The sequence below is a fragment of the Enterococcus sp. S86.2 genome (assembly GCF_059834485.2).
Genome location: NZ_CM206813.1, coordinates 1,397,501 through 1,512,843 on the forward strand (window position 1 = coordinate 1,397,501; position 115,343 = coordinate 1,512,843).

Here is a 115,343-nt window from a genome sequence, read left to right on the forward strand (position 1 = left end):
TAATGAAATAAAAGAAGTAGCATCAAAAAATATTGGTCAAATGTTACATGACCTAAAAGATTTTGAATTGGCCATCAAAGAGGAGCGAATTCCAGATATCTATCGGATATACAATGGACGATTGCATGATGAGTTGAAAAAAACTTCCAATGCAAATCATGAAATTGATAAGTTATTAACTAAAAAAATTCATGACAGTTTTATGACAACTTTTCCTTTTATGCGTCACCATGAAAAAGTTTCAGAAACGTTAAACTACTACCGAATTGGTGACTATTATCGTCAAAGAGCAGCGGTTGGAATTGATACAAGTATTCCAGAAATTTTCGTTATTCCAAAAATTGATAGTGAATGGGAGGCTTTCATTGCTGATCATGATGGCTTGATGAAACAAATTGAGCAGGAAATGGATCAGCTAACAGCTAACACAATTACAGCAAAAGCTCAAATTGAAAAGCTTGATGAAAAGATTAAAGAGCTTAACCAAAAGGAAAAAGCGATTGAAAATACCAAAGGATTTTTTAATCGTGGGAAAACTGACGAAGAATTGGATATGATTCTTAAACAAAAGGAAGAATTGGCGGCTCAGCGTGCTAAATGGCTACCTTATGTTGAAGAACGAGAGAAAACTGCCCAACAAAAAGCTATCTTAGAAAATAAATACCAACAAGTCAGACTAAACCGTGCTCTGGTTACCAAAGAGTTCCGTCAGATTAAACGTTACTTTGGTGGTTTGGAAGAGTTACAAGAACAATTATCAACTTTCATAACAGAATATTTAAACGAAGGAGGCAAAGAAAATGACTGACGGTAAAAATGATTTGCCCCAAGAGTCACTAGCAACTCCCGTAAGCGAAACATCAAATCAACCAAAAGCAGTAACCGACAACAGGGCTGTTGAGGAAAGATTGACTACAGAGTTACCAAAAACAACAGAGGCAGAACTTTATCAACAAAATAAAGAAAATGACCATGATGAAATTGTGTTGTTAATTGCAGCTTCAGAAAAAGAATTGGCCGACTTAAAATTGCGTAAGGCTTTAATGGAAGCCGATTTTGAAGAGTTACTGGCTGAGTTTAGCCGTCTGATTGTCCCGCAAGCCGAAATTTCTGTAATTGCCAAAAAAATCTTATTAGAATATTTTTCTTACGAATTATTAAAACCATTACATTCAGTGGGGTTAAAACCGGCAGAAAATAGTTATGATGTATGGGAAACAAAACACTTCTTGGTTCAATACTATTTAGATGATAAGCAAAACCTAATTTTCAGTTTTAAAATTAATCCTGTTGATTCACGTTTTACTTCAGAATTTATGCCGTTAATAATGATTGATATACAAGCGATGAAAGTTACAGTTAAAGACGAAGAAGTATTGCGCCTGGTTCATTTGTGGTATGCGGATCAAGTATTTTCAAAAAGTCAGTTGTCTTTAGTAAACTATGATATCAATTTATTGCTACAACACTTTCGGACTCTGGATTTTGATGTTGCGGCAACCCTTTTAGATAATACCCAAGAACTACATGTTAAATTGGAAACCGACTATCAAATGGCTACAAGTGTTTTAGATGAAATCTTTATCATTACCATGGAGAATGAGGATTTTGATTTTGAAAAGACGGCAGCCAATCACTATGAGGTTTTATTAGATCAAGATCAGAAGGTTGCGATTTATCCAGATGATAATGAGAAGACAGCGCTATTTATTGATTCGAATAAACGGCGACGTTCTTTATTAGATTTCTTTACCAGCTATGCTTTTTTAGTCCCACTATTGGTACGAGGATAGTAAAAACCCAAGAACAAAAGCATTTTTTCTTTGAATAAAAGAAAATTTCGCTTTGTTCTTGGGTTTTTTATTTAAAAAACTAATCGAGTGCAGCTGCATTAGCAGCAGTACGTTTTTGTAAAAAGTAAGAGAGGACGATTAAACCATATAAAACAATCGTCACTTCGGTAACTACTAAATTACTAGTCGTTAAAATTGCGATAAAAATCGCGGTTAAACTTACTAAGGTTACAATATTTACTGTCTTTTTAAATAAAGAGGTGCTATTTTTTTGCAAATAGCTAAAGTATGCTAAACACAACATTAGCCAAATTAAAAGCACAGTATAAGAAAGAGAACCCACTAAATAAGTAAAGAGTGATTCACCAAATAAATAAGATAATAAAACGCCAATATAAAGCATTCCAGTTGAAAACATGACAGCTCGATTGGGCACACCATGTTTATTTAAACGCATATATTTACTGAATTTTTTTGTTTTAGAAAGTTGTAAATGCAAAATTCGTGATGATGCATAAATACCAGAGTTGATTGAAGAAAACAAAGCAAAAACGATTACTAAATTAACAAGATCGGCAGCAAACGGAATTTGCATTTTTTCAAAAATCAAAACAAAGGGACTCGCATCTGAGTTGGCTAATGTTTGCCATGGATAAATAATAAGCAGTAAAAACATGGGAACGATATAAAAAGCGATAATGCGAAATAGCACACTGCGAATCGCTTTGGGAATAGATTTAGCGGGATCTGCGGTTTCTCCCATTGCAATGATGACCAGTTCAGTTCCACCGTAAGAATAAACTACTAATAGCAAAGAATTTAATAAACCTTGCACTTTATGGGGGAAAAAGCCACCATGACTCGTTAATGAACTCATCGTAGGTACTAAACCATCATGGAAAATCCGACCTAAAACAAGGTAACTAGCAAAGATAATCAGTAAAACAACGACACTGATCTTTCCCATCGTTAACCAAAATTCGGTTTCCGCAAATATCTTAACAGATAAAAAATTAATCATAGTCGTGAGTAAAGAAATAATTAATATAAAAATCCAAGCAGGAACATTGGGAAACCATAACTGCATGAAGCTCGCAGCGGCTACTGCTTCTGCAACGATATTAATCATCCACATCGTCCAATAAAGCCAATCGGTAAAGTAGGCCGAAAAAGAACCGATATAAGGTGCAACGACACCAGATAAACTTTGCGCGTGACTGTTGTTCACCGCTAAAGTACCCACCGCATTCATAATACTAAATAATAACAATCCGCCCAAAAAGAAAGCCAGAATAACAGAAGGTCCGGCTAAATTAATCGCTTCGCCACTTCCTTTGAACAAGCCGGCTCCAATTGCACCTCCCAATGCCAACATGGTCACATGGCGAGAATGCATCTTTTTTTGTAGTTTATTTTCCATTATTTCACCTATCTTAAAAGCTATGTAAAATAACAATAGCCGTATTTTTAAAGAACAAACAGTATCATACTGGAATATTCTGAAAATTTCAACACTAAATTGCATAAATTTTTAGAAATTTCATTTCATTTGTTCAAAAGATAAAAGTAAGGCATAATAAAAAAGCATTCAGCAAAAAGAACAAAGAAAAAATAAGGCACAACTGTTGGAAATTGAATTTTTTAACGAAGTGAGCCATGTAAAATTTTTTGTTAATATTAATTTTTAAAGGTGAAAAGATGAAAAAGAAAATCAGCTTAGGGAGTATTTTGATTGTCTTGCTACTTTTTTTCTTGCAAGTCACAGGTATTCTTCCTAATACAGAAAAAAAACAATCCCAAGCAGATGTTCCCCACAATACGACGACAACAACCAAACATGTCACAATTGAAGCTGTTGATTTAGACAATCCGCCCCGACTAGAGAAAATCACAGTCTTGCGTATCCGCAATGTCGATGGCGATACTTTTGCATTTTATGTTCATGACAAAGAATATAAATTACGGCTATTGATGGTCGATACACCAGAAAGTGTTAAACCTAATCTAGCAGTGCAACCCTTTGGTAAAGAAGCGAGTGCTTTTACCAAAGATAAGTTAGCAAATGGGGATATTAGTATCGTTTTTGACAAGGGTGAAATAAAAGATAGTTATGGACGCTATTTAGCCTATGTCTATGTTAAAGATGAAATGTTGCAAACAGCGTTGTTAAAGGCAGGTCTAGGTATTGTACGTTATGTCAATGTCGGTGGTGATAGCTATGTTAATGAGCTTTTGGCAGCACAAAAGTCTGCCCAAAGCATGCAGTTAGGGGTTTGGCAAGAAAAAAATTACGTAGTGAAGAAAAGTAACGGCTATTATCAGTATAATGAGAGATAAATTAGTATATGATTAGACTGGCCTTGTCTTTTTTGTTAAAATAGAGCTATAAGAAAGTCCATTTCTTTTACCTCCAGGTGTGTGAAGACAAATTTCACACACCCTTTTTTAGGGTAAACCCACTGGGGTTGAGAAAATTGCTTCTTTGATCTAATAATTTAGCCTATGGTTATTCTTTTATAAATAAAGACCCAGATTCGTATTGAACCTGGGTCTTTATTTTATTCTTCTGATAAAATGACTCTTACCATTTTATCTAAGAATTCTTCTTCGGTCATAGGATTTTCTGAATCTTCATGAGAAAAAGCTTTTTCATTTTTTTGACCATCGGTAAAGCGATAAGTATCATCTGCGCTGATAAAGAAGAAGTAATCTTTTTCACCTTCGATATAAAGAACTTCTTTTTGATCAGGATACTCCACTGTAACATCCATTACGGTGATACCAGATACGCGATTTGTCAAATAATCTTCTGCTTGTTTAATTGTTAATGCCATGATTATCAATCCCTTCTTTTATATAGTACCACTATTCACAAAAGGGAGTATAAATAAACACTTATTATCAGAATTAAAAAAAATAATGATTTTTTTTGCTGGAAAAGGTTCACATTGATTCGTTTTTAGATTATAGTAATTATAAATTGATAATTACTATTTCCTTGATAAATGGTTTTTACTAGGGATTAGTTTTCAATTAGATAAATATATTCTCAATAAATTAGCGGAGGTAAGATGATGTCAATGATTGGAAAAGAAGTGGCTGAATTCAGCGCGCAAGCATATCATAATAGTGAATTTGTTAGTGTTTCAACAGAAAACTTTAAAGGAAAGTGGAGTGTTTTATGTTTTTATCCTGCTGACTTTACGTTTGTCTGTCCAACAGAATTAGAAGATCTGCAAGACCAATATGAAACATTGCAGTCCTTAGATGTGGAAGTTTACTCTTGCTCCACAGATACCCACTTTACCCATAAAGCATGGCATGAAACATCAGAAGCCATTGGTAAAATCAAATACTATATGATTGGCGACCCTAGTCATAAAATTGCTGAAATGTTCGACGTTTTAGATGAAGCGGAAGGATTAGCGCAACGTGGTACGTTTATTATCGACCCAGATGGCATTGTTCAAGCTGTAGAAATTAACGCTGACGGGATTGGACGTGACGCAAGTACGTTAGTAGACAAGATTCGTGCAGCCCAATATGTGCGTACACATCCAGGTGAAGTTTGTCCGGCTAAATGGAAGGAAAGTGGCGAAACACTGACGCCAAGTTTTGATTTAGTGGGTAAAATTTAAACGAGTCTAATTGCAGCTGTGATTAGACTTTAGTTGCTAAAAATATTACCGTCAACTTCTTTAAGTGCAGCCTCATTGCTGTTTACTTATGTAAGTTTGGCGGTTTTTACTTAAAGGAGCGAAAAAATTGTTAGATAACAACACCATCCAACAGTTAAAACAGTATTTGACCATGCTAGAAGGGCCTGTTGTATTTAATGCTAGCCTTGGTAGCGATGAAAATTCTAATAAAATGAAAGAATTCTTAGTAGAAGTTACAGCATTATCAGATCTTTTAAGTTTTGAAGAAGTCGCAGGTTTGCGAAAGCCCCAATTTACCGTTGACCAACCAGATCAAACAAGTGGAATTACTTTTGCCGGTTTACCTTTAGGCCACGAATTTGCTTCATTTATTTTAGCGGTTTTACAAGTTAGCGGACGGGCACCAAAAATTGACGAAGCAGATTATCAGCAAATTGAAGGAATTACCGAAACGCTACATTTTGAAACCTTTATTAGTTTAACGTGTCAAAACTGTCCTGATGTTGTTCAAGCGTTAAATATCATGGCTGTTTTAAATCCTAATATCAGTCACACTATGATTGAAGGGGGGACATTTAAAGAAGAAGTAGAGACAAAAAATATTTTAGCTGTTCCTACGGTCTTTTTAAATGGCGAGGAATTTTCAAGTGGTAGAGCAACACTTGCACAATTGTTAAAGAAAATCCCAACGACCCAAAAGGTTGACTTCAAAGCAAGAGATCCTTTTGATGTTTTAGTTGTCGGAGGTGGTCCTGCTGGAGCCAGTGCCGCAATTTATGCGGCGCGAAAAGGGATTCGGACAGGTTTATTGGCCAATGAATTTGGCGGACAAGTATTAGAAACTTTAACGATTGAAAATATTATTGGAACGCCAAAAACAAAAGGTCCTAAATTTATGGCCGAAGTAAAGCAACATGTTGAAGAATACGATGTTGATTTGATTGATGGGCAAATTGCCACAAGTATTCAAAAAGATGACCTCGTAACCCTTAATTTAGAAAATGGCGCAACCCTTCAAAGTAAAGCGGTGGTTTTAGCTACAGGCGCACATTGGCGTAACCTGAATATTCCTGGCGAAGCTAAATTCAAAAATAAAGGAGTAGCGTATTGTCCCCATTGTGATGGTCCACTATTTGCTGGAAAAGATGTCGCCGTTGTTGGTGGCGGAAATTCCGGTATTGAAGCGGCTATTGATCTAGCTGGTATTTGTCATCATGTCTATGTTTTAGAATTTTTATCGGGATTAAAGGCAGATAAAATTTTACAAGAACGACTAGGCGAACTCCACAACGTTACGGTTATCTTGAACGCTGCGACAATGAGCATTGACGGAGATGATAAAGTCGCAGGCTTAACATATCGCAACCGTGAAACTGGTGAAAAAGAAAGCCTTGCCGTAGCCGGCGCCTTCATTTTGATTGGCTTACAACCAAATACAAAGTGGTTAGAAAGTACGTCAGTTAATTTAAATGAACGCGGTGAAATCATTACCGCTGCTGACGGCAGGACAAATGTTGCTGGAATTTTTGCCGCTGGTGATTGCACAGACAGCCGGTATAAGCAAATCATCATTGCTATGGGATCAGGTGCAACCGCTGCGTTAGGGGCTTTTGATTATTTAATTCGTCAAGATTAAAAAGTAAAAAAATTTTTTTTACGGAAATAATAAGCTGTAAAAACCGGTTATGTCAGTCTTTTGCACCAGGAAAAGTTATGATTTTTTTGTAAAGTCATAGCTTTTTTTATTGGGGTTTGTTATCATGAATGAGTAATATTTTTTCCATATTTTGTAATGGTTGAGTCAAAGACTTCAAGGATCGCGTTCTTCAAGGGGTGAGAAGAGCATTTTTGAAGTGCTTTTTTTAAACGTACTTCAATATAGTTGAAGTACGTTTTTTTTATTAGCAAATGACGAGTTATCATTACGATTAGGGCAGTCGTGTCTAGTTTTTTAAAATTACGCTTTTTCGTATTGTAGTGAAGTATTGATAGAAATACTAAGCAAAAATTTTAATGAAAGACTTAAAAGTTGAACTTTTGACAGCTGACTGAAAGCTTTTCTTATTCGCAGCAAAGGAGGAAATCAATTGAAGGAAGCTTTAGATAAGATTAAAGCAGCAGAAATGAAAAACGAAGATTTACAAAATGACTTACAAAAAGAGTTGCAAGAATATGCTGAAAAAAAAGAAGCACAATTGCAATTACTCAAAGATGGTCTTAAAGCAAACCGACAGCAACAACTTGAAGCAGCAGAAAAAATTGCAGAAACAGCACTAAAAAGTGAGAAAGAAGAACTTTTAGCCGCTGCTAAACAAGAAAAAGCGACATTTACTGCGCTTTACAAAGAGCGTCATGAAAAAGTCGCCACTTTCATTATAGAAAGGGTGCAGGAGACTTATGGCAGTTGAAGCAGTAAAAAAGATTTCCTTAATTTTAGAAAAATCCCATCAAGAGGAGCTACTCCAACTTCTTCAGGGGCTACAAACTGTTGAAATTACAGATTTAGTAGCAGATGAAGAGAATAAAACCTGGATTGACTATTACTTTCCCGCTGGGTTACAGATTTCCCACGAAGGTATGCAAAAATACGAAAAATTATTACAGCAAATTGAAACAGCTTTGCGCTTTGTCAGAAATCATGGGAATGCAAAAGAAAAAACAGTGGAGTTAAAACGCAAGACGCTGGATTTTTTTGCTTTGGAAAATGAGTTTGATGAAACTAAATTACGGAAACAATTAGACCAGTTAGCTGATTTACAAAATCGCTGGTCTGAAATGCAAGAAGCTAAAAAAGTTAATTTAGAAAAAGAACAATGGGGAACATTATGGCAAAGTCTTGATGCATATACGGCTGATGAAACTGCCAGTACCCAAATGTTGTTAGGAACTTTAGAAGATAAATTGTGGTTAGATTTTTTAAGTGAAGTAAAAGATAATGACAATCTTTATGTCGAAAATATCTTTACTGAAAAACAAATGACAGGTTTTGCTTTGATCTATTTAAAATATGAAGCAAAAAATGTGCAAGAATTATTACAAAAGTATGGGGTCAAAGAGGAAGTAAACCCATATAACAAATTACCAAAACAAGTCCTACAAGCTGCTAAAGCACAATTGGCAACTCTTGCTAAACAAGAAAAAGCTTTGGTGGCAGAAATTGGACAACGAAAAAAAGAAATTGCTTCTTTACAATTAGCTGAAGAAGTCATTTTAGCTAAAAAAGAACGAGAAATCGTTAAAGCAGGCTTAGTAAAATCTGATAATCTCGTCGTATTATCCGGTTGGATCGCAGATAGTGATTGCCAACAGTTTGAAATGCAGTTAGCCAAACACTTTTTGAATCATGAAATTTACTATACCTACGCAAAACCAACAGCAGCAGAAATAGAAACGTTAAAAACCCCCACCAAGTTGAAAAATGCAACCGTGGTTCAGCCTTTTGAAATGTTAACTGAGATGTATAGTCTGCCACAATATCAAGAAATTGATCCTACACCGTGGTTGGCACCATTTTACTTTGTCTTTTTCGGCATGATGGTGGCAGATTTAGGCTATGGTCTTTTAATGCTTTTAGTCACAACCGTGGCATTAAAAAGAGTTACCTTAAGTAAAGGCGTCGCGCGCTTTATGAAATTGTTCCAATATTTATCAGTTTCGACGATTATTTGGGGGCTCATCTATGGCAGCTGCTTTGGGGCAGAATTACCATTTTATCTCTTGTCTCCTTCAAAAGATTTCATGGCGATTTTTGGTATCTCAATGGTTTTTGGCGGAATTCAATTGTTTACCGGCCTGTTCTTAGCTGCTAAAGAAAATATTAAGAAAAAAGATTATGTACAAGCTGTGAATCAAGGGTTTTCTTGGCAAGCAATTTTGGCTGGGATTATCATTGCCGCAGCTGGGAAATTGGTACTCGCATCTGAAGCAATCTTTATTTTAGGAATTGTCGTCGCAGTAATCGGTGCAATCTGTGTTCTTTTAATTCCGGCTGTAACCGGAAAATCAAAAGTGGGCGGCTTTTTCATGGGATTGTATGAACTTTATGGCGTTACCAGTTATATTGGCGATTTCGTTAGTTATAGTCGCTTAATGGCCTTAGGGATTTCTGGGGGGAGTATTGCCGCTGCTTTTAACATGTTAGTGGGGTATATGCCCCCTGTGGCGCGCTTTACTGCTGGTGCTGTTTTAATCATTGCTTTGCAGGGGTTAAATATTTTCTTATCTTTGCTTAGTGCTTATGTTCATGCGGCACGGTTACAGTATGTCGAGTTTTTTGGAAAATTTTACAACGGCGGTGGACGTGCTTTTAAAACGTTTAAGCCGACAGAAAAATATGTCAACTTTAAAGAAGAAAATGGAGGAAAGAACAAATGATCGACTTTTTAATTAACAACCAAGGTGGTATGATTTTTGCGATTATCGGAATGGGGATTGCAACAATTTTTTCAGGGATTGGATCATCTAAAGGGGTAGGTCTGACCGGTGAAGCCGCTGCGGCGTTAACGACGAGCCAACCAGAAAAATTTGGACAAGCGTTAATCTTGCAATTATTACCAGGTACTCAAGGTTTGTATGGATTTGTTATTGCGTTTATGATTTATGGTAGTCTATCTGCTGATATGTCAATTGTAACGGGCATGGCCTATTTAATGGCTTCTTTACCAGTTGCGTTTACCGGCCTATTTTCAGGGATGGCCCAAGGTAAAGTTGCTGCTGCTGGTATTCAAATTTTAGCAAAAAAACCAGAACACTTCTTTAAAGGGGTTATGTTTGCGGTAATGGTTGAAATGTATGCCATTTTAGGTTTCGTTATCTCATTTCTACTTTTAGGTAGCATCTAGTTTCCAATAGTAAAAGGAGGTAGAAAAATGGACGCCATTACAAAAATTATTGAACAAATAGATGAAGCTGCAGCAACAAAACGTGCAGCCTATAAAGCAGAACAACAGGCGCAAATTGATGATGATTTTCTGAGGCGCAAAGCTTTGATTGAAGCTGAAGACGAAAAATTAACCACACAATTAGAAAAAAATCAAAACGTAAAATATAAACAACTTCATGCCCGGCAACAGATGGAAGTAAAGCAAGAAACGCTGTTGGCAAAACAGAATTATCTAAGTCAAGTCTTTGAGGAAGCCTATGCCAAAATGCAAGCTTGGCAAAATGACGCCCTCCAAGATTTTGCTGCCGCTTGTTTACAACAGCTTCCTTTTGAAAAAGGGAAAAAAGTTATTTTCAAACCAGCAAACAAAATGCCAAAATCAAGCTACCCGGAAAAATGGTTAGAGCAAATGAATGAAAAATTGGACTATGAGTTGGTTTATGGAGAAGAAATTACGGCAGATTCATACGGTTTTGTCGTCGATGACAAAGGCGTGCAGTATAACTTTTTGTACCGAGACTTACTAAATGAAATCAAAACATCAAATAGCAACAGTATTTCACAAATGTTGTTTGAAGGATAAAAAGTCGAACCTTTTAAAAGAGGTTGGCTTTATGACAAGGAGCGCGTTTATGAAACAAGATTTATATCATCAACTAAATCCTTATGTTCGCTTGAAAGAAACAGAAATTTTAGCTCCTAGCTTTTATGAGCAATTGATATCTTCAGATTTACCAAAAATAAAAGAACTATTAAATGCTACGGTCTATGGTAAATATTTAACAACGGATTTCCCCAATAATTTTGATGCTGTTTTAAATCAAGAATTACTAGCAAGCTACCGTGAACTAGTTGAAAGAGCACCCGTACCAGAGGTTATTTTTATCTTTACGATGCGCTTTACTTTGCATAATTTAAAAGTTTTAACAAAAGCGCATTATATTGGCGAAAATTACGACTATTTATATTTACCAGATGGCTTTTATGCGCTAGATGAGCTAAAACACGCCATTGAAACGGGCAAATCCGCTGTATTGCCACCCTCAATTTTAAAAAGTATCAATGAAGTGCGGGAGTACTTGGCAGAATCTGCAATTTTGCAAGGAATCGATGTTATTTACGATCGTCGCTTTTTAAAAGAACAAAGACGTTTAGGCGAGGAACTAGGTTATCCTGAATTGTTAAAAGAAATCATTACTTTTATTGATTTAACTAACATCATAACCGCTTTACGCTGTCTTTTACAAAAACGGAGTCAAGCCTTTTTAACGGCTGTGTTGTCAAGTTCTGGTAGTATTTCAAAAGAAACGTATTTGGACTTTGCCAAATTAGATATTTCAGCTTTAAAAGAGTATCTTTTGGCAAGCGAGTATGGGGATCTTTTGGCACCTGCGATTAGTGGTGAAAAAATTGATTTTGCCAAATTAGATACAATTAAGGATAATCGGCTGACAGAAATGTTCGCATCCGCCCAAACGGAAGCTTTTGGACCGTTACCGCTATTAGCGTATCTAAACGCCAAAGAAATCGAAACAAAAAATCTACGACTGATTATTACAGGCAAGAAAAGTGGCTTTACAAACGAACAAATTAAAGAGAGGATGCGAATAACCTATGACATATAAAATTGGTGTAATTGGAGATAAGGAATCCGTATTGCCGTTTAAACTGTTTGGGTTCACCGTCTTCTCAGACACGAAGAAAGAGGCTGTTTTGCAAGCTTTTTTACAAATGGCATCAGAAGGTTATGGTGTTATCTATTTAACCGAAGCTTGCGGTAAAGAAATTGCAGAAGAAATCAATCGGCATAAATCAAATCCTAAACTGTCCGTAGTTTTGATTCCAAATCATGACGGTACGTTAGGTATTGGCCGCCAAATGATTCAAGACAATGTTGAAAAAGCAGTCGGACAAAACATTTTGTAAAGGAGCTAAAGATAGTGCAAGTTGGCAAGATAATCAAAGTATCCGGTCCCTTAGTAATGGCCGAAAATATGAGTGAAGCCAGCATCCAAGATATTTGTTTTGTAGGTAGTCTTGGAGTTGTTGGCGAAATTATCGAAATGCGAGGCGATGTTGCTTCAATTCAGGTTTATGAAGAAACTGCTGGTATTGGACCTGGAGAACCCGTTCGTTCTACGGGTGAAGCTTTATCCGTTGAATTAGGACCCGGGATTATTTCCCAAATGTTTGACGGTATTCAACGACCGTTGGATGTTTTTATGGCCCAAACAAAAAGTAATTTTTTGACGCGGGGTGTTCAACTACCAGCATTGGATCACGAGAAAAAATGGGACTTTCAAGCCAATGTAGCCGTTGGAACTAATGTCTCTGCGGGAGATATTGTCGGGACAGTGGCGGAAACAAAAATTATTACCCATAAAATTATGGTACCAAATGGCGTTTCTGGTACGATAAAAGAGATTAAATCGGGTATGTTTACTTTAGATGAAGTTATTTATGTCTTAGATACTAAAACAGGTGATAAAGAATTCACCATGTTGCAAAAATGGCCGGTGCGTCGTGCACGGCCTGTGAAAGAAAAAATGAATCCTCAAGCCCCAATGATTACCGGACAACGTGTAATTGATACTTTTTTCCCTGTAACCAAAGGTGGCGCTGCGGCAGTTCCTGGTCCTTTTGGGGCGGGTAAAACCGTCGTTCAACACCAAATTGCCAAATGGGCAGATGTAGATTTAGTTGTTTACGTCGGTTGTGGTGAGCGGGGCAATGAAATGACGGACGTTATGAATGAATTTCCAGAGTTAATTGACCCCAATACTGGGGAATCTTTGATGGAACGCACAATTTTAATTGCAAATACATCAAATATGCCAGTGGCAGCCCGTGAAGCTTCAATTTATACCGGTATTACAATTGCCGAATACTTCCGTGATATGGGCTACTCTGTGGCCATTATGGCAGATTCTACCTCTCGTTGGGCCGAAGCGCTAAGAGAAATGTCTGGTCGGCTAGAAGAAATGCCTGGAGATGAAGGGTATCCTGCTTATTTAGGTTCACGTTTAGCTGAGTACTATGAACGAGCTGGCAAAGTAATTGCCTTAGGACAAGAAGGTCGCCAAGGCAGTATTACAGCTATTAGTGCCGTCTCTCCTTCTGGTGGGGATGTTTCAGAACCGGTGACCCAAAACACACTACGCGTCGTAAAAGTATTCTGGGGCTTAGATTCTACTTTGGCACAAAAACGACACTTTCCGTCAATAGACTGGCTTAAAAGCTATTCTTTATATGACACAGAAGTTGGCAATTACTTAGACCAAGAATTACAAGTTCCTTGGTCAGAACTTGTAACCAAAGCCATGCGTCAGCTACAAAAAGAATCAGAATTACAAGAAATCGTGCGCTTAGTCGGAATTGACTCTCTATCTGAAAAAGATCAGCTGTTACTAGAAGTAACCAAATCCATTCGTGAGGATTACCTACAGCAAAATGCTTTTGATGATGTTGATACTTTCACTTCAAGAGAAAAACAATATCAGATGCTTTCTAATATTATCGCTTTTGGGGATGAAGCAGAAAAAGCCTTAGAATTAGGATCTTACTTGTCAGAAATCATGTCAGGCACTATCTTATTGCGTGACAAAATTGCCCGTATGAAATACGTGCCAGAAAACGAAATCAATAAAATTACTGATTTAGCGCAAGAAATTAAAGAAACAATTAAAACGATTATCCAAGAAGGGGGCATGAATCGTGATTAAGGAATATAAAACGATTGGCGAAGTTGTTGGCCCCTTAATGGCTGTTGATAAAGTTGCCGGTGTGAAGTACGAAGAATTAATCGAAGTACGTTTACAAACAGGAGAGATGCGCAAAGGTCAAGTTTTAGAAATCTCAGAAGATAAGGCCTTGGTTCAAATTTTTGAAGGTACTGGCGGTATCAATCTTAAAGATTCAGCAGTACGTTTTTTAGGTCATCCTTTACAGTTGGGCGTATCACTAGATATGATTGGTCGGACATTTGACGGGTTAGGACGACCAAAAGACAATGGGCCTGAAATTTTGCCTGAAAAAATGTTGGATATTAATGGTGAAGTAATTAATCCAATGGCACGAGATTATCCAGATGAATTTATTCAGACCGGTATTTCATCCATCGATCACCTGAATACACTGGTGAGAGGTCAAAAGCTACCCGTATTTTCTGGTTCGGGTTTACCTCATAAAGAACTAGCTGCACAAATCGCCAGACAAGCAGCAGTGTTAAATACCGATGATGATTTTGCTGTTGTTTTTGCTGGTATCGGGATTACTTTTGAAGAAGCGGAATATTTCATGGAAGACTTTCGTAAAACCGGAGCAATCGACCGTTCGGTAGTCTTTATGAACTTGGCTAACGACCCTGCAATTGAGCGGATTGCGACACCACGTATGGCATTAACTGCTGCTGAGTATTTGGCTTATGAAAAAGGAATGCACGTTTTAGTTATCATGACAGACATGACAAATTATTGTGAGGCATTACGGGAAATTTCAGCAGCACGGCGAGAAGTTCCAGGCCGACGAGGTTATCCAGGATATTTATATACCAACTTAGCAACGTTATACGAGCGAGCAGGTCGGATTAAAGGGTTAAAAGGTTCTGTCACGCAGATTCCAATTTTAACTATGCCAGAAGATGATAAAACACATCCAATTCCCGATTTAACTGGCTATATTACAGAAGGACAAATCATTTTATCTCGAGATTTGTATAAGAGTGGGATCAAACCACCAATTGACGTCTTACCTTCTTTATCACGACTTAAAGATAAAGGAACCGGCCCAGGTAAAACTAGAGAAGACCATGCTGCGACCATGAACCAACTATTCTCAGCCTACGCTCAAGGAAAACAAGCGAAAGAATTGGCGGTTGTTTTAGGGGATTCTGCTTTATCTGAAGTTGATAAAATTTATGCCCAGTTTGCTGAACGTTTTGAAACTGAATACGTTAACCAAGGTTATGAAACGAATCGCTCGATTACCGAAACCCTTGATTTAGGTTGGCAATTATTAAGTATTTTGCCAAAAACTGAATTAAAACGAATTAAAGATGATATGATTGAAAAGTACTTGCCAGAAAAGGGGTAGTTTAAATGGCGCGTTTAAATGTTAATCCGACTCGAATGGAGTTGGCGCGCTTGCAAAAGCAGCTGACAACGGCCAAACGGGGACATAAATTACTAAAAGATAAACAAGATGAATTAATGCGCCGCTTTATTTTGATGGTCAAAGAAAACAATCATTTACGCCAGGAAGTAGAAGGGTTGATGGAAAGCGCCATGCGCGCTTTTCGACTTGCTAATGCAACTTTAAATGAAGCGTTTATTGAAGAATTGTTCATTTTGCCCGCTACCAGAGTAGAACTGGAAATGGATCAAAAGAATATTATGAGTGTGGAAGTTCCTGTTTTGAATTTCCATTACGATGAGGATCTTTTTGAGGCACCATTAGAGTATGGCTATCTGAATTCTAATGTTCCTTTAGATAATGCCATTGCTCGATTTACGACCGTTTTACCGAAGTTGTTAGCTTTAACCGAGGTGGAAAAAACGTGTCAATTGATGTCTGGTGAAATTGAAAAAACAAGACGCCGAGTGAACGCATTAGAGTATATGACGATTCCAGAGTTGGAAGAGACAATTTATTACATCAAAATGAAGTTGGAAGAAAATGAGCGTTCTGAAGTAACGCGGATGATTAAAATAAAAAATATGAACCGTAATATGTAACAGAATTTTGCTTTAAAAAATCCGGGAGAAATCATTGCGAATTTTCCCCCGGATTTTTTTATTATCTGGTACAATCTAGGGTAAGCATTTCATTGCTTTAACTTAAATTATCCTAGAACGTGTAATTGGAGGTAAGTTTCTTGAAACGATGTAAAAAAGCTCCCTTAGCAACACCGCAGCTAATATCATTAGGTTTTGCCGCGGTAATTTTTGGCGGAGCTTTATTATTGATGTTGCCTATTTCTAGTCGTCAGGGCGTAGTTACGCCCTTTATTGATGCCTTATTTACTGCAACATCCGCAACTTGTGTTACCGGCTTAACAACAGTTAATACTGCAGAACACTGGACACCTTTTGGTCAATTTATTATTTTAATCATGATTGAAACAGGCGGTTTAGGTTTTATGTCGTTACCGGTATTCTTTTTTATGATTGCTAAAAAGAAAATCAATTTACGCACCCGAATGCTATTAAAAGACTCACTTAATTTGGAGCAAATGAATGGCGGCGTCAATTTGATGCGCTACATTTTATTAACTTCTGTCATTATTCAAGGTCTTGGCGCTTTGGCTTTGAGTTTTTCCTTTATACCGCGTTATGGTTGGGCAAAAGGAAGTTGGTTTAGTATTTTTCATTCTGTTTCGAGTTTTTGTAATGCTGGTTTTGACTTATTGGGTGATAGTTTAGCAGGTGACCAACAAGATATTTGGCTTCTTTTTGTGGTGATGATTTTAATCATCGCAGGCGGACTAGGCTTTTTAGTCTGGTACGATATTATGCAATATCGCCAGCGCAAGCGTCTGTCCATTCACTCTAAAATTGCTCTGATCATGACAGGTAGTCTTCTTTTATTGGGCACTTTGGGATTTTATCTGACCGAACATAACGGTGAAAGCTTAGTAGTAGGAAATTGGTTGCAACGTCTATTTAATACCATGTTTATGGCAGTAACACCACGAACAGCAGGTTATTACTCGGTCAATTACTTTGAGATGAGCCATGCCGGTTTAATTCTAACCATTGTTTTAATGTACATCGGTGGCACATCAGGTTCCACTGCTGGTGGTTTAAAGACCACAACTTTTGGTGTGTTGCTCATTCAGATGAAGAGCATCCTAAAAGGACGCAATCAGGCGGAATTTAGCGGCCGAACGATTCCAGCTGGTGCTATTTTTAGAGCTTTAACGCTATTTTTTATTACATTATCACTTTGCATTTTTGCGACGATGATTTTATCAGTCACAGAAAAAATTCCCGATGTTGATGGTTTGGGACTAGAGTATATTGTTTTTGAAGTTGTCTCAGCTTTTGGGACAGTCGGTTTAACGATGGGATTAACCCCTGAACTTAGCATGGTAGGCAAAGTAATTATTATAGCCTTGATGTTTATTGGCAGGGTGGGAATTATGACAGTATTATTCTCATTAATTGCAAAAGCAAGACAGCAAGAACAACATTTCAAGTATCCGGAAGAATCAGTTTTAATTGGGTAACAATAAGTTTCGTATAATTAGAATATGTAAACTTACAACCTAAAAAAGTATGCCATTATTTTTCTGGCATACTTTTTTTTAGGGTCAATTTGGGCTCTAATTGTTGTTTACGGTAGCTATTGGCAAAATTATCGTCAGTTAACCAGGTGCGAATAGCTTTTTTTTCAATAATTAACGGCATCCGATCATGAATTTTAGCAACAGTTTCGTTGGGACTCGTCGTCATAATAACAGATTCCAACTCGTCATTGTGTTGGCGATAAAAGCCACCAACATAAATTTCTTTTTCATCGGTAGGGGTAAATAGAATTTTATTTTGGTCATGATCCCATTCAAAGAATCCTGTCATTGGAAAAACACAGCGACGCTGATAAAAGCTTTCAGCAAAAAGTGGTTTTTCTGTTACCGTTTCACTACGGGCGTTAATAATACGACTTTTATTTTTGGTTGTCGTAAATCCCCAACGTGTAAGTCCCAAGCGGATTTTTCCGTCTTTACCAGGAGCAAGTGTTACAACATTTTCGCTAGGAGCAACCTCACCGATTTTCCCTAATTGTTGTAGTTGTTGATAATATTTTAATAATTCCGTTGTCTTTAAATCAAAAAGATAACGACCACACATCACAAAACCTCCTAACCTCAGTTTCATACATTCATAAGTAATTGCGCTATAATGAAGAAGAGGTGATAGTTTGAAACAACAGGTATATGCATTATATCAGAAAATGTTCCAAAAGATGGGGCCTCAAGGCTGGTGGCCAGCTGATTCAAAAGAAGAAATTATATTAGGAGCTATTCTTGTTCAAAACACCAACTGGCAAAATGCAGCAATTTCACTAGAAAATTTGAAAATGGTAACGGATTTTTCTAGTTTCCAAATTGCGAATTTATCTGTGGCACAGTTACAAGCATTGATTCGTCCCAGTGGCTTTTTCAAAAATAAAAGTCAGGCTATTCACGAAATTTTTACCTGGTTGCTAGCTTTTGATGTCGATTTTTTTAAAGTGCGTAGCTATTATGGTGAAAATTTAAGAGATCAATTACTCACTTTACACGGGATTGGTGCAGAGACAGCCGATGTGTTATTACTGTATGTTTTTGATCTGCCTGTTTTTGTCGCAGATAGTTATGCCAGACGTCTTTTTACACAGTTGGGAACACCGCAACTACATAACTATCAAGCTTTAAAAAAACTGGTTAACTTGAATGATTTCACCTTAGCAGAGGCACAAGAATTTCATGGGTTAATCGATGAGTTTGGAAAAGAGTTCTTGAAAAAGAATACTTTTAATAGGAGTTTTTTAAGAGATTACAAAATCAATTTGCGTCAGGAGTAAAATTATGAATCCATTTTTTACAGTTTTTAAAAAGACCCAACAATTTCTTTTATTACAAGCTTATGCAGATGAAATTATGAGTGAAGAAGAGCTAATGACATTTTTGTTAAATGAAACAACGGATGCCCGCTTTAGCCTGATCAGTCAAAAGGGTTTATATCTTGTAACACCCAATGTATCATTGGATGAGTTTACCCATGATTTTTATGCCCCAAGTGAAGTTCAAGCCAGTTTGGCAAAAGAAAGTGTTGCGGTTTTACTAACCACGAAGGTAGAAACAATTGCTTTACCTTTTAGTGAACTAGAGGATGCAAAAAGTATTTTGGCAGATATTAACTATTTGTGGTCTAATTAACTTCACATTTACGAACAAACGTTCTATACTGTTGTTATCACCAACTCTTTTATGTTTATTTTAAATAAATAAATTTTGGCAGTTGGACAACTGATTAAATGAGGGATGTTATGAAGACAGCACTAACTTTAGCCATGGAGGAAGCTTTATATTTTCATTGTCGCCAAAAAGGTGATGTAGTAATTGAGGAAGTTGTTATGCCAGACAATAAAGGGATCGTGGATACTTTATCTTGCAAAATTTTACCGAATCAAACTTTTGAATGGCGTTGTTATGAGTTAAAAGTAAGTAAGGCTGATTTTAAAAGTACCGCAAAGTTGTCTTTTGTGGGTCACTTAAATTATTTTGTTTTACCTCCGTCTTTGTACGAAAAAGTCAAAGAAGAGATTCCACCGCATGTGGGCGTACTTCTCTTTCACCCATATCTAAGTGATTTGGAGTATGGCGTGCCGGGATATTTTGAAACGGTAAAAAAAGCGCAGCGCCAACTTTTACAAGTAAATGAAAATGAACTCTTGTATCACTTGATTACTTCTCAAGCAAGGGAAGTGAATAAAGCCAAACAAACCGAACGTGGGTTACGGGTGTTTAGCACCGACCAACTGTATAAAGAGTTAAAAAGACGGGAAAAAGATTACGATATTTTTAGCGGTGCGGTTAATTATTATGATCGTTTTATTGCAGAAACACAAAACCAAGCAGTAGAAGCACTAAAGGAAGAATTAGAAGCAACGCGGGCCGCTTATTTCACTCTTGAGCAACGTCTATTGGAGGAGTAGTGATGTATTATCCTTATTTTCGCGGTAAACAATTTGACCTGTTAGCTTTACGCCAACTCAGTGAAGCCGGTAAATTAAGCCCGGTTATTCAGCCTGTTATTGAGCCAGTCAAAGATAATCCTGCTTTAGGAAAATTGCTTCTACAATTTAACAACGTAAATCAACCTTATTTCCTCATTGACAACCCGCAAGCAGGTGATTTTTTAACATTAGCGGGGCAAGAAAAATTACAGCAGTTAAATGGTCTTAAGACGCACATTATCACAGAACCTGTAAAAAGTGTGACAGAGTATCCACTTTTGATTGCGCAAAGCGCAGCGGTACTACAAGATGCTGACTTTCCTACTTTTGAGATACCTACAATTGCACCTTTAGAATTTCGTCTGTTGCAACATGTAAAAGGACCCAAAATAGTTTTAGAAGATAATTTTTTACGCTTAAGAGCTAGTTCCTATCGGGAAATACCTGATGAAGTTTTTACTCTCAGTCATCTAACGTATCAAAAAAGAGGGTTTGTAGGCTTTAGCGACTTTTCAATTGATAGTCGACTTTACTATGAGCAAAACTACCCGACAAAAGAAATCGTGTTACATTTGGTTTATTTTGCTGAACAAGAACAATTAAGAATTCATCATTTTGTTTCCCCCGCCGAAGAATTACCTGATTTTGCGACGCGTTTTATGGCGGTAATGGCAGAGGTTAGCCAATTTCCGGCGTTTTTAAGTAACGATACCATAGGGTTGGAAATTTTGAAACAAAGTTACGCAAAAGGGAAATTTCCCGGAATGGGTGTCCTACGCAAAGCTTGCGTGATGCATCATTTAGAATTGATGAGTCGTTTTTTTGAGACAAAAACAAAGGAATGAACATTTTTTGCAAACTTCTTTTGTTATTGCGCAATAAGATTAGGATATTTCATTTTCATTTTTCAGATTTCAAAATTTATATTTTCCGAAAAAAAAGTTTGTGAAGTTACATATGGATATGCCAGCTTTAAAAAGACTTATTCATGTGAAAATTTTATATTATCCTTATAAATAAAAAGTGCACAGTTTAGAAACTGTGTATTTTTTTATCTTGCACAAAAGTTAGGCTTGCCGAAAAATAAAAGTTTGGGTATACTAATCTAAAGTATTATTATTTAGGTGTACCTAAAAATATAAAATGATGAGGTGAATGAAATGATTCGTTTTGAAAATATAACGGCAGCATATAGTCAACAAATTGCTGTCGATCATGTTAGTTTTGAAGTTACACAACCAACTATCGTGGGTCTTTTAGGACCCAACGGAGCGGGTAAATCCACTTTTTTAAAAGCGGCTTTAGGATTAATTCCTGCAACTGGCTTAGTCACTTATAAAGGGGAACCCTTACAAAAAAATCAGCAAGAAGTCGCCTACGTTGAACAAAAAAGTGCAATTGATTATACCTTTCCAATTACAGTAGCAGAAGTAGTCTCGTTAGGTGTCTACCCGCATTTAAAACCATGGGCTAGTATGAAAAAGTATTGGGGAAAAGTTATGGATGCCCTAAAAGCGGTGGATATGCAAGATTTTGCCAAACGTCAAATTGGTGAACTGTCTGGCGGTCAATTTCAACGTGTCTTGCTTGCACGCACATTAGTACAAGACGCAAGTTTGATTTTCTTGGATGAACCTTTTGTTGGCATTGATGCCACGAGTGAACAAATTATTATGGGCTTGTTGCGTAAGTTAAAAGAAAATGGAAAGACTATTTTTATCGTTCACCATGACTTAAGTAAAGTTTCAGTGTATTTTGACGAAATTTTACTATTAAGACAACAAAAGATTGCCTACGGAACAGTCCAAGAAGTTTTTACCCCCCATTATTTAAAAGAAGCCTATGGGGATGCAATACTTATTGGAGGTGATTTTACGTGATTACGCATTTTATTAACGGTTTAACAGAATACCATTTTTTACAAAACGCTTTAATTACGTCAATTGTGATTGGGATTGTAGCCGGTGCGATTGGATGTTTCATTATTTTACGTGGAATGTCACTAATGGGGGATGCAATTTCTCATGCGGTCTTACCAGGAGTTGCGTTATCGTATATTTTAGGGATAAACTTCTTTATTGGTGCGGCTGTTTTCGGTATTTTAGCAAGCTTGGTTATCACATATATCGCCAATAATAGTACGGTCAAAAGTGATACTGCCATTGGGATTACCTTCAGCTCGTTTTTAGCTTTAGGTGTGATTCTAATTGGTGTTGCTAACAGTTCCACAGATTTATTCCATATTTTATTCGGGAACGTTCTTGCAGTTCAAGATAGTGACAAATGGATTACCATTGGAATTTCTGCTTTGGTGTTACTATTACTTATTATTTTTTACCGTCCCTTATTGTTGACCTCTTTTGATCCCATGATGGCCAAAGCCTTTGGAATGAAAGTAAATGTGTACCACTACTTATTGATGTTAATGTTAACATTGGTCTCAGTTACTGCAATGCAAAGTGTAGGGACGATTTTAGTGGTGGCGCTGCTGATTACACCAGCAGCAACAGCCTATTTATTTACTAAGCGATTAAAATATATGATTTTACTTTCCGGAACACTAGGGGGCTTAGCTTCTGTTATCGGACTTTTCATAGGGTATAGTTTTAATATTGCTGCTGGTTCTTCAATCGTATTAACAGCAGCGACAATGTTTTTAATCGGCTTTTTCATATCACCTAAAAAAGCTGAACAAACAAAAATGAAACAAAAAGTTTACACGGCCATTGCTGCTCTTACAGTTTTTGGTATTGGTATTTTTAGCTATCAGCATTTTAGTACACCAAAAGTAAATGGCAGTGAAGAAAAAATTTCGGTAGTAGCGACAAATTCGATTATTGCCGATATGGTAAAAGAAGTAGCCGGCGACAAAGTGGCACTCCACAGCATCGTCCCTGTAGGAAAAGATCCCCATGAATATGAACCTTTAGCCAAGGATGTTCGTAAAACTCAGGATGCAGATGTCATTTTTTATAACGGCTTGAACCTTGAAACAGGGGGTAACGGCTGGTTTACCAAGCTAATGGCCAATGGACAGAAAAAGCCAAATGAAGATTACTTTGCAGTAAGTGACGGTGTTGCGGTGATTTATCTTGAAGGGGATGGTCATGGTAAAGAAGATCCTCATGCTTGGTTAAATATCGAAAATGGAATTTTATATGCTAGAAATATCGCGAAAACATTAAGTCAAAAAGATCCTGCTAACAAAGCGATCTATGCGGAAAACTTAACAAAGTATGAAGAAAAATTATCCGCTTTAGATAAAGTGGCAAAGAAACAATTTGCTAGTATTGCTACCGATCAAAAATTAATTGTAACCAGTGAAGGCTGTTTTAAATATTTTTCTAAAGCATACGGCATTCCTTCTGCTTATATTTGGGAAATCAATACAGAAGAAGAAGGGACACCAGATCAAATTACCTCGTTAGTTGATCAATTGAAAGCTTCGCAGGTAAAGGCGCTTTTTGTAGAAAGTTCTGTTAATAAAAAGCCGATGCAAAGCGTTTCAAAAGATAGCAAGATACCAATTTACGGGGAAATTTTTACTGATTCAATTGCAACTCCTGGTAATCCTGGGGATAGCTACTACAATATGATGAAGGAAAATTTAGAAACTATTTTTGCTGGTTTATCCGGTAAAAAAGATTAATATTATTTCCTACACAAAAAGCAGCCAGCTTATTCTGACTGCTTTTTGTTTGGTGTAAAGTAGGTGCAAAAAGCATAAAAATATTTTACTTTATGCTATTCTTAACCCAGGAGATGATAACAATGAAATATACTTGGGTAGCAAAGACAGCGATGTGGGATAAGGCCATTTTGTCGATTGAAAAAGTCCCTTGGCCAGCTGGGGCCCACTTAGCAGAGCAAATGAAAAATCACGCTTTAACTGATTGGGAAAATGTCTTGGTTTGTTGGCAAAAAGAAGAATTGGTCGGTTTTTGCGCGCTGTTAAAAAAAGACATATTAAAACAAACAGCGTTAACGCCCTTTATTGGCGTCGTCTTTGTGGCTGAAAAATATAGCGGACACCGAATTAGCCAAAAACTTGTTGCAAAAGCAGAGGAAAAAGCGCGTTCTTTAGGATTTAGACATACATTTATCGCAACGCAACATTTAGGTCTATATGAAAAATTCGGATACCATAAAATCGGCGAAGAAAAAGACATTTTTGATCGCTGGTTGAACCTTTACCAAAAGGATCTCACGCACTAGTTAGCTACTTTAAAATAAATAAATTAGCTAAATGTTTCCCAGCAGATGGAAAAAGGGGCGTTGAAAGATCTTAGAATCTAAAGTTCAAAAAAATTTCGATTTTTTGCAATCCGTAACTCTTTTTGCAAAAAATCGAAATTTTTAACATTATCTTCACTTGAAAAAACGATTTCAGAAATTGTTATGCTAAAATAGAGTTATTAAGTGGATTAGGAGTTTTGCTATGCAATCGTTTAAAAATTCGAAATTGTTTTATTGGACCGCAGAATTGGTCTTAGTTATTATAGGTGTTTATTTTTTATGGCAAATGCCAGAAGTTTTTAAACCTGTTTTTGAAATGGTAGGGGCCGTTTTATTACCCGTATTTATTGCAGGATTTTTATATTATATGTTTGACCCAATCGTCAACTTCTTACAAAAGCGTGGATTATCCCGAGTCTTAGGTTTTTTACTTTCATTTTTAGTCGTAGTCATCATTATTGTTTTAACAGCAATGAATGTCATTCCCCAGTTGATTGAGCAGACAGTCCAATTAACACAACAATTACCTACTTATGCTGATGAATTAGTTAAGTGGTTAGATGGTCTAGCTAAACAAGATGAATTCAAAAATTTTAATTTAGAACAACAGCTGGATTCGGCCAATATTACGATTAATCGCATTATTAATTTTATTATTGTGAATGTGACTTCCAGTTTATCTTCTATTTTTTCTATTTTAACGAAATTTTTTGTTCTCTTGTTTACGGTACCTTTTATTTTGCTGTTTATGTTTAAAGATGGTCATCGTTTCTTAGATGCGCTATCGAATTTTTTTCCGCGGACAATTCGCACTGAACTACGACAAACGGTTCGAGAGTTAAATGATACGTTGTCTGCTTATATTAGCAGTACAGTATTAGATGCATTTATTATTGGAATTATGAGTTTTATTGCCATGACAATTTTCGGGCAGCCCTATTCATTATTATTAGCCCTGATTTGCGGTATCACCAATATAATTCCTTATGTCGGTCCGTTTATCGGCGCTGTACCTGCTGTGATTGTGGGGCTGTTTATTTCACCGTGGCAAGCCTTGTACATGGCATTATCTATTCTAGTTATCCAGCAACTCGATGGGAATCTGATTAAACCGCTTTTATTTGGGAAATCATTAAATGTGCATCCTATTACTATTATCTTAGTTTTATTGGGTGCTGGTAGAGTTTCTGGTATCATGGGGATGTTGATTTGCATTCCTGTCTATGCGGTAATTAAGACATTGATTATTAATATTCGTAAAATTTATCTCTTGAAAAAAACAGAAGCATTAACGACTAATTTAGAAGAAACCGAAGAATAATACAAAAACCTCATTTTAGTGTTCTTAAAAGAACTAAGATGAGGTTTTTTTACGTGAATTACAAATGCAAAAGTACTTGTGATGCAACTATCAAAAAAAGGAAAACTTTTTTACTGCAGAAGTAATAACAAGCAAAAAATTTCTTCTTATAAAAGAAAAATTTTCTGCTAATAATTCTTCAGAAGGAGAAATTCAATAAGCAATGTAAATTATGCTACTCAATTTAATTGCTGTGGTATTTTTTTACAAATGGTTGGTTTGAAAACATGCCAATTGGTTGTGGGCAACCCACTGGAAGTTTGCTAGACTTTTAATCACAAAGGGGGATAAGAGGATGACAAAAATAGTATTAACGATTGGTGGGTCAGATCCTTTTGCCGGCGGTGGAATACAAACGGACTTAAAAACATTCGGTGATTATCACACTTTTGGTTTATCAGTTTTAACTTCTATTGTCACGCTTGTTGACAATAATTTAGCAATTCATCCCGTTACAAAAGAAGTATTCTTAGCCCAATTAAAAAGTATCGAGCAGGTAAATTTTAGTGGAATTAAAATTGGGTTAATTGCAAATCCCGAATTTATTCCTTTGATTAAGGAATTTTTGCAAAAGCATCCCAATATCCCCATTATCTTAGATCCTGTTTTAGTTTTTAAAGAGGGAAATTCAGCGATTGAAAAAGAGATTTTAGCAGGAATTCGTGGTGAATTGGCTCCTTTGGCCACTTTAATCACACCTAATTTAACTGAAGCCGAAACGTTGAGCAAAAGAAAAATTAACAGCTTGCAGGAAATGAAAGAGGTAGCTATCCTGCTACAAAAAGAGTATAAAACAGCTGTCTTAATAAAAGGTGGCGGGCGACTTGCAGGAGAGCGTGCTATTGATTTATTAGCACTACCAGAAACGAAAATAGTAGAATATCAGGCACAAAAAATTAAGGCCATTACAATTAATGGTGCCGGTTGTAGTCTATCTGCTGCAATTACAGCTGGTCTAACTAAAGATAAGCTAGAAAAGGCCGTAAGTGATGCAAAAGGTTATGTTTACAAAAGCATACAAGCCGGCGTGATGGTGACAGCAGAATTTGGCAGTGTTTATTTTGAAGAATCGATTATTAAATCAAATAATCTTACAGCTTAAAGTTAAAGGAGAGGGGAAACAATGCAAATAAAAAAAATAACACTATATGCTGTCTTAGCAGCTTTAACAAGTGCAGTTTCTTTACTTGTTATAATTCCAATTCCGGGTACAAATGGCATTATAACCCCGTGTGATGCCGGCATTGCGATTACAGGGTTATTATTAGGTCCAACAGCGGGACTTTTTGTCGGTGCTATCAGTGGTGGATTTATCGATTTATTAGCGGGCTATCCACAATGGATTTTGTTTTCACTACTTATTCATGGCATACAAGGATTTGTATTTGGTTATTTTTTCCAACAAAAGAAAATTTTAAAGTCATTAGGATTAGTTTTGGGCGTCATCATTATGGTTGTGGGTTACGCTTTAACTACAGGATTACTTTATGGACTTGGGGCTGCGATTGCCTCGATTCCAAGCAATCTATTCCAAAGCACATTTGGCGCATTAATCGCAATCCCAATAACGACCATGTTAAAAAAGGCAACATGGAAACGTTTGAAGTTTGATCATTAAATCAAAATGATTGTTCATATCAGGTAAATGGATCAAACGTAATCATTTTGAGTATTTCAGCTTATGATTTTATTTGAGATAAAAAATTCAGTTTGAAATTAACAGTGCACCTTAAAATTCGTGAGACAGTAATAGTAAGTTATTTCGCGCAGCTGCATTTAACAGTTTTTAAATGCAGCCTTAAAAATTAGGCAGGGAAGTGCAAAAGTAGTAATATAATCAGTAAATTAGATTAGTTTTATATTTTAGTTTACATAATATATATTATACGAAGTTAATATTCAAAAGTGCATGTTAGAATTAAGCGCAACATCTGCCTTAGCTATCATAATCAAATAATGATTACCCGTGATTAGGTCCATTAATCCATATTTATTTTTTATGATTGTATAATATTGTTCGCGGTAAAATTATTTTGATTGTTTCTAGAAAGCTTCCGAGTACTCGAAATTAAATTTGTACTGAGGAGATTTCTATTTAAAAATTTTTCGTGACTTTAAATTCTTATCCTTTGCATAGCTTGATCAATTTTATTTTGCGAAATATTTTTAAAATCAGACGGTTTTGGAAAACTTTTGCTAAGTAATCCGTTGTGATTTTCGTCAGGTCAGATCCGCGTTCCTGCAGCACACACGAATTAAAACATACATAATATATTTTACGATTGAATATTTCCGCAATAAGTCCAATTTCAAATTGATTTAAAAATTCGTTTTCATAGTCACATGTGATTGATTTCACACCAGACTGTGTCTGCTGCTTAGCTATTTTTATAAAGAAAACTTTGTTAGACGCTTCAAGATGAAATTTCATAATATAACGCAAATTATCATTATGCCCAAGCTGAAAATTCCAACGTATTAAAACCTAAATTTTAAGTGGTTTTGTTAATTCTTTTTTTAATTATAGCCCCCCTCTTACTTTTTATCTTCGCAATTGTCGCACCATTTAATTGATTATTTGTGCTAAAATCAAGTTTAATAGTACTGGTAAGGTGAAAGGATGGGATAAAATGAATTTGTCTTTGCAAGTTGAAGAAACGCTTAAAGCTTTGGCGATCCCTTTTGAAATAGTGGAACACCCTCCTGCTTTGACAACTGCGGAGGCCGACAGCTTTATTACTGGAATTGAAGGTGTCCGTACAAAATCAATGTTTCTAACGAATAAAAAGAAAACTGCCTATTATTTACTGATTATGGACGATGAAAAACGTTTAGATATGGATAAGTTTAAAGAGATTGTAGGCGCTAATCGGATCAAAATGGCCTCTACTGATAGCCTAATGGAGCAATTACAACTCCCTCCAGGTGTGGTTTCGGTGTTTGGTTTATTAAATAATACCAAAAAAAATGTTCAAGTATTTTTTGATGCAGAAATTTTGGACAAAAAGAAAATGAGTTTTCATCCAAACGTCAATACGAAGACAATTTTCCTATCAACTAAAGATGTCTTAAAGTTTGTCAACGCAATTGGCTTTGAATACACTATAATCGATTTGTAGACTAAAAACCCTGCTGACTATTTAAATAGTCAGCAGGGTTTGTTTTTAAACTTCTTTTAATTCAGGCAGTGCTGTTTTATTTTTATCTCTACGGGCAATTGCTGGTAAAATCATGCCCAATAAAATTAAAACGATCGGTGTTAAGACATTTGTCATTAACTGGAACCACCAAGCTTTTGGATTTGTTGCGTAATCCAATTTTGGAACCATTCCTAAGACACAAGCAAAAGCTGTGAAGGCAAAACACCAGGTACCCGCGATAAAGCCAAGTTTTGGATTTTTTAAGAATTTATATTCGGACTGATAGTTTTTCCAAGCTTTATTTAACATCATATAAGCAAAGAATACCCATAAATAACGCATTGGCATTACGACAGAGTTAAGGTTAGTCATCCATTTCACTAGCTCATCTGTATTACCAATTCCTAAAATTGGCAATAAGATAATGACGCTAACTAAAATACCAGTTAATAAGTAACCATTAACTAAAGTACCTTTGGCTGAACGTTTTCTTAACCAATTTGGCACAAACATTGGATCTGCGTCAGCCAATAAGATTTGTAATGGCGCATCAATTGAAAAAGCTAACGCTGAAATTTGGCCAATTGTATTGGTTAATGCATAAATGATCATTAATAAGTTTCCAACACCGTAATAGTTACCTAGTTGTTGGAATGCGCTGTAAGCCCCGTTACGCATTAAATCAGCTGGGATATTATTGCTAGCAAACAACATACCCATAGCCACAGAACCTAAAATTGCAGAAACCCCTACCATACCAGCTAATAAGAACATACCACGCGGGAATTCTTTGGCAGGATTTCTAGTTTGGTTAACATAAGGCGAGATTTTTTCAGCTCCCCCTACGGCAAAAACTAACATGGAGATGGTTGTAAAATAAGAGAAGTCAAATTTTGGAATGTATGTTTTAATATTTCCCATGTCAGGGGTCGCAAATTCCATACCTTTACTTACAGCCGGCGCACCTACTGCTAGCAAGATAAACAGAATTGACATCACAAACATCGCCGTACCAGCCAAACCGCCAATAACTTTTAATGTTGTTAATCCCTTTGTCGATAAATATAAAAACAGCAAGAAAATAACTAAACTTAAAAGTGCAATAGTTGTCATTGACATGCTTGATACCATATCTCCATTACCTTGGACAGCCCAACCTAACGCAATTAAGATTGCTTGCGGTTTTTGCGCAAGATACGGAATATGCACGACCCAATATGTCCAGGCCGCATAATAAGCTAAGCGTTTTGTTGAGGTATTTTCAACCCATGAGCTAACGCCGCCTTTGCTGTTTTTAAAAGTCGAGCCCAACTGACCGACAATTAAAGCATATGGAATAAAATAAAGTGCTAAGATAAGAATCCATGAAGTAACAACAGAGATTCCTTGTTGGGCATAGTTATTTACAACATTTCCTAAACCCCAAACCATATTAAAGGCAATTAAGCCAACGGTGAACCACCGCAGTTGTTTTTGATTTTGACTCATGAAAAAACTCCTTTAAATAATAAATTGCAACTTCTATATCATAGTTATTTTTAAAGGAATTCTCAACTACTAAAATAATGAATTTAGCACAGTTTCACCAACAATTAATACTACTTTCATTTAAAAGACAAAATTTTGCTAAAATCGTTTGCAAAAATAACAAAATAGCAAAACAACTTTTTGATCACTCAAAGAAAGTTATTTTGCTATTAGTAAATTTTCATTCTGAAATCGTAGCGATATCTTCCGTAATAATCCAGTCATCCATATTTTTTTTGCGTTTATAGTAAAAAGAATCGATTTTTTCTAAATTTGCAATTTCATAAACCGCTAGATATTTTTTCCCAGTCCAGCGTTGTTCTTGTTTTGTTGAGAGTTGAAGTTGATTGGCGTACTTTTCTACAAAAGAAGCGGATTCTTCTGGAGTCATCTGCTCAGACTCAATCACAGCTTTAATCACAGCACGATAATTTACCACTAGATTGCTGTTAGTTTCGACAAAATAAATATCCTCCCCCGCTCTTGCTCTACCCCCTAAAGGCGATTTTCTGCCAGCAGCACCACGGATAATCATCGTTTTTTCGCCAGATAAGAGTTTTGGTAGTTCCTTTGCCTCACGATTCAAATAGACGAGATGCACTGCTTTAGCGCCTCTTTGATACCATTGTGATTTTTCGGCTGCCTTTTTTTGTGCTGGAATTTTTTTAGCGGAATCGGCAGTAATTAAGCGATAATTGTTGGCATTAATCGTTAATTGAATTTTTCTTGCTGGTTGCCAGACATAGTAATTTTTCCCTAAATGGGTAATTTCGGTGTCTGCTGCTAGCAAAATAATTTGTACAAGTTCCTCAATTTGGCTCGAGGTATAATTTGTTTTTAGTTTTTTGTTGAAACGATCGTATACAAGTTGTGTGTATCCAATATTACTAGCAATTTTTTTTAGCATTGAAAGTCTCCTTTTAAATGATAAGGTTTTCTTTTAGAATACCATATTAGACTATAGATGCGTTTAATTGGTCATAGCCATGAATTAAAAAGATTGGTCTTTAATTTATAGTGTTTGTATTTTAAATCTTATCTTCTAAAGTCGGCATCTCCATTTTATTCTTTAAAGTTGTTTAGAGCATACTTTTAATTAAACAGCTATTGGAAATAAAGTAGCTTTTTATGCATAACATATCTATTGACAAAGCATGTATTGAATCAAGATCCTTGAGGTAAAAAAAAGCCAAGAACATTTTTTCTTGGCTTTTTAACTATCCTAATTAGGTATTCATTTTTCTTTGTCCAAGCCAATCAATTCACGCTGCTTACGGTTGGATTCATCTGCTACAAATTTAAAGACTGTTTTCAATTCTTTTGCAGAAGCATTCTTTTGTAATTTAGAAAAGTTACGATCGTACTTTGCCATAATTTTTTCAACTTTTTCTTTTTCAGTCATGTAACTCCTCCTCCAATCCGTGTTTTGTGTAATTAATCGGTAATGTCAACGTAATATTATCAATATCCATTAGAAAATCAGAAATCGTATTTTGAAAATCCTTCACCAAGACATTGATTGTAACTCGTTCTTGAAATTCTTCTTTCACGTGTATCAAGTTCTTCCGTGATTGGAAAAAAGCATTGATAAAACGTTCTTTCGGAACAAATCGGCCTTCAACCACTTCTCGTTTTTTGGTAAAATCCCAAGCGATAAACGGATCTTGATAAACATAATAGACAAGAACATTATAATTCTTTTTGAGCGCTCGTTCAATGTTTTGATTTACCTTAGCAGTCGCAAAAGTACCATCAAGAATAAAACTATACCCCTTTTTTAGAACTAGATCGAGAGCCGCATCTACCAAAAGAGCCGCGCCTCTTTGAAACTCATCAGAATTATTTCCAATATAACCAGGAAATAAAGCCCGAAACTTATCTGCATCAATTATACATAGATTATTATTTAACGCCATCAAAGTTTGTGCTACCTCAGTTTTTCCAGCTCCAGGACTTCCCGCCATAAAAATGGCAGTCTTTTCCTCCTCTATATCTTTCCCCTCAGTAATAGAAGAAATTAAGATTTTCTTATTCTTTTTGGCATAATGCAAAGAAAAATCTTCCGTCATTTTTATGGCACCTCCTATCGCCTTCAAAGCCAGTTTACCACACTTCCTAAAAGACAACCTCAAAGTATAGCACTCTGCTAAGTGCTAATTTTCAAACTATACTCTACACTTTACGATGAATTTTAACTGAGTAATTTAAATGACGGTGCTTACGAAATTATAAACCAGAGAAACTGACGGTTTTAAAGCTCCCTAAAAAAATTTTTATCAATTTTCCCAAACATCGGCGCATAATAGCTTAACAATTTCAATTTGCGACATTTCTGGACCAATCATTTTTTCATTTTCAAATTTCAAATAATCTTTGTCTAACCACCAGTTAGCCATGTTGATCTCGGAAAAAGAAAATCTTTGTATTCGTTGTTGGTGGCGTGAAACAGTTAAACGACAGGTCAAAATAATAACAATGTGTCTGATCAAAAAGTTCCTGCAGTTTATCAAGCATGTGACCATATTTCTTTCGACTTAAAATTCCTTCGATAATTACGATAGGATAATGTTGGCATCCAAAAATTGCGAGGGTTTCAATTGCTAAAACAGCCAAATTAGAAGTATCATCTTTGATGTTTAACATATCTCGCCTTACTTCATCTTGTCCAATATTCATGACAGTTCCTTGCGGAAAGCTGTGTTGTAATGCTTTGGCGACTGTAGTTTTGCCACTGCCAGAATTCCCCCGTAAAATAATTAGTTTACTCATAACCTTAAACCCTTTCCAATGACTGAAGTTCTGTTCTTAAAATTCCATATTTAATAGAATCCCAATATTGACCTTGTCAATAGCGCACTTTTCGAATTTGCGCTTCTTTTTTCAGCCCCAGCTTTTCACCTAATGCTATCATGGCACCATTTCCTGACCAGGTGGTATACCCTACCCGTTCAATTTTAGGATAAAGAGCAAATAAATAGTTAATCCATAAAGTGACAGCTACCTGTCCAACGCCTTTATTCCAGTTTTTAGGTTGATAAATCGCAATCCCAAATTCCAGCCATCTTTTTAAAGAGCCGTCTTCAAAATAGGCCGTTACCACACCCAGCATTTCAGCTCCATAAAAAATGACGCCGGCATTTTCATCTGTTATAAGCCGTTTGCCAAATCCCTTTTGATATTCTTCCCAGGTAAGAATGGGGTCTTTAAAATAAGGACCATCAAAATTTTTCCAGGTTAAATCTGCTTTAGGCCCGTAGCTTAACTCCCATAGCTCCTTTAACTCTGTTTTTGTTATGTTCTTAATTGTAATGGGTGATGTTTCTGATTTTAGCTGCAAAATTTTTCTCCTTTTTCGCCTAAATTCTTCCCTTTTATTTAACTGTATCACAATCGCGATAGGCAGTGAAGAAAATCACGATGCTAGCGCAAAGTTTTAAAATCGCGCGAAAAATGAAATGGCAACAAGGTGTTTACACTACTAAAAAATTTGTGGTTTTTCTAAAAGACCACTTTTTTGAAAGTTAAAAGCCTAAACAGCGGAACTAACCCTGTTTAGGCTTTTAATTTAACCTTCTAATTCGATTATGCGATCGACAAAATCTTCATAAAACTCTGCTTCATGGGAAACGACGACAATCGTACCAGGAAAAGCAATTAAAGCTTCTTGGAGATTTTCTTTTGAAGCCTGATCAATGTGATTGGTGGGTTCATCAAGAAATAAGAAGTTACTTTTTGGCAGCATCATTTCGGATAGTTTAACTTTTGTTTGTTCGCCACCGCTTAAGTATTTTAATGATTCTTGGACATGTTGGCTGGTTAAGCCTGCACGAGATAAGTAACGTCGCAATTCTTTGTTGTTAATTGTTGGATATTTGTCACTTAAATACTGTAAAGGTGTTGCTAGTGGATTTTCCCAAGCTAATTCTTGCTCAAAATAATTAATCTTTGTATGCTGCGGAAAGTGAAATTCGCCACTGAGGGCTGGAATAAGCCCTAACAGTGTTTTAATTAGGGTTGATTTACCGATCCCGTTGAACCCGCGCAAAGCGATCTTCTCCCCGGCTCGAATCGTCAAATCAATTGGTGCTAACAATGGTTTTTCATAGCCGATAACAAGTTCCGTTGTCTCTAGTGCCAAAGTTGTTACAATTGGGGCATAGGTAAAGGTTACATGAGGTTTTGGTGCATCTGTTGGCGGCGTGAGACGATCAATTTTTGCTAACTGTTTTTCCCGGCTTTTGGCCATTGTAGAACGAGAACCGGCTTTGTATTTGCGAATATAGGCTTCTGTTTTTTTGATGTGATCTTGTTGGGCTTCATATTGGCGCATATAGGTTTCTTGTTGGAGTTCCTTTAGCTTCAATGATCGATTAAGATTTCCAGTGTATTTGGTTAATTTGCCAAATTCAATATCAATAATATGAGTGGTAATCGCATCTAAAAAGACTTGGTCATGGGATACTACGACAAAAGTGCCATCAAAGTCTTGTAAAAATTGTGTCAACCATTGAATATGATTATCATCTAAATGGTTTGTCGGTTCATCCAAAATTAACAAGTCTGGCTTTTCTAACAGCATTTTGGCCAAAATAATTTTTGAACGTTGTCCACCACTCAAATTTTTTAAAAGACTATCCATTCCCAATACATTAATTCCCAGTCCCGTAGCTAAATCATCAATTAAGGTATCCATTTGATAAAAAGAACCTTGATCCAACTCGTTTTGCAAGCGACCAGCCTGCTCTAATAAGCGGTCATCAAAACTTTCGCTATAGTCTTCATAAAGTTTTGCTATTTTCGCTTCTTTTTCAAATTCTTCCTTAAAAGCGGTCTGCATAAATTTTCGAATACTTAAGTGTTCATCTACACCAACATATTGATCTAAATAACCTAAACGTAAATTTTTAGGAAAGTTAACGTGCCCGTCATCAGGCAAAATCTCACCGGTGATAATTTTGATTAAGGTGCTTTTTCCTGCTCCGTTGCGGCCGATTAATCCGACGTGTTCGCCGCGATTAACTTGGACAGATACGTCTTCATATAAAACTTTATCGCCAAATTGTTGGGTAATATTTTCTAAGCGTAACATGGTTGAATCCTCATTTCTCATAATAAAAAGCGCCAGATAAAATTCATCCGCCGCTTTTGTTTATATCCAGATGGTATTACGTAAAGCCTAACATGAAGCTAGAAGCTTGTCAAAGACTGAGATAAAAACTACAGTTTATCGTGAAGTTTAAATTCTTTTGTAGTAGGATCTGCCTTTTTTACATCATCGGCATAAAAAAGAAAATGTTCGCCGGAATCAAGATCTGTAGCAATAACGAGTCCCCGCCGTTTCAAATCTTTTGATTGCTCAATTTGGGCGGTACGGGCTAGTTCTTTGGTATCAAAGTTGGATGCAATGGCATTCCCAAGATTGAAAAAAACCGTTTCTTCCATCGTAATCCCCTCCTTACTCTTTATTTTACCATGTTGTTTGATTTTTCTGATACTAATAAGAGTTACTTGCAATATTTTTATTTTTGGTGATAATAAAAACAGAGGTGAAAAAAATGAGCCAAATTACTGAAAATGAGTTAAAAAAACAATTAACTGCGATGGTTGAAAGTGTCTTAGCCACTGCTAATTTACAAGCGGATGATATTTTTGTCTTAGGCTGTTCTACTAGCGAAATTATTGGTGGTGTAATTGGTAAAAATTCTAGTGCTGAAGTTGGCCAATGGGTTATTCGTACACTAAAAGAAATATTAGATCCTTTAAATATCCATTTGGCAGTCCAAGGCTGTGAACATTTAAATCGGGCACTTGTGGTTGAACGCAAGGTAGCAAAAGCGAATCATTTTGAAATTGTTTCGGTTAAGCCGTCATTACATGCCGGGGGTGCATGTTCAGTAGCAGCTTTTGATCAATTTACTGATCCAGTTGAAGTAGAACATATCGTGGCGCAAGCAGGCATTGATATTGGGGACACATCTATTGGGATGCATGTCAAACATGTTCAAGTTCCCGTACGTCCTAGCTCTAATACACTTGGAGCAGCACACGTCACTGCGCTAAGAACCCGACCAAAATATATTGGTGGTCCTCGGGCTATCTACGAATAAAAACGTTAATTTTTAATTTTGCTAATTTTCATAAAAAAACAGGACAGCCAGCTAATAATGGTCTGTCCCGTTTTTTTGTTCTTATAGCTGAAGGGTTGAAGAACCTTTCAGCTTAATCCAATTCGACTTTTCCGGTATAAAGTTGGTAATACATGCCTTTTTGTGCTAATAAATCTTCGTGACTCCCACGTTCAATAATACGTCCGTGGTCTAACACCATGATTACATCAGCATTTTGAATGGTAGAAAGACGGTGTGCAATAACAAAGACCGTTCTTCCATGCATCAATTTATCCATCCCTGACTGCACAATACTCTCTGTTCTCGTATCAATACTAGAAGTTGCTTCATCTAAAATCATGACGGGTGGATCAGCAATTGCAGCTCGAGCAATCGCAAGTAATTGACGCTGTCCTTGCGATAATCCTTCGCCATCACCAGTAATTACAGTATCATATTTGTCAGGTAAATGATTAATGAAACTATCCGCATTGGCTAATTTGGCCGCAGCTAAGACATCTGCATCACTGGCATCTAGTTTACCGAAACGAATATTTTCACGAATTGTGCCGGTGAATAAATGAGTATCCTGCAATACAATCCCTAATGAACGACGTAAAGAATCTTTTTTAATTTTTTTAATGTTAATTCCGTCGTAACGAATTTTACCATCTTGAATATCATAAAAACGATTGATTAGATTCGTAATCGTGGTTTTACCAGCACCGGTAGCACCCACAAAGGCTACCTTTTCCCCTGGTTTAGCATATAGGTTGATATCATGGAGAACGATATTATTATCTACGTAGCCAAAATCAACGTCTTCAAAAACAACGTCCCCTGTTAATTGCGTGTAGGTGATACTTCCATCGCTGTGGGGGTGTTTCCACGCCCATAGACCCGTTCTTTCTTCAGTTTCTACTAATTGACCATCAATTTTCTTGGCATTTACTAGCGTAACGTAACCGTCGTCTTGTTCAGATTTTTCATCTAATAAATTAAAAATTCGACCAGCACCAGCTAAGGCCATAATTACAAAATTGATTTGTTGTGAGATTTGGCTAATCGGACCATTTAAAGAACGACTCAATTGTAAGAAAGAGGCAATCATGCCGACAGTTAATCCTGAAATCCCATTAATAGCAAATAAGCCGCCAATAATCGCAACTAAAACGTATTGTACATTTAACAAATTCATCATAATTGGCATTAATGTGTTAGCATTAATATTCGCCTTAGTTGCACTTTCTTGAAGTTGATCATTTAACGTGTCAAATTCTTCCATTACTTTCTTTTCGTGATTGAAAATTTTAACAACTTTTTGACCATGCATCATTTCTTCAATATAACCATTAACTTGGCCCAAGTCTTTTTGTTGTGCGCCAAAAAAGCGACCGCTTTTTTTCGAGATAAAGCGAATGACATTTAACATCAAAAAGACAGAAATTAAAACAAACCCCGTTAATGGCAAACTTATTGTAAACATCGCGATAAAGACTGAAACAAAAGTAACAAAGGCCATCATTAAGTTTGGGATACTTTGAGAGATCATTTGGCGCAAGGTATCTGTATCATTTGTAAAATGACTCATAATGTCGCCGTCAGAATTTGCATCAAAATAACGAATAGGCAAACTTTCCAAATGGGTAAACATTTGATCGCGGATTTTCTTTTGCGTTCCTTCACTGATTTTGACCATCATAAAGTTATACGTTAAAGAAGCGACTACCCCGATCAGGTAAATGAGTGCCATTTGCATGATGGCTTGAAGCAGTCCAGAAAAATTAGGATCAGACTGCCCAATCAGTGGCGTAATATATTGGTCAATAACCACTTGTAAGAACAAAGAGCCCTTAACGTTTGCATAAGCACTAAGTAAAATCATAATCAAAACGAAAACCAGTTGAATTTTATACTGGCTAAACATTAAAGTTAACAACCGTTTCAGATTAGATCCGGTTGACCGTTTCACGGTTGGTTTACTCATTTCCACTTTCACCAAATCCTTTCTGTTGGGATTGATAAACTTCTTGATAAATTTGATTATTTGCTAGTAGCTGTTCATGGGTACCAACCCCGTTGACTTTTCCATCATCTAAAACCACAATGCGGTCAGCATCTTGGATGGAGCTGATTCGTTGGGAAATGATAATGGTTGTCATGCCAGGGATGGCACTTGCTAGACCTTCTCTGATTGCACGATCGGTCTTCGTATCTACAGCACTTGTGGAATCATCTAAAATGAGAATTTTAGGTTTTTTAAGTAGGGCCCGGGCAATGGTTAAGCGTTGCTTTTGACCACCAGAAACGTTATTGCCCCCTTGGGAGATCATCGTGTCATATTTATCGGGAAATTCGTTAATGAAACTATCTGCTTGAGCGATTTTACAAGCTGCAACTAACTCTTCATCTGTAGCCGTTTCGTTGCCCCAGCGCAAATTATCTTTAATGGTACCTGTAAATAACACATTGTTTTGTAAAACCATACTTACTTGATCCCGTAAAGTGGCTAGATCATATTTTCTTACATCGACACCAGCAACTTTAACTGCCCCATAAGTAACGTCATAAAGGCGGGGGATTAATTGAACTAATGTAGATTTAGAACTACCTGTCCCACCAATAAGCCCAATTACTTCCCCTGTTTTTATGGAAAGGTTGATATGTTCTAAAGCTAATTTATCCATATCATCAGCATAACTAAAGCAGACATCTTCAAATGTAATTGAGCCATCAGCTACTGTAAACAAGGGTGTTGTTTCGTTTTTTAAATCACTTTCTTCTGATAAGACTTCAGTAATACGTTCAGCAGAAGACCGCGCAATTAAAATTTGGACAAAAGCCATCGACATCATCATCAAGCTCATTAAAATCTGCATGGTGTAGTTAAACATACTAACGAGCTCACCGGTCGTTAAACTTCCCTTATCAACGATTAATTCTGCGCCAAACCAAGAAAGTAAAAGCATACACGTATATACTGAAATTTGTAATAGCGGATTGTTAAAAGCTACGATTCGTTGTGCTCTGGTAAAGTTTTTATAGACGTCAGTAGAAACTTCATCGAAGACTTTTTCTTGTTGTTCTTCTCGCACATAAGATTTTACCACGCGAATGCCTTGCAAATTTTCTTGCACAACATTATTCAATTTGTCATAAATGCGAAAAACCTTCATAAACAAAGGATGAGCAAAATGAATCACAATTGCCAAACCGATTGCTAGAAACGGTAAGACTACCAAATAAATAAGCATCAATTGTGGGTTAATGAGGCTGACCATAATTAGTGAAAAAATCAAAATTAAAGGACTACGCACTAGGATGCGAATAATCATTTGATACTCATTTTGCACATTCGTGACATCCGTTGTTAGACGCGTAATCAAACTTGAGGTGGAAAAGCGATCAATATTTGAGAATGAAAAATCTTGAATCCGGCTAAACAAATTATGCCGTAAATTACGGGCGAAGCCAGCAGAAGCAATCGCAGCTGTTCGACCACCCAAAGCGCCGAAAATTAACGCAATTAAAGCGCATAAAAACAAAACAGCACCTAATTTAAAAATAACACTACTATTACTCTTTTCTACCCCTTGGTCAATCATCATCGCCATAATTAACGGCATGATGACATCAAGCGCGACTTCGCCGGCAACAAACAACGGTGTTAACAGACTATCTTTTTTATACTGACCAACATTGGCCAATAATTTTTTTATCATATCCTCCGTCCTTTCTTGTAAATCAAATTATATAATGGCAAAAAATAGACACCGATCGCAGAGGCGACCAGTGAGTCTATTATTAACTTTAACGGATAAAAGTAGCTCTTTCAAACAAAAACTTTCTCATTTTTCTCATAAAAGTGAGACTTAAAAGTTTTTATTTTGACTAAGAGGAAAAATGGTTAACATAATAATTTTATGGTTATAAGTAACGTGAAATCAATTGAATTAAATCTTCTGGAAAAGTTTCTAGGTCACTAATATCTAAGAAGCACTCACTACCGTAAATTGTTTTTATCGCTTCTTTATCATCTCCGATGGCTGCAGCCAAATAAATAATCCCTTGGCGTTCAAATTCAGTCATCACTGCTTGTATATCTTCTTTGGCTTTTGTTCCTGTATAATCAGGCAAAGCTTTTGGTTGACCGTCAGAAATATTGATTAATAACTTCGTAGTTGCATTTTCTTCTGCGAGTTTTTGACTTAATAGTCGCAAAGAAACACCATCACGATTGTTTTGCCGGGGCTTCATCGTCACAAGTTTTGCGCCAAGATACAAATAGTCATCAGAAAACTCCTTATAAGAATAAATAGAAGTTTTTTCACGGGAGGATAAATCTGCTGTATCCCCATAAATCATTAATGGGATATTCACTTTTTCAGCAAAACTAGCTACAGCTAAAGCTGCCAAGCGGGCGTTTTTGATCCGTTCATCTTTTAACATTGAACCTGATTCATCAATACGTAGTGCCAATGCTAATGATGGTTCTTCATGGGGCGGATTTTTTTTATCAAAAGTACGATAATCACCATAAGCCACCCGACTCGCATCAAAACGCGTGCCACTATATTTCCCTTTTCCGTAAACTTCACTTTGGTCGTTTTCTAAAATATCAGTTATCTTCTTGGTTAAACGGGTAACGACAGGCAGCACTTCTTGCGTTAAATCTTGAGCTTTAGCGACATCTTCTTTGGTAAATTTGGGACGTTGGATAATTAGTCCCTCTTTTTCGTGGATTGTCCCTTTCATAGCAGAACGCGCTTTTTTGTTTAACTCTTTACGTAACTCTTTTTCAGCCTTCTCGTAAGTTTCAATATCAACATTTTGCTCTTTTGAGATTCCTTCGGTATTTTCTTTACCTGTTTCACTTGCACCATCATGGGCTTCTCGCTCGCCTTTTGTTTGCGGCTGTTCTGGTGAAGGTTTTTCTGTTGTCTTGTTTGAAGATTCTTCTAATTCTGCTTCATTATTTTTAGCATCCGTTGCATCTTTTACTTCATAGCTTTGTAAAACGGCTTCACTAGGGGCTTCTTCGGTGATGTTGCGCATATCAGCTTCTTGTGCAGAAATTTTACGACCTCTTATCTCTTTTAGGGCATCACTGGCATCTGGTACAAGTACTTGGCGCAGTGATACTAGAAGTCTACTGTCGTCTAACGCTTGTTCCAATAATGTAATTTCATTTGGTTCAGTTGTTAGTTTGTAGATAACTTTAGGATAAAGACTTTTAAAAACGTCTTGTCCTTGTTTAAAAGTATTCACCCAATAAAAATATGAGCGCATCCCTGCTACACCTTTAATCGCATTGGTTTTCGCCGTTTCATCTAATAAGCGAATAATTTCAGCCATTTTTGTTAGTAGGGGTAAATTAGTGACTCCAGTTTTTGCTACAGCCCGCTCTACCATAACTGCAAGTTCAGGTAAATCCATGCGTTCTGCATGTTGCATCCGATCCCGCAAGGATTCATTTAAGGGCCGATTGCCTTGATAATTGCGATTGGTTGTAATGACAATAACACAATCCAAATGGCGTTTTATAATCCCTGTAGGTAAATTTAGCATACCATTTGGCTCTAAAGCTGAATTTAAGGCCACTAAAACAGAAGCATCCCGGATCACTGTGGGTTCTTGTATTTCCAATAGGTAGCCCTTTTCCACAGCCCGAACAATTTCAGACGGATAAAATTTGTAATGGACAACTTCTTCTTGTTCATTTGCATCCACACGACTAACAAGCGCAGCCAGACGCATTTTTGCAGCAGCTAAATCAATACTATAATGCTGCGCAATTAATTTTAGAACGGCATCTAGACTATCTGTTTGATAAATCGCTTCAAGCAATTCTCCATCTGTTTTGTCATCTGTTGCTACGACAGGAAGTAAGGCCCCAAAAACGTCTGATTTATCCATATCCGCAAAACAAGTTACTTTGGTATAAGGGAGTTGTAAATCATAGGATAAAGCCTTGGCAAGTTGAGTTTTTCCTGAACCCGCATCTCCTTCTAACAAGACATTCATAATCTTCATTTCAGTATCGTCCCAGTTATTTTTGATCTCGCTGGCAATGCGTAATTCAATTTCACTGGTTTGATGACTTGTTGGTTTTTGCCAAATCATTTGTTTTTCTAAACGACTAAAAACGCGCTTATTGGTAACTGCATAAGGCATTGTCATAGTTTCACCTGCTTTATTTTAATATCCGGCTTCTTCTAATAAGCGTTTTAAAATCCGGAAACGCTCGCCTAAAATTTCCCCATCTTTTTGCCATGTATCATGAAACAATTTAATATCCTCGTCAATCATGGGGTTATTGGTATCCACTTCAACGGTCATACGATTTCCTTGTACACCGACAATGTCGACAACCGGATTTTCTGGATCGTAAAATTTCGGGTAGCGATAAGCATCTTGAAAATAGATACTAGCTTGTGCGACTAAAATTGCTAAATCCAAAATACGATTAATGGGTAACTCTTCAGATTGACGAGACCATTTTTCGCCTGTATGGCGCCAAACTTTACCGGAAATATCTACTTTCCCCCGATCATTCCATTGGGCTAAGCCCAAAGAAAGCCCTTTTGCGTCCGATTCAAACGCTTGCTTACCATCGGCATTATCATAATTTTCTACCACTAAAACAGGTTTATGCTTCAAATTTGTTGGAATTTCCATTGTAACCACTCCTCGTTATTGTGTGCAAAAAAATTGCAAGTTTTCATTTAGTAATTTACTAACATACTACTCTACTAAATTATAAAAAAGGATGGATAAATTGCCAATTATTTTGACTTATTATAATAATTCTCCCTACTTCTAACAAAACCAAAGCAATTGCATTGCGTTCAATTTAAAATTTATAATGACTGACAGCTGATGAAAATAGTAACTGAACTTTAACGTGTTTTGCTCTTATAAAAAAAGAAGTTAAAACAAAAGTCATTTCTCCTTTTGTTCTAACTTCTTTATCTTGTAAATTTTTTTATAAAGCTGAAATTGCAATTCCAATCGCTTTTTCACCTAAATGTGTTCCAATAACCGGACCAAAATATCCGATTTCAATATCTGCATTGGGATATTTTTCAGCTAATTTTTGTTTCTCTTCTTGAGCAACAGTCAAATTATTCGCGTGAATGACATATAACTTAACAGGACGATTAATCTCTTGATCTCGCTGACCAATCACTTCTTCTGCCCGATTAAAGGCTTTTTTACTAGAACGAATTTTTTCGAACAACTCAATCTTCCCGTCATTAAACGTTAAAATTGGTTTTATTTTTAGTAAACCGCCAATTAAAGCAGCACCATTGGTTAAACGCCCGCCACGAACGAGATTATTTAAATCATCAACGATTAAATAAGCATAGGTATTGTCACGAATGATATCCAAGTGGCTGATAATTTCAGTCAAAGAATTACCAGCATCTTTTAATTGTAAAGCACTTTCAACCATATGCCCCATAGGCATACTCGTAATCTTAGAATCATAAGGAATAACTTTGGCACCTTTAATTTCATCTTTAATTGTATTTAGAGTTGCTACAAATCCAGAAATACCACCAGATAAATGAATACTTAAAATCGTATCATAACCTTTTGTTACTAAATTTTCATAAAGCTCGATTACTTCCCCTAACGCAGGTTGTGACGTTGTGGGAAATTCTTTACTGCTATTTAACATGTCATAATACTCGTCAGCATGAATATCAATGCCTTCGTTGTAAATTTGGCCGTCAATAATAACAGGTACCGGAATAATATATAAATCTGGATGATTTTTGATGGTTTCAGGTAGAAATGCAGAACTATCTGTTACTACTGCTAATTTCATTTATAATCCTCGTTTCAAGAAAATTTCACTACTTCTACAAATATAGCATAAACTACGATTTAGGAAAATAGTTTCTGCCAGATTCCCTTTAAAAGAAACTAAACTGAGAAAAGAAAAAGTCAAAAAGGATTGGTTTGTGCTGCCCAATTCTCTTTGACTTAAAATTTTACTTAAAAAATGGCAAGTTATTTTGCTAAAAAGTTATTTATTGCTGTCTTATTAGCTTCCTTATCCACCACTAAGACACTACCAGCTTCAGCAGTATTCCCGTATTCCCACGTATCTTTGGCTGGCACAGTCAAACGATCAATCCCACTAGCTCCTTTTAGGATACTAAAGCTATTTTTTACAAGAAAACTAGTCTTTAAATCTGTTCCAGTGTAACCTAAAACTTTACCAGCGGCATAAGGTAATTTAGCAATGGCCAAAGGATTTTTCATCTGACTAAAAATAGCATTCATTACTTGTTGCTGGCGTCTTACCCGACCAAAGTCACCTTCTTCGTCCATCCGGAAACGTGCATATTGCAAAAGGTGTAAACCATCCATGTTTTGTTGTCCTTTTTGAATTGGCACTTCTAAGTTTGTACTCATATTTTTTTCAGCATTAATGGCTACGCCACCTGGAAATAGAGTATCAATGACTTTTTCAAATGATTTAAAATCAACAACAGCATAATATTTACATTCCAATCCAAAATTTTGCGCTAATGTTTGACGAACCAAATCAGCTCCCCCATACGCATAAGAAGCATTAATTTTATTTTGTCCAACACCTGGAATATCAACTAATGTATCCCGCATAAATGAAATCAATTTGGGTTTTTTACTTGGTCCATCTAGTTGTAACACCATAATAGTGTCCGCCCGCGCAGTCTCCCCTTTACGGCTATCACTACCTAACAGCAAAATATTATTGGCCCCATCAGCTGAGGTAAAACCATTAAATGCTTCTGTTTCTTGTTTGGGAATTTCTTTATCAGAAGAGGCGGACATTTTTCCCATTGCAAAAGCGACCCCACTATAAACGAGTAAAAAAAGCAAAAGCCCAATGATAAAGCGGATTACGGGATGCTTTTTCTTTGATTTCTTTATTTTTTTGGGCTTAACTTGACGAGGTTCTTTTTTATTTTCAGTTTCATTGTAGCTATTGTTGCCATTATTGCCTGTATTTATCCCCGTATAATTTTGATTTGTTTTTTTCTTATTTTTTTTAATACCAAAGCTTGGCAATGACTTTTTACTTCTATTTTTACGATCAGCTTCAGCCATTGGCGGCTCTTCTTGGTGGGCATCATTTTGCTGATAGTCTGTTTTTTTGACACTATCATCATCTTTTATTTGTTTACGAGCAAATAAACTTTCTTTTTTATTGGTTTCTTCGTGTATTTCTTTATAGCGATCCATGCGACTCATGTAGGCTACCTCCAAAAGTAAATCATTTCTCTACAAGTTTACCCTAACTGGGTCACAAAAAAAGATGCTATGAAAAAACTTAAGCATTTCATAGCATTTCTTTCAATTATGTTAGTTGTGAGCAAATTTGACAGGATATGTCCCCAAACAAGTAACTTCACCGCCTAGAAGTTCAATTTCCTCCAACGCATTTTCGATTAATTGCTGCGGGCAATTGAGTAACAGGTCGACTACAAAAAAATATTCTCCTAGACTCGTTTTAAGTGGTCGCGATTCAATTTTACTTAAATCAATTTGGCGCCAGCCAAATGCCGCTAACATCTGATGCAGTGCACCCGCATGATTTGCTGGTAAGGTTAAAATTAAGGACATTTTTTCTGCTGTACCAAAATTAAAGGTTTGATTGGTACCCACAAGCCAAAAACGGGTTTGATTGAAATCGTTGTCTTGAATATCAGAACTAATAACTTTCAAATCATAAAACGTTGCTGCTTCATAAGAGGCAATTGCAGCGACTGCTTCACCACTATGCGTGACAACGTAATCGCAAGCAGCAGTCGTGGAAGCTGTTGGAATTAATTCTGCCGCTGGATAATTAGTCGCTAGAAATTTTTGTGATTGTGCTAAAGCTTGCGGATGAGAATAAATCTTTTTGAAATCCCCTTTTGTTAAGGCTAATAGCTGTTGTTTGATTGGTAAAATTACTTCGGATAAGACCTGTAATCTAGGATTTTGAGATAACGTATCAATCGTAGCATGAACCGTTCCTTCTAAAGAATTCTCGATTGGAACAATTGCAAAGTCTATTTCTTCTTTAAGGGCTGCTTGTAAACAGGCTGGAATAGAAGCATAGGCAATTAAGTTTTCTTTTGCAAATTGCTTTCGTGCCGCTTGATGAGAAAATGAGCTTTCGGGACCCAAATAACCTATTTTCATGCCATTGCCAGCCTTTCCATAATTTCTTCAACTATCTCTTCAGGCAATCGCTCTGTGGTTTCAACGACAATCGCGGCGCTGTCTTCATAATGAGTAAGACGCCCATTTAATAAAGAAATAATCTCTTCCTCACTTTTTTCTGTTGCAAGGGGACGAATATTTTTCGTGTCATTTTTAATCCGTGTCACTAGCGTTTGTGGTTCAGTTTTTAAATAAATAACTTTTGGCTGTGCTTTTAAAAGACTGCGGTTTAACGCACTGACCACAATACCACCTCCAGTGGCAATAATTGCTTTAGTTCTTAGATTGTCTTTTAAAACATTTGATTCAACTTGACGAAAAGCAGCTTCACCAAATTGGTCAAAATAGTCATTAATCGGCATTTGTATTTTTTCAGTAATTAAATCATCTAAATCAATCATTGGCCAATTTAACTTTTGGGCTAATAAGCTGCCTACAGTTGATTTACCTGCGCCCATAAAGCCAATTAGTAAGATACTATTCATTTTTTTCACCTACTATATTTTTAACATCGTCAAAAAATTCAGGGTAAGAAATATTAATCGCCTCAGGTTGATCCAATTGTGTTTTGCCGGTGGCAATTAAAGCGGCAATTTGTAACATCATTCCAATGCGGTGATCGCCGCGACTGGATACATGAGCGCCTTTTAATGGTGTGGGGCCATTGATTATTAAGCCATCTGTTGTCGGAGTAATATCTGCTCCCATCTTCTGTAATTCTTCTGCTGTAGCATCAATTCGATTCGTTTCTTTCACCTTAAGTTCTTGGGCATCTTTAATAATTGTTTGACCGTGAGCTTGTGTTGCCAGCAGGGCAATCACGGGCAGTTCATCAATTAAACGAGGAATGATTTCACCGGCGATAATCGTGGCAGTCAATGTCGATGTTGTCATTTTTAAATCCGCTGCTTGATTTTTCTCGTCATAATTTTCTATTTCTAAGCGGGCGCCCATTTGTGTCAAAACATCCACAATTCCGGTCCGCGTTGGATTCATTCCAACATTTTTTAGTATCAATTGACTCCCGGATGTAATCGCTCCAGCAACCAAGAAAAAGGCAGCCGAAGAAATATCTCCTGGAATAACCACATTTTGTCCAGTCAAAGTTTGCGGTCCACTTACGGTTATTTCTTTTTTATTTGCGGTGATTTTACCGCCGAATTGACGGATCATCTCTTCGGTATGATTACGGGAAATTTCCTTTTCAACAATGGTGGAAGTTCCCTTAGCTTGCAGGGCTGCAAAAAGAATAGCCGATTTTACTTGGGCGCTTGCAACTGGCATTTGGTAGTGAATGGGCTGTAAGTTGTTTGTTCCATTAATTGTAATTGGCGGAAACTCACTGCCATTATCCCCCAATAGTGTTGCTCCCATCTGGCGCAAAGGAGCCATTACCCGTTCCATTGGCCGTCTATTTAAAGAAGCATCGCCAAACAAAGTGGTAGAGAAATCTTGACCAGCTAAAATTCCCATCATTAGACGAATAGTAGTGCCAGAGTTACCCACATCAATTGCTTTATCACAAGCCTTTAGACCATTGAATCCAACGCCTGTCACCGTAATTGTCTTTCCATCATCGAAGATTGGAACGCCCAATTTTTTAAAAGCCTTTAGCGTACTTAAACAATCTTGGGCCCGCAAAAAATTTTTAATGGTCGTTTGGCCCGTCGCCAGAGCACCAAACATAATACTACGATGAGAAATTGACTTATCAGACGGTACCGTAATGCTTCCTTGCAAACCTTTTTGTGCTTGTAATAAATCCATAATGCCCTCCTTTTAGTTGCTTATTTAATTCGCGCGGGATAATTGGTATTTTGCAAAATACAGGCTTTCGCACGCATTAAATCCTGCTCATTGCGAAAACTGATTTGCAAAATACCGTGAATATCTTCTCTAGTTTCCTGAATTTTCAGATTAATTAAATTGATTTGATTATGCCCCAATAGACCCGTTACCTCTGCAATTACGCCGGGCGCATCCGGAACATCGACAAACAAATCGTAAAAGGCAGGAATCGCACCATTTTTATGAACCGGCAGGCGGTCTCTGTTATCTTTAGCCTGATTAAAAAAAGTAAAAATTGCACCCTCATCTTCAGTTACTAGCCAATTTTGAACTTTTTTCATTTCTTTGGTCCAACTTTCCAACTGCTGTAAAATTGCATTCTTATTACTTAACAGTATTTCTGTCCACATTATCGGATCAGAAGATGCAATTCGCGTGATATCTCGAAAGCCCCCGGCGGCTAATTGTTTGGCGCGAGGATGTTCTTGATTAAAGATGTCCCCTTGCGTGACTAACCCTGCTGCAATGATGTGTGGCAAATGACTTAGCATAGCTGTAATTTGGTCATGTTCTTTTGGCGCTAGTTCTACAAATTTTGCCCGAGTTCCCCGTAATAGTTCTTCTAATAAGCGCAGTTTACTTTGCGGTGCGTTTTGATTTGTAAAAATATAGTAGGCATTTTCAAATAAATTGACGTCCGCTGCTGTTAAGCCAGACTTATGTGAACCGGCCATAGGGTGTCCGCCAATAAAAGTAAATGGTAAATTTGTAGCAGCTGCCATTATTTGACCTTTTGTACTGGCGACATCGGTTACGATTACATCTTTTTTTAGCTGCAATTGGGCTAATTCTTCTAAATAGTCAATGGTTTTAAAAACTGGTACTGCTAAGATAATAATATCAGCTTCTTTGGCACCTGCTGCAAAGTCAGTTGCTAAAGCGGAAACAATACCTTTTTTAAGGGCAATTGCGCCTGTTTTTTCATGCCAGTCAAACCCAATAATTTTTACGTTTAAATGTTCTTTTTTTATGGCTAAAGCAAGAGATGAGCCAATTAGTCCCAAGCCTACAATAAAAACTTTTTGCTCCATTTAAAAGACCTCCTAAAAGTTTTTAAGGTATTGGCGATACTGGGCCACAGCTGTTTTCAATTCTTCAAAAGAATCGCTGGAAAATTTGTCTAAAATTTCATTTGCTAAGACAGTCGCAACCACATTTTCACAAACGACACTTGCAGCAGGAACAGCTGTACTGTCTGAACGCTCCACACTCGCTTTGTAGGGTTCTTTTGTCTGAATATCGACGCTCATTAAAGGTTTATACAAAGTCGGAATGGGCTTCATCACACCTTTTACGATGATCGTTTCACCGTTGGTCATTCCACCTTCAAAGCCACCTAAGTGATTGGTTGTCCGGCGGTAACCAGTTTCTTGTGACCAAATAATTTCATCCATTACTTTAGAACCTGGTAAATTCGCCGATTCAAAACCAACACCAAATTCTACGCCTTTAAAAGCATTGATTCCGACAATCGCTTGGGCCAGTTTGGCATCTAATTTGGTATCCCATTGGACATAGCTACCAAGACCAGCGGGAACATTTCCCACTAAAACCTCAACAACACCACCAATTGTATCGCCATTTTTTTTCGTCTGATCAATTAACTGTTTCATTTTTTCTTCAACAGCTGCATCCACTACGCGAACATCAGATTCCTCAGAGCGCTTCTTTACTTCTGCAATGCTAATTTCTGCAGGGATGTTCGCTTTAATGCCACCTAGAACTGTAACATGGCCGGCCACCTCAATTGCTAATTCTTTTAATAGTTTTTTTGCCACGGCTCCAACAGCCACCCGCATTGTTGTTTCTCTAGCTGAAGAACGTTCTAAAACATTACGCAAATCATCGTGATGGTACTTCATGCCACCAACTAAATCCGCATGACCCGGCCGTGGGTGTGTGACTTGGCGGAGCTTTTGATCTTTTTTAGCTACTTCTTCTGCAGCCATAACAGTTTGCCAATTTTTCCAGTCACGATTTTTTACGACTAAAGTAATTGGTGAGCCTAATGTTTTACCATGGCGCACACCAGAAGTAATGCGAACCTGATCTTTTTCGATTTTCATGCGACCACCACGACCATAGCCACCTTGACGCCGTGCTAATTCCACATCAATATCTGCTGCTAAAAGTGGCATTCCTGCTGGTATACCTTCAATAATGGCAGTCAATTCCGGTCCATGAGATTCTCCTGCTGTTAAATAGCGCATCATAACGCCTCCTTTAAGTAATCTTTCATTTCAGTTAAGGGAACTTCAACAATTTTTGCTTCCCCAATTTCTTTTAGTAAAATTAATTTTAAATTAGTTCCACGGGCCTTTTTGTCATGTGTAATTGCACTATACAGCGCTTGTTCATCCCAAGTTGGTAGACGGGTAGGTAAATGAAATTTGGTAATCATCTCTTTTAGTTGTGCGGTACTTCCCACTGGAGATAACCCTTTTGCCTCAGCAACACTGTTAATTTTCACCATACCTAAAGCAACGCCTTCGCCATGGCTAATAACGCCATAACCGGCAGTATTTTCTATTGCGTGGCCGATTGTATGACCAAAATTTAAAATGAGTCGCATTCCGTTATCAAATTCATCTTCTTGCACCACTTGACGCTTTACTTCAAGTGCTGACGTGATAATAACTTCTGCCTGATTTAATAAATCTGCTTCATCTTTTAACGCTTTTAATTTCTCCCATAAAATTAAATCAGCAATCGCTGCCGATTTAATAATTTCTGCAATTCCCTCACGCACACGGCGTATTTCGAGAGTCTTTAAAACAGCTGGATCGATTAAAACCCCTGCTGGCTGACTAAAAGTTCCAACTAAATTTTTTGCTTTTTGCGTATTGACGCCTGTTTTACCACCGATACTTGAATCAACTTGCGCTAATAAGGTCGTGGGAATCTGCAAAAAATGAATGCCCCGCATATAAGTCGAAGCAACAAAACCGGCTAAATCACCAATTACACCACCACCTAAAGCAATAATCCCATCACTACGGGTAAATCCTGCTTCGGCTAAAAAGTCGTATAATTGTGCAGCTTGCGTTAAAGATTTACTTGCTTCTCCGGCCGGAACTACGGCTAAATAGGGTGAAAAACCTACACGAGTTAATTGCTTCATAACCGTTTGGCTATATAAAGGCGCGACATTACTATCGGTAATAATTGCTATTTTTTGTGGTGTCCATAAAGAAGCAACCCAAGTTCCCAACTGTTCCAATGCACCACGCTTTATTATGATTTCATAGGAATGTTCCTTTAAATCAACCCACATAACTAGCCCTCGATTTCTTTAATTTTTTCCATCGCAGCATTTAAAATAGTAACTTCTTGCATCATCTTCATGTAGTTTTCTTCATTTAATGATTGTTGTCCATCAGACCAAGCGTTCTTTGGATCAGGATGAATTTCAACGATCATGCCATCAGCTCCTGCTGCCACACCTGCTCTAGCCATTGGTGTAACCAGATCCCAAACACCAGTACCATGGCTTGGATCGACAATAATTGGAAAGTGGCTTAGTTTTTTAATCAAAGGAACAGCAGACAAGTCAAAAGTGTTACGGGTGGCAGTTTCGTAAGTGCGAATTCCGCGCTCAATAAAAATTACAGGAGATTTATCTTGAACCGCAATGTATTCTGCCGCATTTAACCATTCATCAATTGTTCCTGCGATACCGCGTTTTAAGCCGATTGGTTTGCCAGTTTTACCGACAGCTTGCAATAATTTGTAGTTTTGCATATTACGCGCGCCAATTTGTAAAATGTCGCTGTATTCAGCCACCATCTCAATATGGCCTTCATCCATGACTTCAGTGATAACTTTCATGTCAAATTCATCGGCCGCTTGGCGAATATATTTTAGCCCTTCTTCTTCTAAACCTTGAAAAGCATAAGGTGAAGTTCGGGGTTTAAAAGCGCCGCCTCGTAAAATTTGTGCACCGCCAGCTTTCGCAATTTTGGCACATTCTCGAATTTGCTCTAAGCCTTCAATGGAACAAGGTCCAGCCATTGTTACAAAACTTCCATCACCAATTTTAACACCATCTACATCAACAACAGTATCTCCTGGGTGGAATTCCCGAGAGGTTAATTTGTAGGTGTTGGAAATTTTTAGTGTCTTTTCGACACCTTCGTAAGTATTAAAAGGCACATCTTGCATCCCTCTAACATCGCCTTTTAATCCAATTACAATATGTTCAGTTCCTTGATCGATATTTACATCAAGTCCTTCTTTTTTAATTCGTTTAACAACTAATTCTACTTGTTCTTTCGTGGCACCTTGCTTCATAATTACAATCATTTTATCTGCTCCTTTTAACTGTTTTCTACTAGTGGTTTAACAATTTCTAACGGCATTTTTTTACCGGTCCATAATTCAAATGCATAGGCACCTTGATACAGTAACATACCTAAGCCATTAGCTGTTTTTAAGCCTTTTTCTTTTGCAATTTGTAATAATTTTGTTTCCCTTGGATTATAAATGACGTCATAGACGGCTAAATTTTCGTGAAAGGCACTAAAATCAGAAAGTGCAGTCTGATCTTCATTTGGTTTCATGCCGACAGCAGTAGCATTTACTAATAAATGACTGTGGTAAATCGCAGTATTTACTGCTTTTGTATCTGCCAAATCACGTAAAGTAATCGTACATTGTGTTTTTTGCGCTATTGTCTCTAACTTTGCCTGACTTGTCGCAAAAAAATCATCCTGGCGATTAAAAACATTAATTTTTTTGACCCCATCTAAGGCAGCTTGTACACAAATGGCTGTCGCTGCCCCACCTGCACCAATAATGGTCATTTCTTTTTTGATAATGTCCACATTGATATCTGCTAGGCTACGCATAAAACCATTTCCATCGGTATTGTGTCCTACTAGCCCATTACCTGAAGGAACAATTGTATTAACTGCACCAATTAATTTGGCTGCCTCACTTAATTCATCCAAATAAGGAATGACGGCCATTTTATAGGGCATTGAAACATTTGCACCAATCATATTCAGTGCCGTAATACTTTTGATTACAGCGGCTAATTGTGGCTTTTCAACCTCAAAAGACAAATAAACTGCATCAATATTATTGGCTTTAAAAGCGGTGTTGTGCATTAATGGTGAAATGCTATGCTTTGCTGGTTTAGCAATAAGACCTGCCAAACGGGTATAACCAGTTATTTCCATTTTTTTTCACTCCTTAAATTTTTAAAGCCTATGGGTACAAAAAAAGTGCCCACCTAAGATACAACAATCTACAGTGAACACCTGACACGAAAAATACATTTTTCGATGGTATAAAAATAGCCACTATAGATTCTTGATCTACGTGGCTTTAAAGTCATTCCAAAATCCCCTAGCCATCATAGATACAAACTGCTTTGGTTTGTATCCATGTTTTCATGAATACAAACTATCTAAAATAGCTAAAGTAATAATTATTCAGTTGTGGTTTGCTTTTTTGTAACATAAAAAAGTCCTCCGAACTGATTAAGATGGTGTTAAGTATAGATTGATTTTTTAGGTCTGTCAACTAGTTTTTGTAAGAACTATTGTTTCTTTCATCAGTTTTTACAAATCTTCTTCGAAAAAGAGCAGTAAATCAGTCAATGTAAGTTGCGCTTTTTCTGCTTGATTTAAATCTTTTGTTATTTCTCCTTTTTTCAAAAGTAACAAGCGATTCCCATATTTTAAAGCATCTTCCATTTGATGGGTAATCATCATACACGTTAAATGATTTTCTGTTACCAAATCATTAGTCAGTGCCATAATATTTTTTGATGTTTTCGGATCAAGTGCTGCGGTATGTTCATCTAATAATAAAAGTTCTGGTCTTTCAATGGTGGCCATCAATAAGCTTAAAGCCTGTCTTTGTCCACCAGATAAATGGCCTGTAGGCGTATCAAGCTGTTCTTCTAAGCCATTACCTACCTTGGCGCAAAGTAGTTTGAAATCTTCTTTGCGTTCGTTTAAATTTCTGGGACGCAGGCGCCGTTTTTGTCCTCTGCGCTCGGCTAAAAGTAAATTTTCTGCCACTGTCATCCGCGGGGCTGTGCCCATTTTAGGATCTTGAAAGACCCGTCCCAAATATTTTGCTCGTTTTTCTTCACCAAAATTTGTAACATTTTCACCATCTAAAAAAACTTGGCCACTCGTCAAAGGCAGTGTTCCAGTAACCGTATTAAATAACGTACTTTTTCCTGCCCCATTGCCACCAACGATTGTGACAAAATCACCAGGATTTAAAGTTAAACTGACATGGTTTAAAATCGTCCGCTCGTTAGCAACACCATTTTTAATTTTTTTAACAGCATTTTTTATCGTTAATACGCTCACAGGCTATGCCTCCTTTTCCAATCCAGTTTTTAAATTCAATTTTTCTTTCAGGGTTGGAATCATTAAACAAATCGCTAAGATTGTAGAAGAGAAAATTTTCAAATACGTTGTATCAAAGCCTAGGTAAATAATTAAGGTGATAATTGCTTGATAAATAATACTGCCCACTACCACTGCAATCAACCGTTCAGCAAAGGCTAATTCACCAAATAACACTTCTCCAATTATAATTGAAGCCAGACCGATAACGATTACCCCAGTCCCCTTTGAAACATCAGCATACCCGTCATTTTGCGAAATAAGTGCTCCGGATAATGCAATTACGCCATTAGAAATTGTTAACCCTAAAATCTTCATGCGATCGGTTTTAATTCCTAATGAGCGGGCCATTACTTCATTATCGCCAGTAGCAATATAGGCTTGGCCTAAGTCAGTATTAATGAAAAAAAGGACTAAAATTATTGTAATAATAACTGCAAGCAAGCCTAAAATGACGATGTCAAAATAATTAGGTAGGTTTAAATTAGTAAAAAAAGTTTGAATCCTAGGAAAATTACTTAACCCTTTGTTGGGACTTTGCATGACAAATAAAATAACTGAATTCAACCCTGCCATAACTAAAATCCCAGCTAAAATCACCGGTATTTTCCCTTTGGTAAATAAAATTCCGGTAACAAAGCCAGCTGCCATCCCAGCTAAAACACCTAATAACGTTGCCAAGATAGGATGAATTCCACTGGTAATTGCAGTCACGCACACAGCGCCACCTAAAGGGAACGTTCCCTCTGTTGTCATATCAGGAAAATTTAAAATACGATAAGTTAAATAAATCCCAATTCCCAGCAAGGACCATAACAGTCCTTGCCCAATTGTTGAAACGATCATTTTATTCGTTATCTCCTTTAGCTGTTTGTACTAGTTTTGCAGTATCTTTTAAATCTGCAGGTAAAGTCAGATTAAATTTTGCCAATTGCTCTTCATTAATAATAGTATCACCTTTAGTGAAGGTGTACACGGCTGTATCTTGTGGTTTTGATTTGCCCGCTAGAATTGCCGCTGCCATTTCCCCTGTTTTAACACCTAACTCTTTTTGATTAATTCCGATTGTCGCTAATCCACCTTGTTCTACCATCGTATCTACTGACGGAAAAACGGGAATATTGTTTTTATCAGCTTCTTGCGTCACTGTCTCCATGGCGTTGGCGACGGTATTGTCATTAGGAATAAAGATAAAATCAACAGACTGTGACAATACTTGTACAGCTTGTGCGACTTCATTTGTTGAAGTTACAGCTTTACGTTCGACAGTTAAGCCAAGTTTTTTAGCAGCCGTTTCTGCTTGACCTGTTTGAAATTTTGAATTCATTTCAGAAGAAGAGTACAAAAGACCTACTTTTTTGCCTGCTGGTAAAAGCTTATGGGCTAATTCAATAATTGAAGCAACTGGCGGCTGATCAGAAACGCCGGTAATATTTCCCCCTGGTTTTTCGTTACTTTCCACTAAACCAGCCCCTTTAGGATCAGTAACCGCACCTAATACGATAGGAATGGTTGTTGTAGCGTTTGCTAAAGCTTGTGCGGCAGGTGTTGCAATCCCAATTAAAACATCTGCTTGATCACTAACTAGCTGTTTGCTCATGGTATCTAATTTACTTTGATCAGCTTGGCCATTTTGAAAATTAATTTTCAAATTTTTACCTTCCTCATAGCCGGCTTCTTTCAAACCTTCTTTCACACCCTCATAGATTTGATCTAAAGCTGGATGGCTCACAAATTGTAAAACACCGACAGTAAGGACTTTTTCTTTATCATTTACCGTTTGTTCTTTGTTATCCTTTGAATTATGAAGCAATTGAAAACCTAAAAATCCAACTAAGATAATTCCCAATGCAATCACTGTGTACATTAACCCTTTGTTTTTCATCATTATTTCCTCCTAAGATATGTTTTGAGATGAAAAAAAGCAATTTCCTCTACCCGCGGAAATTGCTTTTGTAAACAAAATCCGCATAGAGATTGTCTCTATGCGGAATCATCTCAATATTACCAGCATAGATACAAGTTTTAGAGTTCTCTAAAAAGTTGTATCTATGGAAAAATCCATCAATACAACTATCTACGCCAAAATTGCCATGCAAATAAATTTCCTTTGGTTGTAGTAAATAGTTTCATGATGGCTCACCTCGTTTTGTTTTTGTTGTAGTTAAGAATACCGTAGAATTTTTCAAGCGTCAATACTAATTTTAATTTTTCAGAAAATTTAGTAAAATCAATCATCCAAGTCTTTAATATTCCACATCGGCAGTCGATTTAATTCTGGAATAAATTCTTCGTCGTAATTTGTCAGCTCACTTACTTCAAAGCGGTTTTTTTCCACCCCTTTTTCAAAGAAGATAAAGGTTACTTTACTAGGGTTAACTTTGTATTTTTGAGCTAGATTTTGTGTGTCATACACTAAAGGATAATAATAAAAAGTCCGGTTTAACTCTTCTTTCTTTTCACCATTTAACGTATTCAACACGTGGTTTAATTCTTGCCCATATGGTGGTGCAAACATAACAGAAATTGCGTTAGCCGACTTTATTTCCTGGTCTTCACTTCCGTAGTCAAAGGACTTGATTTTATTACTTTTAATAGTAGGATGAATTAATTCTACATACTCAGATTGTCGAATGTGGGCGACAGCCACCACCATAGTTGCAGAAAAAAGTGTGACACCAATCAATAGACCTAAGACTGTTAAAAGTGCTTTACGTTGATTTTCTTCGGCCCAACTGGCAAAATCTTGCCATATTTGTCTAAAACCAGCTTTTACGCTGACAAAAAAATTTTGAATGATCTTCATTGTCTGGCTCCTAATAAATTAATAAGAAAAATCGAGTAATCTTTATGAAAGATGTGCTTTTTATAACAGATAGCACCACAAAAGTAGCTTTTTCAGTAGGGTTGTTCGTTTTCTTGTGAAATTCATTCACTGCTTATAAGTTCTAATTAAGTATACGCTAGCCGGATTTCTACCATGACAAGAAACACAGTAAGAAATGTAAGACCCCATTTATGACCTTAGTAAAATGTGCATTTAGACTGTAACGAGTTTTATCGCTATCTTTATAGTAGCAATCATTGTTTGGAATCGTCAAGATAGTTGGCAATTCTTTAAATATTCGCTATCATAAGAACAAGAGTTAAAATAACTTTAGGAGGACCACCAGTGGAAGATCTTGGTCACACTATTATGCACCTTGCGATGCCTTTATTTGATATCATTATCGTCTTTCTTAATTTTTTATCTATTTTAGTATTGGTGTGGGGTGTGATTATCGCAGGCTATGATTTCATTAAATCAGAGTGTTCCCACGCCAATCATGTTGAGGCGGCGCGTCACAATAATTTTATCCGTAACTTTCTGGGTAGTTATGTCTTGTTGAGCCTGGAGATATTAATTGCTGCCGATATTATTGAGTCAATTATTAATCCTACTTCAGCTGATATTTTGCGCCTTGCAGCAGTCGTTGTTATTCGAACGGTAATCTCTTATTTCTTGCACCGTGAAATCCAAGATGCTTTGGATAACGAAGAAACGATGGAAAAGCTTAACAAAAATAAATAAATGACACCCTTTAATTTTCAACAACGATGAAAAGCCAGATTCGATCACAAAGAATCTGGCTTTTATCTGCTATAATGTAGTTATTCTGTCATGAAAGAAGGTTACACAATGTCTTTTGATGGTGTTTTTACCCATTTAATTACCAATGAATTAACTGACTTATTAGTTGGTGGACGCATTTCTAAAATTCACCAACCTTATCAAAATGAAATTATTTTGGTTATTCGCTCCCAAGGAAAAAACCATAAATTACTACTATCTGCGCACCCGAGTTACGCTCGGGTACAATTAACCGATATCGCCTATCAAAATCCTGAGACTCCGCCTAATTTTGTTATGATGTTACGAAAATACTTAGATGGCGCAATTTTAACAGGCATTTCGCAGATTGAAAATGATCGCGTGATCCATTTTACTTTCAATAAACGAGATGAATTGGGGGATTTGCAAAATATTGTTTTAGTAGTGGAATTAATGGGTCGCCACAGTACCATTTTATTGTTAAACGAAGCAAACGGCAAAATTTTAGATGCGATAAAACATATTGGTAGCAGTCAGAATACCTACCGTTCCATTTTACCTGGTGCCATTTATGTCGCACCACCTAAACAAGCACTGCTAAATCCTTTTACTGTTACAGACGTTACGCTTTTTGATGCACTCTCGCAATTACCCGAAATTACAGCCAAGGCGCTTCAACAGACATTCCAAGGGCTAGGTTTTGATACAGCACAAGAACTAGCCTTTCGTCTAAATAAAAATGAAAATAAAAAAGTACTGACTTGGCGTGCATTTTTTGAAAGTCTCAATCCTGGACGCCCTACTTTAACTGTTACGCAAACAAAAGAATTTTTTACACCAATTGCTTTTCAAGCTTTAGCTAAAACAACGGTTAGTGCTACGACATATCCAAATTTCAATATCTTGTTAGATGCTTTTTATGGCGATAAAGCTGAACGCGATCGGGTCAAACAACAAGGGGGACAACTGCTTAAAAAAGTAGAAAATGAGTTGGCCCGCAATCAGACCAAGTTAAAAAAACGACAACAAACGCTAAAAGAATCTGAAAACGCTGAGGAATATCGGCAAAAAGGTGAACTTTTAACGACATTTTTGCATGAAGTACCAAAAGGTGGAAAAAAAGTCGTTTTAGCAAATTACTACGATGAAGATCGACCACTAGAAATTAAGTTAAATCCAGCCCTATCCCCTAGTCAAAATGCGCAAAAATATTTTCACCGTTATCAAAAATTGAAAAATGCAGTGAAATTAATTTATCAACAAATCGATGAAGCAAAAGCAGAAATTGCCTATTTGGAATCTGTTTTCGCTCAAATCGAAATTGCCGGACCAATGGATTTGGATCTAATTAGTGAAGAATTAATTGCACAAGGCTATTTGAAAAAAAATTCAAAACGTAAAAAAGTAGCATCAAAATCTAAACCTGACGAATATACAGCAAGTGATGGTACCACTATTTTAGTTGGGAAAAACAATTTGCAAAATGATCAACTAACTTTAAAAACCGCCCGTAAGACTGACTACTGGCTCCATACCAAAGATATCCCTGGCTCTCATGTAATCATCAAAAGCAGCCAGCCGACTGATGCAACCATTTTAGAAGCCGCAGAATTAGCTGCCTACTTTTCTAAATATCGTCATTCTGCTCAGGTTCCAGTCGATTTAGTTCAAGTCAAATACATTAAAAAACCAAATGGCGCAAAACCCGGGTATGTCATTTACGAAAATCAAAAGACTTATTACGTTACTCCAGAAGCAGATATTACTACCCGACTAAAAAAACAATAAAAAAATGAACGAAGCCCCTTTATTTTCAAGTAGTGGCTTCGTTCATTTTCTATTCACAAAAATAGATTGTTCGGTCTTTTTTATCTTGTAAGGGTCGATTATTACCTTTTAAGATTTCTTCTTGAAATTGGGATAAAAAAGCGCGGGATATTTGATGTCGCTCTTTAAAGACAAACCAGTTAATCGGGCCTTTTGTCGGTGGGGTAGTCAGAGAACCAACATAATGAAAATAGCGTTGTTCTTTTGGTAAAAACAACTCGGGATTGAAAATTTCAATATGCTCTTTTAAATCCCAACGTTGGGCTTTTTTTAGTGGACCTTCTGGCAAAATCCCCGGTATGATGTCACACAATACGCCTACAACTAAATTTGTCCCGTCTTTTCTCATGTGTACCAAATGTATCTCTAGTGGCGCTTGTTGGTTATCTAAAATATGCTCACTAGGTAAATGATAATGAATATCCGTTAAACCATACTTTTCCCCTGCAAAGACAACATAGCTCTGACAATCAAACGGAACAAAATGAATGGTATTTTTAAATTCTTTTTCGGTAAACTTCTCAATTTGATAAGAAAAAGTCAGACGCTGTTTTGCACTTCCTGCTATAGTTTTGCTCGTTTCAATGGCAATTGGTGATTGGTAAGGAAACTGCGCCCCTTCTTTATACCACTCACACAAGGTATGCCAATATTTTGGACCATTTTCTCCTGTATAACTCCAAGGAACATCTAAATTTCGTTTCACTTTTCCACCTCACAAATTTCAAAAGATTTTAAATAGCATATCAAATCCTTTTAATTGTGGCAAATACAAAAACCAAGCAATCGGGGAAATTGTACCACCAAATAACGTTTTTTTCGGACCTAATAAGAATAAGACCGCTAAAATAAGGAAAATAGCCAAGACGATTAGTAAGACATTTGCACCTTGTAATAAGTTGAACCAAAGTCTTAAATTGCTAAAGAGCATATCCATTTTTTGATTACGTAAAACTTTATCTGTCTCGGCAATGGCGCGCATTTTTTCAATTCTTTGCCAATTTTCTTTAAATAATATCATTTCTTTTTCAGTCAAAACTTCATTAAAAATTTTTGTGTCTGCAGCAAAATCAAGAAAAAACCAATTTATTGTTTGTCGTTTGCGCTTTTCATCCCAATAGCGCATACTCCATTTTTTAGTTGTGATTCCTTTTATTTTGTCATAAGGAAAACTAGAGAACCCCCCTGTTTCAAAAAAATCTAAGAGGGTAAGGAAAATCATGCGCGTATTGGTAAAAATTAGGAGGCGGTTGCCCCGTGTATCATTAAAAGTTTTCACATATTGTTTGGCTTGTGAAGTTCGGGCATAGCCCATTGCCATGGGACCAGCATTCATAAAACCAGAATTTCCTTCTACGGTCATAGGCAAATAGCCCATAATTTCTTCGCTGACAGCTAAATTTGGTTGCAATTTTTCTTTGACCTCTTGAAATAAAATGTAATATTTGCTGCGCTTGAATAAATCATTTTTAGCACTAGTACTTAAATATCCCGGTTGCAACTTGGCATTTTCTGCAAAAATAATCTCTTTAAAGCTCATGCTAATTCCCCCTTTAACGCATTTTGCAACAGTATTTTCCCCCGCGATAGATGATTATATACTGCACTTGTTTTTATTTCTAAAAGCTGGGCTATCTCTATGGGTGCTGTTTGATAAAAATAGTAATGTAAAAAAATTAACTGATCTTGTTCATTTAAAACATCCAATAATTCTAAAAATTGTTCTTTTGCTAAGGGACTATCAGTTTGTTGATAATTACTAGCAACATTTTCAGTCTTGAGGTCTGTTTGTCGCCTGTTTTGTAACTGTTGTTTACGTTTAAAGTCAATTGCCTTATTGCGGGTTATAACCATGATAAAGGTTGCTAGGCTACTTTTATCCGCAACATAGTTGGGGATTTTTTTCCATAATGTATAAAAAACCTCATTTTCACAATCTGACCAAAGATTACGCTCAGAGTTGTCTGACAAAACACCCCGGATTGTTTTAATAATGGTTTCACCATAGATTTCAATCATTTTTTCCAAACCTGTAAAATCATGATTTCTAATTAAGGTTACGATTTCATTGTCCCCCATCTTATCCCTCCTTTATTTACTTAATATACGAAAAATATGACGCATTTCTATCACGATGTGCCAATATTATGTAATCTTTCTGTCAAAGAAAAATAAAGTGATTTTTATCCACTACTTTCATTGGTTTTAGCTTCAGATTTTGTCTAATTCAACCTTGTAGTTTACAACTTTGAAAGAGTGATTTTATTATTAACCTTCACGATTGCATATCATTTATATGCAATAAATGAAAAAGTTGTGATCCTCGCTTTTGCCAGAATCACAACTTTTTCATTTTACTTGGCTAACCAATTTTCTGGATCTTCTTTCCAAGCTTTTAATAATTTAAGGTCTGCTTCGCTGATGTAATTACTAGCCAATGCCACTTCAATTAAAGTTGAATAATTGGTTAACGTAACCAATGGAACATTCGCTGCCGCAAAGTTTTCCTTTCCTTTTGGCAATTCATAAGTAAAGATTGCAGCAACACCTAAGACATCGGCACCCTCTTTTTCAGCTGCCTCACAAGTGCCCAAGACACTGCCTCCTGTTGAGATTAAATCTTCAATGATTACCATTTTTTGACCTTTTTCAATGCGACCTTCAATTTGTTTTCCTTTACCATGGTCTTTAGCCTTGGCACGGATATAAACCATTGGTAAGTCTAAAATATCTGCTACCCAAGCGGCATGAGGTACGCCACCTGTAGCTGCACCAGCAATTACTTGCACATCAGGAAACTGCGCTTTAATTTTATCGGCTAATCCTTGGGCAATTTGTTTACGCACTTTAGGATAACTAATCGTAATACGATTATCGCAATAAATTGGACTTTTAATGCCGCTAGCCCATGTAAAGGGCTCATTTGGACTCAAAAATACAGCTTCTACTTCTAACAAATCTTTTGCAATTGTGGTTTCTAAACTAGTCATTTTCAATACCATTCCATTCATTTTTAATTTGGGTATATGCTTTATAAGGATCTTCAGCCAGGGTGATTGGACGACCAACAACAATATAATTCGATCCGATTTTTCGTGCATTGCCAGGTGTCACCACACGTTTTTGATCCCCTACCTCACTACCAGTAGGACGAATACCTGGCGTTAAGCAGATAAAGTCGTCACTTGTGGCGCCTTTTATTTCAGAAACTTCTAGCGCAGAAGAAACAACACCATCAAGACCAGCTTTTTTTGCGCATTGCGCATAATGAATGACACTCTGAGCTAAAGGCACTTCAATTAATTGATCTGCGTGCATTTCTTGTTCTGTCGTTGAAGTCAGCTGTGTGATTGCTAAAAGCTTCGGACGCTTTTTCCCCATGGGTGTGCCTTCTTCTAAACCACGCATCGCAGCAGCCATCATTTTGACACCACCAGCTGCGTGAACGCAAGTAATATCAACACCAAGGCCGGCTAATCCGCGCATAGCTTTTTCAACTGTATTGGGAATATCGTGGAGTTTCAAATCTAAGAAGACGTCATGTCCGTTTCTTTTTAACCAACGAACTGTTTCAGGTCCTTCGTGGTAAAACAACTCCATACCGATTTTAACAAATAATGGTTCTTTTTTTGGGAATTTTTTGAAAAATAATTCAACTTCTCCCCGACTTGAAAAATCTAGGGCAATAATTGGACGTTCATTCATTTTTTATTTTTCCTCTCTTACTTGTTGGATTAATTCACTTAAACTGTTAATACCTAGTTCAGCCATTCTTTTAGGGAGTGCATCAATTAATTTAGGACAAACATAAGGGTCAGTAAAATTAGCCGTTCCAACTGCGACAGCACTAGCACCAGCCATCATCATTTCCAGTACATCATCTACTGTTTGTACACCACCCATTCCGATAATCGGAATATTGGTTGCATGAAAGACTTGATGAATTAAACGAATTGCGACAGGCTTAATGGCAGCACCAGACAATCCACCGGTTTGGTTTGCTAAAAGTGGTTTACGTGTTTTTAAATCAATTCGCATTCCCAGTAAGGTATTAATCATAGTAAAGCCATCAGCACCGGCTGCTTCAATTGCCCTTGCAATGGGAACAATGTCGGTTACGTTGGGAGATAATTTAACATAAACAGGCACTTTGGCCACTTTTTTTACTGCTTCTGTCAGACTAGCGGCTACTTTGGGATCTGTTCCAAAAGCAATTCCACCGTGTTTGACATTTGGACATGAAATATTCAGCTCGATTGCTTTTACATTTTCCGCGTTGCCAATTTCCTTGCAAACCGCTACATAATCCTCTTCACAAGAGCCGGCAACATTGGCAATAATATTTAAATTTGGATAACGTGTGTTTAAGTTGGGTAAAATTTCTGATTGCACAACTTCTAGGCCAGGATTTTGTAAGCCAATAGCATTTAACATGCCACTGGGAGTTTCGGCAATCCGGGGTGTCTCATTACCAAAACGTGCTTCAGGAGTTGTTGCTTTAATCATAATGGCACCTAATTTATTTAAATCATAAAATTTGCCATACTCATCACCAAAGCCAAAACAACCACTAGCTGGCATGATTGGATTTTGAAGCTCAAGGCCTGGTAATTGGATGTGTAATAAATTGGTCATAATACGATTACCCCCGTTTTAAAAATTGGTCCTTCATCACAAACTTTAACACTTTTATTTGGCTCATCTTTAACGTGGCAAACACAGCCATAGCAAGCACCAACGCCACAAGCCATTCGTGCTTCCATTGAGATTTGCGCGTTGGGATGATTTTGATATTTTTCATCGACCATTTTTAACATACCATTATTGCCGCAAGCAAACACCGCAGCAGGGGTTTGTGCATGTGTATACTCTGCTAAAAGATGGGAAACATTACCCTTAGTACCAAAGCTACCATCATCTGTTGCAATGTGGGTTTTTCCCAAGGATTGGAATTTTTCAGCATAATAGACAACTTCTTTTTTGGCAAAGCCCAAAAAGTGAATTGGGTTTACTCCTTTTTGCACCAATTGGCGTGATAACTCATACAATGGTGGTACTCCAATTCCGCCCCCAATTATATACGCTGTATCACCTTCTTGTAACAGACTAATATCAAAGCCATTGCCTAAAGGTCCTAAACAATCAAGCGCATCTCCTGGTACTAACTGCGTGAAAACTTTTGTACCTTGACCTTCAACGCGATAAATCAAATGACAGGTCAAATTTTTCTTGTCAAATTGATTGATACTAATTGGTCGGCGTAATAATAAATCTTTTTGTGGTACCAAAACATGCAAAAATTGCCCCGGTTTTTCCATCGTTTTTACTAATTCACCCTGTAAAACCAATTCAAAAATATTAGGTGCAATTTCTTGTTGTGCTACTACGGTCAAAATCCCTTGTCTCATGCTGCTCCCCCTGGTATTTAAAATAGACATTATGCTCGCAAATGAAGCTGTGACAAAAGACTTGTCACAGCCCCTTATTAGAAAATAAACAGCGTTTTTTCAGGTAACTGCTGTCACAGTCTTGTCGTTTAGATTGCTTTAGTTGAAAAGGCGCGATCTTCCATTACTTTTAAAATAGCATCGGCTGTATCTAAAGATGTTAGTAATGGTACCCCATGTTCAACGGCTTCGCGGCGAATAATAAACCCATCCGCAGAAGCGCTCTGACGATCTTTATCCATCGTGTTAATAACCAGCTGAGCTTGATTATTCCGAATTAGTTCAACGACATTTGCATCTTTTTCTTCAGAAATTTTGGCAATTTCTTTCACCCGCAAACCCGCTGTTACAAAATAACGGGCTGTTCCTTTTGTTGCAATTAAACTAAACCCAATTTCTGCAAAGCGCTTAGCCAAAGCTAAGGCTTCTTCTTTTGTATCATCTGCGATGGTAAATAAAACAGAACCAAATTCTGGTACTTTCAACCCCGAAGCTTCAAAGGCTTTGTATAGTGCCTTTTCCAAGTTACGGTCACTTCCCATTACTTCGCCAGTTGATTTCATTTCTGGCCCTAAATAAGTATCGACCTTTTGTAACTTTGTAAAAGAAAAGACAGGTGCTTTAACATGAACGTAATCATCTTCTTGATATAACCCATTTTCATAACCTTGATCGCGTATTTTTTCTCCTAAGATAGCTTTGGTTGCAATTTGAGCCATTGGGATTCCTGTAACCTTACTTAGAAACGGAACCGTTCGACTAGCCCGTGGGTTTACTTCAATGACATAAACTTTATTGTCACTAATGACAAACTGAATATTCATCATCCCGACACAATTTAATCCCAAAGCTAATTTTTCTGTATAGGCTGCGATTGTAGCTTGAATTTCTCTATTTAAAAATTGCGGTGGATAGACAGCCATTGAATCACCCGAGTGCACCCCCGCTCGTTCGATATGTTCCATAATTCCTGGAATTAAAACTGTTTCACCGTCACAAATCGCATCCACTTCACATTCACTACCGGTCAAATAACGATCAACTAAAACGGGATGTTCTGGCGAAGCCTTAACCGCATTTTTCATATAATCTTCAAGATCAGCTTGATTTTCCACGATTTCCATCGCGCGACCACCTAAAACATAGCTTGGTCTAACCAGAACGGGATAACCGATTTTTTCAGCGATAGCGACAGCCTCAGTTTGATTTGTTGCAGTTTCACCTGGAGGTTGTGGAATCGCCAACTCCTTTAAGGCCTGTTCGAATAAATCACGATTTTCAGCTCGATCTAAGTCTTCAATGCTGGTACCTAAAATTTTGACACCATTATCTTGCAGAGGCTCAGCCAAATTAATCGCTGTTTGTCCGCCAAATTGTACGATTACCCCAATTGGATTTTCCAACTCGATCACATTTAAGACATCTTCTAAAGTTAACGGTTCAAAATATAATTTATCAGAAACTGAAAAGTCAGTCGAGACCGTTTCTGGATTACTATTCATAATAATTGCTTCATAACCCGCCGCTTGAATTGCCTTAACCGAGTGAACAGTTGCATAATCAAACTCGACACCTTGGCCAATTCGAATAGGACCTGAACCTAAAACTAAAACAGATGGTTTCTTAGTGACGCTACTTTCATTTTCAAATTCATAGCTACTATAAAAATAGGGTGTTTCCGATTGAAATTCAGCCGCACAAGTATCTACCATTTTATAAACAGGTTTGAGATTTTGTTCTTTGCGGAAATTACGTACTTCACTTTCTTTCAAGTGCCAAAGTTCAGCAATCTTTTTATCAGTAAAACCATTTTGCTTGGCTTTTTTCAAAATAGTCGAATCATTTGGGGCAGCTTTTAACGCAGTCTCTAACTCAACGATGTGCAATAATTTGTCTAAGAAAAAGAGATCAATTTTCGTCATTTCCGCGATTTCTTCAATCGGATATTGACGCCGGATAGCTTCGGTTACGTAAAATAACCGATCATCCTGAGCTTTTATCATCTTTTCTGTCAGCTGATTATCACTTAATGTTGCTAATTCTGCTAATTCAACGTGTGTGACCCCGATTTCTAAAGAACGAACAGCTTTTAATAAGGATTCTTCAATGTTACGCCCAATGGCCATAACTTCGCCTGTAGCCTTCATTTGTGTTCCTAAAATGCGCTCACCTTTTTCAAATTTATCAAAGGGCCAGCGGGGAATTTTACAAACGACATAATCTAATGCCGGCTCAAATTCAGCGTAAGTTGTCTCCGTTACTGGATTTTTCATTTCATCTAAAGTTAAACCAACCGCAATTTTAGCCGCCAATTTAGCAATCGGGTAACCGGTAGCTTTACTTGCTAAAGCTGAAGAACGCGATACCCGTGGGTTTACTTCAATAACATAGTAATTAAAACTATGGGGATCTAGTGCTAGTTGGACATTACAGCCGCCTTCAATTTTTAAAGCACGGATAATTGAAAGTGAGGCGTCTCGCAGCAGCTGATATTCGCTATCTGATAACGTTTGACTAGGGGCAAAAACAATGGAGTCGCCGGTGTGAATACCGACAGGATCAAAGTTTTCCATATTACATACGACAATCGCATTATCAGCTGAATCTCGCATAACTTCATACTCGATTTCTTTGAAGCCGGCAATACTTTTTTCAATTAAACATTGCGTAGCTGGCGATAATTTCAAGCCATTTTCTGCGATTAAACGCAATTCCTCTTCATTATCACACATACCACCACCTGTACCACCTAGCGTAAAGGCAGGACGAACGATAACAGGATAACCAATTTCATCAGCAAAAGTAACTGCTTCATCAACCGTATTAATAATGGCAGATTCAGGAATGGGTTGATTTAGTTCTTCCATTAGCTGTTTGAATAAATCACGGTCTTCGGCTTGATCAATCGCGGCAAGCTTTGTACCTAAAAGTTCAATGTTTAACTCGGCTAAAATACCTGAAGCAGCTAACTCCATGGCCATATTTAAACCCGTTTGCCCACCTAAAGTTGGCAAAAGCGCATCTGGATTTTCTTTTCGTAAAATGCGGGAAACAAATTCAAAAGTAATCGGTTCGATATATACTTTGTCGGCAATTTCTTTGTCAGTCATAATTGTGGCCGGATTTGAATTGACCAAAACAACTTCATAGCCTTCTTCTTTTAATGCCAAACACGCTTGTGTGCCGGCATAATCAAATTCAGCTGCCTGACCAATAATAATCGGGCCAGAGCCAATCACCATAATTTTTTTAATATCCGTACGCTTTGGCATCTTTTTGCTCCTTTCCTGCATCCATCATTTCAATAAACTCATCAAACAAGTGCAAAGCGTCATGAGGACCTGGGGCTGCATCTGGGTGAAACTGAACTGTAAAGGCAGGATAATCTTTGTGGCGCACCCCTTCAATCGTTCCATCATTAACCTCAATATGGGTGACCATCAAACGTTTGTTGTCAATGGAGTTGGCATCTACAGCATAGCCGTGGTTTTGCGAAGTAAAATCAATCCGTCCTGTTGCGATTTCACGCACCGGATGATTTAAGCCACGATGGCCGAATTTCATTTTAAATGTATCCGCACCATTTGCTAGTGCAAATAATTGATGGCCTAAACAAATTCCAAAAATCGGCACTTTTCCTTGAATTTCTTGAATCATTTTAATCGCTTCTGGTACATCTTTAGGATCTCCTGGTCCATTGGTCAACATAACACCATCGGGACATAACTCTAAGATTGTGGCAGCCTTCGTATCGTAAGGTAAAACAGTTAGATTACACTGTCTTTTTGATAGCTCACGTAAAATACTGTGTTTTAATCCAAAGTCAATCACAACGACATTATGGCCAATTCCTGGACTTGGGTATGGTTTAGCTGTGGAAACTTGAGCCACTTGATTGGTTGGTAGTACTGCTGCTTTTAATTGATCATAGGCATGGGTGAAATCTTCTTCTGCTACAATACTAGCTTTCATAGTGCCGTGCTCTCTAATTTTTCTGGTTAGTGCTCGCGTATCAATCCCAGCGATGCCAGGAATTTCTTTGCGCTTTAAAAATTCGTCTAGTGTCATTTGGTTGCGCCAATTACTAGCAAGTCTGGCATGTTCTTTAACAACGACCGCTTTACAAGTAGGGGCAATTGACTCGTAGTCATCTCGGTTAATCCCATAATTTCCTACCATTGGATAAGTGAACGTAATAATCTGTCCATTAAAACTTTGGTCGGTGATGGTTTCTTGATAACCGGTCATACTGGTTGTAAAAACAATTTCGCCAAATACGTTATTGCTAGCGCCAAAACCTTCCCCTTCAAAGTAGGTGCCGTCTTCTAAGATTAACCAACGTTTCATATTTACTCCCCTTTTTGCCAAACTTTTTGACCATCAACAAAGGTTAAAAGAGTATCGCCATAAACTTTTTTGTGATCAAATGGTGTATTAACTGCTTTTGATACGAATTTTTCTGAGTCGATTTCATATTCTGTTTCGATGGCAAAAACAGCTAGATCAGCTGGCTGACCAATTTGTAAACGTCCTGCGTTTAAGCCAAAAATCGCTGCTGGTTTTGTCGCCATCCAATCAATAATTTGTGCTAAAGTGAAAATGCCGGTCTTAACAAAATGAGTGTAAATTAGCTGAAAAGCATATTCAGAGCCAACAATGCCAAAAGGCGCTTTTAAGAAACTTTGATTTTTTTCTTCAAATCCATGGGGAGCATGATCCGTTGCAATACAGTCGATTGTGCCGTCTAATAGGCCTTCAATTAACGCCTTGCGATCATCTGCTCCTCGTAATGGTGGATTCATTTTCCAGTAGCCAAAATCATTGGGAATTTCTTCTTCAGACAAAATGAGATGGTGAGGTGATACTTCTGCTGTTACATGAACACCAGCTTTTTTTGCATCTCGGATAATTCTCACGCTTTCTTTAGTTGAAACATGACAAACGTGGTAATGGCAGCCGGTTTCTTCGGCTAAAATTAGATCTCTGGCAATTTGAGAACTTTCTGTTGCACTTAAAATTCCTGGCAAATTAAGTTCTGCTGCTTTTTTTCCAGCATGCATAACACCTGCAAACAGCAGTGACTCGTCTTCTGTATGGGCAACCAAAGCCATATTATTGGCAGCAGCTTCTTTCATTGCTAAATACATCGTTCCTGCTGTTTGAACCCCTACACCATCATTGGTAAAGGCAAAAGCACCCGCTTTTTTTAACGCTTTTTGATCTGTTAAGACCTCACTGCGCAATTCTTCGGTAATTGGTGCATATTGCAACACCTTCACGACGGCATCTTTTTTTATAATTGCTTGAACTTTTTGAAATTTTTCAACAGTATCTGGAACTGGATTTAAATTAGGCATGGCACATACCGTAGTAAAACCGCCACGAGCGGCTGCCTGGCTGCCAGTTTTAATTGTTTCCTTGTACTCAAAACCTGGTTCTCTTAAATGAACGTGAACATCTACAAGGCCTGGTGTGATCAACTGACCAGCTGCATCAAACACTTCATCAAAAAAGGTCGGGTCAAAATTTGTGCCGATAGCTTTAATTACGCCATCTTCAATCCAAATTTCTGCTGTCGTTAGGTTGTTATCATAAGTATTGATTTTACCGTTTTTAATGAGTGTTTTCATAATCATCCTCCTAAAATTTGTTGAAAAAATTGCTTTATTTACTGGAAAGGAGATGGCTAATTTGTCAGCACATCTCCTTTTTTATTTTCTTTTAAGCTCTGCCGGCTAAAACTGCTTCTAAAATTGCCATCCGGACAAAAACGCCGTTGGTCATTTGTTGGATAATGCGAGCTTGGTAGCCTTCTACTAAAGAATCTGCCAATTCAACATCACGATTAACTGGCGCTGGGTGCATGATAATTGCCCCTTCTTTCATTTTTTTGGCACGCCCAACAGTTAGTCCATATTGCGTGTGATAGCCTTCTTTTGAAAAGCTTTCATTGCCATCGTGACGCTCATGTTGAACCCGTAACATCATCATTACGTCTACTTTGTCAACAAGTTCATCTAATGGTAAGTAATGCCCATAAACTTCAAATTCTTCATCATACCATTGTGCCGGTCCAGAGAAGAAGACTTGCGCACCTAAACGTTTTAACATTTGCATATTTGATTTTGCCACGCGGGAGTGGGTAATATCTCCGACAATCGCTACTTTTAAACCTTCAAAACGGCCAAACTCTTCATAAATTGTCATTAGATCCAATAAACATTGCGTTGGATGTTGGCCACTACCATCGCCGCCGTTAATAATTCCACATTGGATTGTTTTACTTTGAATTAAATCATCGTAGTAATTTTCATCTCCGTGACGAATAACGGCAACATCGACGCCTAAAGCAGACATGGTCAAAACGGTGTCGTATAATGTTTCACCTTTTTGAACCGAACTTGTTGAAGCATCAAATTCAATGACATCAATGCCTAATTTTTTTTCTGCCACATCAAAACTTTTATGTGTTCGGGTACTATTTTCGAAAAATAGATTTGTCGCAAAATACTGCTCTTTTTCTGGTGTCCATTTTGCGCCGTTTTTAAATTCTTGACCACGTCTAATTAAGCCCATAACCTCTTGGTCTGTTAAAGCTTCAACGGTTAATAAGTGTTTTAAACTAATTCTCTCTTGTTGGATGATCATCTTTTTTCCTCCTAATAGTTCCCTTAAGTTTTTTTACTCGGCTTCTTTATTGATGACAATACGGTCCTTACCGTCTACTTCTTCCATTTCCACAATAATTTCTTCGGCTAATGACGTCGGAATATTTTTTCCAACATAATCGGCACGAATTGGCAACTCTCTATGACCTCTGTCCACTAAAACGGCTAAAGAAATTTTACGCGGACGACCATAGTCCATAATTGCATCCAACGCGGCACGAATTGTTCGGCCGGTAAACAAGACATCATCCACCACGATAACTTCTTTACCTTCCAAATTGACAGGGATATCAGAAGCATGAACAGTTGGATCATCTTCTTTTTTTGCATCATCCCGATAAAGTGTAATGTCTAATTGACCGACTGGCACTTTAATACCTTCTAGTTGTTGTAAACGTTCAGCGATACGCTGGGCAATGTAGATGCCTCTTGTTTTGATTCCGACTAAAACCAAGTCCTCAATACCATGATTTCGTTCAATGATTTCATAGGTAATCCGAGTCAATGCTCGCTTCATTGTTACTGCGTCTACTACTTCTTTTATTGCCATTTTTTTCCTCCTCGTCAATTTAAAAGACAAAAAAACTCCTGCCCGAAGTTAGGCAGGAGTGATAATTGATTTAGTATCTGGGTACACTGACCCTTTTTACTACAATTCACTAAACAAGTTTTACTAAGGCGCACCTTACTAAATTACTTGCACACTCCTTTTTAGCCTCACGGGACTACTCTTAAAGGATTACTATTTATTTTTCCTAAAACAAGGTTACACTTCTTTAAATCAAAAATCAATCTTTTTTTCGTAAGTTTGTTAATGTTTTTTCAAAAATTTCTGGCAAAGGTGCTTCAAAAACCATTTTTTCGTTGGTACGAGGGTGTGTGAAGCCAAGTAACTTCGCATGTAAAAATTGACCGTTTCCTTTTAAGGTTTTTTTCGGACCATAGGTTGGATCTCCGGCTAGAGGAAAACCTATGTATTGCATGTGCACCCGAATTTGATGAGTACGACCAGTTTCTAACTGTAGTTCGACTAAAGTAAAGTCACCAAAGCGTTCTAAGACAGTAAAATGCGTCAGCGCTGGTTTCCCGTCTTCTCTTATTGCTTGCATTTTTCGATTAACTTTAGAACGACCAATAGGAGCTTCAATGGTCCCTTTTTCGTGAGTAATATTACCGTGTACCAAAGCAACATATTTACGCAAACTGGTTTTAGCTTTTAATTGTGCTGCTAATGATTCATGGGCAACATCATTTTTTGCCACCATCAATAGCCCAGAAGTATCTTTGTCAATACGATGAACAATTCCCGGACGTACAACATCGTTAATCGTTGATAAATTGCTCAATTGATATAACAATCCGTTTACTAGCGTGCCGTGACTGTGACCTGCAGAAGGATGGACCACCATTCCTTGGGGTTTATTTATCACTGCGACATCTTCATCTTCATAAACGATTTCTAAATCGAGATTTTCTGGCACTAAGTCCAGCGTTTCTGGTTCTGGAATTTGGATGACAATCTCATCTTGGGCTTTGACTTTGTAATTAGCTTTTAACGGTTGTCCCTTTAAGAAGACTACACCTTCTTTTAACCACTGTTGAATTTGCGAGCGGGTATATTCTGGTAAATATGTCGTTAACGCTTTATCAATGCGCGGCCCGTTTTCTTTTATCACAATTAAAAGTTCTTTCATGCTTTTGCTCCTTTAAAGCGTTCTTCAAATAAAATGTAAATAAAAATCAAAATAACTCCCACTACTAAACAAGAATCCGCTACATTAAAAATAGGAAATGAGACAAAATCAGTTTGAAACATATCCACTACGTAACCTAAGCGCATGCGATCAATGAAATTGCCTAATGCGCCCGCAAGCACCAAACTTAACCCCAATGAATAAAGCTTGACACCGTTACGATTTTTGTACAATAAGTAACTACAAGCACCAACTGCTACAATTGTGACAATGGCAAAAAAACTCATTTGCCCTTCTAACATGCTCCAAGCAGCACCTGTATTTTGAAAATAAGTTAGTGAGAAAACATTTTTAATAATCGGCATCGATGTGCCCAATGCAATATTGGCAACGATCCACCCCTTGACCAATTGATCTACTACGATCAAAAGTACCGCAATAAGAATAAAAATTATCATAAATTCAACTCATTTCTAAACATTAAATAAATCACGCGGACGAATAATTCCTAATAAGTTACCATTAGGATTTCCATCGCGTGTAATTAAGATTGCTTCTAACAATCCATTTTGATGAAACATATTTTCTGCTTCTGCCACAGTTGTTTTACTGTCAACAAACTGGTAATTGGTCACTTTACCATCTTCAATTAACAATTCATCTGCCAAGCGATTGCCTAAAACTATCTCACCTTTTAAGCTTTCTTTGGCAAACCAATAACCTAGCGCTCTCAAAGTGATAAGGCCTTTAAATTTGCCTTTTTCGTATAAGGGAAATTGAGAATAGCGCTTTTGAGCAATGGTTTTTAGAATTTCATAAATTGGTAAAGTAATTTCAAAACCTGTTACATTTTTCCGAAAACGCGGCAAGACCAGTTCTGGCTGCAACAGTGCTTTTTCGATTTCCATAATCCGTTTTACTACCCACTCATTTGGTTCTGCGATCACAAAATCTGTACTAATTTGGTCGTGAACAATAGCATTGCGCAATTGCGCCATTTGCAGTAGATCCTCGGCATAATCATTTGTCAAAAATTCTGGTTTTTTGCTTAAACGGCGTACCATTTCACTAAAGCCCATGTTTTTGGGATTATTTAATTGCTCTTTTAACCATTTGTTAATCCGATTAAAACTAGCTAAAAATAAATCAGCATTTTCCGCCATAACGACTGCTCCTTTTTATTTTATTGAAACAAATCACTTTCTTTGGTCACAAATTTTTCAGCTGAAATATGGGTTTTGAGTTCTGTAATTAATGCTGACTTGGTTTTCTTACGCATTAGAAAATGATATTCTTCACCCAAATACAAAAACTCAATACCGTTTTTGATAATAGCGACTTGGGTAATATTGCGGTAATAAAGTTCTTGCTTTTTCCAAAAGCGAGCATAATAAACCGTAATATGATCATGGGTTAAAACAAAGCGGCGCAGACAGCCAATTATAACACAGACAAAAAAGAAGGCCATGACTAAATTGCTTTTCCAGTAGGGTCTAGTATTTTCCAAAGACAATGTCAAACTATAAAAGAGAACAATCAATGTTAATGACCAATAAATGATACTGACAGCAAGTTCTGGCTGCCAACGATATTTTCTATTTTTCATACTTGTAAATTGCTCCTCTTCTGCTAAAGTTAAAACGTGAATTATTTTAATTATAAGGATGATGACTATGATTAAAGCCTATATTGATGCCGCTACAAAAGGTAACCCAGGTCCAAGCGGTGCAGGGTTGTTGTTAGTTTCTGACAATCTGCATGAACAAATCCACCTACCATTGAAAACGATGAGTAACCACCAAGCTGAATTCCATGCTTTTTACGAATTATTAACTTATCTCATCCAACACAATTATATAAATGAAACCATTTTTGTTTACTCTGATAGTAAGATTTTAGTCCAAACAGTAGATAAAAACTATACTAATAACGAAAATTTCCAAGAAATTTTTCAAAAAATTCAAGCTTTGCTACCAAATTTCCCCCTATTAATTTTACAATGGATTCCAGAAAGTAAGAATAAAGGCGCTGATCAACTGGCCAGACAAGGGCTACAAAAAGCATTACGACAGCATTAAAGAATAAAGACACCAACACAGCAAAGATCAAAGTAAGTTTTTCTTTGAATCTTTGCCGTTGGTGGCTTTTTTACTATACAAGAAAAAATATTGATTTGACTACTTGAGCACGATCTAACTTATTGCTAGTAAGAAAAATAAGTTCGGAAGTTTTGCTTATAAAATTGGTGACAGTAAACGAGAAAAGTTTTGCTTAAAACGTAGCCAATAGGACTGATTGGCGATTATTTCATCTGTTAAAACATAGCATTTTTCTTGATCGGCTAAAAAGATCTGCTGCATTTGTTTGGTTAGCGTTTCATCGTAGACAAAAGCGTTCACTTCAAAATTTAATTCATAACTACGAATATCTTGGTTGGTTGAACCAAAAGAACATAAATTGTCATCCATGACAATGGTTTTTGCATGTAAAAAACCATTGTCGTAATGATAGATTTTAATTCCCATTTTATGCAGTAAATTAGCATAATATTGCGTTGCACGGTAGATAAAAGGATGATCGGGCATATTGGGAATCATAATTCGGACATCAACGCCTGAACGTGCAGCTGTAACCAAAGCATTAAACATGACGTCATCTGGAATTAAATACGGTGTTTGAATCCATACTTTCTCATCCGCAGACAAAATCATTTTAACAAAGGCACTTTTTAAAATATCGATTTTATTTTCTGGGCCATCTGCCACTACTTGAATCTCAGCTTGCCCCCCCGTATCTTTTTTAATCACAAAGTAACGTTCTTCGTAATCCAACTGGTCGCTCTCATTTTTAACCGAAGCATTCCAATCCCGAATAAAGATTTCTTGTAAACTGAAACTAGCCGTACCAACAATGCGTCCATGGGTATCCCGCCAGTAACCAAATTTTTCACTGCGACTTAAATACTGATCCCCCACGTTAAAACCACCGGTCCAACCGATTTTACCATCAATTACTACGATTTTACGATGCAAGTGATAATTTAACCGAGTTTTGCGAATTAAATCTCGCGAAGTAATAAAGGCGGCAACTTTCCCCCCCGCTGCAACTAGCGGCTGAAAGAATTTTTCATTGGAACCTTTTGCCCCCCATGGATCATAGATTAGACGAACTTCTACGCCAGCTTTCGCTTTTTCAATTAATAGTTGTAAAAATTGATGTCCAATTCTATCCGGGAAAAAAGCATAGTATTCTACATGAATATTATCTTCAGCTGATTTAATATCTTCAAATAAAGCCGCAAATTTCTCATTACCATCTGTATAGAGCTTTACGCTGTTGCCCCTTGTTAAAGGTGATTCATCAACAGATTTTAAATAGCGTTCTAATAATTTTAGTTCTTTTTCTACTTCTTCAATATCATAACGCTTATTATTCTGGTGAATTAACGTATTAATTTCTTTGACTTTTCGATTGGTCTCAACATCATATTTATAAACTGTTTCACCATCAATTCCCCGGCCGCAAAATAAATACACGATAAATCCAATAATGGGGATAAAAATTAAGGTCAAAGACCACGCAAGAATGCTCGTAATCGAGCGTGGTTTTCGAAATACTGTAACCAAAGCACCAATCGTGTTAATGAAAATTATAAGTAAAAAAACTGATTGTAAGATACTTAAATCTTGTTGAATCGTCATTGGCTAAACTCCTTTACGTCAAATTTAGATCGTTATAATAAATAGTTGTGATCAAAGGTTATTTCTAAAGTGACAGCACCCAAACGGTTGGTTAAATATTCTGTCAAATTTTCGCGAATTTCAGAATCTTTTTTAGCACATTTTGGTGGCACTACGACATCAAAAGACAACTGATTTTTTTCAATCCGAAAATCATGGACACGCAAATCTAACTGTAATGCGCTAATCGCTTCTTTTACGATCTCCCATTTTCGCTGGTACTCAGGACTTTTCACCGCAACCGGATCTAAATGGCAAACAAGCTCCACCTTCAAGTTTTCGCGAAAATCTTTTTCAATGCGGTTAATAATATCATGAGCATGATTTAAGCTCCACGTGTCATCTACTTCAATGTGGACTGTGGCAAATTGTTTTTTAGGACCATAACTGTGAACCAACAAATCGTGATACCCTAAAATATCAGGATATTCATTTAAGTGCGTTTCCATTTTTAAAATTTCTTCGCTACTAGGACGACTTCCCAATAATTCATCGATAAATTCTTTCACCATTTTTAAACCGCTGTATAAAATATAAAGTGCGATAAAAAGCCCCATCCAACCATCAACATGTAGACCAGTAAATAGTTCAACAAAAGCTGAAATGAGAACAGCTGCCGTTGTAATAACGTCATTTAAGCTGTCTTGTGAGGATGCTTTTAGTGTTTCAGAATCAATTTTGGTTGAAATTTTTTGATACATAAAACTTTGCCAGATTTTAATGCCAATTGATAAGAGCAAAATAATAAAAACCAATGGCGAAAGTTTAATTTTGCTTGGATCCATTATCTTTTCAACAGAGGAAACCAAGAATTGAAAGCCAACAAAGGTAATAATAATCGAAATCATGAAGCCACTAATATATTCAAAGCGCTCATGACCATAGGGATGTTCTTTGTCGGCTGGTTTAGCTGCAATTTGAAAACCAACCAAAGTTAACACAGAAGATGCAGTATCACTTAGGCTGTTGATGGCATCGGCCATGATTGAAACACTGTGGGCGAAAAGACCAATAAAAAATTTCATAATAAACAAGAGACCATTTGAAACAAGTCCTAAACTACCTGCTAAAAAACCAAAAGAAGTGCGCGTCTTTTCTGCGTCTTTTGATTCGATTTTTTTTATAAAATAATTAAGCATTGCCGTAAAACTCCTTCAACTAAACTTCTCTTCATTTTACCCTTTTTATCAATTTCAAACAAATTTAAGGCCATTCTTGATAAATAATTATCGGCTTAAAAACGACATAAATAATAACCCGAACGCAATATGTACTTGGCCTTTAAAAGGCGCAACTCTCTAAAATTAAAGAGTGATACATTTATTGTTCGGGTCATCATCTTTTATCACGATTACAATCTAGCTATTCGTGTATTTTTAATTTTTATTATGCTTGTTGTAAGAAATCGGCTACTTTTGCTAGGGCAGCGCTAATGCCAGCAGGATTTTTACCTCCGGCTTGAGCCATGTCAGGACGTCCACCGCCACCACCGCCAACGAGTGGTGCAATCACTTTAATTAAATCTCCAGCTTTTAAGCCTCGTGCGATTGCTTCATTACTCATTGCCGCTAACAAGTTTACTTTTTCACCGCTAGCATTGGCCAACACTAACACATCAGAAGTAGCTTTTTGCTTCCATTGGTCAGCTAATTGACGCAATTGGTTCATATCTTTAACCTTCACTTCAGCAGCGATAAAACTAATACCATTTATAGTTTCAACGTTTTTGAAAATATCGCCAGCTTGTTGATTGGCTAATTTACTTGCCAATTGTTCATTTTCTTTTTGTAAATCTTTTAGTTGTTGTTGTAGTTGTACAGTTTTGGCAACAACTTCTTTTAATTGTGGTGATTTCACAATTGTGGCGATTTCTTTTAGTTGTGTTTCTTCACTATCAAGTAATTCATAGGCTTCTTTGCTGGTTACAGCTTCAATTCGGCGGACACCGGCACCAATTCCTGACTCAGAAACAATTTTGAAAATACCAATATCTTCTGTATTGGCCACATGCGTGCCCCCACAAAGCTCAATGGACCAGTCGGCAACATTTACAACGCGGACATCGTGACCGTATTTTTCACCAAATAACGCCATTGCTCCCATACCTTTGGCTGTATCAATATCTGTTTCAATTGTAACAACGGGTAGTGCATCCCAAATTTTTTGGTTGACGATTGCTTCCATTTGGCTTAATTCTTCTGTTGTCACTTGACCAAAGTGCGTAAAGTCAAAACGCAAGTGTCCTGGGGCCACTAGTGAGCCAGCTTGATTTGCATGATTGCCCAATACTTCTTTTAATGCTTTGTGTAATAAATGCGTCGCTGTATGGTTTTTAATAATACGATTACGACGAGCAACATTAATTTGTAAGAAGTAAGTCGTGCCTTCTGATACGGGTGCTTGCAGCGTTACCGTGTGTAAAAATTGACCATTTGGCGCTTTTTTCACATCGTGAACTTCAGCGACGATATTTCCTGTTACATCACAAATGATACCAGTATCGGCAACTTGTCCTCCCATTTCTGCGTAAAACGGTGTTTTGGCAAAAATTAATTGTGCTTCACCACTATTTGCAGCACTAACAATCGCTTCGTCTTGAATTAAAACGAGCAATTCACTTTCAGCTTCATAGTTATCATAACCCACAAACTTACTTTCTACTTTAATTTCAGTTAGTAAAGCAGATTGAACTCCCATTGACACGTCCGTACTGCGAGCTGCACGGGCCCGTTCTCTTTGGGCTTGCATTTCTGCTTCAAACCCAGCGTGATCAACTTTTAAGCCTTCATCTTCTGCGACTTCTTCAGTTAATTCAACTGGAAAACCATACGTATCATACAATTTGAAGATATCTTGTCCGCTTAAGGTATCTTTTTTCTCAGCTTTAACTTTTTCAATCACTTGGGTCAAAATTTCCAAGCCTTCGTTGATTGTTTCATGGAAACGCTCTTCTTCTGTTCGGATTACTTTTTCAATAAATTCTTGTTGTTGTAGAATTTCTGGATAATAACTGTCCATAATCTTACCGACAACGACAACTAATTTATACAAAAAGGCTTCATCGATTCCTAGTTTTTTGCCGTGCATAACAGCCCGACGTAATAAACGCCGCAATACATAACCACGACCTTCATTAGAAGGTAACGCCCCGTCGCCAATGGCAAACGCCAAAGCCCGAATATGGTCAGCAATTACTTTAAAGGAAATATCAGTTTGTGGTGCATCGCCATATTGGAATTTGCCACTTAAAACTTCTACTTCTTTAATAATTGGCATAAATAAATCTGTTTCAAAGTTGGTTGGTGCATTTTGAACGATGGAAACCATTCGTTCTAGCCCCATCCCCGTATCAATGTTTTTATGCGGTAATGGTTCGTAAGTATCGTCTGGTTTGTGATTAAACTCAGAAAATACTAAATTCCAAATTTCCAAGTAACGTTCATTTTCCCCGCCAGGATAGTTTTCAGGATCGTCTGCTGCTAAATCGTTGAATTCCTCGCCACGATCGTAAAAAATTTCAGTATCTGGACCGCTGGGACCCGCACCAATATCCCAAAAATTGTCTTCAATTTCCACAATATGATCAAGAGGTAATCCGACTTCTTCATGCCAAATACGCTTGGCTTCTGTGTCTTTTGGATAAACCGTAACATATAATTTTTCTGGATCAAAAGCCATCCATTTTTCATCAGTTAAAAATTCCCAAGCCCAATGAATAGCTTCTGTTTTAAAATAGTCACCAATTGAAAAATTTCCTAACATTTCAAACATTGTATGGTGGCGAGCTGTTTTCCCTACATTTTCAATGTCGTTGGTTCGAATTGATTTTTGTGCATTTGTAATCCGGGGATTTTCTGGAACCACAGAGCCATCAAAATATTTTTTTAAAGTGGCAACTCCAGAATTGATCCACAAAAGGGTGGGATCATTCACTGGTACTAAAGATGCACTTGGTTCAACACTGTGTCCTTTTGACTTGAAAAAGTCCAAGAACATTTGGCGGACTTGGCCGCTGGATAATTCTTTCATCATTTCTCCTACTTTCAAAAAAAATAAGACACCACTGCAAGACAAGGACGAAAACCGCGGTACCACCTTGTTTGCAATGATGTCATTCATTACCTCTTAAGCTCTATAACGCGGAGTTGCGTCAGTATTGCTACTGAATTAAAAAAAGGGAGCAACTGCAAACAGGTTTGTGCTTTTTTCTCAGCAAACAAAAGCTTTCTGTAACAAAGAAACTGTTCGGTTATATCCTTTTTCCTTACAAAGTATAGAAGACAAACCTATACTTGTCAACGATTTAATCTAATTCAATTGAGATTACTTTACGATATAAAAAATCTTGTGGTGTTAATTTTTCATCTGCTTTTAGACGTCTATTGGCACGGTAATAAGTTGCTTCTGGTAGCAATTCTAATAAAGGAATCCCGCTTTTTTGACTATGTTCCATTTTCAAGACAGCATCACAAGTTAGTTCATAGCGATTGGCTCCACCGTTAATAACTACACCAAACATATTGGGACCTTGTTTTAAGCTTTTCACTTGTCTGCCCCAGTAACTTTCGTCAACATCAGCAGCATTTCCCCAGCGAAATAGTTTACGTGTTCCTGCGCCTACCATAAATTCCCACTGATCTTCACTTAATAAATCAAAGCCTTCATTTTGAATCGTATGAATTAAACTTGTTTGGTTGCATTCAAAATGCTCAAAGACATAATAACTATCAGTACCATCTGCAATTTCTAAGTAAAAAGCATTTGGTGATAAAATATGGTATGGCAATGAGTAATTTAAGCTTTCTTCAAAAGTTTGCGGCGGCGTAAGCTGTGCTTTAACCTCCGCTTCAAAAGGACTAAATTTTGCCACATTTCCCGTAAATTCCCCCGTAATAGTATCTAACATGCCTAAATAGCGCGTTCCTGCCGGTAGTGCATGCTTTTGTATCAACATGGGGGGAATATCTTTTTTTCGTAAGGGAGAGGTATGCAAATTGACGTATAAATCCCAACTATCCAAATCTCCCAAGTGATATTCTGCAACAATTTGTTTATCGTTTTTTGTTAAGGGATGTGTGTTCGTAATTGACCAAGCGTTAGTTGCTAGTCCTTTTACACCCAAATCCCAGCCTAAAATTGCTTCTTTTTGTCCGGGCACAAAAACAAAAGCTTCGCCATCGATTTCCAATTCAAACGTGCGGCATTTTACGCCATCTAATTGATAAGTCAATAATTCAAGATTGGTGATTTCTTTTAATGGACTGACAAAATACATTAAGACTTGCTGGAACGCTTGAATCTTCGCTTCATCTGTCAAATTCTTCCAATTATTCCAACGTAACATTTCAAATAAATTCATCGAAATTCCCCTTTAAACAATGACTTTTCATGTTATTCTTTTTTTAACCTGCTAAAATTTAGTATATCATGATTGGAGTACATTATGGATAAAATTTCTTTTGGCTGCCAAAGCAGTTTACAAGCAGCAGCCTTTTATGTTCGCTATCACGTTTTTGTTTTAGAACAAAAAATCAAGCCAGAATGGGAATTTGACTCTTTGGATGACAAAAAAAGAAAGTACTTTGTTCTTTTTAAAGACGAAATCCCCGTGGCTAGCGTTCGCTATCAGGCCTGGGATCAAAAGACGATTCAACCGGATCGTTTTTGTGTTTTAAAAGCTTATCGCAACCGTGGCTTAGGTCGCAAATTATTAACAGCCTATGAAAAGCAAGCTAAAAAAGATGGCTATATCTTTTCGCAACTGACTGCCGAAGTTACAGCTATTTATTTCTATCAAAAGTTAAATTATCAAATTATCAGTGATGTTTTCTTAGAAGATGGTATTTTGTGTCAGAAAATGGCAAAAAAACTGTAAGCTTATCCCAAAGAATAAAAGAAAATACATTTTGACGGTTTGACTGATTTGATAAGCTGGCCTTATATTAGCTGGCAATGAAAACAACATTTCTGGCAGTAGTGTAAAATTTTTTTCACTCTCTTTTTGCTAATGGAAAACAACAAAAAGTCATGATGCTAAAGCATCATGACTTTTTTAACTATTGACTTGATTTTTTCTTGTGTTTTCGTGCTGTACGCAGTTGCTGGCGTTTTTCGACTTTACGTTTTTGTTTTTTATCTTTGTCGACTGCCCATTGAATTTTTTTCTTATAACCTGGTTTGATTTTTTTCTTTTTCTTTTTAACCAAACCAATCAGCGTCGGATCTAACTCATCTTTTTTGGTCTGTTCCCGTTTTTTCCGACGGTTGCGATCATAACCTGTGACAATTTCGCCATTTTTGATTTCTTTTGGTTTAAAGGTCACACCGATTTTTTCAATTGCGGCTACTTTTTCCTCATCTTGCGGACCGTATAAAGTAATCGCCGTACCAGCCAAATTATTACGGCCAGTTCGTCCAACACGGTGAATAAAGAACTCTAAATCATTAGGAATCTCTGCATTAATAACATGGGAAACGCCCTCGATATCAATTCCTCGAGCTGCTAAGTCTGTTGCAACAACGTATTGAAAATCCATATTTTGGATGCTACGCATGATGCGTTTGCGTTCGCGGGGTGTGATATCACCATGGACTTTGGCAACTTTTAAGCCTTGTTCTTTGAGATAATCACTAATTTCATCTACGCGTTGTTTGGTATTGGCAAATACTAAGGCCATATAAGGATGCCCAATCGTCAGTAACTGATAAATTAACCGATTTTTATCTTTGCCCTTGGTAGCGATTAGCCAATTATCAATCGAATCAGCTATGACTGCTTTGGGTTGAATCTCTTCAATTACTGGATTTTCCAAGTATTTTTTTAAAAATGGACGTAATTTTTCGGGAATGGTTGCTGAAAAAACTAATATTTGAACTTTTTCTGGTAATCGGCTCGCGATTTGATCAACTTCCTGCAAAAAACCCATGTCTAATGTCATATCTGCTTCATCGACTACAAAAGCAAAAGCTTTATGGATAAATAAGGCTTGTTCATTAATCATATCCAACAAGCGGCCTGGTGTTCCGATGACTACATGAGGTTGTTGATGTTTTAATTTGTCAATTTGCCGTTGTTTATCTGTTCCGCCCACAAAATTGCTCACACGAATTACAGGATCAGAAAAAGCTGCGATTTGTTTGGCAGCCGCATAAATCTGATTGGCCAATTCTCGACTTGGTGCTGTAATGACAACTTGAGCACTTTCATTAGTTGGATCAACTGCATCAAGCAATGGCAGTAAAAAAGTATGGGTCTTTCCCGTACCTGTTTGCGATTGCCCGACAACGCTTCTTTTTTGTTTAATGACAGGAATCAAGCGTTCTTGCACTTCCGTTGGTTTTTCAAACTTCTTTTCTTTAAGAGCTTCGTATATAAAGGGCTTAAATTGAAAATCCGTAAATTGCATATTTCCACCTTCTTTTCATAATGTTCTTAGGGATTATAGCATAAATGGCACACTGCGTCAGATTTCTTTTGGCAAAATTGTACTTATTACATAAGTCCCACTTCTTTTTTCATAAAACAATTGTCTTTTCTTACGAATCACTGACCAGATAACGTTAATAACAAACAATCCTTGAATGACAGCTGCGCCGATTGTAACCATAGAAGCAATTCCGACTAAAAAGTGGTTGTTGCTTTTCACCAAAGGCGCAAATAAAGTACCGAGTTGTCCAATACCGCCATAAATTAAATACAACAATCCATAACGCTTTACTAACGCTTTTAAGGTGATATGGCGATGCTCGTTTTCAACCACGCGAATTCTAACAATTTTTTTCCCCAGTGTTTGACCATTTAGCCCATAGTTTAAAAGGATAAAATAAAGTAAAATGGTGACAAAATACCATGCTGGGGTATCACTAAAATCAATTGCATAATCTTGTGTAAAAAAGCGTAAAGCAACAGTAAGTACAAAGGTAAAGAAATAAATGAAAAACCAATCTAAGAAAAAGGCGGCAAAGCGTCGGAAAAGAGTCACATCTCGCCCTTTTTCATAGGCTGTTTCGGCTAACTCTTCTCGTGATGGCAATAATAAAGTAAATAAAGGTTCAACCAAATAACCAAGCGTACCACCAATGGTGTTGTGTAAAAGGTCGTTCACATCAGCCAAACGATAATTTCTGGGATAAATAAAATACAGCCCGGTTAATTGTGTAACTTCAAAGAATAATGACAATAAAAAGCTGGCCAATATCGTTTTCTTCAAAGAAAAACCGAAGAAATAGCGTAGATAAACGCCAAATGGCAACAGTAAAAATACGTTAAATACAGGTTCTAAAAAAACGCCTTGTTTCATGGCGGGCAAATACGTACTTGGATCATTTAGTCTCAAAACGGTTTGGGTTAAAAAGTTATGCAATGAAGCACCTAAATGCAATTCATAGTGAGGTCCCGTGTAATGCGCCACCTCCGAAATTGGTGGTAATGGCAAAATGACTAAAAAATAGGCACATAACAAATAAAAGACAAAAGAATACATAATAAGGGCACGACTAAAAATAAAGCGACCAAATTTACGATACTCATAAATAAAGAAAAAAGATGAGATAAATAAGGCTAAAAACGGGAAAATCAAAAGAGCTGTTTTAAGTGGTTCAATATAAGCAGACATAAAAGATCCTTTCTTTGCTTAAGCTAAGTCTTAAAATATTTCCCAAAAAAAATACTTTGGCGTATGATAATTACAGGAGGTGCAATTATGTTAAACGAGTATTTTGCATTGGGTGTTCCTATTGCACTAATTGTTTTATATGGTCTAATCTTGCTACTGCGTAAAAAAAGTAAAATTCCCTATCTGGGGTTTGTATTGTTTATTATAGCGGGCTTTATGGTGGCTTTTAGCTACCAAGTGTTGCAATACGCCATAAAAGAACAAGATGATTTAGTAAAAGCAAGTAAAAACTTAGCTTTAAGCTATCCATTTTGGTTATTATATATCCCTTTAATTATCGGGATTATTTTAGTTGGCATTAATATTTTTCGTGCTTACAAGCGCATTAAACCACAACTTAAATCATAAAGCATTCTGATAAAAACACAAAACAAAAACGCCCAAACGCGTAGTGCAGATTATCTGAAACACAATAACCTGTCTTGGTACGTTTGGGTTTTTCTTTTTTTTAATTAATCTTCTAAAAACTCTGATTCATCGTTGTCTTCAACATATTGGCTACGCTCTTCTTCGTCTAATTGACTGACCAGATAATCATAATCTGCTTGGGATAAAACCACCACATCGACATCATTTTGTTCATCAATTAATTCCACTGCAGAATAATCGTCACCCAAATTTTGTAAAAGGGTAATAAAACCTTTATCTTTAAAAGTTAAATACTCCGTTTTTTTCATTTTCAATCACTCCTAATAAAATTCGTAAAAGCGAATACTGACGGTATTTTTTTTTTGCCAAAGCAGTCAGTGTATAAAGATCTAATTTTACATAATCTTCAGCTACTAACTGATAGAGATTATCTTCTAAAGCCTCTTCGATGTATGGCAATACCTCATCTTCATCTCCGTGTGACGCAGCTTTAGTTTTCAAAATTTGTTGAAATAAACGAGGGTCTAAGAGTAAAAAGTATTCTTTATCATACTTATAGACTGCTACATGATATAGCTTATTAGTCAAATGTGCTTCGATAACAAAAAAGCATTCATTGTTGGCAGTTAATGTATTTAAAAGCTCAGCTGGTTCCATAGCTTGTTGGTAGAACATCTCCATCCCCCCTTAACTTGATTATAGGAGATATTCTAACTAAAATAAAATAATAAGTGTTGTGACAAAAGGCACAATCGTGCAAATATTGCGCTTAAGACTTTATTTTTCTTTAGTGGTATCTTTATGTCAGCTTTTCATGTAATCATGTTTATTGTCTATTAAGCCTTCTGTTCAAAAAATCAGATTAAAAGAACTCCGCGTTTTCCGGCTCCCATTCTTGATAAAATTCTGACAAAAAAGCTTCCATGAATTTTTGCCGCCGCACAGCTTCTGTATAGGCTGTTTTGGTATTCATTTTATCTGGTAGTAACAACAGTTTTTCATAGAAATGATTGATGACGGTAGTGCCTTTTCGGTATTCTTTTTTATCGGTGAAATTGATGGGTTTTATCATTGGATCGTGTAGCGGATGCTGGTGGCTACCACCAAAATAAGCCGTTCTTAAGATCCCCATTGCCCCAAGTGCCTCGAGCCGGTCAGCATCTTGAACAATTTGTCCAGCAATAGATAAATTTGCTTTTGCTTCCAATTCTTTTGAAAAAGACATATTTGTGATAATAAAAATAATTTCTGCCTGCTGTTGTGCGCTAAAATTAATTTCCTTCAAAAAATTTTGTAATTTTGTGAGAGCAATTGCTACATCCGGAACAACTTTATCGTCGATTGTATCATGTAAATAAGCCGCAGCAATTAAAACCTCTTCGTCTAATTGCGCAGCTTCTTTTTTTGCAATCTGAGTAGCCAATGTCGCCACGCGGCTGGCATGATCAAAACCATGGCCAGTCAAATCTTCTTGCAACTTTTCTTTAGCATATGCGATGATTTCTGGTATCTTATCCATTTTTTTCTCCTTAATATACAAGTTAATATGCAAATTCGAATTTTCACAATCTTCAAAAAGCGTTTACAATAATAATAGAGTGGTCACTTGTTGCAAGACAGTTTTAGAAGATCTCCCCCTCAATCACTAACTGGTAATTGATGCAGACAATTCTAGCCACTTCCCCAAATAATGCCAAGCGAACTCGCTTGGCATTATTTATACTTTCCATACATTTAGTAAAAAGCAATAGTTATGCTTTGATTTGATAAACAGTTTGATAAAGCTCTGACAAATAATCCAGCAGATACTGAGGATTTAAGGTTTCTTTTGTTGCTGCTTTGATTAATTCACTAGGTGTTTTACTTCTTCCAAATTGGTGAATATGTTCTGTCAACCAAGCTTTAATCGGAGCGTAATCGCCACGGGTTAATAAGTCATCCACCGCTAGTTCTTTTTCCATTGCGTGTAGTAACTGTGCCGCATACATATACCCCAAAGCATAAGATGGAAAATAACCAAACATCCCGCCAGACCAATGGACATCTTGTAAAACACCAACTAAATCATTGTCTGGTCGAATTCCGAGATATTCTTCATATTTATCATTCCAAGCTTTTGGCAACTCAGCTGCCGTTAAGTCACCATTAAATAGCGCTTTTTCTAATTCATAACGAATAATAATGTGTAACGGATAGGTTAAACTATCAGCTTCAATGCGAATCAGACTTGCTGCGGTAGCTTTTAATGAACGATAGAATGTTTCAAAATCAATATCGTCGAAAGTACCTTCAGCCGCAGCTTGAAATATCGGATATTGCTTTTGCCAAAAACTACGCTTACTACCTAAAATAATTTCATAAAACAATGACTGAGATTCATGAATTCCCATCGATGGTGCATCATAAACTGGTGTCATATTGTATTTTTCAGCCATATTCTGTTCATAAATACCATGTCCAGCTTCGTGTATTACACCAAAAATTCCCATTGAAAAGTCCTGCTCGTTCCAACGGGTTGTAATGCGGACATCATTACGAGCAAGTCGTGTGGCAAAAGGATGGACCGTATCATCAAGGCGTCCGCGATTAAAATCAAAGCCTAGTTGTGACACTAAGTTTTCGACAAAAACTTTTTGTTGTTCTTTAGTCATAATTCTGTCTTTAAAGCTTGTATCAGGTTCTATGCCTTCTTGTGCAATCAGTTGTCTAATTTTTACCAATCCATCTCTTAGTTCAGTAAAAACCTCATCCAAGACCGCAGTAGTCATGCCTGGTTCAAATAGATTTAATAAAACATCATAATCTGTTGCTTCATCTTTTTTATAATAAGGAATCAACTCTTTTGTTATGCGGATATTTTCTTCTAGTGCTGGTTTGAAATCAGCAAAATTTTGTGATTTCCTAGCTTTAACCCAAGCAGTATGGGCTTGACTATATAAGCGACTGCGTTCGACCATTAACTCTTTGGGAATTGCATGAATTTCGTCATAATCTTTTTTTGCTACTTGAAAGACAGTTTTGCCAACTTCGGAAAGTTCAGCTTGATGGTCATTAAAATAATCAAGTGCCGCTTTAATTTTAGGACCAGTTTGCTTTTCAAAAGCTAATCCGCTTAGATAACCACTAGCTGCTCCTCGCTCGATCGCAGCAGTCTCAGGCATACCAGTTTGACTATCCCAGTCTAGTAAAGCTAGAGTTTGATTTAATAGTGTGATTTCGGCTAATTCATCTAGAAATTCTTTTTCTTTCATTCTGCTTTCTCCTTTGTTCTTGGTGGGCGTGTTCCCCAGTATTGAAATAAGTCTGTTCGTAAAGCTCCGTTATATAGTTTGCGTTTTTTTGTTGCTTTGGCACCATAAAATGATTCAAATTGTAGATCACTTGTCAAAATATATTTACTCCAAGTTTTTAATGGACGTAAAACAGTTCCCATTTCTTTGTATAGTCTTTGGACAGTTTCTGTTTCACCCAAACGTTCGCCATAAGGTGGGTTTGCTACAATCACACCATACTCTTTATCTGTAGTAAAATCTTTTACCGCTTGCTGCTTAAATGTAATCGTATCTCCTAAGCCGATTTCTTCGGCATTTGCTTTTGCTATTTCGATCATTTTACCGTTAATATCATACCCGCTGATATCCAGTTCAATATCATAATCTGCCGCATTATCAGCATCTGTGCGGACTTTTTCAAAAATCGCTGCGTCAGCCCAATCCCATGTTTCACATAAAAATTCGCGATTAAAGCCCGGCGCAATATTATGACCAATTAAGGCTGCTTCGATACAAATTGTACCAGAACCACAAACGGGATCAACAAAAGGACGATCTTTACGCCAATTGGTTAATAGTACCAATGCTGCTGCTAAATTTTCTTTTAAGGGCGCGCCACCTTTTTCTAAACGATAACCTCGTTTAAATAAACTTGGACCAGTCGTATCTAATGTCACCATAACATGGTCTTTTAAAAGTGCGACTTCTACAGGAAATAATGCACCAGTTTCTGCTAATGGCACAGTTGTAGGGCGATGATAATAGGAGCGCAAACGCTCGACAATTGCTTTTTTTGTGATTGCTTGGCAATCAGGAACACTATAAAGTTTTGATTTAATTGACTTTCCACTAACCGGAAACTCTGCATCCAGTGGTAGTAAATCTTCCCATGACAATGCCTTGACTTTTTCAAATAGTTCATCAAAAGTATAGGCATCAAATTCACCCACAACAATTTTAATTCTGTCTGCAGTTCTTAGCCACAAGTTTGCAGTCGCGATTGTGGTTAAATTTCCTTTAAAACGCGCACGACCATTTTCCACTTGGCATTCAATTCCTAAATCTCGTAATTCTTTTCCTACTAAAGCTTCTAAGCCACTGGCACAAGTTGCCACTAAATTAAACGTTTGTTCTTTCATATATTCTCCTTTACCCGCAGGCATAAATTGTTCTTAAATGTATTGAAACACGACTATCACTCGAATGCAAATGATTGCAAAGAAAAAAAGCTGAACTTACTGTCCAGCTTTTAATTTAGTTTCAAAATAAGCCCTGAATCCTGTGATTTTCTATAAGCCATGTTCTGTCCGCAATTTTTTCAGGGTCAAAAATTGCGGGGTAATCATCTATCTGCATCATAAAGATACCTTCTTGTATTCGTTTGATTCCGTCAAAGAAGTGCCCCTACCATTGTTTGGGTTGCTCGCTCGAGGGGTTTACCGCGTTCCACCGTCAAAGTTTCCCTTGACGCTTCGTCACTGTGGCACTTTCAAGGATACTTATCCGTAGCTTGCGCCTTAGGAATTTTTCCTGCCGTTACTAAAATAGCACCCTGGCTTATGGTTTCGCCAGGCACGAACACTACAAGCATCACAGCTTGTGCGAGCATGGACTTTCCTCAGCCTATTGCTAGACCGCGATTACCCGAAAATCACAGACTTCATTAAAATGTTAGAAACGACGTGTCCGTTCGTTATCATCACTATTTTCATCGTTGGTATAATTACCATTTAAAGATTGAGATACACGTGTTGTGACTTCTGAGCGGTCTGCTGTTGTATCTTGATCTAATTTTTTACCAAAAACTTCTTTTTCCAAGTTGGAAAGACGTTTCAAAATGTCAAAGTTTGTAACTGTTTGACTTTTTGGCGCTTCTGTTTGCACACGGCTTGGTGCCGGTGTTGGATTAGCAGCTTGTTGGCTTAGTTTAGCCTGTAAGCGATCGTTTTCTTCTTGTAACGCTAAAATTTCTTTGTTATATGCTTCATAGTCTTTGATGACGTTGTCTAAAAATTCATCGACTTCAACGGGATCATAACCACGCATTTTTGTTTTGAATTCTTGTTGCAAAATGTCTTTTGGACTATAGTTTAAATTCGCCATTAATTCATACACCTCATTTATTTTTAGAAACTCTCTTAAAACATTCTATCAAAAATAAGCTAGAAAGCAACAAAAATCATTCATAGAAGGTATTTTGTAAATCATCCATCGTAATGAGATGAATGAGATATTCGTTATTTTCCGCTAGTTTTGTGGCACTATCTAGTAAATATTTCGGCTTTCCTGGAAATTCAGGATCAAAAACAGCAAGAACGCCATCTGAGTGCTGTAATAAAAAATTTGTATGATTTTGTAATTGTTGCGGACTTTGATAAGGTTTATGACTGACAGACTCTACGTAGTCCGCTTCTTTTTTTAAACGAAGTAACTTTTCTTTATTGCCTTCATTCCACTGTTCACCAAATTCTTCAAAAGGAAATAAAACACCTAAATGTAAATCGGGATAAGTTGCTTTTAATTCGCTAACCGTCTCAGCTGCCCACATTTCCACCCCAAGGTTGCCACTAACAATCAACCACTCTAATCCATCGTCCACATAAGGCAACAAATTATTTTTTATGGCTTTCTTAATAATTGCAATTTTAGGGTCCTTATCTTGAAAAACCCCTAATTCATAACTCCTGTAACCTGTTAATAATAATGTTTTTATAGTTTCCATAACGATACCTTTTCTTTCCTTTTGGCTTTTTGGTATAATACACCGGTAGGAGTGTGACGAATATGGTTTTAAAGTACCCCAACGGTCAAATTTATCAAGCTGCGCTACCTGCTAAGCATAAACAAACAAAGGTTAAAACTCAAGAAACAGCTAGTTTTAGCAATCGCGGCATGCGCTTTGAAGAAGCAATTAATGAAAGCAATCTTTATTATTTAACGCATAATCAAGCAGTGGTGCATAAAAAGCCCACCCCGATTCAAATCGTTAACGTAGATTATCCAAAACGCAGTGCAGCAGTTATTAAAGAAGCTTACTTTAAAGAGGCTTCTACTACTGACTATAATGGAGTTTATCGCGGTTTTTACCTTGATTTTGAAGCTAAAGAAACAAAAAACAAGGCATCGTTTCCTTTTAAAAACTTCCATGACCATCAAATACGGCATATGGAAGCTTGTTTAGTACAAGGAGGCATTTGTTTTGTTTTACTTTGGTTTTCTTCCTTACACCGTTGCTTTTTTTTAGACAGTAAAAATTTGATTTCACTGTGGACACAACAAAAAAATGGCAAAAAGTCGATTCCTCTTGATGTGATTGAAAAAATTGGAATCGAAATTACACCTAAAATTGCCCCGCGAATTCCGTATCTTGAGGCAGTAGAAAAATTTGTTTTAAAGGAGTCAAATAAAAATGGGAAATGACACACCATCACGGGCGTCCCGCCACAATGGCAGCAACACGCCACAAAAGAAACCAAAAAAGATGAAAAAGAAATCAAAAAACTCTGTTGGATCAATTATTTTAAAATGTTTGATTGGCTTTTTTATCGTTGGCTGTATCGGCCTACTTTCAGGAATGGGACTTTTTTGGTTTTATGCTAAAGATGCGCCTAAAATTGAGGATAGTAAATTAGATGCCTCTGTTTCTTCAGTAATATACGCAAGTAATAATGATATCGTTGCGGATTTAGGTTCTGAAAACCGCAAAAAGATTTCAGCACAAGATGTTCCCCAATTGTTAGAAGATGCTGTAGTTTCTGTCGAAGACCGTCGTTTTTATAAACATATCGGGGTTGACCCTATTCGGATTGTCGGCTCTGCCTTATCCAACGTAACTAAGGGTGGATTACAAGGTGGTAGTACGTTAACACAACAATTGATTAAGCTTTCTTATTTTTCCACAAAAAAATCAGATCAAACGTTGAAAAGAAAAGCACAAGAAGCTTGGTTGGCACTACAATTGGAACAAAAAAAATCTAAGCAAGAAATTCTAACTTACTATATTAATAAAGTTTATATGGCAAATGGTTTATATGGTATGGAAACTGCCGCAGACACTTATTATGGGAAAGACTTAAAAGATCTCGACTTAGCTCAAACAGCACTACTAGCTGGCATGCCGCAAGCTCCGAATGCCTATGATCCTTACCAACATCCAGAAGCGGCAAAAGAACGCCGGGATACTGTGCTGTATACAATGAAAGAAAACAACAAAATCACCGAAAATGAATATCAAGCAGCAATAAAAAAACCGATTAAAGACGGATTGAAAGATTTAGAAAAATCAAGTGAAAATCTACAGCTCGTTGATAACTATGTTAAAGAAGTCATTGAGGAAGTCAAAAATACTACGGGAAAAGACGTCTATACAGACGGTCTAGAGATTCATACTAATTTAGATTTAAATGCACAAAAGCGCTTGTACGAAATCGTGAATACAAATAAATACGTGAATTATCCCGATGAAAAATTGCAAGTGGCAACAACGATGGTAGACGTCAATACCGGAAAAGTTTTAGCCCAAATTGGTGCGCGTAACGTGCCAGATAATGTTGTTTTTGGTAACAATCAAGCCGTCAGCACGGCTCGTGACTTTGGGTCAACCGTTAAACCAATCACCGATTATGGTCCTGCTTTTGAAAACCTAAATTTATCGACAGCAAAACGCATTGATGATGCTCCATACAAATATGAAGGTACAAATATCAGCGTTAACAACTGGGACAAACAATACATGGGAAATATCTCTTTGCGCACAGCCCTTTACGAGTCCCGAAACGTCCCTGCTGTTAAATTATTTAACGAAGTTGGCAAAGACAATGTTACAAAATTCTTGAATGGTCTTGGAATTTCATACAAAGATTTAGTTCAATCCAATGCGATTTCAAGTAATACAGCCCAAGACGGCTCAAAATATGGTGTCTCTTCGCTTAAAATGGCAGCTGCTTATGCAGCCTTTGCCAACGGTGGAACCTATTATAAACCACAATATGTTAATAAAATTGTTTATCAAGATGGCTCTTCTGATGAATTTAAACCAGAAGGAAAAAAAGCGATGTCTGTTGGTACTGCTTATATGATTACGGATATTTTAAAAGATGTGATTACACAAGGCACCGGTACTAATGCAATGATCGATGGGCTAATTCAAGCTGGTAAAACAGGAACATCCAATTATTCGGATGAAGATTTAGAAAAAATTGGTATTACAGACGGTATTTCACCAGATGTTACGTTTGTCGGCTATAATCGCCAGTATGCCATTTCTGTTTGGACGGGTTATGAAAAACATTTGACCCCCATTACATCGGAATCAAATATGATTGCCTCAGATGTTTATCGGGAATTAATGCAATATGTTGCACAAAACGGCGAAAATAACGATTGGAAAATCCCAGATGACTTAATCCGTGTGGGTAGTGAATTATATTGGCGAGATAAATATGAACAATCGCTTGAAACACAACCTTCCTATTCACAAAGCCAAACCGTGCCAAGTTCAAGCACAACAGCTGAAACAAATTCAGAATCAAGTTCAAGTACAGAAGAATCTACTGCTTCTAGTGCACCACCTGAAAGCAGTAGTGTCACACCAACACCAGATCCATCAACACCTCCTGAAAGTAGTTCAACACCACCTGCCTCTTCAGAGACACCAGAAAGTAGCACAACACCACCTGCTACGAGTTCATCAGGTGGCTAAGGAAATATTTAAAAACAAAAACCGCTCAGAAATGACGAATCATTTCTGAGCGGTTTTTTAAAGTTTCTTTTTCATTCGTTCTTTACCATCTTGACAAATTGGCAACAAGGGACAAATTTCACATTTAGGATTACGCGCTAAGCAGTGATAGCGTCCAAAGAAAATCATGCGATGATGATCTTTAATCCATTCGTCTTTGGGCAACTTTCTCATTAATGTTTTTTCAACTTCAACAACGGTGGCATTTAACTTACAAATTCGCAGGCGTTTTGAGACCCGTTCCACGTGCGTATCAACTGCAATAGCAGGTACGCCATAGGCCTCTGCCAAGACCACATTTGCTGTTTTTCGCCCGACCCCTGGTAAAGATTCTAAAATTTTGCGATCATTGGGTACAGTCCCCCCATACTCTGTCGCAATAATACGAGCGCAGGCCTTTATATTTTTTGCCTTGGTACGATATAAACCAATCGTCTTAATTTTTGCAATAATATCCTCTAACGAAGCCTCTGCTAATTTATCAGCCGTACCAAAATCAGCAAATAAAGCCGGTGTTGCTTTATTAACTGAGACATCTGTCGCTTGAGCACTTAAGATAACCGCAATTAAAAGTTGAAAAGGTGTATTGTAAATCAGTTCACCATGGGCATTTGGAAACATCTCTCCCATGACTTTTAAAGCATAACGAGTTTTCTCAACATTTAACATCTCATTATTCTCCTTTCAACCAATTTTCTAAAGAATAAGGCGAAAGTTCTCTGTTATCATTGTCAGCCGGCTTTGTTTTTTGCTTTTGATAGTGTTGTTTCTCTTTTGCCACATCTTGGCCTGACTGAATATTTTTGCTTCGCCAACTTGACAAGATACTTTCAATATATTGTAAACTGCGAGCATTGTTTAACACCGCTTCTTTTAAGGCTAAAATAATAATTTCTGGACTATATTTATCTTCTTCAAGCCATTGTGCAATTCTTTCGTATTCAAATGACGACAAAGGGCGGCCAAATTCTTGTTGAAAATGCTGAAACATTTGCGCGATTTCTTGTTGCTGCCCTTCTTGGATAGTATTTTCTTTATTTTGTGCTAATAATTGCGCAATTTTCTCAAAGATTGGAGTAAATAAATAGTGATCTTGTTGCTTATTATCCACTACTACTGTTTCAATTTTAATGACTTGTTTTAGAACTAATTGATTTAAAAGTTCAAAGACTTTTTGTTGCGCCAATCCCATCTCAGTTGCAATTTGATTTAAATCAGGAAAGTTGTCTCCTTGTTCATGATGACGATATAATTGCAACCAAAAAATCAATTCATCACTATTCATCCCTAATTGATGGTAGTGATCTAATATCAAATTGGAAATAACTGTTTGTCCAGCAGCAAAATAATCTTCTAAAGCTAACATGGTATCCCTCATTTCTCTATATCAGTATAACGTATTTTTTATCTCACGGCGAAAAAAAAGCCAATCCAAACAGATTCTGTTGGACTGACTTAAATTAATAAAAGTCGTTTAAAAGTACTATTTCACAACTGCAATAATTTCAATTTCGACCATGGCATCTTTTGGTAAAGCTGCCACTTGTAGTGCTGAACGAGCAGGAAAAGAATCATTGAAATAAGTTGCGTAAATTGTATTAAACGCCGCAAAATCATTGATGTCTTTTAAAAAGCAAGTCGTTTTAACAACATCATCCATTGTTAAATCACAACTTTTTAGTAAGCCTTGAATATTTTTAAACACTTGAACTGTTTGCTCTTCAATCGTTGTTCCGACCATCTCTCCTGTATTTGGATCTAGTGGGATTTGACCTGAAGCAAATAAAAAGCCATTTACAATTTTGCCCTGCACATAAGGTCCTATTGCTTGTGGTGCCAAATTAGTTGTTACATTTTTCATTTTTCGTTCTCCTTTTTTTGGCAGTCTGGACATAAGCCGTATACTTCCAAACGATGATCATTAATTTCAAAACCAGTTAATTGACTTGCAGCAATTTCGACATCTTCCAATGATGGATAAAAGAAATCAACTACTTTCCCACAGTTCGTACAAATTGCATGATAATGTGGTTTTGCCGCAAAATCAAAACGACTGGAGGCATCACCATATTTCATTTCTTGAACAAACCCAATTTCAGTAAATAAGCGTAAATTATTGTAGACTGTTGCAACGCTCATGCTAGGAAACGCTGGGGATAGCGCATGATAAATTTCATCGGCAGTTGGATGGGATCTATGACCAATTAAATAATCTAAAATGGCTTGTCGTTGCGGTGTCACGCGGATATTATCCTTTTTTAACTTTTCGATTGCTTCGGTGACGCTAAGACGCTCTTCCATTTAATCCCCTCCTCTTTGTATTATTATAGTGTAATCATACTATGAGAAGACTAAAAAGAAAAGTGTCTGTTTAAAATCTCAAACCAAAGAAAACTAAATGATGCAATAATTCAATATAAACCTAATTTGGCAGACTTAAACCGCCAATTTTGGCTAATAAAAAAACCCTCGAATTTGCACGAGAGTTTTTTTAAGCCAAGTTTTCAAAAGATCATTCTTCGTCAAATTGATAAAGAACTGTCGATAAATAACGTTCCCCATTATCTGGTACGATTGCTAGAACCTTTTTGCCCTTGCCTAGTTTTTTAGCAACATCAACAGCAGCTTTAATCGCAGCACCTGAGGAAATTCCTACTAAAATCCCTTCTTCTGTTCCCATTTTACGCGCTGTTGCAATTGCATCATCACTTGAAACAGCCACTGCTTCATCATATACTTTTGTATCTAAAGTATCCGGAACAAAGCCAGTACCAATCCCTTGAATTTTGTGCGGTCCTGGTTTGCCACCTTCTAACACAGCTGATTCTGCTGGCTCAACGCCGTAAATTTTAATTTCTGGATAAACGCGGCGCAATTCATGTCCTGCTCCAGTAATCGTACCACCAGTACCAATACCAGCAACGAATGCATCTAAACCACCAACGCCAAACGCATCAACAATTTCTTTACCGGTTGTTTTTTCATGAATTTCTGGATTGGCAGGATTTTCAAATTGCAATGGTAAAAAGTAGCCGTTTTCTTTTGCTTCTTTTTCAGCTCGCTTGATAGAACCCGTAATTCCTTCTGAACCCGGTGTCAAAATTAATTTTGCACCATAAGCTTGCATTAATTTGCGTCTTTCAACGCTCATGGTATCCGGCATAACTAAAATGACATTATAGCCTTTTGCGGCACCAACCATCGCTAAACCAATCCCAGTATTTCCAGAAGTGGGTTCAATAATTGTCCCGCCAGGTTTTAAATTTCCTTGTGCTTCAGCCTTTTCGATCATACTTTGAGCAATACGATCTTTCACGCTACTACCTGGATTGAAAAATTCTAATTTTACATACAATTCAGCATCATCACTCGAAACCAAATGATTCAGTTTCACAATGGGAGTCTGACCAATTAAATCCAAAACAGATTGATAAATTTCACTCATGCTACTTCCTCCTTGTATTAGCTGAAAAAACAGCTGTACTTATTAGTATAATAGCGAAATTATCACCATTGTGCGAATAATTTGTCTTAAAAAAAACTATTCCTACAATCAGAATTCAAAAATTCATTACGAAAATGATTTTTGTAAAGATTGAAGAAATAGTCAAAATTTATCATCTATTTTATGTTTAGACGTTGAGTTGTTGGCCAACCATGATAGTATCACTTGATAGACCGTTATTTGCCATCAATTGCTCTACTGTTGTACCGTACGTTGCGGCAATATCCCAAAGTGTATCACCAGAAACAACGGTGTACACATTTCCTGTCGTTTGACTTTGAGAGGCTGCTACTGTGTTTTCAGCAGTAGATTCAGTATTTGTGTTTGTTTGTGTTGTATAACTTGTTTGAACATAACCAGAAGCTGGCGTATCATATTGGGTCAAATTATAAGCAGCAATTAGATAATTCAATTTTTGATTATACGTAGGATCAGTGGCATATCGTCCAGTTAGATAAGCGGTCGCATCTAGATAGCTTGCAGTGTTACTCTTCCAAGCACCGGCATAATGAGCTGTTCCAGTAGCGAAACTTGTGCTGCGTAACACGTAAGCGTGATCAGCTAAAGATTCCCAATATGAATTATACTGACGGAAAGGTTCATTCATCGTTACCCATTGGCCGTTCAAATATTCTTGCGTTGGAAAAGTTACGGATTGGCCATTATAAGCACCTTTTACACCAAACAAATTATAATACGGCGCCTGTGCAAGAACAGATGAACCATTTCCACTTTCTAGTACTGCCTGCGCAATCATAACAGAGGCATATAAATCGTTCTCCTGGGCAATTTGAGAAGCTGCTGCCCCAATTTGATTAATCAAATTGGCCGTATTGTCAATTCCTTGATTCTCCAATTGAGCTGCCTGGGCACTCTGAGCAGGCATAAGTGCCATCACTCCAGGAGTACACGCTAACCCCACGCCAACTAGTGACATGGCTTTTTTACCAGTGAATTTATACTGAAAGGTGACTTGCTTTTTTTGATGTCTTTCACTACGGGTACGATACTCTGACATTTTCTTCCTCCTGAAAAAACTTATATAAAATTAAGATAATTATAAAGATAACTAAGTATATGTATTATAGCTTGAATTTTTTGGCTAATCAAATGTTTCCCCCTTTGTAACAAATATTTAATATACGCAACATTAAAAAGTTTTCTTAACGTCTTTTCTGACAATCTGCCTAATTTTACCAAAAAACAAAAAGACTCTTTATAAACTGCTACAAAAAAGCAATTTACAAGAGTCTTTTAATGATTAATTACAAGGAATTATAAACATTAACGACATTTTCAACAGTGAAGCCAAATTCACTAAGCACTTTTTCACCAGGAGCAGAAGCACCAAAATGATTAATTGCAACTACTTTTCCGGCAAAACCAGTGTATCTTTCCCAACCAAACGGAGAAGCAGCTTCAATCGCCACACGATTTTGTACCGCTTGAGGTAAGACACTTTCTTTATATTCGGCACTTTGAGCTTCAAATAAATCAAAACTTGGCAGTGATACAACCGAAACATCTTTCCCAGCCTTCTGCAATTCAGCTTGAGATTTTACAGCTAAATCAACTTCAGAACCAGTTGCAATCAAGATGCCTTCAGGTGTTTCACCTTGTTGCGGTGAAACAACATAGCCACCTTTAGCCACATTTTCATCTGCATTTTCTTTTGTACCAGGTAAAACAGGTAAGTTTTGGCGACTTAAAACTAAAACAGTTGGTTTATTTGTTGTTGTCATAGCAATTTTCCAAGCTGCTCTTGTTTCATTTCCGTCAGCCGGACGAATAACTTGAACATTTGGTATGCAACGCACACTTGCTAATTGTTCAATTGGTTCATGAGTTGGTCCATCTTCACCAACAGCCACTGAGTCATGGGTTAAAACATATACAACAGGTGCATTTTGAATCGCTGATAAACGCAATGCCGGACGTAAATAATCCGTAAAGACAAAGAATGTTCCACCATAGACACGGGTACCACCATGTAATTGGATACCGTTCATAGCAGCTGCCATAGCAAATTCTCTAACACCAAACCAGATATTCCGTCCTTCGTATTGACCCGGTTCAAAATCTTTTTCTGCAGCTACCATCGTATTATTCGAAGATGATAAGTCTGCCGAACCACCCCACAGACTTGGAACTGCTTTAGATAAGGCTTGAATCATTTCTTTACTTGATACACGACTTGCTTGAGCGGTGCCTTCTTCATAGACAGGTAATTTGTCATCCCAATCAGCTGGAAGTTCGCCGGCAAATGCTGCTTTAAATTGTGCCGCTAGTTCTGGATAGGCTTGGGTATATTCGGTGAAAACTTTATCCCAGGCATCTTCAGCTTTTTGTCCCCGATCGTTGATCGTTTCTTTAAAGCGTGCCGCTGCTTGTGCTGGCACGGTAAAATCTGGATATTCCCAACCATAAGCTTTCTTAGCCGCAGCAATTCCTTCTACTCCCAATGGGGCACCATGAACTTTATTCGTACCTTCATTTGGTGCACCAAAGCCAATAATTGTTTTCACTTCAATTAATGATGGTTGATCCACGTTTTCTTTTGCTTTTTCTATGGCTGCTGAAATTTCTGCTAAATCATTACCATCTTTAACTAAAATATGTTGCCAACCATAGGCTTCAAAGCGCTTGCCAACATTTTCTGTGAAGGCTTTTGAAGTCGGTCCATCTAAAGAAATATCATTTGAATCATACAAAACAACGAGTTTGCCTAATTTCATGTGACCAGCCATAGAAGCAGCTTCTTGTGAGACACCTTCCATTAAGTCGCCATCACCACAAAGTGCATACGTGTAATGATCAACAACATTGAAATTATCACGATTATAAGTCGCTGCTAAATGCGCTTCGCTCATTGCCATTCCGACTGCCATGGCAATCCCTTGACCTAAAGGACCAGTTGTTGCTTCTACACCATCAGTATGATTTACTTCTGGATGCCCAGGTGTTTTGCTATCCCATTGACGGAAATTTTTCAAATCATCAATTGTGACGTTATATCCTGCACAATGTAATAAACTGTAAAGTAAAGCCGACCCATGTCCGGCAGATAAAACAAAACGATCACGGTCTGCCCAGTTACGAGAAGTTGCTGGGTTAATTTTCAAATGTTTTGTCCAAAGAGCGTAAGCCATTGGCGCTGCCCCCATTGGTAAGCCTGGGTGACCAGAATTTGCGGATTGAATCGCTTCAATACTTAATGTACGTAAGGTGTTAACGCTCAATTCATCGATTTTATCAAACAATTGTGCTTCCTCCTGTTTTTAGGTTTTTTTTACCTTTATTATTTACATCCCTATTGTATAGGATTATTACCGGAAAAGCAATTAAATATCAATCTCGATTGTGTAAACCTTTTTCTTTTTGAATTTGTTTTAATTTATCTGGCGTTACGTCGTTTCCTTTAGGATCAACAACCTTCATGCCTTCAATATGATGCCGCATACCGGAGCGGAAAGCTTTTAGATACTCTTCGCGTAAATTTTTTTGTTCCCGTGTTTCTGCATCAGTTAGACCAGCTTCTTTTTTCTTTTTTGCTAGCGCATTAATTCGTGCTAATTTTTCTTCTGATAGCATTTTAAAATCCCCTTTTTATTATGAACGTTAAATTCTTTGAGTGACGCATATCTTTCCTTATCTTAGCTAAAAAAAAGCCTGGTGACAACTACAAACTCAAAGCGAACATCTGTTTGATTTGTTTTATACTTTATGCTAAACTAAAATTATTAAAGAAAGAAGGTGCAGTATGGCTAAACGCACAGAAAATCGCCAAATTGAAATTTTAAAATTTATTCACGATCGCGTCTCGCAAAAAGGTTATCCTCCTACTGTGCGAGAAATTGGTGAAGCAGTCGCTTTGTCTTCCACATCAACTGTTCACGGTCATCTTTCCCGTTTAGAAAAGAAAGGCTTAATTTTACGTGATCCTACCAAACCACGGGCAATTGAATTAACCGAATTGGGCCTTGAAAAAATCGGCGCTCAGCCGGAGACAATTCCGATGCTTGGGGTTGTAACAGCCGGCGAACCAATTTTAGCAGTAGAAGAAGCATCGGATTTCTTTCCCATTCCACCTCATTTATTAAACGACAGTGGTTCTTTGTTCATGTTAACGATCCGCGGTGAAAGTATGATTAATGCTGGCATTTTGGATGGTGATCAAGTTATTGTTCGGAAACAAGCTGCCGCAAGTAATGGTGATATTGTGATTGCCATGACTGACGAAGACGAAGCTACTTGTAAAAGGTTTTTCAAAGAACGTGACTATATTAGACTCCAACCAGAAAATGATTATATGGAGCCTATCATTTTGCCAAATGTTAAAATTTTAGGTTTGGTAGTTGGACTTTATCGGGATTTACTCTAGAACGAATAATAAATCTTCGAATTTTTCGAGGATTTATTTTTTTACTTTACAAACCGAACATACTTTCGTATAATCAACATACAAACATTTGTTCGTATATTTTAATTGAGGTGAAAAGGATGAATACAATTCGCAATATTTCTTTAATCGTTTTAGGTTTAATCGTCAGCTTTGTCATTAGTCATTATGGTGTTGCTCTAGCCGCTTTGATTTTTGTTCCCCCTTTTTTAGTCTGGTTTGCCTTATGGGACGAAAAAAAATATCGTCAAAGTATTCGTAAATTTTATCCTTACAATCAAAAACCACGGGATACCTATCATCAATACAAATAATTTTTAGTAATTATTACAATGGGTTACTTTGACCAATAATTTTTAAGGTTTGACAGATTAGTCTTGAGACTTTTGTGTCAAATCTTTTTTATTTGTTTTATACGTAGAGTATTTACAATTGAGCTGCTATTCCAATCCATATTTACCCTAATGACTGCCACTATCTTTTTTAAACTTTTATAATTCAAATGAAAATTTAAGCGCTTACTATTTTAAAGTCGGATTATTTCCCTTATTTAAAAAACGGCAGTATATTGGTTTTGAGGTAAAAATTTTCATTCTATTAAATAGCATTAAGGAGGAATTTTATTATGACAAGTTATGAACCTAGAAATCCCGAAAAAGATGAACTGCTTTCGCCGGAAAACAGCGTTTTTGTACTAATTGATTATCAGCCTACACAAGTAAACTCCATCAATTCAATGGATCGCCATGAATTAGTTGAAAGTATTGTAAATTTAACAGCTTTGATGCGGGCTTATAATGTCCCTACTATTGTTTCAACGGTCAACGTAGCAACCGGACGTAACAAAGATACTATTCCCCAATTAAAAGAACTAGTAGCTGATTTGCCAAGCTATGACAGAACCTCCATTAACGCATGGGAAGATCGCGAATTTAATGACGCCATTAAAGCAACGGGTAAAAAGAAAATTATTATTGCCGCATTGTGGACAGAGGCTTGCTTAACTTTTCCAACCTTGGATGCTTTAAAAGAAGGCTATGAAGTCTATGCTGTCGCAGACGCAGTTGGTGGAACAAGCAAAATTGCCCATGAAATGGCACTTCATCGTGTTGAACAAGCTGGTGCTAAAATGACCTCCTTTGCGCAACTTGCTTGCGAATTACAACGAGATTGGAATAGAAGCAATACTGCAGCAAAATTTGTGAAAGCCATGCAAGACAAAGGAATTTTCTTAAAATTAGAATAGTAAAAAAGGAGTAATTTTCATGTTAGATATTCAAGGTTCGCTAAAAAATTTGTCCTGGACAGTAGAACATCACTTTTTGCATATAAAAAATCAGCATCCTTTCATGCGTGCTTGGGCCGTTCAATTTGAATTAGCGTATACTGATTTTCGCGTGATTCAATTAGCGTTGCAATTAGCAGAAAATCAAATGGCGCTCTTAAAGACTTTTACAGCACAATATGATGCAGTCTATCAATATGAAATGGCTTTTGCCAGTGGTGGCTTAGAAGGTTTCAACGAAAAATTCACTTCTATCGCAGATTACGACAAAGCACAAAAAGCTTTACTTACCACCATTGATGAAATCATGCAACTTCAACCTGACGATGCCAATGATTTAATTTAGGAGCGATGAAAATGAAAGTAGTAAATGATATTGTCTATGATATGGGAAATGATTTAAAGTTGGATACCTACGCTCCAACTGGTGATTCCAAAGCTGTTTTACTCTTGATCCACGGGGGCGGTTGGTTTCGTGGCGATAAGGAAAAAGAAAATTTTCTGGCTGAAAAGTTTGTGGAAAATGACTTTTTTGTAGTTGCTCCAAACTATCGCCTTGCACCTGCTCACCTTTATCCTAGCGCTTTGACGGATATTTTCAATGTCTATGCTTGGGTTAAAAACAATGCTGACTTAAAAAATAAGCTAGTTTTTGCTTTAGGTGCTTCAGCCGGTGGAAATTTGGCAGTTGAACTGGCCTTACAAAAAGGAATTCCCGCTGCTTCTTGGTCAGGGATTATTGATTTATATGATTGGGTGACAAAACACCCCGAAGTGAAAGCAGTTATGAATAAAGAACAACACTTCGATGAACACGAAAGTCGCGAAATCGACCAAGATGGCAGTAATGATCAATTCTATAAATGGTTCATTTTAAACTACGTTAGAAATGATTTAAATTTGTTAAAAGCGGCTACGCCCTTAACACGAATTACAGCTAACAGCGGTCCTGTATTTTTAGCTAATTCGTTGCATGAACTCGTGCCGATCAGCGGTGTTTTAAAATTACAACAAGGACTCGCCACAGTTGGTGTTGAAAGTTGTGTTAAACTAATTGCTGGCACCATTCATGGTGAGGGGTACTGGGAGAAAACACTGAATCTTACATTAGCTTTCTTTAACGAACAGCTAGGAAAATAAATAACTCTAAATTTTTACGGCCTTAAAATATTGGGTAATACCAATATTTTAAGGCCGTTTTACTTTAATTATTTGCGATAAAAGGTTTTTATATAGCAATATCTGCTTTATTACTATATTCCAAGGTTTAAGTTAAAAAACTGCTACCTACTTTTACTTTAAAATTCGCAGTTTCTATTTTTCATTAACCACATAGTCATACTTCTTTAAATGCTTGAATTTTTTGTCGTTCTATAAAGGTCTTCGTTTTGGTTAAAAAGAAGTATGTCTGGATGCATATAGGTTTATTTGGTAGTAATGCGCAAGCTTAGTAATGGCAGTTTAACCAGCCATAGATGATAAATACAAAACAACGAGTAAAAATGCAATTTCTAGTCCAACATGAGGATAAAAGCACCTAAATATAACGGTATAAAAATTAGCTACCACCTTAAAAAATACAGGTCTCTAATTTGCCCACTCTTCCCTTCTTTTTCTTGCCCTCCTGCTAATAGCAGGAGGACATTTAGAAAATACGTAACAAAGCAAGCGCCAAAACTGTTTCTTGTATTTTGAAAAATCCCTCGTAAATTTTTAATCGCAAAAAAATCGTACCATCTTAATCAGAGAGTACGACTTTTTCTTATTTGTTATAAATTTTTGGACCTTTACGCATATTTTTGCGATCATTTTTTGGTGCTTGCATTTCTTTTACACGGCCGCCGCCTTGTTTTTTCTTAATTAATTCCATCATTTTTTCTTTTGTATTCATGATTTTCTCCTCAATTTGCCTTTAACAATCATTAATTTCAGGCGCAGACTTTGTTAAGCTACCAACTTCAAATCAAGCTGCTTAGCCTGCGACTTTTGATTATACAAGATGCAACTCTTGAAAGCAAATACTGCATTTTTATGAGAAGGTTAACTTTTCCATCCGGTCAAAGGCTGATTTTAAAATAGATACCGGTTGATTTGCGGCAATTCGAACCTGGTCTTTGCCAGTTGTTTCACCAAAAGCGACCCCTGGTACCAATAAAACATGACATTCTGCTAATACTTTTTTAACAAAAGTTAAAGAGTCCAAATTTGTTTTAGAGATATCTAAATAAGCATACAAACTTCCTGAAACTTCCCCCATGCTAAGAAAATTAATTTTGGCGACCCGCTTTTCAATATAGCGCAACCTATCGTAAACAAGACTGGCAACTTCGCTAAAGAGCTCTTCCCAATTCTCTAAAGCAAAAACACCGGCTGCTTGTGAAATGGAAGGTGCTGTAAAAGTTACGAATTCACTGACATTTCGGCAGGCATCAATAATCTGCTCTGGGGCAATCATAAAACCAATTCGCCACCCCGTCATTGCAAAAGTTTTAGAAAAACTGTTAAAGGTTATAGTATTTTGCGGTGCGTAACTCATCATTGGGGTGAAATTTTCATTAAAACAATAAGCTTCATAAACCTCATCTGAAAAAATATACAAGTTATTTGCAATTGCTAGGTCAGCAATTTTTTGCATTGTTTCTTTTGTAAAAACTGCTCCCGTTGGATTATTAGGGGAGTTAATAATAATAATTTTCGTTTTATCGGTGATCTTTTCTGCTAATTTTTCAACATCTAATTGATAGTTTTCTGATGGATTGGTTGCTACAAATACCGGTATACCTTGACAAGCAAGGACTTGCTCTTTATAAGGGGTAAAGTAAGGTTCATGAATAATCACTTCATCACCTTTATCAACTAAGGCCATTAAGGCTAAATACATACCATGCATCGCACCCACTGTTGCCCGTACTTCATTTTCACTAATTGTCATGTGATAACGTTTTTTGTAATAGCGACAAACAGCACCGAGAAATGTCTTCGTCCCATCTGGCGCTGTATATTTTGTCTCACCATTTTTGGCAGCAGCAAAAGCTGCTGCGATGATTGACTCATTCGTGGTTACATCTAGATCACCAATCGAAAGATCAATTAAATCTGGCGTATCTTTTGCCAAAACAGCAATTTCCATTAGCAAACTATTTTGTTGCTGATATTTTTGATTGATTTGCATTCTATTGGTCAAACTAATCCCTCCTCGCCCATTTTATCTCGTAGTAATTATTTTCTTATTTTAAACAGTAGACCGTAGTTTGCAATCAATTCAAACTCTGATTGAAATCCAAGCTTGTTGCAGACAGTTTTGATGCGATAACGGACTGTATTGGGATGAATAAATAGCGTGTCGGCTGTTTTTTGAATATCACCATTTGCGGCAAAAAAAATGAGTACAGTTTGAAATACCTCTATCCCAAAATCTGCTTGTAGTTCAGCCATTAATTTGTCAACAAGCTTTGTAATCCCAGTATTTAGTTTCATTTTGCCAATCAATGCTAAAATGCCTAAATCATCGTAGTGAAAAATTTTGCCAAATTGATTATTAGATTCTAAAGCCAACAAGGATTCTTCAAATAATTGTGCTAAATCTTTGTTTTGTTCTTGGTTGCTGCTACAGCCGCCGATAAGATCGGACTTAAAACCAGGCGGAAAAGTTAGCTCCAAGGTTGTTAGAACAAAAAGTTTATTTTTCCACCGCGTTAAAAATGCAGCTTGGGGAATATCACGTTTAAATTGATCATACTCCCGTAAAGAAAAGACGGCTTGATCTTGTTTTTCAACCAAATATGCTCGACTCTGAGGCTTTAAAACAAGGGATAGCTGTTGATATAAAGACGCAAAATTGTGTTCGTCACCATTTAATAACTGTTGAAAGCTATGTTCTAAATAATTTAAATAGTCCGCTTGATGAATACTGTTTTTAATTTTAAAAATCAAATTTTCTAAGTAATCCGCTTCTTCCGTCAATAAAAACAAGGGGAAATTTTTTTCATTGCAGTAATTAAGGACCGCTAGGGGAATATCCTTAAAGTAAACATTTTGAATGGCTAAAGAACTCACTTTATCTTGTAATAATTGTTGAATGGTTGGTAACAGTTGCTCTGGATTGTCTTTCATGAACAACAGGCTGGATACAACAATGGAACAAGGTTCAAAATACGGCTGTTCCTTATTTTTCATTAAATCAAATTCGTGATCTAAAATCCCCACATCCATTATCGGATTCTTCAGCCCATTAAAACCAGCACACAAAACAAATCCCTTTGGATCAATAGTGTCCAATAGACCCGTGACAGTCAAACCCATCTTTACACCTCCATCATAAATGAAAAACACGCAAGCATTTTTATTAGCTCTACAAAAAATATATCTTAATTTTGGAAATATTACAAAAAAACCTCTTACATTTATCGCTTACAATGAAAGAAGTAAAGGAGTTGTTTCCATGAATAAAGTTACAGTTTTAAATGAAAATGATTTACGAAAAATTTTAACAATGGAAGAAACTATCGCCGCAGTTGAAGAGGCCTATAAACAAAAAGAGTTAAACAAAGCCTTCGTTCTTCCGATGATATTCCATGAATTTGAAGCTGGTGTTGCGGATATGGATATCAAAGCTGGTGTTATGCCCGAACTTGAGCGTTACGGTTTAAAAGTCGTCTCTTGGTTTAAAGATAATCCCGCCAAAAACTTACCGGCTTTATTTGGTACTACCCTCTTATTTGATAGTAAAACAGGAGCACCTTGCAGCTTGTTGGATGCTGAATATATCACGGGCATGCGCACCGGTGCCGCAGGGGCCATTGGTGCAAAATATTTAGCTAAAAAAATGGCCAAAACATTGCTAATTATTGGTTCGGGCCAACAAGCCTTTTTTCAGATTGCTGCATATTTGACAGTTTTTGACAGTATATCGGATATTTTTATTTTTGATCCCTTAGATGCAAACAAAGCAAATGCGTTTGTAACAAATTTGGCGACACCTTTAGAAAGTTTGTTAGCCAAAAATCCAACCAAAAAAGTTTCGCTAAAAAATACGAATGTTAGCGCTGTGACAGATCTTGCGCAAACATTAGAAAAATCAGATTTAGTGGCAACGGTAACCCCTGCCACTACGCCAATTATAAAGGCAAAATGGGTAAAAAAAGGAACACACTTTAGTTGTATTGGCGCTGACATCAGCGGTAAAGAAGAAATTGATCCGCAGATTTTTAAAGATGCTATCATCATCGTTGATGATTTACAACAAGCAATAACTGTTGGTGAAACTGAACGTCCGATCAAAGAAGGAGTTATAAAAAAAGCTGACATTAGCGGTGAAATTGGCGCCCTTATTACAGGAAAAGTTGCAGGTCGTACTGCAGATGATGCCATTACGATTTTTGATTCGACAGGAATTGCACTCCAAGATCTAGCTGTTTCAAATTTAGCACTAAAAATAGCTACTAAAGAAAATATTGGCCAAACTGTCTTTTTATAGTTTTTTACAAACACGCGGGAACAGTCATAAATTAAGGAGGAAAAAAATGAATATCAAACCCTTTAAAGTAGAAATGTGGATGAACGAACACGAAGACAAAGCTATTTACAACACTGGTGAAACCTGTGTCGACTCAATTAGTATCAATGATTTATTCGAATTAGCTGGACTGGATAAAGAAAAAACTTTAAATGATCTTTTAAAAAAACGTCTCACCTATGGCCATATTTTTGGCAATTCAACTTTTAAACAGGGAATCACGAAGCTCTATCAAAATATTACGCCAGATCAAGTTGTTACCACCCATGGTGCAATCGGTGCAAATCATCTTGTCTTATATTCTTTAGTAAATCCCGAAGATGAAGTTGTGGCTATCCTCCCTACCTATCAGCAATTATATTCAATACCGGAATCATTTGGTGCCACGGTTAAAATGTATGCACTAAAAAAAGAAAATAACTTTTTACCAGACTTAGCGGAAGTGAAAAAATTAGTTTCGGATAAAACTAAAGTTATCGTCATTAACAATCCCAACAATCCTTCAGGCGCTTTAATGTCAGCAGATATTTTAAATGGCATCGTTGCTCTTGCCAAAGAAGTTGACGCCTACATTTTGTGTGATGAGACATACCGCGGCTTGACACAAACTGATGAAGTGAGTCCTTCTATTGTTGATTTATACGAAAAAGGAATTAGCACAAGTAGCATGTCAAAAGTTTGGTCATTGGCCGGCTTGCGACTGGGTTGGATTGCAACCAGAGATTCTGCTGCTATGGATACCTGTTTAATACATCGCGATCATAATACGATTAGTTGTGGCCTACTAGATGAAGAACTGGCAGCCATTGCACTCACCCATCAAACAGAAATTATGGCCCGTAACTTAACTTTAGTACGTAAAAATTTGCAGATTTTAGACACATGGGTACAAAACGAACCCCATATCCACTACGTGAAACCACAAGCAGGGACGATTACTTTACTGTACTATGATTTTGACATGACAAGTTATGATTTGTGCTTGGATTTAATTGACAATCACGGTATTTTATTCACACCCGGTGAGTGCTTTGAGTTTGAAAAGTGCGTGCGAATTGGCTATGCTTGTAAAACTGATGATTTAAAGACTGGACTTGCAAAATTTTCAGAATATCTTCGTCAATTTGATTAATACTTTAACTTAATACACCTTTATAAATAAAGAGCAGGGATAAGAGGGCTTTAGTGAAGTCCTATTATCCCTACTCTTTATTTTATTGTCTAATTTTTAACATAATGACAACCTTTGTGCTATGATAACCTGCGGGAGTGTGGAAGATGAAAAAAATGCTAACAATATTACTAATTCTATTTGGATTTGTCCTTACTGGTTGTCACACCTCAACTGAGGCAAATCAATTTAAGCTAAAAAATAATACGTTTTGGATTGCCACGGATATTCATTTTATTGCCCCGTCTCTTCACGATGATGGCAAAGAATTTCAATTTATCAAAGGAACTGCCGCCGGAAAAGATTTAGATTATCAAGAAGAATCTTTAACAGCTTTTGTGGCTAAAGCAAAAAAAGTAAAGCCTGCGGCAATTATTTTGACAGGTGACTTAACCTTAAATGGTGAAAAACAAAGTGCCAAAGAAATGGCTGAAATTTTAGCTCCTGTAAAAAAGACTGGTACAAAGATACTTGCGATTCCTGGGAACCACGATATTTTTGATGGTTGGGCTCGCAAATACCAGGGCGATACCAAAGAGCGTATTGCCCAAATCTCACCTACTGACTTTAAAGAATTTTTCCCCGATGGGTATAAACTTGCGACTAGTACAGATAGCGAGTCATTAAGTTATGCAATTAAAATCGACAAAAAATATGACTTTATTTTCTTAGATACAAATGAATACCCCATTCAAACCAGTCGTGCGCAACCCCATACAGGTGGCCAAGTAAAAGATGAAACTTTAAATTGGCTTGAAAAAAGATTGCAAATTGCTGAAAGTAAAAACAAAGTTCCGATTCTCTTTATGCATCATAATCTTTTTATTCATAACCCTCTTGTTTACAAAGGTTATGTCTTGTCAAACGCTCAAACTCTTAAAAGTCTTTTAGCAAAATATCAGGTGCCTGTAGTTTTTTCCGGTCATATTCATGCTCAAGATATTATGAAAGATCCTACTGGAAAAACTGACATTACTGAAGTTGTTACCAGCTCCTTTGCGATTGCCGATCATGCTTATGGTGAATTAAAGCTTACCCCAGGCAAAATTTCCTATCACAGACAAACAGTTGACGTAGACGCTTGGGCTAAAGAAAATAAAATGACGGCTAAAAATATCCGTCAACATAATGCATATTTAAAAGAACTTTTCTTCAAAGATGGGCAAAGATTAGCTTATCAACAGCTTTTAGATCAAAATGTACGGGATGAAAATATTTTAGCGCCCGCAGCTAAATTAGTTGGTGAAGTAAATTACAATTATTTTACTGGACAAGATGACTATTCATCAAAGAAAAGAGAGCAAATAAAGCAGTCTTTTGCTTATAAAGAACTTGGCAAATATTCTCCCTTTTTACAAAAATACATTGATTCGGCCATTAACGATACCAATTTAGCAGATCAAAAATTAGTCATTAAACCTTAAGCAAAAAAACTTCAGGAAGTGTCACCAAGACGGTTTCCTGAAGTTTTTGTTTGTAAAACCCACCTAAAGTCCTTCATTATTAAACACTACAGTTAAGATTGAATTGTTTCAATTAGGTTAGTTGCTATCTTTATTCTTACTACTCTTATGTGACTAGAAGTTTATTCATAACGCAATGCGTCAATTGGGTCCAACCGAGCAGCGCGATTTGCAGGGAATGTTCCTGCTAAAAAGGCAATTAACATAATGATTACCATAATCATGGCAACCGATGAGAAATTAAACTGCAATAGGTTAAAGCCATCTAATCCTTGTAAGAAAGAATCGGTTGCTACTTTATTTACGACTTTTGCAGCTCCCATTGCAACAGCAACACCTAATGCTGATCCCCAAAAACCAATTAAAATCGCTTCAATACTAAAGGCTAAGAAAACTTTTCCACGCCCCATTCCCATTGCTTTCATTAAACCAATTTCTCGCGTGCGTTCTTGTACTGACATATACAACGTGTTAATGATCCCAAAACTGGCTGCCAATAATGCAATAGCACCAAACAATGTTAATACACCTGTGATTGCATCGACGGTTGAATGAATCATCCCCACCTGATCAGCAAAGGTACTCGCTCCATACCCGTGTTTACTCAATTTTTCTTTTAATTTTGTAATATTATTTTCTGTTGGATTTTTGACAGTTGCCAAAATAGCGTAATATTGATTTTGCATCCCTTTAGGCAAGCCAGCCTTATTGATGGCAATTAATTTTTCAGCCAAAGCTTTACTAACGACAGAATCACCATTATTTACAATACTTGGATTGCGCACGCCGACAACAGTTGCCACCACTTCTGATTGCGCTTTTGTCGCTTGTGACGAGGCCGCTATTCTAATTTTTTTCCCTAGCGCATCTTGTGCATTAGCAAAACCTAAACTCTTGACATAATTTGCAGCTAAAGCAATTTCATAGGCATCGCCTTTTTGACTCACTTGTTTACCAGCTTTTAAGTCAACATCAATGCCATCTGTACTTGATGCAGATAAAACAAACTTTTTATTATTTTTTCCGACAATATAATCTGGACTAAAAGATTCGGCTGGTTTTACATCTGTTAAGCCAGCAATTTTTGCAATTTTTGTGACGTCTTTTTCGTCCAATAAATAAGAGTCCTCGGCATTGCCTTGTTCTTCCGTGTATTCTTTTGGTTCATCACTGGCTTTGTTTGGGTCATCACTAACAGCTTTGTTTATCATTAATAAATCATCACGACCAACATTTTTTACTTGTTTATCGACATAGTCGTTAACCCCAGCTTTAATACCCAACGTCATCGAAATAGTAAATGCGCCGATAAAAATCGCTAAAATAGTTAAAATGGTTCGCCCTTTATTCCGCCATAAATTTGCACTGGCAGAAGTTATTGTATCCCATAAATTCATGAACGTTCCTCCTTAACAATAAAGCCGTCTTTAATGTGAATTTGCCGATCACACCGGGCAGCAAGATCAGGATCATGGGTAACGATAATTAAGGTGATACCCTTTTGGCGATTTAAACGAAAAAGTAATTCTTCCACCTTTTCACCAGTGGCAGAGTCTAAATTTCCTGTAGGTTCATCAGCAAAAATAATTTCTGGATCGTTGACTAAAGCACGGGCAATACATACGCGCTGTTTTTGGCCACCTGATAAATTATTGGCCTTGTTTTGCGCTTTATCTGCTAAATCCACTGCAGCTAAAGCCGCCATCGCTTTTTCCTTACGTTCTTTACCTGTAATACCGGCAATTTTTAACGGCAAAATAACATTATCTAAAACACTGTCTTTGGCATTCAAAAAGAATTGTTGAAAAACAAAGCCAAAGGTTTGATTGCGTAATTTATTCAACTCTTTCTTTTTAATACCATTTGTTTCTTGACCAACTATTTTGACTTGACCTGTTGTTGGCTTATCTAACAAGGCCAAAATATGCATCAATGTCGATTTACCGGAGCCACTTTTCCCGACAATCGCCACCGATTCTCCTTTTTCAATTTTCAAACTGATTTCTTTTAATGCCGTGAATGCGGTGTTTCCTGAACCATATGTTTTCCCTACACTTAATGTTTCAATTACTTCCATTTTACGCCTCCTTATGAGCCTTCAAAAAAATAACCAATAAGATAACAGTCATTTTCTTCAC

Annotated in this window: 114 protein-coding genes and 1 other RNA gene (1 of these 115 cut by a window edge); 42 read left to right on the top strand and 73 right to left on the bottom strand. The window is 37.0% G+C overall.

What is annotated here, in order from left to right; genetic code table 11:
• Nucleotides 1-808 carry the 3' portion of a viral A-type inclusion protein gene (locus tag AC6R0T_RS06555; RefSeq protein WP_303754043.1) on the top strand. It extends 62 nt beyond the left edge of the window, so 808 of the gene's 870 nt are visible here — the last part of the coding sequence; the start codon falls outside the window, past its left edge; its stop codon occupies nucleotides 806-808.
• On the top strand, nucleotides 801-1,793 hold the full coding sequence (locus AC6R0T_RS06560) for a hypothetical protein (protein ID WP_303754042.1): 993 nt from the start codon (nucleotides 801-803) through the stop codon (nucleotides 1,791-1,793). The genes AC6R0T_RS06555 and AC6R0T_RS06560 overlap by 8 nt, the downstream gene beginning before the upstream one ends.
• A gap of 79 nt (nucleotides 1,794-1,872) precedes the next feature.
• Here the strand turns inward: AC6R0T_RS06560 and AC6R0T_RS06565 are convergent, their stop codons facing one another.
• Nucleotides 1,873-3,213, bottom strand: a complete 1,341-nt coding sequence (locus tag AC6R0T_RS06565; RefSeq protein WP_206902871.1) for an amino acid permease — start codon at nucleotides 3,211-3,213, stop codon at nucleotides 1,873-1,875.
• A 278-nt stretch (nucleotides 3,214-3,491) separates the two neighbouring features.
• Here AC6R0T_RS06565 and AC6R0T_RS06570 point away from each other — a divergent pair, with 278 nt between their 5' ends.
• Nucleotides 3,492-4,130 carry a thermonuclease family protein gene (locus AC6R0T_RS06570; RefSeq protein WP_303754041.1) on the top strand — a complete coding sequence of 213 codons (639 nt, stop codon included), beginning with the start codon at nucleotides 3,492-3,494 and terminating at the stop codon, nucleotides 4,128-4,130.
• A gap of 221 nt (nucleotides 4,131-4,351) precedes the next feature.
• Here the strand turns inward: AC6R0T_RS06570 and AC6R0T_RS06575 are convergent, their stop codons facing one another.
• Nucleotides 4,352-4,627: a hypothetical protein gene (locus AC6R0T_RS06575; RefSeq protein WP_303754040.1), complete on the bottom strand. Its 276-nt coding sequence runs from the start codon at nucleotides 4,625-4,627 to the stop codon at nucleotides 4,352-4,354.
• 240 nt (nucleotides 4,628-4,867) lie between these two features.
• On the opposite strand from AC6R0T_RS06575, the gene ahpC reads away from it, so the two are divergent.
• From ahpC to AC6R0T_RS06635, 12 genes are all read left to right on the top strand, one after another.
• Nucleotides 4,868-5,431, top strand: a complete 564-nt coding sequence (gene ahpC / locus AC6R0T_RS06580) for an alkyl hydroperoxide reductase subunit C (RefSeq protein WP_206902868.1) — start codon at nucleotides 4,868-4,870, stop codon at nucleotides 5,429-5,431.
• Nucleotides 5,432-5,558: 127 nt separating this feature from the next.
• Complete coding sequence (gene ahpF / locus AC6R0T_RS06585; protein ID WP_303754039.1) at nucleotides 5,559-7,088, top strand: alkyl hydroperoxide reductase subunit F; 1,530 nt, start codon at nucleotides 5,559-5,561, stop codon at nucleotides 7,086-7,088.
• A gap of 451 nt (nucleotides 7,089-7,539) precedes the next feature.
• Nucleotides 7,540-7,860 (top strand): hypothetical protein, encoded by a 321-nt coding sequence (locus AC6R0T_RS06590; protein ID WP_282461201.1) that lies wholly within the window; start codon nucleotides 7,540-7,542, stop codon nucleotides 7,858-7,860.
• On the top strand, nucleotides 7,850-9,826 hold the full coding sequence (locus tag AC6R0T_RS06595) for a V-type ATP synthase subunit I (RefSeq protein WP_303754038.1): 1,977 nt from the start codon (nucleotides 7,850-7,852) through the stop codon (nucleotides 9,824-9,826). The genes AC6R0T_RS06590 and AC6R0T_RS06595 overlap by 11 nt, the downstream gene beginning before the upstream one ends.
• Nucleotides 9,823-10,293: a V-type ATP synthase subunit K gene (locus AC6R0T_RS06600; protein ID WP_303754037.1), complete on the top strand. Its 471-nt coding sequence runs from the start codon at nucleotides 9,823-9,825 to the stop codon at nucleotides 10,291-10,293. The genes AC6R0T_RS06595 and AC6R0T_RS06600 overlap by 4 nt, the downstream gene beginning before the upstream one ends.
• A 27-nt stretch (nucleotides 10,294-10,320) precedes the next feature.
• Nucleotides 10,321-10,917, top strand: a complete 597-nt coding sequence (locus tag AC6R0T_RS06605) for a hypothetical protein (RefSeq protein WP_303754036.1) — start codon at nucleotides 10,321-10,323, stop codon at nucleotides 10,915-10,917.
• Nucleotides 10,918-10,966: 49 nt separating this feature from the next.
• Nucleotides 10,967-11,959: a V-type ATPase subunit gene (locus AC6R0T_RS06610; protein WP_303754035.1), complete on the top strand. Its 993-nt coding sequence runs from the start codon at nucleotides 10,967-10,969 to the stop codon at nucleotides 11,957-11,959.
• Nucleotides 11,949-12,260: a V-type ATP synthase subunit F gene (locus AC6R0T_RS06615; RefSeq protein WP_206902861.1), complete on the top strand. Its 312-nt coding sequence runs from the start codon at nucleotides 11,949-11,951 to the stop codon at nucleotides 12,258-12,260. The genes AC6R0T_RS06610 and AC6R0T_RS06615 overlap by 11 nt, the downstream gene beginning before the upstream one ends.
• Before the next feature lie 14 nt (nucleotides 12,261-12,274).
• The gene (locus AC6R0T_RS06620; RefSeq protein ID WP_303754034.1) at nucleotides 12,275-14,056 is read left to right on the top strand and encodes a V-type ATP synthase subunit A; all 1,782 of its coding nucleotides are present in this window, start codon (nucleotides 12,275-12,277) and stop codon (nucleotides 14,054-14,056) included.
• On the top strand, nucleotides 14,049-15,425 hold the full coding sequence (locus AC6R0T_RS06625) for a V-type ATP synthase subunit B (RefSeq protein ID WP_206902859.1): 1,377 nt from the start codon (nucleotides 14,049-14,051) through the stop codon (nucleotides 15,423-15,425). The genes AC6R0T_RS06620 and AC6R0T_RS06625 overlap by 8 nt, the downstream gene beginning before the upstream one ends.
• 5 nt (nucleotides 15,426-15,430) lie before the next feature.
• Complete coding sequence (locus AC6R0T_RS06630) at nucleotides 15,431-16,066, top strand: V-type ATP synthase subunit D (RefSeq protein ID WP_303754033.1); 636 nt, start codon at nucleotides 15,431-15,433, stop codon at nucleotides 16,064-16,066.
• A 140-nt stretch (nucleotides 16,067-16,206) separates the two neighbouring features.
• Nucleotides 16,207-17,559, top strand: a complete 1,353-nt coding sequence (locus tag AC6R0T_RS06635; RefSeq protein ID WP_282461197.1) for a TrkH family potassium uptake protein — start codon at nucleotides 16,207-16,209, stop codon at nucleotides 17,557-17,559.
• A 55-nt stretch (nucleotides 17,560-17,614) separates the two neighbouring features.
• Here AC6R0T_RS06635 and AC6R0T_RS06640 read toward each other — a convergent pair whose 3' ends face one another.
• Entirely contained in the window at nucleotides 17,615-18,181 is a 567-nt protein-coding gene (locus AC6R0T_RS06640) for an SOS response-associated peptidase (protein WP_303754032.1), read from the bottom strand.
• 70 nt (nucleotides 18,182-18,251) lie between these two features.
• Here AC6R0T_RS06640 and AC6R0T_RS06645 point away from each other — a divergent pair, with 70 nt between their 5' ends.
• The 10 genes from AC6R0T_RS06645 to AC6R0T_RS06690 all read left to right on the top strand — a co-directional run bounded on the left by AC6R0T_RS06645 (nucleotide 18,252) and on the right by AC6R0T_RS06690 (nucleotide 27,265).
• Nucleotides 18,252-18,896 (top strand): endonuclease III domain-containing protein, encoded by a 645-nt coding sequence (locus tag AC6R0T_RS06645; protein ID WP_303754031.1) that lies wholly within the window; start codon nucleotides 18,252-18,254, stop codon nucleotides 18,894-18,896.
• Nucleotides 18,897-18,900: 4 nt separating this feature from the next.
• On the top strand, nucleotides 18,901-19,251 hold the full coding sequence (locus tag AC6R0T_RS06650; protein WP_303754030.1) for a hypothetical protein: 351 nt from the start codon (nucleotides 18,901-18,903) through the stop codon (nucleotides 19,249-19,251).
• A 110-nt stretch (nucleotides 19,252-19,361) separates the two neighbouring features.
• Nucleotides 19,362-20,030, top strand: a complete 669-nt coding sequence (locus AC6R0T_RS06655) for a hypothetical protein (RefSeq protein ID WP_303754029.1) — start codon at nucleotides 19,362-19,364, stop codon at nucleotides 20,028-20,030.
• Nucleotides 20,031-20,032: 2 nt separating this feature from the next.
• Nucleotides 20,033-20,896, top strand: a complete 864-nt coding sequence (locus AC6R0T_RS06660; RefSeq protein WP_303754028.1) for a sce7725 family protein — start codon at nucleotides 20,033-20,035, stop codon at nucleotides 20,894-20,896.
• A gap of 315 nt (nucleotides 20,897-21,211) precedes the next feature.
• Nucleotides 21,212-21,931 (top strand): metal ABC transporter ATP-binding protein, encoded by a 720-nt coding sequence (locus AC6R0T_RS06665; protein ID WP_303754027.1) that lies wholly within the window; start codon nucleotides 21,212-21,214, stop codon nucleotides 21,929-21,931.
• Nucleotides 21,928-23,700: a metal ABC transporter permease subunit gene (locus AC6R0T_RS06670; protein WP_303754026.1), complete on the top strand. Its 1,773-nt coding sequence runs from the start codon at nucleotides 21,928-21,930 to the stop codon at nucleotides 23,698-23,700. Before AC6R0T_RS06665 ends, AC6R0T_RS06670 begins: the two co-directional genes overlap by 4 nt.
• A 122-nt stretch (nucleotides 23,701-23,822) precedes the next feature.
• Nucleotides 23,823-24,266, top strand: coding sequence for a GNAT family N-acetyltransferase (locus AC6R0T_RS06675; protein ID WP_303754025.1), 444 nt, complete (start codon nucleotides 23,823-23,825; stop codon nucleotides 24,264-24,266).
• A 223-nt stretch (nucleotides 24,267-24,489) separates the two neighbouring features.
• Entirely contained in the window at nucleotides 24,490-25,608 is a 1,119-nt protein-coding gene (locus AC6R0T_RS06680; protein WP_230710962.1) for an AI-2E family transporter, read from the top strand.
• 334 nt (nucleotides 25,609-25,942) lie between these two features.
• Entirely contained in the window at nucleotides 25,943-26,749 is an 807-nt protein-coding gene (locus AC6R0T_RS06685) for a hydroxymethylpyrimidine/phosphomethylpyrimidine kinase (protein WP_303754024.1), read from the top strand.
• A gap of 21 nt (nucleotides 26,750-26,770) precedes the next feature.
• On the top strand, nucleotides 26,771-27,265 hold the full coding sequence (locus AC6R0T_RS06690; RefSeq protein WP_303754023.1) for an ECF transporter S component: 495 nt from the start codon (nucleotides 26,771-26,773) through the stop codon (nucleotides 27,263-27,265).
• 504 nt (nucleotides 27,266-27,769) lie between these two features.
• Here AC6R0T_RS06690 and AC6R0T_RS06695 read toward each other — a convergent pair.
• The gene (locus tag AC6R0T_RS06695; RefSeq protein WP_526159161.1) at nucleotides 27,770-28,078 is read right to left on the bottom strand and encodes a hypothetical protein; all 309 of its coding nucleotides are present in this window, start codon (nucleotides 28,076-28,078) and stop codon (nucleotides 27,770-27,772) included.
• A 199-nt stretch (nucleotides 28,079-28,277) separates the two neighbouring features.
• On the opposite strand from AC6R0T_RS06695, the gene AC6R0T_RS06700 reads away from it, so the two are divergent.
• The gene (locus tag AC6R0T_RS06700) at nucleotides 28,278-28,766 is read left to right on the top strand and encodes a prolyl-tRNA synthetase associated domain-containing protein (RefSeq protein ID WP_282461190.1); all 489 of its coding nucleotides are present in this window, start codon (nucleotides 28,278-28,280) and stop codon (nucleotides 28,764-28,766) included.
• 45 nt (nucleotides 28,767-28,811) lie between these two features.
• Here AC6R0T_RS06700 and AC6R0T_RS06705 read toward each other — a convergent pair whose 3' ends face one another.
• From AC6R0T_RS06705 to AC6R0T_RS06740, 8 genes are all read right to left on the bottom strand, one after another.
• A complete protein-coding gene (locus AC6R0T_RS06705) occupies nucleotides 28,812-30,275 on the bottom strand; it encodes an APC family permease (RefSeq protein ID WP_303754022.1) in 1,464 nt (487 codons plus the stop codon).
• A gap of 220 nt (nucleotides 30,276-30,495) precedes the next feature.
• A complete protein-coding gene (locus tag AC6R0T_RS06710; RefSeq protein ID WP_230710940.1) occupies nucleotides 30,496-31,221 on the bottom strand; it encodes a DUF3781 domain-containing protein in 726 nt (241 codons plus the stop codon).
• 327 nt (nucleotides 31,222-31,548) lie between these two features.
• The gene (locus AC6R0T_RS06715) at nucleotides 31,549-31,716 is read right to left on the bottom strand and encodes a hypothetical protein (RefSeq protein WP_206902838.1); all 168 of its coding nucleotides are present in this window, start codon (nucleotides 31,714-31,716) and stop codon (nucleotides 31,549-31,551) included.
• Nucleotides 31,709-32,383 carry a zeta toxin family protein gene (locus AC6R0T_RS06720; protein WP_206902837.1) on the bottom strand — a complete coding sequence of 225 codons (675 nt, stop codon included), beginning with the start codon at nucleotides 32,381-32,383 and terminating at the stop codon, nucleotides 31,709-31,711. Before AC6R0T_RS06720 ends, AC6R0T_RS06715 begins: the two co-directional genes overlap by 8 nt.
• 319 nt (nucleotides 32,384-32,702) lie before the next feature.
• The gene (locus tag AC6R0T_RS06725) at nucleotides 32,703-33,083 is read right to left on the bottom strand and encodes a phosphotransferase-like protein (protein WP_303754021.1); all 381 of its coding nucleotides are present in this window, start codon (nucleotides 33,081-33,083) and stop codon (nucleotides 32,703-32,705) included.
• Nucleotides 33,084-33,159: 76 nt separating this feature from the next.
• Entirely contained in the window at nucleotides 33,160-33,651 is a 492-nt protein-coding gene (locus tag AC6R0T_RS06730) for a GNAT family N-acetyltransferase (protein ID WP_303754020.1), read from the bottom strand.
• A 228-nt stretch (nucleotides 33,652-33,879) separates the two neighbouring features.
• Complete coding sequence (locus AC6R0T_RS06735) at nucleotides 33,880-35,403, bottom strand: ABC-F family ATP-binding cassette domain-containing protein (protein ID WP_230710932.1); 1,524 nt, start codon at nucleotides 35,401-35,403, stop codon at nucleotides 33,880-33,882.
• 128 nt (nucleotides 35,404-35,531) lie between these two features.
• Nucleotides 35,532-35,756, bottom strand: coding sequence for a hypothetical protein (locus tag AC6R0T_RS06740; protein WP_303754019.1), 225 nt, complete (start codon nucleotides 35,754-35,756; stop codon nucleotides 35,532-35,534).
• Between the two features lie 113 nt (nucleotides 35,757-35,869).
• Here AC6R0T_RS06740 and AC6R0T_RS06745 point away from each other — a divergent pair, with 113 nt between their 5' ends.
• Nucleotides 35,870-36,421 (top strand): TIGR01440 family protein, encoded by a 552-nt coding sequence (locus AC6R0T_RS06745; RefSeq protein ID WP_303754018.1) that lies wholly within the window; start codon nucleotides 35,870-35,872, stop codon nucleotides 36,419-36,421.
• Nucleotides 36,422-36,533: 112 nt separating this feature from the next.
• On the opposite strand, the gene AC6R0T_RS06750 is transcribed toward AC6R0T_RS06745, so the two are convergent.
• From AC6R0T_RS06750 to AC6R0T_RS06835, 18 genes are all read right to left on the bottom strand, one after another.
• Entirely contained in the window at nucleotides 36,534-38,408 is a 1,875-nt protein-coding gene (locus AC6R0T_RS06750) for an ABC transporter ATP-binding protein (protein WP_303754017.1), read from the bottom strand.
• Nucleotides 38,401-40,143 (bottom strand): ABC transporter ATP-binding protein, encoded by a 1,743-nt coding sequence (locus AC6R0T_RS06755; protein ID WP_303754016.1) that lies wholly within the window; start codon nucleotides 40,141-40,143, stop codon nucleotides 38,401-38,403. Before AC6R0T_RS06755 ends, AC6R0T_RS06750 begins: the two co-directional genes overlap by 8 nt.
• Nucleotides 40,144-40,348: 205 nt before the next feature.
• Entirely contained in the window at nucleotides 40,349-42,601 is a 2,253-nt protein-coding gene (locus AC6R0T_RS06760) for an AAA family ATPase (protein WP_303754015.1), read from the bottom strand.
• Between the two features lie 18 nt (nucleotides 42,602-42,619).
• Entirely contained in the window at nucleotides 42,620-43,099 is a 480-nt protein-coding gene (locus AC6R0T_RS06765; RefSeq protein WP_206902830.1) for a DUF6530 family protein, read from the bottom strand.
• A 307-nt stretch (nucleotides 43,100-43,406) separates the two neighbouring features.
• Complete coding sequence (gene fakB, locus AC6R0T_RS06770; protein WP_206902829.1) at nucleotides 43,407-44,255, bottom strand: fatty acid kinase binding subunit FakB; 849 nt, start codon at nucleotides 44,253-44,255, stop codon at nucleotides 43,407-43,409.
• A gap of 185 nt (nucleotides 44,256-44,440) precedes the next feature.
• Complete coding sequence (locus AC6R0T_RS06775) at nucleotides 44,441-45,670, bottom strand: LCP family protein (RefSeq protein ID WP_303754014.1); 1,230 nt, start codon at nucleotides 45,668-45,670, stop codon at nucleotides 44,441-44,443.
• Nucleotides 45,671-45,781: 111 nt separating this feature from the next.
• On the bottom strand, nucleotides 45,782-46,606 hold the full coding sequence (pheA, locus tag AC6R0T_RS06780; RefSeq protein WP_303754013.1) for a prephenate dehydratase: 825 nt from the start codon (nucleotides 46,604-46,606) through the stop codon (nucleotides 45,782-45,784).
• Complete coding sequence (locus AC6R0T_RS06785; protein WP_303754012.1) at nucleotides 46,603-47,112, bottom strand: shikimate kinase; 510 nt, start codon at nucleotides 47,110-47,112, stop codon at nucleotides 46,603-46,605. The genes pheA and AC6R0T_RS06785 overlap by 4 nt, the downstream gene beginning before the upstream one ends.
• Entirely contained in the window at nucleotides 47,105-48,394 is a 1,290-nt protein-coding gene (gene aroA, locus AC6R0T_RS06790) for a 3-phosphoshikimate 1-carboxyvinyltransferase (protein ID WP_303754011.1), read from the bottom strand. The genes AC6R0T_RS06785 and aroA overlap by 8 nt, the downstream gene beginning before the upstream one ends.
• A gap of 20 nt (nucleotides 48,395-48,414) precedes the next feature.
• Complete coding sequence (locus AC6R0T_RS06795) at nucleotides 48,415-49,506, bottom strand: prephenate dehydrogenase (RefSeq protein WP_303754010.1); 1,092 nt, start codon at nucleotides 49,504-49,506, stop codon at nucleotides 48,415-48,417.
• 12 nt (nucleotides 49,507-49,518) lie between these two features.
• On the bottom strand, nucleotides 49,519-50,685 hold the full coding sequence (aroC, locus tag AC6R0T_RS06800) for a chorismate synthase (protein ID WP_303754009.1): 1,167 nt from the start codon (nucleotides 50,683-50,685) through the stop codon (nucleotides 49,519-49,521).
• Nucleotides 50,685-51,749 carry a 3-dehydroquinate synthase gene (gene aroB / locus AC6R0T_RS06805; protein WP_206902822.1) on the bottom strand — a complete coding sequence of 355 codons (1,065 nt, stop codon included), beginning with the start codon at nucleotides 51,747-51,749 and terminating at the stop codon, nucleotides 50,685-50,687. The genes aroC and aroB overlap by 1 nt, the downstream gene beginning before the upstream one ends.
• 2 nt (nucleotides 51,750-51,751) lie before the next feature.
• Nucleotides 51,752-52,777 carry a 3-deoxy-7-phosphoheptulonate synthase gene (aroF, locus tag AC6R0T_RS06810; RefSeq protein WP_282462547.1) on the bottom strand — a complete coding sequence of 342 codons (1,026 nt, stop codon included), beginning with the start codon at nucleotides 52,775-52,777 and terminating at the stop codon, nucleotides 51,752-51,754.
• Between the two features lie 14 nt (nucleotides 52,778-52,791).
• Nucleotides 52,792-53,655 (bottom strand): shikimate dehydrogenase, encoded by an 864-nt coding sequence (gene aroE, locus AC6R0T_RS06815; RefSeq protein ID WP_206902820.1) that lies wholly within the window; start codon nucleotides 53,653-53,655, stop codon nucleotides 52,792-52,794.
• A gap of 384 nt (nucleotides 53,656-54,039) precedes the next feature.
• Nucleotides 54,040-54,804, bottom strand: a complete 765-nt coding sequence (locus AC6R0T_RS06820) for an ABC transporter ATP-binding protein (protein ID WP_303754008.1) — start codon at nucleotides 54,802-54,804, stop codon at nucleotides 54,040-54,042.
• Between the two features lie 3 nt (nucleotides 54,805-54,807).
• Complete coding sequence (locus tag AC6R0T_RS06825) at nucleotides 54,808-55,689, bottom strand: ABC transporter permease (protein WP_206902818.1); 882 nt, start codon at nucleotides 55,687-55,689, stop codon at nucleotides 54,808-54,810.
• 1 nt (nucleotide 55,690) lies between these two features.
• Nucleotides 55,691-56,728: a tryptophan ABC transporter substrate-binding protein gene (gene trpX / locus AC6R0T_RS06830; RefSeq protein WP_206902817.1), complete on the bottom strand. Its 1,038-nt coding sequence runs from the start codon at nucleotides 56,726-56,728 to the stop codon at nucleotides 55,691-55,693.
• A 345-nt stretch (nucleotides 56,729-57,073) separates the two neighbouring features.
• Nucleotides 57,074-57,649, bottom strand: coding sequence for a hypothetical protein (locus AC6R0T_RS06835; protein ID WP_206902816.1), 576 nt, complete (start codon nucleotides 57,647-57,649; stop codon nucleotides 57,074-57,076).
• Nucleotides 57,650-58,015: 366 nt separating this feature from the next.
• Between AC6R0T_RS06835 and AC6R0T_RS06840 the strand changes: the two genes are divergently transcribed.
• Nucleotides 58,016-58,414: a DUF1622 domain-containing protein gene (locus AC6R0T_RS06840; protein ID WP_206902815.1), complete on the top strand. Its 399-nt coding sequence runs from the start codon at nucleotides 58,016-58,018 to the stop codon at nucleotides 58,412-58,414.
• A gap of 108 nt (nucleotides 58,415-58,522) precedes the next feature.
• Nucleotides 58,523-60,223: a fibronectin-binding protein EfbA gene (gene efbA, locus AC6R0T_RS06845; RefSeq protein WP_303754007.1), complete on the top strand. Its 1,701-nt coding sequence runs from the start codon at nucleotides 58,523-58,525 to the stop codon at nucleotides 60,221-60,223.
• Between the two features lie 49 nt (nucleotides 60,224-60,272).
• Here the strand turns inward: efbA and AC6R0T_RS06850 are convergent, their stop codons facing one another.
• From AC6R0T_RS06850 to AC6R0T_RS06925, 16 genes are all read right to left on the bottom strand, one after another.
• The gene (locus AC6R0T_RS06850) at nucleotides 60,273-60,968 is read right to left on the bottom strand and encodes a carbonic anhydrase family protein (protein ID WP_303754006.1); all 696 of its coding nucleotides are present in this window, start codon (nucleotides 60,966-60,968) and stop codon (nucleotides 60,273-60,275) included.
• 18 nt (nucleotides 60,969-60,986) lie between these two features.
• Nucleotides 60,987-61,802 (bottom strand): PH domain-containing protein, encoded by an 816-nt coding sequence (locus AC6R0T_RS06855; protein WP_303754005.1) that lies wholly within the window; start codon nucleotides 61,800-61,802, stop codon nucleotides 60,987-60,989.
• On the bottom strand, nucleotides 61,799-62,341 hold the full coding sequence (locus tag AC6R0T_RS06860) for an RNA polymerase sigma factor (protein WP_206902812.1): 543 nt from the start codon (nucleotides 62,339-62,341) through the stop codon (nucleotides 61,799-61,801). The genes AC6R0T_RS06855 and AC6R0T_RS06860 overlap by 4 nt, the downstream gene beginning before the upstream one ends.
• A 275-nt stretch (nucleotides 62,342-62,616) precedes the next feature.
• Entirely contained in the window at nucleotides 62,617-63,252 is a 636-nt protein-coding gene (gene pyrE / locus AC6R0T_RS06865; RefSeq protein ID WP_206902882.1) for an orotate phosphoribosyltransferase, read from the bottom strand.
• Entirely contained in the window at nucleotides 63,245-63,967 is a 723-nt protein-coding gene (pyrF, locus tag AC6R0T_RS06870; RefSeq protein ID WP_206902811.1) for an orotidine-5'-phosphate decarboxylase, read from the bottom strand. Before pyrF ends, pyrE begins: the two co-directional genes overlap by 8 nt.
• A gap of 3 nt (nucleotides 63,968-63,970) precedes the next feature.
• Nucleotides 63,971-64,897: a dihydroorotate dehydrogenase gene (locus tag AC6R0T_RS06875; RefSeq protein WP_230710881.1), complete on the bottom strand. Its 927-nt coding sequence runs from the start codon at nucleotides 64,895-64,897 to the stop codon at nucleotides 63,971-63,973.
• Nucleotides 64,894-65,670: a dihydroorotate dehydrogenase electron transfer subunit gene (locus tag AC6R0T_RS06880; RefSeq protein WP_303754004.1), complete on the bottom strand. Its 777-nt coding sequence runs from the start codon at nucleotides 65,668-65,670 to the stop codon at nucleotides 64,894-64,896. The genes AC6R0T_RS06875 and AC6R0T_RS06880 overlap by 4 nt, the downstream gene beginning before the upstream one ends.
• A 128-nt stretch (nucleotides 65,671-65,798) precedes the next feature.
• On the bottom strand, nucleotides 65,799-68,981 hold the full coding sequence (gene carB / locus AC6R0T_RS06885) for a carbamoyl-phosphate synthase large subunit (protein WP_206902808.1): 3,183 nt from the start codon (nucleotides 68,979-68,981) through the stop codon (nucleotides 65,799-65,801).
• Nucleotides 68,959-70,056: a carbamoyl phosphate synthase small subunit gene (locus tag AC6R0T_RS06890; protein ID WP_206902807.1), complete on the bottom strand. Its 1,098-nt coding sequence runs from the start codon at nucleotides 70,054-70,056 to the stop codon at nucleotides 68,959-68,961. The genes carB and AC6R0T_RS06890 overlap by 23 nt, the downstream gene beginning before the upstream one ends.
• Nucleotides 70,057-70,058: 2 nt before the next feature.
• Nucleotides 70,059-71,339, bottom strand: coding sequence for a dihydroorotase (gene pyrC / locus AC6R0T_RS06895; protein ID WP_303754003.1), 1,281 nt, complete (start codon nucleotides 71,337-71,339; stop codon nucleotides 70,059-70,061).
• A 91-nt stretch (nucleotides 71,340-71,430) separates the two neighbouring features.
• Entirely contained in the window at nucleotides 71,431-72,357 is a 927-nt protein-coding gene (locus tag AC6R0T_RS06900) for an aspartate carbamoyltransferase catalytic subunit (protein ID WP_303754002.1), read from the bottom strand.
• A gap of 33 nt (nucleotides 72,358-72,390) precedes the next feature.
• A complete protein-coding gene (gene pyrR, locus AC6R0T_RS06905) occupies nucleotides 72,391-72,927 on the bottom strand; it encodes a bifunctional pyr operon transcriptional regulator/uracil phosphoribosyltransferase PyrR (RefSeq protein WP_206902804.1) in 537 nt (178 codons plus the stop codon).
• A gap of 238 nt (nucleotides 72,928-73,165) precedes the next feature.
• On the bottom strand, nucleotides 73,166-74,071 hold the full coding sequence (locus tag AC6R0T_RS06910) for an RluA family pseudouridine synthase (RefSeq protein WP_206902803.1): 906 nt from the start codon (nucleotides 74,069-74,071) through the stop codon (nucleotides 73,166-73,168).
• The gene (gene lspA / locus AC6R0T_RS06915; protein WP_206902802.1) at nucleotides 74,068-74,529 is read right to left on the bottom strand and encodes a signal peptidase II; all 462 of its coding nucleotides are present in this window, start codon (nucleotides 74,527-74,529) and stop codon (nucleotides 74,068-74,070) included. The genes AC6R0T_RS06910 and lspA overlap by 4 nt, the downstream gene beginning before the upstream one ends.
• A 15-nt stretch (nucleotides 74,530-74,544) precedes the next feature.
• On the bottom strand, nucleotides 74,545-75,234 hold the full coding sequence (locus AC6R0T_RS06920) for a CBS domain-containing protein (protein WP_206902801.1): 690 nt from the start codon (nucleotides 75,232-75,234) through the stop codon (nucleotides 74,545-74,547).
• Nucleotides 75,235-75,254: 20 nt separating this feature from the next.
• Entirely contained in the window at nucleotides 75,255-75,677 is a 423-nt protein-coding gene (locus AC6R0T_RS06925; protein ID WP_206902800.1) for an EbsA family protein, read from the bottom strand.
• Nucleotides 75,678-75,744: 67 nt separating this feature from the next.
• On the opposite strand from AC6R0T_RS06925, the gene AC6R0T_RS06930 reads away from it, so the two are divergent.
• A complete protein-coding gene (locus tag AC6R0T_RS06930) occupies nucleotides 75,745-76,149 on the top strand; it encodes a ribonuclease HI family protein (RefSeq protein WP_206902799.1) in 405 nt (134 codons plus the stop codon).
• Nucleotides 76,150-76,305: 156 nt separating this feature from the next.
• Here the strand turns inward: AC6R0T_RS06930 and cls are convergent, their stop codons facing one another.
• The 4 genes from cls to AC6R0T_RS06950 form a co-directional block, all read right to left on the bottom strand.
• A complete protein-coding gene (gene cls / locus AC6R0T_RS06935; RefSeq protein ID WP_230710863.1) occupies nucleotides 76,306-77,772 on the bottom strand; it encodes a cardiolipin synthase in 1,467 nt (488 codons plus the stop codon).
• Nucleotides 77,773-77,804: 32 nt separating this feature from the next.
• A complete protein-coding gene (locus tag AC6R0T_RS06940) occupies nucleotides 77,805-78,950 on the bottom strand; it encodes a cation diffusion facilitator family transporter (RefSeq protein WP_303754001.1) in 1,146 nt (381 codons plus the stop codon).
• Nucleotides 78,951-79,197: 247 nt separating this feature from the next.
• Nucleotides 79,198-81,840, bottom strand: coding sequence for an alanine--tRNA ligase (gene alaS, locus AC6R0T_RS06945; protein ID WP_303754046.1), 2,643 nt, complete (start codon nucleotides 81,838-81,840; stop codon nucleotides 79,198-79,200).
• Between the two features lie 274 nt (nucleotides 81,841-82,114).
• Nucleotides 82,115-83,170: a DUF7278 family profilin-like fold-containing protein gene (locus AC6R0T_RS06950; RefSeq protein WP_303754000.1), complete on the bottom strand. Its 1,056-nt coding sequence runs from the start codon at nucleotides 83,168-83,170 to the stop codon at nucleotides 82,115-82,117.
• 84 nt (nucleotides 83,171-83,254) lie between these two features.
• Between AC6R0T_RS06950 and AC6R0T_RS06955 the strand changes: the two genes are divergently transcribed.
• Nucleotides 83,255-83,686, top strand: a complete 432-nt coding sequence (locus tag AC6R0T_RS06955) for a GNAT family N-acetyltransferase (RefSeq protein ID WP_230710849.1) — start codon at nucleotides 83,255-83,257, stop codon at nucleotides 83,684-83,686.
• A 181-nt stretch (nucleotides 83,687-83,867) separates the two neighbouring features.
• Here AC6R0T_RS06955 and AC6R0T_RS06960 read toward each other — a convergent pair whose 3' ends face one another.
• Entirely contained in the window at nucleotides 83,868-85,217 is a 1,350-nt protein-coding gene (locus AC6R0T_RS06960) for a DEAD/DEAH box helicase (protein ID WP_206902794.1), read from the bottom strand.
• 57 nt (nucleotides 85,218-85,274) lie between these two features.
• Complete coding sequence (locus tag AC6R0T_RS06965; RefSeq protein ID WP_230710847.1) at nucleotides 85,275-86,426, bottom strand: VanZ family protein; 1,152 nt, start codon at nucleotides 86,424-86,426, stop codon at nucleotides 85,275-85,277.
• A gap of 87 nt (nucleotides 86,427-86,513) precedes the next feature.
• Here AC6R0T_RS06965 and AC6R0T_RS06970 point away from each other — a divergent pair, with 87 nt between their 5' ends.
• Nucleotides 86,514-86,834 carry a hypothetical protein gene (locus AC6R0T_RS06970; protein WP_282462534.1) on the top strand — a complete coding sequence of 107 codons (321 nt, stop codon included), beginning with the start codon at nucleotides 86,514-86,516 and terminating at the stop codon, nucleotides 86,832-86,834.
• Between the two features lie 104 nt (nucleotides 86,835-86,938).
• Here AC6R0T_RS06970 and AC6R0T_RS06975 read toward each other — a convergent pair whose 3' ends face one another.
• From AC6R0T_RS06975 to AC6R0T_RS07010, 8 genes are all read right to left on the bottom strand, one after another.
• The gene (locus AC6R0T_RS06975) at nucleotides 86,939-87,163 is read right to left on the bottom strand and encodes a hypothetical protein (protein ID WP_206902791.1); all 225 of its coding nucleotides are present in this window, start codon (nucleotides 87,161-87,163) and stop codon (nucleotides 86,939-86,941) included.
• Nucleotides 87,135-87,530: a hypothetical protein gene (locus AC6R0T_RS06980; protein ID WP_303753999.1), complete on the bottom strand. Its 396-nt coding sequence runs from the start codon at nucleotides 87,528-87,530 to the stop codon at nucleotides 87,135-87,137. The genes AC6R0T_RS06975 and AC6R0T_RS06980 overlap by 29 nt, the downstream gene beginning before the upstream one ends.
• 187 nt (nucleotides 87,531-87,717) lie before the next feature.
• Nucleotides 87,718-88,374: an HD domain-containing protein gene (locus AC6R0T_RS06985; RefSeq protein WP_282462533.1), complete on the bottom strand. Its 657-nt coding sequence runs from the start codon at nucleotides 88,372-88,374 to the stop codon at nucleotides 87,718-87,720.
• Between the two features lie 232 nt (nucleotides 88,375-88,606).
• Nucleotides 88,607-90,106: a carboxypeptidase M32 gene (locus AC6R0T_RS06990; protein WP_303753998.1), complete on the bottom strand. Its 1,500-nt coding sequence runs from the start codon at nucleotides 90,104-90,106 to the stop codon at nucleotides 88,607-88,609.
• Nucleotides 90,103-91,266 (bottom strand): THUMP domain-containing class I SAM-dependent RNA methyltransferase, encoded by a 1,164-nt coding sequence (locus AC6R0T_RS06995; RefSeq protein ID WP_230710839.1) that lies wholly within the window; start codon nucleotides 91,264-91,266, stop codon nucleotides 90,103-90,105. Before AC6R0T_RS06995 ends, AC6R0T_RS06990 begins: the two co-directional genes overlap by 4 nt.
• A 148-nt stretch (nucleotides 91,267-91,414) precedes the next feature.
• An RNA gene (gene rnpB / locus AC6R0T_RS07000) (RNase P RNA component class B) lies at nucleotides 91,415-91,779 on the bottom strand.
• Nucleotides 91,780-91,798: 19 nt separating this feature from the next.
• Entirely contained in the window at nucleotides 91,799-92,230 is a 432-nt protein-coding gene (gpsB, locus tag AC6R0T_RS07005) for a cell division regulator GpsB (RefSeq protein ID WP_206902787.1), read from the bottom strand.
• 76 nt (nucleotides 92,231-92,306) lie between these two features.
• A complete protein-coding gene (locus AC6R0T_RS07010; protein ID WP_303753997.1) occupies nucleotides 92,307-92,849 on the bottom strand; it encodes an SLOG family protein in 543 nt (180 codons plus the stop codon).
• Between the two features lie 62 nt (nucleotides 92,850-92,911).
• Between AC6R0T_RS07010 and recU the strand changes: the two genes are divergently transcribed.
• Complete coding sequence (recU, locus tag AC6R0T_RS07015; RefSeq protein WP_303753996.1) at nucleotides 92,912-93,547, top strand: Holliday junction resolvase RecU; 636 nt, start codon at nucleotides 92,912-92,914, stop codon at nucleotides 93,545-93,547.
• Nucleotides 93,537-95,828: a PBP1A family penicillin-binding protein gene (locus tag AC6R0T_RS07020; RefSeq protein ID WP_230710837.1), complete on the top strand. Its 2,292-nt coding sequence runs from the start codon at nucleotides 93,537-93,539 to the stop codon at nucleotides 95,826-95,828. Before recU ends, AC6R0T_RS07020 begins: the two co-directional genes overlap by 11 nt.
• Nucleotides 95,829-95,885: 57 nt before the next feature.
• Here the strand turns inward: AC6R0T_RS07020 and nth are convergent, their stop codons facing one another.
• From nth to AC6R0T_RS07060, 8 genes are all read right to left on the bottom strand, one after another.
• Nucleotides 95,886-96,536: an endonuclease III gene (gene nth, locus AC6R0T_RS07025; RefSeq protein ID WP_206902783.1), complete on the bottom strand. Its 651-nt coding sequence runs from the start codon at nucleotides 96,534-96,536 to the stop codon at nucleotides 95,886-95,888.
• A 4-nt stretch (nucleotides 96,537-96,540) separates the two neighbouring features.
• Entirely contained in the window at nucleotides 96,541-97,233 is a 693-nt protein-coding gene (locus AC6R0T_RS07030; protein ID WP_206902782.1) for a DnaD domain-containing protein, read from the bottom strand.
• A 117-nt stretch (nucleotides 97,234-97,350) separates the two neighbouring features.
• Nucleotides 97,351-97,728, bottom strand: a complete 378-nt coding sequence (locus AC6R0T_RS07035; RefSeq protein WP_230710830.1) for a RidA family protein — start codon at nucleotides 97,726-97,728, stop codon at nucleotides 97,351-97,353.
• Nucleotides 97,725-98,168 (bottom strand): Fur family transcriptional regulator, encoded by a 444-nt coding sequence (locus AC6R0T_RS07040; protein WP_206902780.1) that lies wholly within the window; start codon nucleotides 98,166-98,168, stop codon nucleotides 97,725-97,727. Before AC6R0T_RS07040 ends, AC6R0T_RS07035 begins: the two co-directional genes overlap by 4 nt.
• 211 nt (nucleotides 98,169-98,379) lie before the next feature.
• A complete protein-coding gene (cysK, locus tag AC6R0T_RS07045; protein ID WP_303753995.1) occupies nucleotides 98,380-99,312 on the bottom strand; it encodes a cysteine synthase A in 933 nt (310 codons plus the stop codon).
• A 187-nt stretch (nucleotides 99,313-99,499) separates the two neighbouring features.
• Complete coding sequence (locus AC6R0T_RS07050; protein WP_303753994.1) at nucleotides 99,500-100,390, bottom strand: glucosaminidase domain-containing protein; 891 nt, start codon at nucleotides 100,388-100,390, stop codon at nucleotides 99,500-99,502.
• Nucleotides 100,391-100,637: 247 nt separating this feature from the next.
• Nucleotides 100,638-102,632, bottom strand: a complete 1,995-nt coding sequence (gene tkt / locus AC6R0T_RS07055; RefSeq protein WP_303753993.1) for a transketolase — start codon at nucleotides 102,630-102,632, stop codon at nucleotides 100,638-100,640.
• Nucleotides 102,633-102,720: 88 nt separating this feature from the next.
• On the bottom strand, nucleotides 102,721-102,963 hold the full coding sequence (locus AC6R0T_RS07060) for a DUF896 family protein (RefSeq protein ID WP_206902776.1): 243 nt from the start codon (nucleotides 102,961-102,963) through the stop codon (nucleotides 102,721-102,723).
• 169 nt (nucleotides 102,964-103,132) lie between these two features.
• Here AC6R0T_RS07060 and lexA point away from each other — a divergent pair, with 169 nt between their 5' ends.
• From lexA to AC6R0T_RS07085, 5 genes are all read left to right on the top strand, one after another.
• Entirely contained in the window at nucleotides 103,133-103,753 is a 621-nt protein-coding gene (gene lexA, locus AC6R0T_RS07065) for a transcriptional repressor LexA (RefSeq protein WP_206902775.1), read from the top strand.
• A 119-nt stretch (nucleotides 103,754-103,872) separates the two neighbouring features.
• A complete protein-coding gene (locus tag AC6R0T_RS07070) occupies nucleotides 103,873-104,085 on the top strand; it encodes a hypothetical protein (protein ID WP_230710821.1) in 213 nt (70 codons plus the stop codon).
• Nucleotides 104,086-104,396: 311 nt separating this feature from the next.
• The gene (locus AC6R0T_RS07075; protein WP_282462525.1) at nucleotides 104,397-105,017 is read left to right on the top strand and encodes a hydrolase; all 621 of its coding nucleotides are present in this window, start codon (nucleotides 104,397-104,399) and stop codon (nucleotides 105,015-105,017) included.
• Nucleotides 105,018-105,036: 19 nt separating this feature from the next.
• Nucleotides 105,037-105,402 carry a hypothetical protein gene (locus AC6R0T_RS07080; protein ID WP_206902772.1) on the top strand — a complete coding sequence of 122 codons (366 nt, stop codon included), beginning with the start codon at nucleotides 105,037-105,039 and terminating at the stop codon, nucleotides 105,400-105,402.
• Between the two features lie 11 nt (nucleotides 105,403-105,413).
• Nucleotides 105,414-106,196 (top strand): alpha/beta hydrolase, encoded by a 783-nt coding sequence (locus AC6R0T_RS07085; RefSeq protein ID WP_303753992.1) that lies wholly within the window; start codon nucleotides 105,414-105,416, stop codon nucleotides 106,194-106,196.
• 622 nt (nucleotides 106,197-106,818) lie between these two features.
• Here the strand turns inward: AC6R0T_RS07085 and AC6R0T_RS07090 are convergent.
• The 3 genes from AC6R0T_RS07090 to AC6R0T_RS07100 all read right to left on the bottom strand — a co-directional run bounded on the left by AC6R0T_RS07090 (nucleotide 106,819) and on the right by AC6R0T_RS07100 (nucleotide 109,358).
• Nucleotides 106,819-106,947, bottom strand: a complete 129-nt coding sequence (locus AC6R0T_RS07090) for a hypothetical protein (RefSeq protein ID WP_277988635.1) — start codon at nucleotides 106,945-106,947, stop codon at nucleotides 106,819-106,821.
• Between the two features lie 138 nt (nucleotides 106,948-107,085).
• Nucleotides 107,086-108,228 (bottom strand): aminotransferase class I/II-fold pyridoxal phosphate-dependent enzyme, encoded by a 1,143-nt coding sequence (locus AC6R0T_RS07095; protein ID WP_303754045.1) that lies wholly within the window; start codon nucleotides 108,226-108,228, stop codon nucleotides 107,086-107,088.
• Nucleotides 108,229-108,275: 47 nt separating this feature from the next.
• Nucleotides 108,276-109,358 (bottom strand): helix-turn-helix domain-containing protein, encoded by a 1,083-nt coding sequence (locus AC6R0T_RS07100; RefSeq protein WP_303753991.1) that lies wholly within the window; start codon nucleotides 109,356-109,358, stop codon nucleotides 108,276-108,278.
• A gap of 139 nt (nucleotides 109,359-109,497) precedes the next feature.
• On the opposite strand from AC6R0T_RS07100, the gene AC6R0T_RS07105 reads away from it, so the two are divergent.
• The 3 genes from AC6R0T_RS07105 to AC6R0T_RS07115 all read left to right on the top strand — a co-directional run bounded on the left by AC6R0T_RS07105 (nucleotide 109,498) and on the right by AC6R0T_RS07115 (nucleotide 113,166).
• The gene (locus AC6R0T_RS07105; protein WP_303753990.1) at nucleotides 109,498-110,532 is read left to right on the top strand and encodes an ornithine cyclodeaminase family protein; all 1,035 of its coding nucleotides are present in this window, start codon (nucleotides 109,498-109,500) and stop codon (nucleotides 110,530-110,532) included.
• A 46-nt stretch (nucleotides 110,533-110,578) separates the two neighbouring features.
• The gene (locus tag AC6R0T_RS07110; protein ID WP_303753989.1) at nucleotides 110,579-111,703 is read left to right on the top strand and encodes an aminotransferase; all 1,125 of its coding nucleotides are present in this window, start codon (nucleotides 110,579-110,581) and stop codon (nucleotides 111,701-111,703) included.
• Nucleotides 111,704-111,849: 146 nt separating this feature from the next.
• The gene (locus AC6R0T_RS07115) at nucleotides 111,850-113,166 is read left to right on the top strand and encodes a metallophosphoesterase (protein ID WP_303753988.1); all 1,317 of its coding nucleotides are present in this window, start codon (nucleotides 111,850-111,852) and stop codon (nucleotides 113,164-113,166) included.
• Nucleotides 113,167-113,327: 161 nt separating this feature from the next.
• Here AC6R0T_RS07115 and AC6R0T_RS07120 read toward each other — a convergent pair whose 3' ends face one another.
• Nucleotides 113,328-114,602 (bottom strand): ABC transporter permease, encoded by a 1,275-nt coding sequence (locus tag AC6R0T_RS07120; RefSeq protein ID WP_282462518.1) that lies wholly within the window; start codon nucleotides 114,600-114,602, stop codon nucleotides 113,328-113,330.
• A complete protein-coding gene (locus tag AC6R0T_RS07125) occupies nucleotides 114,599-115,282 on the bottom strand; it encodes an ABC transporter ATP-binding protein (protein WP_230710807.1) in 684 nt (227 codons plus the stop codon). The genes AC6R0T_RS07120 and AC6R0T_RS07125 overlap by 4 nt, the downstream gene beginning before the upstream one ends.
• Nucleotides 115,283-115,343: the final 61 nt, after the last annotated feature.

Bases quoted from the DNA above. Each gene is read 5' to 3' on its own strand.
- AC6R0T_RS06560 (WP_303754042.1), top strand. From the start codon at position 801: ATGACTGACGGTAAAAATGATTTGCCCCAAGAGTCACTAGCAACTCCC.
- AC6R0T_RS06565 (WP_206902871.1), bottom strand. From the start codon at position 3,213: ATGGAAAATAAACTACAAAAAAAGATGCATTCTCGCCATGTGACCATG.
- AC6R0T_RS06570 (WP_303754041.1), top strand. From the start codon at position 3,492: ATGAAAAAGAAAATCAGCTTAGGGAGTATTTTGATTGTCTTGCTACTT.
- AC6R0T_RS06575 (WP_303754040.1), bottom strand. From the start codon at position 4,627: ATGGCATTAACAATTAAACAAGCAGAAGATTATTTGACAAATCGCGTA.
- ahpC (WP_206902868.1), top strand. From the start codon at position 4,868: ATGTCAATGATTGGAAAAGAAGTGGCTGAATTCAGCGCGCAAGCATAT.
- AC6R0T_RS06595 (WP_303754038.1), top strand. From the start codon at position 7,850: ATGGCAGTTGAAGCAGTAAAAAAGATTTCCTTAATTTTAGAAAAATCC.
- AC6R0T_RS06600 (WP_303754037.1), top strand. From the start codon at position 9,823: ATGATCGACTTTTTAATTAACAACCAAGGTGGTATGATTTTTGCGATT.
- AC6R0T_RS06605 (WP_303754036.1), top strand. From the start codon at position 10,321: ATGGACGCCATTACAAAAATTATTGAACAAATAGATGAAGCTGCAGCA.
- AC6R0T_RS06610 (WP_303754035.1), top strand. From the start codon at position 10,967: ATGAAACAAGATTTATATCATCAACTAAATCCTTATGTTCGCTTGAAA.
- AC6R0T_RS06615 (WP_206902861.1), top strand. From the start codon at position 11,949: ATGACATATAAAATTGGTGTAATTGGAGATAAGGAATCCGTATTGCCG.
- AC6R0T_RS06630 (WP_303754033.1), top strand. From the start codon at position 15,431: ATGGCGCGTTTAAATGTTAATCCGACTCGAATGGAGTTGGCGCGCTTG.
- AC6R0T_RS06640 (WP_303754032.1), bottom strand. From the start codon at position 18,181: ATGTGTGGTCGTTATCTTTTTGATTTAAAGACAACGGAATTATTAAAA.
- AC6R0T_RS06650 (WP_303754030.1), top strand. From the start codon at position 18,901: ATGAATCCATTTTTTACAGTTTTTAAAAAGACCCAACAATTTCTTTTA.
- AC6R0T_RS06655 (WP_303754029.1), top strand. From the start codon at position 19,362: ATGAAGACAGCACTAACTTTAGCCATGGAGGAAGCTTTATATTTTCAT.
- AC6R0T_RS06660 (WP_303754028.1), top strand. From the start codon at position 20,033: ATGTATTATCCTTATTTTCGCGGTAAACAATTTGACCTGTTAGCTTTA.
- AC6R0T_RS06665 (WP_303754027.1), top strand. From the start codon at position 21,212: ATGATTCGTTTTGAAAATATAACGGCAGCATATAGTCAACAAATTGCT.
- AC6R0T_RS06675 (WP_303754025.1), top strand. From the start codon at position 23,823: ATGAAATATACTTGGGTAGCAAAGACAGCGATGTGGGATAAGGCCATT.
- AC6R0T_RS06680 (WP_230710962.1), top strand. From the start codon at position 24,490: ATGCAATCGTTTAAAAATTCGAAATTGTTTTATTGGACCGCAGAATTG.
- AC6R0T_RS06685 (WP_303754024.1), top strand. From the start codon at position 25,943: ATGACAAAAATAGTATTAACGATTGGTGGGTCAGATCCTTTTGCCGGC.
- AC6R0T_RS06690 (WP_303754023.1), top strand. From the start codon at position 26,771: ATGCAAATAAAAAAAATAACACTATATGCTGTCTTAGCAGCTTTAACA.
- AC6R0T_RS06695 (WP_526159161.1), bottom strand. From the start codon at position 28,078: ATGAAATTTCATCTTGAAGCGTCTAACAAAGTTTTCTTTATAAAAATA.
- AC6R0T_RS06700 (WP_282461190.1), top strand. From the start codon at position 28,278: ATGAATTTGTCTTTGCAAGTTGAAGAAACGCTTAAAGCTTTGGCGATC.
- AC6R0T_RS06705 (WP_303754022.1), bottom strand. From the start codon at position 30,275: ATGAGTCAAAATCAAAAACAACTGCGGTGGTTCACCGTTGGCTTAATT.
- AC6R0T_RS06710 (WP_230710940.1), bottom strand. From the start codon at position 31,221: ATGCTAAAAAAAATTGCTAGTAATATTGGATACACACAACTTGTATAC.
- AC6R0T_RS06715 (WP_206902838.1), bottom strand. From the start codon at position 31,716: ATGACTGAAAAAGAAAAAGTTGAAAAAATTATGGCAAAGTACGATCGT.
- AC6R0T_RS06720 (WP_206902837.1), bottom strand. From the start codon at position 32,383: ATGACGGAAGATTTTTCTTTGCATTATGCCAAAAAGAATAAGAAAATC.
- AC6R0T_RS06725 (WP_303754021.1), bottom strand. From the start codon at position 33,083: ATGAGTAAACTAATTATTTTACGGGGGAATTCTGGCAGTGGCAAAACT.
- AC6R0T_RS06735 (WP_230710932.1), bottom strand. From the start codon at position 35,403: ATGTTACGCTTAGAAAATATTACCCAACAATTTGGCGATAAAGTTTTA.
- AC6R0T_RS06740 (WP_303754019.1), bottom strand. From the start codon at position 35,756: ATGGAAGAAACGGTTTTTTTCAATCTTGGGAATGCCATTGCATCCAAC.
- AC6R0T_RS06745 (WP_303754018.1), top strand. From the start codon at position 35,870: ATGAGCCAAATTACTGAAAATGAGTTAAAAAAACAATTAACTGCGATG.
- AC6R0T_RS06750 (WP_303754017.1), bottom strand. From the start codon at position 38,408: ATGAGTAAACCAACCGTGAAACGGTCAACCGGATCTAATCTGAAACGG.
- AC6R0T_RS06755 (WP_303754016.1), bottom strand. From the start codon at position 40,143: ATGATAAAAAAATTATTGGCCAATGTTGGTCAGTATAAAAAAGATAGT.
- AC6R0T_RS06760 (WP_303754015.1), bottom strand. From the start codon at position 42,601: ATGACAATGCCTTATGCAGTTACCAATAAGCGCGTTTTTAGTCGTTTA.
- AC6R0T_RS06765 (WP_206902830.1), bottom strand. From the start codon at position 43,099: ATGGAAATTCCAACAAATTTGAAGCATAAACCTGTTTTAGTGGTAGAA.
- fakB (WP_206902829.1), bottom strand. From the start codon at position 44,255: ATGAAATTAGCAGTAGTAACAGATAGTTCTGCATTTCTACCTGAAACC.
- AC6R0T_RS06775 (WP_303754014.1), bottom strand. From the start codon at position 45,670: ATGAGTCGCATGGATCGCTATAAAGAAATACACGAAGAAACCAATAAA.
- pheA (WP_303754013.1), bottom strand. From the start codon at position 46,606: ATGAAAATAGGTTATTTGGGTCCCGAAAGCTCATTTTCTCATCAAGCG.
- AC6R0T_RS06785 (WP_303754012.1), bottom strand. From the start codon at position 47,112: ATGAATAGTATCTTACTAATTGGCTTTATGGGCGCAGGTAAATCAACT.
- aroA (WP_303754011.1), bottom strand. From the start codon at position 48,394: ATGGATTTATTACAAGCACAAAAAGGTTTGCAAGGAAGCATTACGGTA.
- AC6R0T_RS06795 (WP_303754010.1), bottom strand. From the start codon at position 49,506: ATGGAGCAAAAAGTTTTTATTGTAGGCTTGGGACTAATTGGCTCATCT.
- aroC (WP_303754009.1), bottom strand. From the start codon at position 50,685: ATGCGCTATTTAACAGCAGGAGAATCTCATGGACCGGAATTGACTGCC.
- aroB (WP_206902822.1), bottom strand. From the start codon at position 51,749: ATGTGGGTTGATTTAAAGGAACATTCCTATGAAATCATAATAAAGCGT.
- aroF (WP_282462547.1), bottom strand. From the start codon at position 52,777: ATGATTGTAATTATGAAGCAAGGTGCCACGAAAGAACAAGTAGAATTA.
- aroE (WP_206902820.1), bottom strand. From the start codon at position 53,655: ATGGAAATAACTGGTTATACCCGTTTGGCAGGTCTTATTGCTAAACCA.
- AC6R0T_RS06825 (WP_206902818.1), bottom strand. From the start codon at position 55,689: ATGATCGTTTCAACAATTGGGCAAGGACTGTTATGGTCCTTGCTGGGA.
- trpX (WP_206902817.1), bottom strand. From the start codon at position 56,728: ATGAAAAACAAAGGGTTAATGTACACAGTGATTGCATTGGGAATTATC.
- AC6R0T_RS06835 (WP_206902816.1), bottom strand. From the start codon at position 57,649: ATGAAGATCATTCAAAATTTTTTTGTCAGCGTAAAAGCTGGTTTTAGA.
- efbA (WP_303754007.1), top strand. From the start codon at position 58,523: ATGTCTTTTGATGGTGTTTTTACCCATTTAATTACCAATGAATTAACT.
- AC6R0T_RS06855 (WP_303754005.1), bottom strand. From the start codon at position 61,802: ATGAGCTTTAAAGAGATTATTTTTGCAGAAAATGCCAAGTTGCAACCG.
- AC6R0T_RS06860 (WP_206902812.1), bottom strand. From the start codon at position 62,341: ATGGGGGACAATGAAATCGTAACCTTAATTAGAAATCATGATTTTACA.
- pyrE (WP_206902882.1), bottom strand. From the start codon at position 63,252: ATGACTAGTTTAGAAACCACAATTGCAAAAGATTTGTTAGAAGTAGAA.
- pyrF (WP_206902811.1), bottom strand. From the start codon at position 63,967: ATGAATGAACGTCCAATTATTGCCCTAGATTTTTCAAGTCGGGGAGAA.
- AC6R0T_RS06875 (WP_230710881.1), bottom strand. From the start codon at position 64,897: ATGACCAATTTATTACACATCCAATTACCAGGCCTTGAGCTTCAAAAT.
- AC6R0T_RS06880 (WP_303754004.1), bottom strand. From the start codon at position 65,670: ATGAGACAAGGGATTTTGACCGTAGTAGCACAACAAGAAATTGCACCT.
- carB (WP_206902808.1), bottom strand. From the start codon at position 68,981: ATGCCAAAGCGTACGGATATTAAAAAAATTATGGTGATTGGCTCTGGC.
- AC6R0T_RS06890 (WP_206902807.1), bottom strand. From the start codon at position 70,056: ATGAAACGTTGGTTAATCTTAGAAGACGGCACCTACTTTGAAGGGGAA.
- pyrC (WP_303754003.1), bottom strand. From the start codon at position 71,339: ATGAAAACACTCATTAAAAACGGTAAAATCAATACTTATGATAACAAC.
- AC6R0T_RS06900 (WP_303754002.1), bottom strand. From the start codon at position 72,357: ATGATCATCCAACAAGAGAGAATTAGTTTAAAACACTTATTAACCGTT.
- pyrR (WP_206902804.1), bottom strand. From the start codon at position 72,927: ATGGCAATAAAAGAAGTAGTAGACGCAGTAACAATGAAGCGAGCATTG.
- AC6R0T_RS06910 (WP_206902803.1), bottom strand. From the start codon at position 74,071: ATGAAAGAACTTTTAATTGTGATAAAAGAAAACGGGCCGCGCATTGAT.
- lspA (WP_206902802.1), bottom strand. From the start codon at position 74,529: ATGATAATTTTTATTCTTATTGCGGTACTTTTGATCGTAGTAGATCAA.
- AC6R0T_RS06920 (WP_206902801.1), bottom strand. From the start codon at position 75,234: ATGGCGGAAAATGCTGATTTATTTTTAGCTAGTTTTAATCGGATTAAC.
- AC6R0T_RS06925 (WP_206902800.1), bottom strand. From the start codon at position 75,677: ATGAAAAATAGAAAATATCGTTGGCAGCCAGAACTTGCTGTCAGTATC.
- AC6R0T_RS06930 (WP_206902799.1), top strand. From the start codon at position 75,745: ATGATTAAAGCCTATATTGATGCCGCTACAAAAGGTAACCCAGGTCCA.
- cls (WP_230710863.1), bottom strand. From the start codon at position 77,772: ATGACGATTCAACAAGATTTAAGTATCTTACAATCAGTTTTTTTACTT.
- AC6R0T_RS06940 (WP_303754001.1), bottom strand. From the start codon at position 78,950: ATGCTTAATTATTTTATAAAAAAAATCGAATCAAAAGACGCAGAAAAG.
- alaS (WP_303754046.1), bottom strand. From the start codon at position 81,840: ATGAAAGAATTATCCAGCGGCCAAGTCCGCCAAATGTTCTTGGACTTT.
- AC6R0T_RS06950 (WP_303754000.1), bottom strand. From the start codon at position 83,170: ATGAATTTATTTGAAATGTTACGTTGGAATAATTGGAAGAATTTGACA.
- AC6R0T_RS06955 (WP_230710849.1), top strand. From the start codon at position 83,255: ATGGATAAAATTTCTTTTGGCTGCCAAAGCAGTTTACAAGCAGCAGCC.
- AC6R0T_RS06960 (WP_206902794.1), bottom strand. From the start codon at position 85,217: ATGCAATTTACGGATTTTCAATTTAAGCCCTTTATATACGAAGCTCTT.
- AC6R0T_RS06965 (WP_230710847.1), bottom strand. From the start codon at position 86,426: ATGTCTGCTTATATTGAACCACTTAAAACAGCTCTTTTGATTTTCCCG.
- AC6R0T_RS06970 (WP_282462534.1), top strand. From the start codon at position 86,514: ATGTTAAACGAGTATTTTGCATTGGGTGTTCCTATTGCACTAATTGTT.
- AC6R0T_RS06975 (WP_206902791.1), bottom strand. From the start codon at position 87,163: ATGAAAAAAACGGAGTATTTAACTTTTAAAGATAAAGGTTTTATTACC.
- AC6R0T_RS06980 (WP_303753999.1), bottom strand. From the start codon at position 87,530: ATGTTCTACCAACAAGCTATGGAACCAGCTGAGCTTTTAAATACATTA.
- AC6R0T_RS06985 (WP_282462533.1), bottom strand. From the start codon at position 88,374: ATGGATAAGATACCAGAAATCATCGCATATGCTAAAGAAAAGTTGCAA.
- AC6R0T_RS06990 (WP_303753998.1), bottom strand. From the start codon at position 90,106: ATGAAAGAAAAAGAATTTCTAGATGAATTAGCCGAAATCACACTATTA.
- AC6R0T_RS06995 (WP_230710839.1), bottom strand. From the start codon at position 91,266: ATGAAAGAACAAACGTTTAATTTAGTGGCAACTTGTGCCAGTGGCTTA.
- gpsB (WP_206902787.1), bottom strand. From the start codon at position 92,230: ATGGCGAATTTAAACTATAGTCCAAAAGACATTTTGCAACAAGAATTC.
- AC6R0T_RS07010 (WP_303753997.1), bottom strand. From the start codon at position 92,849: ATGGAAACTATAAAAACATTATTATTAACAGGTTACAGGAGTTATGAA.
- recU (WP_303753996.1), top strand. From the start codon at position 92,912: ATGGTTTTAAAGTACCCCAACGGTCAAATTTATCAAGCTGCGCTACCT.
- AC6R0T_RS07020 (WP_230710837.1), top strand. From the start codon at position 93,537: ATGGGAAATGACACACCATCACGGGCGTCCCGCCACAATGGCAGCAAC.
- nth (WP_206902783.1), bottom strand. From the start codon at position 96,536: ATGTTAAATGTTGAGAAAACTCGTTATGCTTTAAAAGTCATGGGAGAG.
- AC6R0T_RS07030 (WP_206902782.1), bottom strand. From the start codon at position 97,233: ATGTTAGCTTTAGAAGATTATTTTGCTGCTGGACAAACAGTTATTTCC.
- AC6R0T_RS07035 (WP_230710830.1), bottom strand. From the start codon at position 97,728: ATGAAAAATGTAACAACTAATTTGGCACCACAAGCAATAGGACCTTAT.
- AC6R0T_RS07040 (WP_206902780.1), bottom strand. From the start codon at position 98,168: ATGGAAGAGCGTCTTAGCGTCACCGAAGCAATCGAAAAGTTAAAAAAG.
- cysK (WP_303753995.1), bottom strand. From the start codon at position 99,312: ATGAGTGAAATTTATCAATCTGTTTTGGATTTAATTGGTCAGACTCCC.
- AC6R0T_RS07050 (WP_303753994.1), bottom strand. From the start codon at position 100,390: ATGTCAGAGTATCGTACCCGTAGTGAAAGACATCAAAAAAAGCAAGTC.
- AC6R0T_RS07060 (WP_206902776.1), bottom strand. From the start codon at position 102,963: ATGCTATCAGAAGAAAAATTAGCACGAATTAATGCGCTAGCAAAAAAG.
- lexA (WP_206902775.1), top strand. From the start codon at position 103,133: ATGGCTAAACGCACAGAAAATCGCCAAATTGAAATTTTAAAATTTATT.
- AC6R0T_RS07070 (WP_230710821.1), top strand. From the start codon at position 103,873: ATGAATACAATTCGCAATATTTCTTTAATCGTTTTAGGTTTAATCGTC.
- AC6R0T_RS07075 (WP_282462525.1), top strand. From the start codon at position 104,397: ATGACAAGTTATGAACCTAGAAATCCCGAAAAAGATGAACTGCTTTCG.
- AC6R0T_RS07080 (WP_206902772.1), top strand. From the start codon at position 105,037: ATGTTAGATATTCAAGGTTCGCTAAAAAATTTGTCCTGGACAGTAGAA.
- AC6R0T_RS07085 (WP_303753992.1), top strand. From the start codon at position 105,414: ATGAAAGTAGTAAATGATATTGTCTATGATATGGGAAATGATTTAAAG.
- AC6R0T_RS07090 (WP_277988635.1), bottom strand. From the start codon at position 106,947: ATGAATACAAAAGAAAAAATGATGGAATTAATTAAGAAAAAACAAGGC.
- AC6R0T_RS07095 (WP_303754045.1), bottom strand. From the start codon at position 108,228: ATGCAAATCAATCAAAAATATCAGCAACAAAATAGTTTGCTAATGGAA.
- AC6R0T_RS07100 (WP_303753991.1), bottom strand. From the start codon at position 109,358: ATGGGTTTGACTGTCACGGGTCTATTGGACACTATTGATCCAAAGGGA.
- AC6R0T_RS07105 (WP_303753990.1), top strand. From the start codon at position 109,498: ATGAATAAAGTTACAGTTTTAAATGAAAATGATTTACGAAAAATTTTA.
- AC6R0T_RS07110 (WP_303753989.1), top strand. From the start codon at position 110,579: ATGAATATCAAACCCTTTAAAGTAGAAATGTGGATGAACGAACACGAA.
- AC6R0T_RS07115 (WP_303753988.1), top strand. From the start codon at position 111,850: ATGAAAAAAATGCTAACAATATTACTAATTCTATTTGGATTTGTCCTT.
- AC6R0T_RS07120 (WP_282462518.1), bottom strand. From the start codon at position 114,602: ATGAATTTATGGGATACAATAACTTCTGCCAGTGCAAATTTATGGCGG.
- AC6R0T_RS07125 (WP_230710807.1), bottom strand. From the start codon at position 115,282: ATGGAAGTAATTGAAACATTAAGTGTAGGGAAAACATATGGTTCAGGA.